The sequence below is a fragment of the Xanthomonas vasicola pv. musacearum NCPPB 4379 genome (assembly GCF_000277895.2).
Taxonomy (GTDB): Bacteria; Pseudomonadota; Gammaproteobacteria; order Xanthomonadales; family Xanthomonadaceae; genus Xanthomonas; species Xanthomonas vasicola.
On the sequence record NZ_CP034655.1, the window covers coordinates 4,505,913 to 4,621,255 of the forward strand.

The window sequence follows — 115,343 nt, forward strand, 5'->3', positions numbered from 1 at the left end:
CTCGTCGTTGTACGCGTGCAATCCGGTATAAATCTGACACCCAATAAACAACACGGTCAACGCAAGCAGACACAACGACAGCCCATTACGACGCAAGAACATGGATGACCTCCTGACCAAGCGCGCAGTATCGAGCGTCCTCGGCAAAAGCGCATGAAGTTTGCGTGTAGCCGACCTGTTCTATGTGCGACGACATCGTCGATGAGGTGAATGCAGTGGGTATGGCGCGCTAGGCAACACACACAACGCCGACATCGCTTAGCCCGGATGTTTACGCCTGAGTGACCAGACTTGCGGTCAACCAACGATCCCTACCGTCAGGAGACGACCATGCCTGTACCCAATTACCCGCGCCCGCCGTTCAAGCAGCAGCAGCAGAGTTTTCCCGGCCGCACCGAAAAGATGGATCCGCGCCCGGACCATGGCGAAGACAGCTACGTGGGCCACGGCCAACTGAAAGGCAAGCGCGCGTTGATCACCGGCGGCGATAGCGGCATTGGCGCTGCGGTAGCCCTTGCCTATGCACGCGAAGGCGCCGATGTCGCGATTGCCTTTCTTCCCGACGAGCAGGAAGACGCGGCACGCATTGGCGCATTGATCGAAAAGGCCGGCGTCAAGGCGCTGCTCGTTGGGTGCGACATCAGCGACCCCAGCCAGGCAGCGGCGTTGATCGACAAGGTCAACAGCACTTTGGGCGGGCTGGATATTTTGGTCAATAACGCCGGCTACCAGAAATACTTCGAAAGCTTCGACGACATTACCCTGGACGAGTGGCGCAAGACCTTCGACACCAACGTGCATGCGGTCTTCAACCTGGTGCGCTTGTCGGTGCCGTTGATGACCGACGGCGGCGCCATCATCAACACCGCCTCGGTACAGTCGAAGAAACCCACGCCGAATATCCTGCCCTATGCAGCGACCAAGGGCGCACTGGCCAACCTCACCATTGGCCTGGCTGGTGTGTTGGCAGAGAAGAACATCCGCGTCAATGCCGTGCTACCGGGCCCGATCTGGACACCATTTATTCCCTCTGGCATGGACGAAGAATCGGTGGAAAACTTCGGTGCGCAGACGCCGATGGGGCGGCCCGGTCAGCCGGTCGAGCTGGCATCGGCTTACGTCATGCTGGCGGCTGATACGGCCAGTTACACCTCAGGCACCTTGCTGACGATCTCTGGTGGTGCGGTCACGCTGTAACGCCCTCGCGCTGTCACCAAGGCCCGCGTCGCTTGTTGAGCGACGCGGGCTTTTTATTGCGTCAATCTCTTTACGCATCTGCGCGATCTCCGCGATCACAAGCGCAACGCGCGCTCGCTTGTCTGTGCGGTGACGCGGGCGCGCTGAAATGCGGCGCAAAAACGCATAGCCCAGGTGAGTTTCCGGTCAACATTGTGCTCGCGTGGCACACACCCACTCCTGCGGTTGCTCTCACGGTCCGCCACCTACCGTAGGTGGCGTTGGAGCGTGATGCACGACCCTCTTCGCAACAGTGCTGCCCACCACGCATCCGTGGCGCGGCTGCGAACGCACTGCTGGCACGACGACATCACCCGACACGCATCGACGCATGCGAAGTGGTGCATCCGCGCCATTGGCAGGCCAGCGCAGCAGCGCCTCTATAAGGCAGAACAACCATGAGAATTTTGGTCACTGGCGGTACCGGCTATATCGGCTCACACACCTGCGTGGAACTGGCGCGGCGTGGCATGAGGTGTGCATTGTCGATAATTTGAGCAATTCGTCCGAGCGCGTGCTCGACCATCTGCAGCACCTGATGGGGTACCGCCCGGAGTTTCATTGCTTGGATGTCCGTGCGCCTGAGCTTGCCGACTTAATGATCACCAAGCGTATCGACGCAGTACTGCATTTTGCCGCGCTCAAAGCAGTGGGCGAATCGGTCCGCGAGCCGCTGCTGTACTTCAACAACAATGTCACCGGCACGCTGGCGTTGCTGCGCGCGATGCGTACCGCCAAATTCTGCAACCTGGTGTTCAGTTCGTCGGCCACTGTGTATGGCGACGCCAACCGCAGCACGATCGAAGAGAACGCGCCGTTGAAGGCGATTAATCCGTACGGGCGTACCAAGTTGATGATGGAAGAAATGATCGGCGACCTCAGCGCCGCATGGCCAGAATTCAACGCCGCATTGCTGCGCTACTTCAACCCGGTGGGCGCGCACCCCAGTGGGTATCTGGGCGAAGATCCGCGTGGCGTGCCGAACAACCTAATGCCCTACATTGCACAGGTTGCAGTGGGGCGCCGCGATGCGCTGCAAGTCTTCGGCGACGACTACCCCACCGACGACGGTACCGGGGTGCGCGACTATCTGCATGTTATGGATCTGGCGCGTGCGCATGTGGACGCCATCGATTACCTGCAGCGCGAACGCAAGGGCTTGGTGGTCAATCTGGGCACCGGGCGCGGCTACAGCGTGCGCGAGGTGGCGGCCGCATTTGCACGCGCCAGCGGCCGACGCATCCCATTGAGCATCGCGCCGCGCCGCGATGGCGATGTGGCGGTGTATTTCGCCAGCACCGCGCTGGCCAACCGGGTGCTGGGCTGGAAGGCCGAATACGACCTGGACCGCATGTGCCGCGATACCTGGCGCTGGCAGTCGATGCATCCGGAAGGCTATGCCGACTCGCGTTTGCCACGCCAGCGCACCCCGGCAGCCGCACCCGAGCGCGAGATTGCGCGCGAGCTGCTCGCACCGGCGCGCCGGCTGTTGCCGAGCCCGGATACACGCCGTCGCAGCGAACCGGCACGCACGCTCGTGGTTGCCGACAGTCTCTCCCGCGCGTGATGCGCGGCCCGTCTTTTATTGCAAGGATATTCCATGAGTTGGGCTGGTGAGTTCCAATACGCGATCGGCAAGACCCGCCGCGCCGTTCCATCCGACAGCACGCCACAGTTCGATCCGGCACGGCCCACGCTGTTGTGTCTGTCGCATCTGCGCTGGAGTTTTGTCTATCAACGCCCGCAACACCTGATGTCGCGCTTTGCGCGCGATGCCAACGTGCTGTTTTGGGAAGAGCCCATCGCCTGCGATGAGGCCACGCCATGGCTGGAGGTGCGCGGCGAGGAACGCGGTGTGCACGTGTTGGTGCCGCGTCTACCTGCAGGGTGTGAGGGTGAGGATGCCGTGCAGGTAAAACGCCGCTTGCTGGATGGCTACCTGGCCGAGCTGGGAGTGCGCGACTTGTTGCTGTGGTACTACACGCCGATGAGCCAGAGCTTCAGCGCGCACCTGCCTGCGCGCACGATTATCTACGACTGCATGGACGAGCTGTCGGCATTCCGTGGCGCGCCGCCGGAGCTGGTACAACGCGAGCGCGAACTGCTGCAGCGCGCCGATGTGGTGTTCACCGGCGGCTATAGTATCTGGGAAGCCAAGCGCGCATTGCACGCCAACGCGCACGCATTCCCGAGCAGCGTGGATGTGGCGCATTTTGCCGCCGCACGTACACCGCAGCAGGAGCCGGATGACCAGCGCGGTATCGCGCGGCCACGGCTGGGCTTCTACGGTGTCATCGACGAACGCTTCGATATCGACCTGCTGCGCGAGATTGCCGCGCAGCGGCCGCAATGGCAGTTTGTGATGATCGGCCCGGTGGTCAAGATCGATGCTTCCGAGCTGCCACAGGCAGACAACATCCATTACCTGGGCGGAAAGACCTACGACGAACTGCCCGGCTATCTGTCCGGCTGGGACGTGGCATTGATGCCGTTTGCGATGAATGCCTCCACGCGCTTCATCAGCCCCACCAAAACGCCCGAGTATCTGGCCGGCGGTTGCCCGGTGGTGTCCACACCGATCCACGACGTAGTGCGCACCTATGGCGATACCGGCGTGGTGCGCATCGCCGATACCGCCGATGCCTTCGTGGCCGCCTGCGAAGCCGCGCTGCAGGACAGTGCCGACCGCGAGCAACTGCTCGACAGCGCCGACGCCGTGCTGGGCGATATGTCCTGGGACCACACCTACGACCTGATGAAGGAGACACTCTCTTGGAAGCAATGACCCCGCCGGCCGCCACTGCGCTCACCAGCCGCCGCACAGGCAACACCACGCGGCGCGGTTTCGATTATCTGATTGTCGGCGCCGGGTTTGCCGGCAGCGTGTTGGCCGAACGGCTGGCCGCCGGCCTTGGCAAACGCGTGCTGGTGGTGGACCGTCGCCCGCATATCGGTGGCAATGCCTACGACTTCCATGACGATGCCGGCGTGCTGATCCATCGCTATGGTCCGCACATCTTCCACACCAATGCGCAACGCATCGTGGATTACCTCTCCAACTTCACACAGTGGCGCCCGTACGAGCACCGCGTGCTGGCGCAGGTTGGCGAGCAGCAGGTACCGATCCCGATCAACATGACTACGTTGAACACTCTGTATGGCCTGCAGCTCACCAGCGAAGAAGAGGCGGCCGCATTTCTGGCCAGCCGCGCCGAACCGGTGGCCGACATCCAGACCAGCGAAGACGTGGTGATCAACCAGGTGGGCCGCGAGCTCTACGAAACCTTCTTCCGCGGCTATACGCGCAAGCAATGGGGTCTGGATCCGTCGCAGCTGGATAAGTCGGTGACCTCACGCGTGCCAACGCGCACCAACGACGACGACCGCTACTTCACCGACACCTTCCAGCAGATGCCGCTGCACGGCTACACGCGCATGTTCGAACGCATGCTCGATCACCCCAACATCAAGGTGATGCTCAATACCGACTACCGCGAAATTTGCGACGAGTTGGAGTACGACCAACTGGTGTATAGCGGGCCGGTGGACGAATACTTCGACTACTGCTACGGCAAGCTGCCGTACCGCTCGCTCAGGTTCGAACACAGCACGCTGGACCAGGAACACTTCCAGGCGGTGGCCACCGTCAATTATCCGGACGAAGCGGTGGCCTACACGCGCATCACCGAATACAAGCACCTCACCGGCCAGAACCATCCCAAGACCAGCCTGACCCGCGAGTACCCTTCGGCCGAGGGCGACCCGTATTATCCGATTCCACGCGCAGAGAATGCCGAGCTGTATCGGCGTTACGAGCGCCTGGCGGCCGAGACGCCCAAGGTCACGTTTCTTGGCCGGCTAGGCACGTACAAGTACTACAACATGGATCAGGTAGTCGGTCAGGCATTGGCTTTGTACAAGCGCATCGAAGACGCCGAACAGCAGCGTCGCGCCGCACTGGCGGTCTGACCACGCCCGCCCCGCCCTGCAGGACCGTCGCTGCAGGGCAGTTATCGACGCGTCGCCGCTACGGCAGTGGCGCGTGCAGCAGGATGTCAGATGCACACCCCCACAGTATTCGAGAGTTTTTTCATGGCGGGGTTCGAGTGTTCGACCCACCGCCGCCGCGACGGACGCAGGCTCGATCTGATCGCCGGCACCAAGCACGACCGTTGGGCCGCGAACGACTATGCGGCGGTGTCAGCGCACGGCCTGCGCACCGCGCGCGATGGCCTGCGCTGGCATTTGATCGAACAACGCCCCGGGCATTACGATTGGTCCAGCTTCTTGCCGATGCTGCATGCGGCCAACAGCGCCGGCACCCAGGTGATCTGGGACCTGTGCCATTACGGCTGGCCGGACGATGTGGATATCTGGACGCCGCAGTTTGTGGACCGCTTCGCGCGCTTTGCCGCTGCCGCCGCGCAGTGCGTCAAGGACGCCTCGGATGCGGTGCCGTTCTATGCGCCGCTCAACGAGATCTCGTTCTGGGCGTGGAATGGCGGCGATCAGGCGCGCATGCATCCGATGGCACGTGGCCGCGGCTTCGAGCTCAAGCATCAGCTGGTGCGCGCCACCATCGCCGCGATCGATGCCGTGCGTCAGGTGGACCCGCGCGCACGCTTCGTGCAGGTGGACCCTGCGATCCATGTGGTGCCATCCAACGACCGGCCCGGCCCGCGCCGCGAAGCCGAGCGCCTGCGGCTGGCGCAGTTCGAAGCCTGGGACATGATCTGCGGCAAGCAATGGCCAGGGTTGGGCGGTGCGCCCGAATATCTGGACATCATCGGCCTCAACTATTACTCGGACAATCAGTGGTACCTGGGTGGCGTGCCGATCCTGCGCAGCTCGCCCGACCACCGCCCGTTTTCGACCATCATGCAGGAGTTCTGGCAGCGCTATCGCCGCCCGATGATCGTGTCCGAAACCGGTGCAGAAGCTGATCAACGCGGGCCATGGCTTGATCACGTCGGCAGCGAGGTCGCGCTGGCCCTGCAGCACGGCGTCGCGATGGAAGGGATCTGTTTGTATCCGGTTCTGGATTACCCGGGCTGGGACAATGACCGGCACTGCCCCGCCGGCCTGCTCGGCTATGCGGACGGCCACGGCGAACGACCGCTGCATGCTGGTCTGGCCGAACAATTGCGGCGCGAGCACGCGCGCTTCGGCCTGCGTGCACCGCAGTTCGCGCTGGCCGACATCACCACGTGAGTACGTCCACCCACTCCGAATTATTGCCGGACACGCCGGCGCGCTTTCTCTGGCATTACATTGGCCAACGCCCCTGGCATTTCAGCGGCCTGCTGTTGTTGATCGTGGGTGCAGCCGGCTGCGCGGTGTCCGTGCAATACGGCATGAAAATGCTGGTGGACGCCATGGCCACCGATCAACGCAGCCAGGCAAACGTGTGGCTGCCGCTGGGCTTGTTCATCAGTTTGATCGCAGTGGAAAACCTGCTGTGGCGGCTGGGCGGCTGGTTGGGCTGCCGCACGGTGATCGCCAGCGTGGTGGATATCCGGGTGGATCTGTTGCGCCATCTCACCGGCCACCCGATGCGCTATTTCACCGAGCATTTTGCCGGTGCGTTGGGCAATCGCATCACCGCGCTTGGCAGCGCTGCCGGGCAGATCTTCGGCGGCTTGGCGTGGAAGATCGTGCCGCCCATCGTGGATTTCATCGGCGCCATCGTGCTGCTGTTGACGGTGGACTGGCGCATGGCCGCCACGCTGGTGGGCTTGATCGGGATTGTGGCCGCCATCATCACCAGCTTCGGCATCCGCGGCCGGGCCAAGCATCAACGCTTTGCCGCACAAGCTGCGCGCGTGGGCGGCGAGCTGGTCGATGCGGTCTCCAATGTGTGGACGATCAAGGCGTTCGCCGCGCGCGATCGCGAAAGCGCGCGCCTGGCCGAACAGATCGGCCACGAGGCGGTCGCCCATCGACGCAGCTGGATGTATGTAGAAAAGGCCCGCGTGATTCACGACATCTGCCTGTCGCTGATGGCCGGCGGCATGCTGCTGTGGGCGATCAGCATGTGGCGCTCCGGTGCGGTGAGTGCGGGCGATGTGGTGCTGGTGAGCGCGCTGACCTTCCGCATCCTGCATGGCTCGCGCGACCTGGCGCTGACCTTGGTGGACACCACCCAGCAGCTGGGCGCCATTGCAGACACCTTGCAGATCATTTTGCAACCGCACGCCATCGTCGATGCGAACGCGCCGCTGGCGTTGGCCGAAGGCGATGTGCGTTTCGAAGAGGTGTGCTTCGCCTATCCGGAGCGCGCTGCAGTACTGGAGGGGTTGAACCTGCATATTCCGGCCGGCCAGAAGGTGGGCATCGTGGGGCCGTCCGGTGCCGGCAAGTCCACCTTGATTGCACTGATCCAGCGCCTGGACGATGTGGAATCCGGGCGCGTTCTAATCGACGGGCAAGACATCCGCAGCGTCAGCCAGGACAGTTTGCGCGAGAAGATTGCAGTGGTGCCGCAGGAAACCGCGCTGTTCAACCGCAGCATCGGTGACAACATCCGCTATGGCCGTCCTGATGCCAGCGATGCGGATGTGCACGACGCAGCACGGCATGCGTTCTGCGATGGCTTCATCCGGCAATTACCCGAAGGCTACGACACCCAGGTGGGCGAGCGCGGTGTGATGTTGTCGGGTGGCCAGCGGCAGCGGCTGGGCATTGCGCGCGCCTTCCTCAAGGACGCGCCGATCCTGATTCTGGATGAAGCCACCTCGGCACTGGATACCGAATCGGAAGCGGAAATCCAGGCCGCGCTGGACCATCTGATGCGCGACCGTACCGTGTTGGCGGTTGCCCATCGCCTGTCCACGGTGATCGGCTTCGATCGCATCGTGGTGCTACAGGAAGGTCGCGTGGTCGAAGACGGTAGCCCCGCAGAGTTGCGCGGCCGCGGCGGTGTATTCGACGGTTTGTGGCAGCGCCAGGCTGCGGGGTTCGAGACGGCGCCGGAGGCGCTGTGAGGTGGCGCAGAGCGGGAGTTGCGGTGTCTTTTGGGTAGCGTGTGACGTGTGATGACGCAGGCACCGCATGCGGCGTACGGAGCATGCAGTGCGTGAGAGACACCGCTGATGGTGTAACACCGCAACTTTCCGCCACACCCTTCGCAACAAAAAACAGGCAGCTTTCGCTGCCTGTTTCAGTTTCCGCACTACATATTCAGTGCGGTGGCCGGTAGTCACGCAGCTTGGTGGTCACATTGCCGATCTCCTGCACCGCGCGCTTGAGATCATCTTCGGACATCCCCAGTTCGCGCGCCCAATACTGCAGCTCCCATTCCTCGTTGATGCTCACGTTATGCATGTCGGTGGGTTGACGATCTGCGTCCTGTGGTTCGCCCATGGCGATCTCCAATGTAGAGCAATGACAAGACAGCTGCGCAACCGCTAGGTAAATGCGGTGCTGCGTGGAAAGCGAGGCGCAATCAGTGCGGCTGGCCCTGCTTGGCACGTAGCGCCTTGGCGTGTTCCAGATGCTCGGCAATGGTCTCGCGTGCACGCTGCAGTTCCTTGCCCAGATCGCTGGAGCCTGGCTCGCTGCTCAGTTGCGTGTCGAGCAGGGCCAGCGCCTGTTCGTGGCTATCCACGCTGGCCTGCAGATACTGTAATTCGAATTGCTGCCCGTACAGGTCCTGCAGACGCTTGCGTGCGCCTTCGGCGCCTGCCGAGGCTGCCTGACCAAGCGTGCCATGACGGTCCGGCGCAAAACGGCTGAGGTCGGTCAGCGCTGCACTATGGGCTTCGTCCATCTTGCGCGCGAAATCCAGCACCTCGCCTTCCACACCTTTCACCACCGCCAGCTGTGCAAGCGTGCGCTCGTTTTCGTTAAACACGGCTAGCGCACCAAGCGCCTGCTTGCGGTCGCGGGCATCGCCCACGCTGTCGCGCAACGGGTCGCCGTGCGGCGGTGTGGCACCGAGGGCAACGGGCGCATCCCGCTGGGTACCTTGCTCGTTTTGTGCGTCGCTCGCTTGACCCTGACGACGCTGCCAGGCCTTGTACGCCACGTAGCCCACCGCGCCTGCGGTCACCATCTTGAAAAGTCCCATTACTGTCTCCTGTTAATTGCGCTTTTTGTCGCGCTTGGCGGCCGTTGATTGTCGGGTTCGCATGGGTCGCACGAGTTGTGTGCCTGCGTTCCAGCACGTTGAACCAGCCTGCGAGCGCTGGAGTTATCCAAACGTGACCTGCGCATCAACACGGCGTCGGCGATCAAGCGCGTCCACACCACGCCCACGCACCGTGCTGACCGCCTTAACACGGCCGCGCCAACACTGCACGGTGTCGCCGTGACTCACGGTCCCCCCAGGAGACAGCCATGCTTGCCCTCAACTACCACGGCTCACGCGATGTGCGGGTCGAAAACGTGCCCGATCCGTTATTGGTCGAACGCGACGACCTGATCCTGCGTGTTACCGCCACCGCCATCTGCGGTTCGGACCTGCACCTGTATCACGGCAAGATTCCCGACCTGCGCCCAGGCGATATCCTCGGCCACGAATTCATGGGCATCGTCGAAGAGGTGGGGCCGGATGTCACCGCGGTCAAGCCAGGCGACCGTGTGGTGATTCCGTTCGTGGTCGCGTGCGGGCGCTGTTTCCATTGCGTGCTGCAAGAATATTCGGCGTGCGAAACCACCAATACCGGCAAGGGTGCCGCGCTGAATCACAAGGACATGCGCCCGCCGGCAGCGCTGTTCGGTTTCAGCCATTTGTACGGTGGTTTGTCCGGTGGTCAAGCCGAATACGTGCGCGTACCTAAGGCCAATGTCGGCCCACTGGTGGTGCCGGATGCGTTGCACGACGAGCAGGTGCTGTTCCTGTCCGACATCTTGCCGACCGGGTATCAAGCCGTCGTCGATGCAGGCGTTAAACAAGGTTCCACCGTTGCAATCTTCGGTGCCGGACCGGTCGGCCTGATGGCCGCAGCGTGTTGCCGCATGTTGGGTGCCGAACGCATTTTCATGGTCGACCGGCATGCGTATCGGCTCGACTTTGCGTCCAAGACCTGTGGCGTGATTCCGATCAATTTCGACGAAGTCGACGACCCGGCTGATGTCATCGTCTCGCAGACCGATGGCCGGGGTGTGGATGCCAGCATTGAGGCAGTCGGCTTTGAGGCTGAAGGCAGCGCGATCGAAACTGCATTGACCAACCTAAAGCTGGAAGGCAGCAGCGGCGTGGCGATTCGGCAGTGCATTGCCGCGACCCGTCGCTGCGGCGTGGTGAGCGTGCCGGGCGTGTATGCCGGTTTCATCCACGCCTTCATGTTCGGAGATGCATTCGACAAGGGGCTGACCTTCAAGATGGGCCAGACGCATGTGCAGAAGCATATGCCGCATCTGCTGGAATGCATCGGCAATGGTCAGCTCAAGCCGAGCTCGATTATTTCGCACCGCATGCCGCTGGCTGACGCAGCGCGGGGCTACGAACTATTCGACAAGAAACAGGACGATTGCCGCAAGGTGGTGCTCACGCCGTAAGCGCGCGGAGGTGCAATCGCAGACGGCGCGGTGATCGACCGCGCCGTCTGCGTTTTTTTGTGCTGCGGTTGAGCGCTGCCGAACAGGCTCAATCCAGCGGTTTGGCCGGCACGAACGGTGATACGGGGTCGCTGGCCGGAAAGGTTTCTTCGACCGCTTCGTCTTGCAGTGCGTCCTGCTTGTTCTTGTCGTGCTGCGCCTGGTCCTGAGCGTTGGCTTGATCGTGCGCGGATGGAATCTGGTTGGACGTACTCATGGCGCTTTCCTGATGCGTGATACGAATGACCACGTTACGGCGTGCTGCGTTGACCCAGATGAAAATCGTCTTCGCACCTCAACGACAAAGGCAACGTGGTGCACCACACGCGGTGCAACAGCAGTGGCGACGCATTGCGGCCAGATACGGCACAGCCAGACGACTATCTCGAACAAACGATGTGCATCGTGGCTGCCCTGTGCTTCGACCTAAGTGAGGCCGCACGCAGGCAAGCTGCTTGCGGTGGACAGCAATGGCCTGGAAATTCGGGTTCCCAGCAGCGCGGACCGTTCCAACTTGCGCAGCACAGGCACTGCTGCGCGGCGTCGGTTCACACCCTGACGCGCTCAGGGTGTATGGTGCATGGGCGGCCGGAACCCGGTGTCGCCTTCACTCTATCTGGCCTTTTCCATCAAGAATCTCTGCGAACGCTGCGACGCCGTCTGTTGCCGGCTCACCGTCATGGTCGATCCATCCGACCGCATCCCACACCATCTCACCAGCGTGACGCCACAAGGCTGGCACGTGATGGCGCGCGATGAGGAAGGTTGGTGCGTGGCCATCGACGCTGCGCGCATGTGTTGCTCGATCTACGAGACGCGGCCGGCCATCTGCCGCCGTTTCGTCATGTCCGGCCCGTATTGCCGCGACGTGCGTGCCACCTACGACGACCAACGCCGCCGGGGCATTCCTTTGACGCTCTACAACGCATGAGGATTCGCGATGAACAATTCCCGCCGCCAGTCGATGACCGTCAGTAATCAGCCAGGCAAGCCGCGTTTGTCCGAGCAGCGTTTGGCTGCCGATCTGGAAGCGTTTCAGCAATCCGGTGGCGCAATCGAACGCCTGGGCGACACACCGTTGCGTCGCGAAAAGAAGCGCGGAGCGCCAGAATCTGCGCCCGCAGCTGCAGTCAAACCGGCCGTCGAAGCCGACGCCGAGTAAGCGGCACAGCGGCAGCACGCGTCTTGCGCCTGTCGCTTCAGCTGCACCAGCTGCAGCACAACACCTGCTGGGCGACAGCAGGGATTGCACCGCACTGTGTAGTGCGCTGATCACCGAATTGAATGCCTGCATTGCAGGAACGTTGGCGCCGCCTGTCCCGCACGCCGCCGCATCCAGATCGATGCAACGCGTCACCTACTCCGTTGCCAGATGCATCACGGGCGCGATCGCGCACCTGGCCGCGATCGCCGACGCGGTGCAAGACGCGCAGCCATCACCACAACAACGCGACGACGCAGCGACTGATCTGCGTCACGCTTGCAGGTACCTGCACGCGCAGGCCGCTACGGCAGCACTCAGCACTCAGCACTCAGCACTCAGCACTCAAAGATCATGCCCCCCCGCGCAGCATTGCCCCTCGCGAGGCAATCGACGGTTACAGCAGTTCTGCTCGCTTGGTCGCACCAAGCCTTTGTGCCAGAGAGGCCATTTCGTTGGCCAGTGCGATCATGTTGCCGCCGGCCTGCGCCGCGATGCCCATGATGCGTTGATACGCGTCCCAGAAGTCCGGCCCACTGCCATAGGCATCGTGGAACCCTTGCAGCTCCAAGACCAGCAGATCGGACACCTGTATGTCGGAGCAGTCCATTGTGTCACCTCGTTGGGGATTTCCCCGGCCCGCAGCTTATACCCGTTCACCTTACAGAACCGGGTCAGCCAGACAGCAGGCCATCTGAACCTGAATTGGTTACGTAGCTCCACGAGCACTTGGCATGCCGAACTCTGGTTGGGGCTGCTTGCGTTACTGCCTCGGGGCCGCCTGAGCTTCGCGCAGATAAAGCAGGCCGCCACATGCCGGCCTGCAGCCCACACCAACCCGGCTGAATGCCAGCACAGATAGGCCCTGCGGTTCGTTGGCAACTCCCGAGTAACGCGCAGAGCTGTGCGCATTCCCGTGTAAAATGCCGGGTTTTTGAACGGAAGAATGGCGAAAGTTTCTCCACGGGCGCCCTTGTCGGGCCCGGCGTTCATTCGCCTGCTTGCTCGTCTCAGTGATGCGCACATTGCCCAGTCCAACCACGCACTGGCCGATCGGCTGAGCCAGTGGATCGACTGGACGCGCGCGGTTGCTGTCTCCAAGGCGCTGGACGGCAAGCTGCCAGACACCGACGACCTGCCCCAACTGCGCCCGCTCGATGCGGAGGCGTGCGCACGCGTGCGCAACGGGCTAGCCACCAGCAGCGTGGCCGAGTTGGACGCGCTGGTTGTGCGCGTGCATGCCGAGACCCGCAATGCCGCACTCACAGACGCACCCCTCGCTTTGCCCGACTATGCGCCGTTCCGCCAGCATTACCTGGCCATGCAACGCGCCATGCGCACCGCCACCGGCGATCTGCGTGGGCGCCTGCGTGATCTGCTTGCCCTTGTCTCTACCGACATGGCGCGGCTGGCCGAAGTGGATGCGGTGATGGAGCTCACCCTGAGCCCGCGCGAGCAGAGCTTGCTGAACACCGTGCCGGGCCTGCTCGGCGCGCATTTCGAACGCCTGCGCCATGCCGCGCATGCGCACCAACCGCCAGCCGATGACGATGCCGCCCCACGCGCGGTGTCCGATGGCTGGCTGGATGTCTTTCGCAAAGACATGCAGAGCGTGTTGCTCGCCGAACTGGATGTTCGTTTTCACCCGATCGAAGGCCTGCTTGCAGCGCTTCGTACCCGCTAACTGGGACGTCATGTTCAGAACTCTCGTACACGTGTGTGTGTTTCTCGTCGGCCTGTTGGCGGTTTGCTGGGTCGGCATCGGTTATCTCGGCTCCAACCCGCTGGGCGCCTGCATCGCGGCGGTCATCGGCGCCTGTTATGTGGCCGGCGCGCTGGAGCTATATCGTTACCGCCAGGCCACTGCGACGTTGGAAGCGGCAGTCGATGGGCTGACCACGGCGCCCTCCGCCCTGAGCGATTGGCTGCAAGCCATACACCCCGGCCTGCGCAATGCAGTGCGTCTGCGCATCAAAGGCGAGCGCGTTGCGTTGCCGGCACCGGTGCTGACGCCGTACCTGGTCGGTTTGCTGGTGTTGCTCGGCATGCTCGGCACGCTGCTCGGCATGATGGCCACGCTCAAGGGCACCGGCTTTGCATTGCAGAGCGCCACGGACCTGCAGGCCATTCGCGGCTCACTCGCCGCCCCGGTAGAAGGCCTGGCGTTTGCGTTCGGCACCTCGATTGCCGGCGTGGCGACATCGGCCATGCTGGGGCTGTTGTCGGCATTGTGCCGGCGCGAGCGCCTGCAGGCGGTGCAGCGGCTGGATCTGAAGATCGCCTCCGAACTGCATCCACATTCGGATGCGCATCAACGCGGCGAAGCGTTCAAGTTGCAGCAGCAGCAAAGCGCCTTGATGCCGGGCTTGATCGACCGGCTGCAGGCGCTGATGCACAACATCGAGCAGCACAGCATTGCCGCCGACCAACGCTTGGCCGCACAGCAGGCCGACTTCCATGCAAAAAGCGAAGCGGCGTACGCGCGGCTGGCCACCGCAATGGAGCAATCGCTGCAAGCCGGTGTCGCCGAAAGCGCACGCGCCGTCGGTGCAGCCTTGCAGCCGGCGATGGAGGTCACCATGGCCAACATCGCGCGCGATACCGCGGCATTGCAGACGCACGTCACCCAAGCCGTGCAGCAACAGCTGGACGGCATTACCCATGGCTTCCAAACCAGCGCCAGCACTGCGGCCGAGCACTGGAGCACCGTGCTGGCTGCGCAGGAGCGCGCCCAGCAGACCTACAACGCGCACCTGCAAACCACGCTGGAACAGATTGCCGGGCACAATATTGCCTTGCAGGAAAGCGTGAGCACCGCCGTGCAGCAGCAGCTGCACGGGGTCAGTGCAGCCATCGAGCAGAGCGCACGCACGGCCGCCGAACACTGGCAGGTGGCGTCGGCCGCGCAGGAGCGTACGCACCACACGTTGACCGAGCAGTTGCAGGGCACGCTGGAACACATCGACCAGCGCAGCATTGCCATGCAGGACAGCGTCAACCAGGCCGTGCAGCAGCAATTGAGCGCACTCAACGATGGCTTTGCCCGCAGCACCGCGGCCAACGCCGACACCTGGGCCGCCGTGCTTGCCGAACAGCAACGCGCCACCGAAGCGCTCGGCACGCAATTGCACGCCACCCTCAAGCAACTAGCGCAGCAGACCAGTGCATTGCACCAAGGCGTGCAGCAGGCCGTGCAGCAGCAGTTGGATGGGTTGAGCAGCGGTTTCGAAACCAGCACCGCCACGGCCGCGGCCACCTGGACGGCCGCGGTGGCCGAACAGCAGCGCGCCAATCACGCGCTCACGCAAGAGTTGCAGGGCACGCTCACGCAATTCGCCAGCACCTTCGAAGCACGTTCCGCCGCGTTGGTGGATGCGGTCTGGCAACGTATGCAGCAATCCAGCAGCGACACCGCCAGCGCGTGGAGCGATGCATTGGCCCAGCAACAACAGGCCAGCGCGACCTTGTCCAGCCAGCACCACAGTGCACTGGCCGCGGCCACTGCCAGTTTCGACGCGCATGCGGCGGCCCTGGTCGGCACCTTGCAGCAATCGCATACCGACCTGCAAGCGGCATTGGAAGCGCGCGACACCGAACGTCTTGCGTTGTGGAGCGAGCGCTTCGGCGCAATGAGCACGGCCCTAACCACGCAGTGGGAACAGACCGGCGAGCGCGTCGCCCAGCAACAGCAAGCCATCTGCGACACCCTGGCCAGCACCGCCAGCGCGCTTTCAACGCAGGCGCAGGCGCAGGCCAGCGCGACCATCACCGAAGTGTCGCGCCTGATGCAGATCGCCTCCGAAGCGCCCAAGGCCGCAGCCGACGTCGTCGCCGAGCTGCGCCAAAACCTGTCCGACAGCATGGTGCGCGACACCGCGATGCTGGAAGAACGCAGCAAGCTGCTTGCGACCCTGGACACCTTGCTCAACGCGGTCAATCACGCCTCCACCGAACAACGCGAAGCGGTGGATGCCTTGGTCACCACCTCGGCAGACCTGCTGCAGCGCGTGGGCAACCAGCTCACCGAACAGATCGGCAGCGAAACCGGCAAGCTCGGCGCGGTGGCCGCGCATGTCAGCGGCAGCGCGGTGGAAGTGGCCAGCCTGGGCGAAGCCTTCGGCATGGCGGTGCAGTTGTTCAGCGGCACCACCAGCGAGCTCAACGAACGTCTGCAGCATGTCGCCACCGCACTGGACGCCTCGCTGGCACGCAGCGACGATCAGCTTGCCTACTACGTGGCGCAGGCACGCGAAGTGGTCGATCTCAGCATGCTGTCGCAGAAGCAGATCATCGAAGAACTGCGCCAGCTCGATCGCGGGCGTAGCGAACCCGGCCAAGCAGAAACGGCATGAGCGACGAGATCGAAAACGACGGCGAACTGGGCACTCCCATCTGGGCGGCATTCGGCGACCTGATGTCGGTCTTGCTGGGCGCGTTCGTGCTGATCCTGGTCGGCGTGATCGGCGTGCAGTTGCAGCTGTCCAGCCGCCTGGATGCAGAGGTGAAACAACGTCAGGCCGAAGCGCAACGTCGCCAGACGCTGGAACAGGCACTGGCCGCACCGCTGGCTGCCGGACGCGTGACCCTGGTCGATGGCCGTATCGGTATTCGCGGCAATGTGCTGTTTGCGTTCAATTCCGATGAATTGCAGCCGGAAGGACGCGAGGTGTTGAAGTCGCTCGCAGCGCCCTTGGCGCAGTACCTGCGGGCGCGCGAAGAGATCCTGATGGTCAGCGGTTTTACCGACGACCGCCCGGTGCTGGGCGGCAACCGTCGCTACGCCGACAACTGGGAATTGTCCGCGCAACGCGCACTCACGGTGACGCGCGCGTTGATCGCCGAAGGCGTACCAGCATCATCTGTGTTTGCGGCCGCCTTCGGCTCGCAGCAACCGGTGGATTCCAACGCCGACGAAGCCCGCCGCGCAAAGAACCGCCGCGTGGAAATCGCGCCGATTGCGCGTCCATCATCGTCGCGCAAAGGCGCATCGACCCAGCCCACAGCGACCGCTGCACCGCGATGAGCAAGCCGGCACTCTCCGCGCGCATGCAGTTGGAGCGCTGGCGCAGCCAGGGCGCCGATCAGTTGGATCCGGTGCGCTTCCATCTGATGAAATCCTTGGCGGCGCGTGCTGATGCGCAGGCCGATGCGGTGCGTGAGGTGCTGGAACACAAGCTCGGCGCCTTAGTCGACGATTATGCGACAGCGCTGAAGCAGGCAACGCGTCGCCCTGTTGGCAGAGGTGCGGCGGCGGCGTCAACGCCAGGGTCGTCGCAGTCCAGCGCATTGGGTGCACTCACCGGACAGATGGCCGGCCATGCGGCATTGATGGAAGTGGACAGCCGCAAGACCGCCAGCGCAGATGCCATGCTGTTTCCGGAGTTGCCGGCGCTGGACGACTTTCGTCGCACCTGGACCACCGTGCGTACCGCCAGCCAGGTGCGGCAATCGCTGCAGGATGCGCCCAAGGACGCAGGCCCACTCAATTCCAACGTATTGGTGCACCGCTGCATCACGCTGATGCGTGAGTGTTCGCCGGGCTATTTGCAGCATTTTCTGGGCTACGTGGACGCGTTGTCGTGGCTGGAACAGCTGCACACCGGCGGCGCGTTGGCCAACGAAGAGACCACACCGGTGACGCCGGGCAAAAAACGCAGCAAGAGCCCGTCGAAGCGGCGCGGTTAGAGCGGCAGATCAAGCATGCTGCTTGTCGGGCGGGCTCACACAGAACCGGTGTTGATCGCCGGTTCTGCTTGCGCTGGAACGCCTATCAAAACCGCAAACGCGCACCCACCGTCCAGCTCCGCGGCGCGCCGGGATATACCCACTGCTCGCTGTACGAAAATGCGGCGTAGTGGCGATCAGTGAGGTTCTCGACCTTGGCGTACAACCGCACCCGTTCGCTGATGTCGTAATGGCCAACCACCCGCCACACGGTGTAGGCCGGCAACACAAAATCTGTATTGCTATCCACCGAGCCTAGCCGTTCGCCGGTGTGCGACACGCCCATCCCTATCGCCGCGCTACGTTTACCGGTCAACGGCTGTTCGTAGTTCAAGAACGCGTTACCGCTGAAACGCGGCACATTCGGAAACCGCCGGCCCTCGGCCAGTCCGGTGCCGGCGGCAGCCGCGCTGCTGCGCGTAACTTGCGAATCGGTGTAGGCCAGGCCCACGGATGCGGCCAGATGCGGGGTCAATCTGCCAAGCAGGTCCATCTCCACGCCTTGGCTGCGCATCTCGCCCACCGGCAGCGAAAAACTGCTGTCGGCCGGGTCCAGACTCAACACGTTTTTCTTGTCGATGCGGAACGCGGCCACTGTGGCTTCCAGGCCATCGCCGGGCTGTACGTATTTCAAGCCGGTCTCCAGCGAGCGGCTCTTTTCCGGTGCAAAACTTTGCCCGTTGGCGCCCACACCGCTGTTAGGGCGAAAGCCCGCCGCCGCACTTGCATACAGCGAAAGCGCATCGTCGACATGGAAGGTCAGACCCGCGCGCGGGCTCACCACGCCGTCGGATGCGCGCTGGGTCGTGCCGCGCAAGCGGTTGTCCAGGTCTTGCTGGTAGTGGTCGTAGCGCAGGCCGAGCAAAGCTTTCCAGCGCGCGCCCAGATCGATCTGATCCTGCGCGTACACGCCCCACACCTGCTGGCGCTCGTCGGTGTCGGTAATGGTGGCCAGCCGCCCCGACTGCGCCACGCCGTAGCGCGGCGCCAGCACGTCGATGCTGTATGGCGTCGCCGCAGAACGGGCGCGTTGCTGGAAGCGGCTGTCGTCGAAGCGGTTACCGTCGATGCCGAACAACACGTTATGCGTCGCCCTGCCCGCCTGCAGGCTGCCAAGCAACTCCGCACGCGCGGCGATATCGCGGCCCTGGTAATCGCGATATCGACGTTCCCTGCGCAAGGTGCGCTGATCGGCTTGCAGCGTCCACGGCTCGGTGGAAAACCCACGCATGCCACTATCGCGGTAAGTCGCCCCACCCTGCAACGACCAGGTCTGATTCAGACCATGCACCACGAACAGCTGGTGCCCTGTGGAATGCAGATCGATAGCGCCATCGCGCGGCTCGCCCAGAAAGCGCGACGCCGGCAGCCGGTTGGCATCGCCGTCGATGGCGGTCACGCCGCGATCGAACGGCGCATGGATCCGCACGGCCTCCAGCTCATACGACACCGTGGTATCAGGCGTCGGCATCCACAACAACGATGGCGCCAACAAGGTATTGTCGCTGTCTACGGTGTCACGAAAGCTGTGCTGATCCTTGTGCATCACGTTCAAGCGATACGCCACGTTCTCGCTCAACGGGCCGGTGCTGTCCACGGCGGCGCGATAACTATCGAAGCGACCGGCCGACACATCCAGGCTGTTCTGCGCTTGAAACAGCGGCTTTTTGGTGATGATGTTGACCGCCCCACCCGGCTCGCCGCGGCCATACAAGGCCGACGCCGGCCCCTTGATGACTTCGATGCTTTGCGTGTTAGCCGCATCACGCAGGCCGTTGTAACCGCGGCTGGCATTGAAGCCGTTGACCATGTAGTCCGAACTGAAATTCGGGTCGCCGGTGAAGCCGCGCATCGAATAGCTGTCCCACAGACCGCCCAGGTTGTTGGCCTTGGTGATGCCGCTGGCAAGCTCCAATGCACCGGCCAGATCGGTGGCGCCGGCATCGTCCAGCAAGGTCCGATCAAGCACACGCGCACTGATCGGCAAATCACGCAGCGGCGCGTCGGTCTTGGTGGCTCCGGTAATGCTCAGCGCACGGTAAGGCATGTACTGGCTGCGCACCTGCACGGCATCCAGATCGCGCGCCTGCAAATCGTCGGCCTGCGCGCAAGCAATGCTGCATGCGCAGGCCAGCAGGCTGAGCAAGGGCAGCATATGCCGCATGCGGCGGCGCGGGAACACGGGCATCGGGCAGAACTCCTGAAAGACCTGGGCGCAGCAAGCCCGGGGCGACACTGAAAAAGCGAGAAGTGAAACGTGGATGTTTCTATGAAGCAGGATCGGCCGTCGCATCGAAACGTGGCGCACGCTCGAAGTCGTCGCGCGTGAACGGGCCGTCGCGGAACAGATAGCCATAGTAGAAGGTGCGTAGCGCGAGGTGATATGCGCGAATGCAGTCATGATACGCAAATTGTGCCTGCAGATCGGTGTCGGCAAGACGCGTCAACGCTACCTGCAGTGCGACCGGCGGCAACACGCTGGCCACGCGTTGCGCCAGCGCTTCGCGGCGCTGCAAACCGTGGCGATACGCTGCCACCTGCGGCGCCACCTGCTTGTCGCCATTTTCGTGGAATGCGAAGTACCACTTGTAGTGAAACGCTGTAGTCAGCGGCGCCGAATCGGTCCATTGCGGATTGCGCGCATAGAACGCCTGCATGGTGTCCTGACGCGGGATGTCCCACGCATGATTGACCGCCTCGCGCTGCAGCCGCGCAATCTCGGTGCCCTGGTTGACCGGCACCGCCTGATTGATCGCCACATGCGCCAGCGCCGGAGCCACCAACGCCAACACGACCCAGCAGGTGGCCAATGCGGTTGCATGCGCCGCAGGCCGCCACTGGATACGCCCGACCAGCACCGCCAGCATCACCCAGAACAGCAGATAGCCTGCGCCCAGCGCCAGCACTGCCAGTTGCTGCAGCAACGGCACTGCATTGAGCGTAGCGAAAATGACGAACGGCACGCTCAAGCACAACAGCACCGCTGCGGCGCGCACCACCACACGTCGCATCAGCAGCGTGGCACCGGCACCCGGCAGTGCGGCGAGCATGCGTGCCCGGCCAGCTTCGCGCTCGCCCGAACGCAGATCGAACAGCAATGCGATCACGAACAACGGCAACAGGAACACCAGCACGAACGCATAGTCGAAACGGCCAGCCAATGCGAGCTCGGGGTTGTAGCTGTCGCCATCATGGATCTGCGCCTCTAGCCCCAACGCACGCACGCGCAAGATGTAAGGCGAAACATCGCGCATGCCTACCGCTGCAAACGCTAGTGGCGATGGCGTGTCCCAGGTGGGGTAAAAGCTGTAGTAGGCCGCGCTACCGGCATCGTTGGAGCGCGCAACATAGTCTTCCACCGCCGCGCTGTCTTCGCGCTGCAGCGCCGCAATCTTGGCGATATTGTCGCGTTGCGCCGCTATCACATGCTGGCCGGACACCAGGCTGGAGATGGTCAGCACGGCAAGCAACAGCAACCCGGCAAGTGCCGCACGTGCGCGCAGCAGCAACAGCAGTTCGTATTTCCACAGCACCATCAGCGCGCCACTCCCACACGTCGCCCGGCGGCAACCAGCATGCACAGCGCGGCGAGTAACCAGGCGCCGATCAGGCCAAACGCCGCGCCTGCGGTGCCGATCACCTCAGGGGTGGACGCGGGCTGGAAGGCGAACACTGGAATCTCATGCCAATGCTCGGACGAAATGCGCTTGCGGCGGTCGGCGCCGGCATCCTGCGCGGTGTCGTCGGCCATGCTCACCGCGTCGGTCTGCAACTGGTTGAGCTGCTGCACCAGCATGTAGCGGTAGTGCTCCGCCTGGGCAAGGAACCGCAGATGCGCACGCAGATCGGTTTCTGCCAGCGTCATCGACACTTCGCGCAGCGCCACCGTCGGGCTGAGCAGAGAAAATGCGCGCACCAGTAGATTCTGTTGCTGCTGGATGGACGTATCGCGGCCCGCATAGCGCTCGAACAGGCTCGATGTGAGCCGCTCACCTTCCAGCGCCAGCAGGCCCTTGTAGTTCACCGGCAACTCTTCCACACGCTGCACGCCATAACGCGCCAGCGTCTGCTGCTTGAACTGCGCGAAGTGCGGGTCGTCCGGGTTGTGGCTGTCGCCGAGCGTGCGCAGGTCGCGCTGGATCGCCACGTCGGTTTCCAACCGGGTCGGCAGGCGGTACGCGGCACTGGCCACGTCCGGCGCCACGCGCGGCACCAGCAAGGCCAGCCACACCCACACCGCCAGCGACACCAGCAGCGCATCGCGGCCGCGTCGGCACAGCATCGATATCGCAAGCACCAACGCACACCACACCAGCAGATACGCGCTGTACGCCAGCACCAGCAGCGCGACCAGCGACGCCTGCCCTGACAACAGCGCGATGGGCGCCAGGCCGACCAGAGCCGGCAGCAGGCAGGCGCCAGCCACCGCCGCCAACGCAAGATATTTGCCGCCAAGCAGTTGCCTGCGCGTGGCGCCCTGCAGCAACAGCGCGCGCAAGGTACCGGTTTCCTGCTCGCGCGCCACTGCCCCATAGCCGAGAAACACCAGCATCAACGGCGCCAGCACCTGCAAGACGAACGCAGGCGTCAACTGACCGAAGCGCACCAGCAACGAGCTCTGACGCACATCGCCGAAGTTGGCGGTGTTCTGGCGGTGACCTTCCAGAAACATGCTGTTGCCGGTGAAGGCATCCACGCCGGAATCGAATGCGGCCAGCGCCGGCAACGGCCGATAGATGAAGTGGCCATAATGCACCACGCGGTGCGGATGCCGGTCTGGTTGCGCTTCGAAAGCCTGCTGTGCGGCCTGTTGCTGACGCGTACGGAAATCGGCGACTTCGCGCTGATGGTGTGCCGCAGTCAACGCCGCCACCAAGGTGAGCAGCATCAGCAACACCACACCGATGGCAGCGGAACGGTTGCGCGCCATGAAGCGCAGTTCTTCGCGCGCGACCAACAACACGGGACTCATGCGTACAGCCTCATGCAGCCCGATCCTGTGGGCGCGCGAAACGTGCATGCAGGGTGCGCACATCGAAGCCGCTGTCCCCGGCGCCGATGTCGTCGGCAATCCGGCCGTTTTCGAGAAAACCGATACGGTCGGCCACATCCACCGCACCAAGCAGATCGTGCGTGACCATCAGTACCGCACCACCGCGTTCGCGCACGCTGCTTACCAGACGATTGAAGTCGGCGATGGCGCGCGGGTCCAGCCCCGAGGTGGGCTCATCCAGCAGCAACACCGGCACCTGCCGCAGGGTGGCTACGGCAATCGCCACTTTTTGCCGCATGCCTTTGGAGAACCCTGCCAGCCGTTGCGCCCAGGCATCGCGCTGCAGGCCAGCGGCCGCAAATGCCTCACCGATGGCGGCCTGGCTGCGGCGCTGGCCGGCCAGGGCGAGCAGATAATCGGCATTTTCCAGGGCGCTCAGATGTTCGTAGAGCGCGACGTTTTCCGGTAGATACGCCAGCCGTGCACGCGCCTTGCCGGGATCGGCCACCGGGTCCACGCCGTCCACCCGCAAGCTGCCGGACACCGGTTTGACGAAGCCCAGCAATGTGGACAGCGTGGACGATTTGCCAGCGCCATTGCCGCCTAGCAAGGCATAGACGGTGCCGGGCGAGACGTCGAGGTTGAGTCCCTGCAGCACAGCGCGGCCACGGTAGGCCATGTGCAGGTCGGAAATTGAAATCGCGGGGGTCATTGGCGAACTGGCAGGCACGGCTGAGAAATGAGATACAAATGATACGTTATCACATTTCGTAAAGGCCAGACTCGGCAAGTCGCCTGCTGCCGCCTGCCTGGACGTCACTGGCATAGCAATGGCCGCGCCCCGCTCCTGCACGGGAGCAGCCGGCACCTGACAGCAGACACGCCGAGCCGAATGCCATGCGCATCAATGCGACACGCCGGCACCAGCAATCAACAGCTATCCCCATTCGAGACATTCACGCCCCACATGAACTTTGATTCCGCAACGTTCTCCCGCACGACGCTCTCCACGCATGCGACCCGCACGCCCCCGCCAACGCAGGTGCCTGCAACACATCGCCCAGTACCCGACGCGTCGCCGGCTTGCTCGCTGCAACGGTGTTCGCCGCCGCACAGCTTAACGCCCAGCCCATCGATACCAGCGCGCCTCGCGCCGGTACGCGCATGGCACGGTGCGAGCGAGTCCTTGATCGTGGCGCCGGCCGATCCGTGGAGTACACCAGTGGAACGCAGCGATTTCGTCAGCACGCCCAGCTACGACGAAACGCGTGCGTGGTTGCAAGGCCTGGCTGCTGTTTCGCCGCTGCTGTCGCTGGAGGTGTTCGGCAAGACCAGCGAAGGACGCGACCTGCTTGTGCGCGCACAAGGGCAAGCGCGGCAAGCCGGTCGTGCTGGCGCAGGCCGGCATCCGCGGCGGCGAGATCGATGGCAAGGACGCCGGGCTCGTGTTGCTGCGCGATATTGCCAACGCGGCAAAGACGATCTGCTGGACGAGGTAGATTTCGTGTTCGTGCCCATCCTCAACAGCGACGACCATGAACAACGCGGCCCGCTCATCGGCGCTGCATTGCGCGGCCCGCAACAAATAGGCTGGAACACCACCACGCGCGGCATCAATCTCAATCGCGATTATCTCAACCTGGAAGCGCAGGAGACGCGCGCAACGTCAAGCTGCTGCACACGCGCGACCCAGCGTTGTATATCGACCTGCATGTCAGCGGCGGGCTCGATCATCAGTACGACATCACCTTTACCTTTGCCGGCTGGGGCACCTACACGCGCTCGCGCGCGACTGCGGGCTGGTTGCAGCAGCGCTTCACCCCGGCCGTCAACACCGCGCTGCGTCGCCAGGGGCACGAACCTGCGATCTACCCCAGCCTGATCGACGAAGACTCGCCGCGCTCCGGCTTGCGCTATTGGCCGGAAGGCCCACGTTATTCCACCGGCTACGGCGACTTTGCCGGCATTCCCACCGTGCTGGTGGAAAACCATCGACTGAAGTCTTACCGGCAGCGTGTGCTTGGCGATTACGTGCTGCTTGAAGAGGCGCTACGCGTGGTTGATCGCGATGCAACGAAGATCACTGCAGCCAAGCACGTGGATCGCGCCGCACGCACATAGGAATTGATGGTGGCGTGGAAACGCCTGCCGCAGCCGATCGACCACATTCCGTTCAAGGAACGATCTCCACGTCACCTATCGCGACCTTGCCGCTGATCCCATCGCGCACCTCTCCGGCGCGATTGCAGCCGGCTTCCGCCCGCTGCCGCAACCGGCCATTGACGCGGCGCTGGTGGCCGAACATGCGTTATCCGAGCAACTGGTGGAAGAATTTCTAGCCAGCGACATCGTGGCGATCGGCGCGCCGATGTGCACCTTTTCGGCGCCGACCCAACTCAAGGCCTGGATCAATCGCATCGCCCAGCCTGGCCGCACTTTCGCTACACCGCTACCGGGCCCGAAGGCCTGGCAGGCGGCAAACAGCTGATCGTGGCGTCTTCGCGCCGGGGCATGTACACGCAAGGGCCGATGGCCTCGCTGGATTTTCAGGAGGCGTACCTGACCGCAGCATTCGGGTTTCTGGACGTGCGCGACGTGCACTTTGTGCGCGCGGAAAACCAGTCGCGCGGCCCCGAGCCGGCTGCGGCAGCATTGATCAGCGCGCATGCATCCATCGCCGATGTCGTGCGCGGTGTCGTGCACACACGTGGAGGCCTGAGCCATGCTGCATATCGTCACCCTCACCTATCGCGTCGCCCCGCCGGCACTGGCCGCCCATCTGGACGCCCACAAGCAATGGCTGCGCAAGCACATCGACACAGGGTTGTTCCTGGCGGCCGGCCCATGGCCAATGGTCTGGCGGCATCGTGCTGGCCTACAGCACCGATACGTCGGCACTGGATCGCATCGTGGCCGAAGACCCGTTCGTGCTGCATCAGTTGGTCGATGTCGGCGTGCGCCGTTTCGAGCCTGCACTGCGCGCCCCGGGATTTTTGGCTGTTTGAAACGAGGCGCGGCCGGTGGAATGCGACGCACGGCAGTCGTCGTAGCGACGCCGGCGCCGTTGTTTTTCGATACTGCAGGAAGGCTTATGTCTGCATAGCTAGGCCGCAGCGCCACTTGCGGCAAACCACTCGGCGTATGGCGTGTTCTTGACCAGATGCCGATTGAAATCCTTGGCGCCATCGGTCCACCACACCGGCCCACGTTCGCCCAATGCGAGCTTGGCCGCATCGACGGCGCGGCGTGCAGCGACTAGCCGCTGCGCATCGCCGTCGTGCTTGGCGGCCTTGACCGCGCGCCGTGCATCCATCAGCGCGCTCACCAAGGTGACGCGCGCCTCTTCGCTCATGTGCGGGTTACTGGTGCGCCACAGCCTCCCACGCACGATCAGGTAGCGGCCGTCTGGCGTCGTGATGGGTGTGGTTGAAGCCGTCATCGCAAGCTCAAGGCACTGTGCGTTGTTGTTGCATCGCATTGGTGCGCGCGGCGCTCACTCCACGCGTTCGAAGCGAGCGCGGGAAACACCATCCACCTCCACGTGTTCGACGAACATTGCATACGGGCGTACCCACAAACCGATGTGGCTATCCAATGGCCGATAAAGTACCAGCGGCTCCAGCGTTTCGCTGCTGCGCACCACGCCGAGCACCTCATAGCGGCCGCCTTTGAAGTGACGGTATTGGCCAAGTGCGATAACAGGTAACGGCGGCAAGGTGTCCATGACATTCAACGTGATCGGGGGGATGAAGTTTAAAGCGACAAGCGCTGTAGGGAGCGAATGGCCTTCCGCTGGAACGGTATTGCGCGGGCGCCTTACGGGCACGCGCAAAGACCTCTATCGACCCGCTGACTCCGTTTGTCACTCAGCACATGCCTGGAAGAGGCGAGCCGACAGCCAATTCCGCCTTGACCATATCGCCGACCCACGATATGCCTGGCCTTCTTTGTCCAGGGCTCGCAACGCACACGCCCAAAGCAGAACCGATCTCAGGCGTCCTCATTCGTCCTCTTCGTCCTCATCCAGTTCATCCTCGATGCTGTCGTCGTCATCGATTTCGCTGTCCTGTGCGGGCCCGTCCTGGAGCAGATCTTCGTTCTTGCCTGGCGCCTTGACGCCGTTGGGGGGAGTCGGATCGTAGATGCCCCGATTGCCGTTTTCGTTGTTGCCCATGGTCAGCTCCTGCGGCAAAAGGCCGCCTCATCACCCTCCTCTGGAACACGTGATAGACACGTATGCCATACGCAGAAAATGCGGAGTCCGTCGCAAGATCTGAACCATTCGCACTTGAGACCGGATCCACATCTCATGGGCCTGCATCCGCACCTCGCCTCGCCCCGTAAGCAGCAAAACGCCTACCGAGGAAACACCATGCCGAGTTTGATCTGCGATCTGGAAGACCTGCTCGCCTCGTGGAAGGCCGAGGCCCGCACCTTCGATGCCTGCGACATGCCGGCCTCCGCACTGGCCTTCCGCGACTGCCATCGTCGCTTGTCTGCACTGGTGAGCGAGCACACAGCGCAGACGCTACCGCCTGTCGAGCACATTGTTGCCAGCCACCAGCAGAACGCACAGCCTTAGCGCGCACATGCTGTTGCCAATGCGCTGCTGGCAGCCTATGTCAGTTAACGTTGGCCGCTGTCTTCTTACGGCGCTGAGCCAAGAGCGACTAACAACACGGAGCGAGCCGCCGTGGGGGCGTGAGCGACACAAGAATCAGGAGTGCATGAGTGATACATCCTGTTTTCAAGCACCAGCCGTGTCCGCCTGCGGTGAGCGCAGTCTTTTTGTTAGTTGCTCAAGCCATTGCTCGCCGCAGCATTGGGTGTGTCCAATAGATCACGCTTCACTCATCACCCAGCACACGCTCGCCCATCAGTTCGCGCTCGCGCTTTTCCAGTTCTTCGGCGTAGCGTTTGCGTACGAATCCTTCGGACAGCACGCCCAGCACCTTGCGGTCGCTGTCGATCACCGCCAACTCATCGGCTTGGGTCGCATCGAAAACCTTCATGATCGCCACGATGTCGGTGTTGGCCAGCAGCGCCGCCTCGCGGTGCTTGGCGTAGTCGCCGACCGGCGCGTCCAGCTGCACGTTGTCGGCATACAGCACAGCCAACGGCACCACGCCGGCGTAGTGCCCGTCTGCATCTTCCAGTACCACGCGCTGCGTGGAGCCCAACGGGAACCGCCGCCGGAATTCGCCCACGCTGATGTCGTGCGCGGTGTGGTTGGCATCCTCGCGCATCATCTTGCCGGCCGACAGATTGCGCACCCAGCCCACATCGCGCGCACTGCGGATATTTTCGCCGCGTAGATGCAACCGCCAGGTAGAAAACGAATATCCAAACACCTGCCGCACCACGGTGTTGGCCACCAGCACCGCCACCATCACCGCACTGGCCAGCACGAAATCGTGCGTGCCTTCCAGGATCAGCATGGCCATGGTCATTGGCGCGCCAACAATGGCCGCCGCCAATGCGGCCATGCCCACCAGCGCTGCACTGGTGGTGTCCACCACTGCAGCGCCCAGCAGCAAGTTAAGGCCCACCGCAAACAAGCTGCCCACCAGCGAGCCCATGAACAACGACGCGAAGAACAGGCCACCGCGGAAGCCGAAACCCAGCGAAATTCCCGATGCAATGCACTTGAGCACCAACAGGATGGCGATCACCTGCAAGGTGCTGCTGCTGGTCAGATCCAGATGCAACGCGCCATGCCCCGACGACAGCACCTGCGGCGAATACATCGCCAAGGGAATCAGCAACAACCCACCGATGACCGGGCGCCCCCACACCGGCAGATTGATGCGGCCCACACCACGTTCGATGCCGGCGACCAGGCGCATCACGGCAATGCCGATCAGCGCGCACAGCAAGCCCAGCGCGATGTAAACCGCATAGTCGCGCGGCTGCAATTGGTAGGCCACTGCAGCGGGCAACGAATACGGCGCCGCACCCAGCGCATTGGCCATGAAGGCGCCGGCCAATGCGGCGGCGGCCACCGGTGCCAATGCCGAAGGCGTGTAGGCGCCAATGACGATCTCGAACGCATAGAACGCACCGGCCAACGGTGCACCGAAGGCGCCGGCAATCGCACCGGCCGCGCCGGCGCCCACCAGCGTGCGCATGTCCGCGCGCCGCACGCGCAAGACGCGCCCCAACTGCGAGCCAGCGCCCGACCCCATCTGTGTGTAGGTCGCCTCCAGCCCGACCGAAGCGCCGAAGCCATTGGACAACAAGGTCTGCACCGCAACGATCAAATTGTCGCGCATGGACATGCGCCCGCCATGCAGGGCATTGGCTTCCACCGCATCCACAAGCGGCCGCTTGCGTCGCCGCGCCATCAGCGTCACCAGGCCAACCAGCAAGCCGCCCAGCGGCAACACCAGCAACTGCGTGGCCTTCATCGAGGGGGCCGTGCTGAGCCGCTGTTCGGGTGCAAGCGCGTAAAGCCAGCTCTGCAGGCTATGCGCGATGTCGGCCTGCAGCACCATCAATCCAGCCGCGATCAAGCCCACCAGCGCAGCCAGGGCGATGAACCACAAATCGTTGGCGCGCAGGTGCCTGCGCAAGCCATCCAGTGGCCGGCGAAGTTGCGCCGCCATGGCATGCACTGCCGGCAAGGGTTGGGAAGGTAGCTGCATGGGACCAGTGATTGCGGGATCAGCACACCGGCAGAGCCGGCTTGTCTGTGGTGCCTAGTGTGCATGAGCGCCGCTGACCTGAGGCACTCTGGCGCGGTGATGAGCCGGTCGCCGCGCCGCAAACGTGATTGCAGTGCCGTGCATTGACGCGCCAGAATCGGGCCAGCCACGCTGCGCGCAGTCAGCAGACCCTGCGCATCCGATCGTTGGGCCACTCGAATAGGGATGCACGATGCTCTCTCTGCTGCTGGGCTTGATTGTCATCGAAGGCATCTGCCGGTCATCTGGAATCGCCCCTACTTCAGCTGCGGCCTGCCGGTGTTTTACACCGCGCATTCCGGTGAGCCGCGACGCGCTGGCCTGTTTTTCACTGGCGCAGGTGAAAATGCGGTCGAACCATCGCGCTGGCCGGAATTGGGGTTCCATCGTTTTTCGGAAAATGTTTATGCGTTTCGCGAGACATTTCTGTTCGTCGGCGGTGTCTATCCGATGATCATGCGCGGACGCATCGTGATCGACCGTCGGCAACGCGGGATCATGATGATGGTGGTTGGATTTTTGGTGCCAGTAGCCGTCATCAGGCCCGGGGAAACGCTGATGTTCTCAGGATTTCTCGTGCTGGCCTATCTGCTCCAACGTAGCCGTTTCATCAGTGTTGAAACAGCGGTGCACCTGCTCCTGCAGACCAACACCACTCCGCTGATCCCGCGCGGGCCTGATGCATCCAGGCGCGCATCTACCGACTGACAACTGCCGTTCGCGCTGCGTTACTGGGCGTCACTCCACCACGCACAGCGGTGTTTCGTTGGGACGTAAGGTGAGCACGCGCACGCCGGTCCGCGTCACCGCTACGGTGTGCTCGAACTGGGCCGACAACTTGCCGTCGCGCGTGTGCACCGGCCACTGATCCGGCTGCGAACGGATCGCCGCGCGACCCTGGTTGATCATCGGCTCGATGGTGAACACCATGCCTTCCTGCAGTTCCAGACCGGTGCCTGCGTGACCGTAATGCAAAATCTGCGGATCTTCATGCATCTCGCGGCCGATGCCGTGCCCGCAGTATTCCTTGACCACGCTGTAGCCGTGCGCACGCGCATGCCGCGCAATGGCATGGCCGATGTCGCCTAAGCGCGCGCCTGGGCGCACCGCTGCAATGCCTTTCCACATCGCCTGGTACGTGGTCTGCACCAGCCGACGTGCGGTGTAAGCCACCTCGCCCACCAGATACGTGGTACTGGAATCGGCGATAAAACCGTTCTTTTCCAGCGTAATGTCCAGGTTGACGATCTGCCCACTACGCAATACGTCATCGGCCGATGGCACGCCATGGCAGACCACATCGTCGATGGATGCATTGAGTACGAACTCGAAGCCGTATTGCCCCTTGCTGGCAGGCCGTGCATCGAGCTCATCCACAATCATGCGCTCGACAAAATCGTTGAGTTCCAGCGTGCTGCGGCCTTCCAGCGGCAAGCGATCCAGCGCATCGAATACCTGCGCCAGGAGCTGACCGGACACTGCCATCAGCGCAATCTCGTCAGGCGACTTGATCACGTCCGGGCTGGTTTCAAGGCTTGCGGCCGCACGCCCGCAGCGCGCAATTGTTCGGCCACGATTTCCTGAAACGATGTGTCCGGATGCATCTCGCACAGCATGCCGACCTTGATCCAGAAATTGGCCTGCGCATTGATCGAGCGACTACTCACGGTGCACGCACGGCGTAGTTGGTCGTGCAGGTCGTCATCGATATTGACGATGCCCATGGTGGCTCCAGCTCTGGCGATATACGAATCGTATACGCAATGTATATTCAGCTACAACGCCCTTTCGCCTCGCACCAGCTGTGCTCGGTTGGGCGTCGCCACGACGTTCGCGCGCCGATGACTTGTCACCCAGCATCACCGAGCTACGCCGCGACCAACGCTGGGCCGTGCGCGATCTGCAGAACCTTCCGCGCAGCACGGTGGAACTCATCTGATGCGCGTGCACGCCATGCAAGGCGACACCGTCGACCTGCTGTGCTGGCGCCACCTGGGCAGCACGGCCGGCCTGGTCGAGCACACCTATCTCCTCAATCCCGGCCTGGCCGAACTAGGCGCTGTGCTTCCGCATGGCACCCCGGTGGAGTTGCCCGAGGTAACCACCACCACAGCGGCGATGACGCCGCTTGTGCAGCTATGGGACTGACCTGATGACCGAACCCACCTCCGTATCGAGCGGCTTCTTGATCGCCACCGGTGTGGGCCTTGCCTCCGTGCTGCCTGGCATCGATGGCGACGCGCTGATCGGCGCCTTCGCGGGCGGCGCGCTGTTTGTCGTGTCTGCCGCCAAACAACCGCTGTTGGCGCGACTGATCTATTTCCCGGTGAGCGTGATCGCCGGCTACCAGCTGGCGCCAGAGATCCTGCTCTGGCTGCCAATCAAATCCAGTGGCGTGGCTGCCTTCGCCAGCGCGGCGTGCGCGATCACCGTCACGCTGGGCCTGATCGAAAAGAGCAAATCGTTCGACTTTTCCTTCCTACGTCGTGGAGGTCCGCCCAGTGCATAGCCTGGTCACCGTCCTGACGTTGATGGCCTCGCTGGCCATCTGCGTCCGCCTGCTTACCTACCACCGCCCAGTCGATGCGCGCCATCGACGCAGCGCGGGCTGGTGCGCGTGGTTGCTGATCGCCAGCACCGGCGGCCAGGCACTGCACATCCTGCTGGCCGGCGCCGGCTCGCAGGTCAGTCTCTGTCACCTGGGCACGTTGATCGTGCTGGCGGTGCTCACCTACCGCGCCCAGGGCAATGTGGCGCGCATCCTGAAGGTCGATTGATGTTCACCGATACCCAGCTCGCCTCGATCATGCAGTGCTCGCCGCAACGCGCACAGCGCTGGCATGGCCCACTACTCGCCGCCGCCAACCGCTTCGGCATCACCACCAAGCGTCGCGCCGCGCACTGGCTTGGCCAGGTCGGTCACGAGAGTCTGAGCCTGTCGCGCATGGAAGAAGGGCTGACCTACACCACAAGCGCTCGGTTGCTGGAGGTGTACGGCGCGCGCATCACACCGGCCCAGGCACCCACCTTCCTGCGCAACCCCGCCGGCCTGGCGAACTTCGTCTACGCCGACCGCCTGGGCAACGGCAACGAAGCCAGCGGCGACGGCTATCGCCACCGTGGCCGTGGCCCGATGCAGCACACCTTCCGTGGCAACTACCGCCGCATCGGTGAGCTGATCGGCTTGCCGGTGGAAGAGCAGCCGGATCTGCTACTGCAGATCGAGCCGAGCGCATTGGGCGCGGCGGCGTACTGGCAGGACAACGGCCTCAACGCGCTGGCCGATACGGGCGACGTGCTGGGCCTGGGCCGGAAGATCAACCTGGGCAACGTGCGCGCCAAGCGCTTGCCCGAAGGCCACAGCGATCGCGTCACGCGCACGCAGCGTGCTCTGCAGATCCTGGGTGTCGGCTGATGGTCACGCGCCTGATCATCCTGCTGGCGCTGATTGCAGTGCTCGTCGGTGGCTGCGTGTGGCAAGAGCAGCGTGTCAGCGCAGCGCAGCAAGACCGCGATACCGCGCTGCAGGCCAAGCGTCGGGCCGAGGCGGAACGCGACAGCGCCAAAGGCTCCACCACTGTCGTCACGCAGTACGTCGACCGCGTGCAGATCGTGCGCGAAGCCGGCGCCACCATCACCCGCGAGATCCCGATCTATGTCACCCAGAAAGCCGATGCTGCTTGCGCTATCCCTGCTGGCTTTGTGCGGCTGCACGACGCCGCCGCCACGGGCAACCCTGCCGGGCCGCCCACCGCAGATCCTGATGCGCCGGCCCCGGCATTACGCTCTCTGGCATTGCCGGTACCGTCGCCGACAACTACACCAGCTGCCACGCCACCGCCGCGCAGCTGAGCGCGCTGCAGGACTGGGTCGACCTCCACGCACCGGGGCCGGCCCCATGATCAAGCCCGCCAGCCTGCGCGCGCATCTGGTCGCAGCGCTGCCGGATCTGGCGCGCGATGCCGACCGGCTGCCGGTGTTTATCGACGCCGGCAGCCTGGTCAGCACGTTCCAGCCGGGGCTGTCCTTCGAGTACCAATACACGCTCAACCTGATTGTGACCGACCACGCCGGCCATCCAGACGGCGTGATGCTGCCGCTGCTGGAATGGGTGCAGGTCAACCAGTCCGAGCTGCTGTCCAACCCGGCGCGACGTGGTGACATCGCCTTCGAGGCCGACATCCTCGCCAACGATGCGGTGGACCTCTCGATCAAGTGCCGCTGACCGAACGCGTCGTGGTGACGGCGAAGGATGGCGGCGGCTATGACATGACCCATGCGCCGGAGCCGGTGATCGATCCGACATGGATGAGCTGACCGCACTAGAGAACTGGGCCGCGCCATTACTGGCGCCCCTGCAGGAGGGCGAGCGGCGCAAACTGGCGCGCAAGATCGGCACCGCGTTGCGGCGCTCGCAGAGCCAGCGCATCGGTAAACAGCAGGCACCTGACGGCACGCCATACGCACCGCGCAAGCAGCAGCTGCGGCAGAAGTCCGGGCGGGTCAAGCGCAAGAAGATGTTTGCCAAGCTGCGGCAAGCCAAGTACCTCAAGGTCAGTACTAGTCCCAATGCAGTAAGCGTGGGGTTTGTAGGTCGCGTGTCGCGAATTGCGCGTGTGCATCAAGAGGGGCTCGAAGATCGTGTGCGACCAGGCGGCCCCGAGGTGCACTATTACAATAGGGCCGACGTCCCCCCAATTTTGAGTAGCACCTCAGTTTGGAGTCCAATTCCCTACCCCAAGGAGATTGGACGTGAAGAAGCGTTTTTCCGAAGAGCAGATCATCGGCTTCCTGCGCGAAGCCGAAGCGGGCATAGCGATCAAGGACTTATGCCGGCGGCATGGCTTCAGTGAGGCCTCGTACTATCTGTGGCGCAGCAAGTTCGGCGGCATGAGCGTGCCCGACGCCAAGCGGCTCAAGGACCTTGAGGCCGAGAACGCGCGGCTAAAGAGGTTGCTGGCCGAGCAGTTGTTCGAGAATGACCTGATCAAGGATGCGTTGCGAAAAAAGTGGTGAGCGCACCGGCGCGTCGTGCGCTGGTGCGCGAGTGGATCGGGCGTGGTGCTAGCGAGCGTCGTGCCTTGGCGGCGATTGGCATGAGCGCCAGCGCGCTGCGCTATTGCCCACGCCAAGACCGCAATGGCGAACTGCGCGAGCGCATTCTTGCGTTGGCGCATCGCCATCGCCGCTACGGCGTGGGGATGATCTATCTCAAGCTGCGACAGGAAGGACGCCTGGTGAACTACAAGCGCGTGGAGCGGTTGTATCGCGAGCAGCAGCTACAAGTGCGGCACCGCAAGCGCAAGAAGGTACCGGTTGGCGAGCGTCAGCCGCTGCTGCGGCCAGCGCAGGCCAACCAGGTGTGGTCGATGGACTTCGTGTTCGACCGCTCCGCCGACGGCCGAGTGATCAAGTGTCTGGTGATCGTGGACGACGCAACGCACGAAGCGGTCGCCATCGAGGTGGAACGCGCGATCTCCGGGCACGGCGTTGCGCGCGTGCTGGATCGGTTGGCACACAGTCGCGGCCTGCCGCAGGTGATCCGCACCGACAACGGCAAGGAGTTTTGCGGCAAAGCGATGGTTGCCTGGGCGCATGACCGGGGTGTGCAGCTACGGCTCATCCAGCCGGGCAAACCAAACCAGAACGCCTACGTCGAATCGTTCAACGGCCGGCTGCGCGACGAATGCCTCAACGAACACTGGTTCCCAACGCTGCTGCATGCACGCAATGAGATCGAACGCTGGCGACGCGAATACAACGAGGACCGACCCAAGAACGCAATTGGCGGCATGACGCCGTCCGCTTATGCCCAACATCTGGCAAACACCGATATCATCAACCCCGGACTCTAAACGCGGCCGCTACTCAGGGCGGGGGGACGTCGGGGCAATACTCGGCATAACTAAAGAAGAAAGAGAGGCGTTACATGACTTGCTTAGTTTGTACTTGGCTGGAGGGTTGTGACCCTAAAATTCCATTTAGTTTCCTATTGACATTTAGGCACTAAATGCTAATAGTACGTTAATAACGTGCATTCACATTACATTAATAAACAAAGTCATGGAGGGCTAGTGAAAAAAACTCATGTTTTTACTGCTGTGGGGTTGGTTGCAGCTGGCTTAGCTACCTTTTTACTTATGAAGCCCTCGCCACCGGCAGACGCATCGCGTGGCTCATCAGATCAAGCTGTAGCCCGTAGAGCCGACGAAGTATCGATTCCCAGAAGCGGCAGTAGTGCCATCAACCAGCAGGCATCGGACTGGGCATCAAAGCCTTCAGATGAGCTGTATCGAAATTTTCATACCACTAAAAGCCGCGCGGAGGCTGGTGATGCTGCTGCACAACGCCGGCTCGCGGAGATCTACGAACAATGCGCCATGTACAGTGTCTCGCCAAAAAATTTCGCGAGCATGCTGGACTCATATTCGAAGATTAAGAAAGAAAATTCTTCTCGATACGAGCAAATAAAGAGCCGGTTTTCTCACTATTGCAGAGAGGTTGATGGAGGAGAAGTAATTCCTCTAGAGGCAATTGAGCTTTGGTATAAAGAGGCTGCGAGACGCGGAGATCTAATCGCGCAATTGAAGCTTGCCTCCGGAAAAACAATGAGTTCGGAGGAGTATCAAAACCTAGTTGCAAAGGCAGTTAAGAGCAAAGGCCCAGAAGCAATTTTTGCAGTTGAAGAAATGGTAAATAATCCAAATGCTTCAATAGAGCTTGGATCTTATGCGCCGGATAACTCAGGAAATTACACTGAATTCGCATGGGCCTTGGCGGCCTGTAAAGCTGGCGCTGCATGTGGACCGGGATCTTACCGGTCAGACATGATTTGCCTTAACTACGGAATCTGTGGCTCACGTTATGAAGATGCTGTAAGAAACAAAATTGTACCACCTGGACAATTGAATTTACTTGATAAGCAGGTTGAAAAAATCCAATCAATCATCAAAATGGAAAAATAAAAGGGATTTAAATGAAGGTCAAAGAGAGAGTTGTTTTTAAGCGCTACCTAGCATTTTTCGCGCTTGTAATTTCAAGTCTGCCAGTCATAGCTTCAGCCGTTACCATTCGTGCGGGTTACGCACCCTATAATCAAGTTGCTCCAGCTGAAGGAATCACGGTTCTGGACGACTCGCTTTTGAGGGTGGCGGCAATGTATGGCCTTTGGGGAATGTACAGAACAGTGAATGGCCTTACCGCCTTGCCAAGAGGTTCTACCTTCGACGTTGTATATTCTGACGGATCAAGTGAGAAAGCTACGGTTGCATGCATAGGAGCGACCATATGCGTTATCCCAGTTCCGGGAACTCAGAGACGGGACGATGGCACCCTGATCAGTAACGGCGGCGGTGGGGGTGGCGGTGGTAAGAGTGGTGGCAGCGGCGGCGGCGGTAGTTGGGGCGGTGTTGTGGTTGTCGGCCCGCCAACGCAAGAGCCGTAAGAAACTATACGATTGGATAATTAAACCTTTTTTATGACCGCACGTCGCAAGTGCGGTTTTTTTTGCCAACACTTTACTTCATTAACCCTGACCATCAGCTGGAATTTTGTTGCAGTCGTACCAACAGCGTCGTTTTGTTTTCCTTGATTTCCGGTTTTGGCGCCACTGGCGCGAGGAGTCGGTAAGATGTTTTCGGCCAGGACGCAATCGCAGCCTTGCATCGGGTTGGTTTGGCGATATGCGTGCAGGTCCTGTACATGAAGGCCAGGGCTAATCGGGAAACTTTAAAACATTGCGGCCCGAAGGCGCGAGTGTTTGTAGCGATTGAGTTAACGTGGGGTGCCTCTTCCTGGGACTGACTTCTAAAGCAACACTGACACAACCCCTCAAGCTCGTCTGCAATGGCCTCTTTTACTGCCGTCGATCTTTCAAAGCTCCAAGCTCCCGACTTGATCGAGACCCTAGCATTTGAGGCGATCTTCGCCGAAGCGCTCGCGCAGTTTCGTCGGCTGATGCCTGAATTCTCCGCACTCACCGAAGCAGATCCGGTCTACAAGCTCCTGCAGCTGTTCGCAGCCCGCGAGCTATTGCTCCGCCAGCGCGCCAACGACAAGGCGCAACAGACGATGCAGGCCTTCGCCACCGGTACCAACCTCGATCACCTCGGCGCGCTGTTCGGAGTGGCGCGCCTGGTGCTCGATCCGGGGCAACCGGATAACGGCATTCCACCATCCTACGAGTCGGACGTGGACTTCCGCCGCCGCATCCAGCTGGCGCCCGAGGGCTTCAGTGTGGCCGGCCCCGAGGGTGCCTACATCTACCATGTACTCAGCGCATCCGCGGATGTCATGGACGCCAGCGCGACCAGCCCTGCGCCTGTGTCGACTCCCCGCAGTTCAGTGCCAGCCAAAATTAGAGGTCTGCGGTTGATGTTGATCACGGAACTCGGCGGGCGTTAGCCCGCCCAGGCTGTCGTGCGGGATCTGCTGGTTATAGTCGGCCAGCCAGTGTTCGGTCTGTTGGCGGACCTCGCTGAGCGTGCGGAACAGATGCATGTCCAGCACGCCACGCCGGTAGCTGCCGTTGAAGCGTTCGATAAAACCGTTTTGCATTGGACGCCCCGGCTCGATGAAGTCCAAGGCGATGCCCTTGCGCTCGGCCCACTCGGCCAAGGCCAATGCGACAAACTCCGGGCCATTGTCCAAGCGAAGTTTGGCGGGGTAGCCGCGCCAGGCTGCGATGCGTTCCAAGGTGCGCATGACGCGGGCGGCCGGAAGATTCAAGTCCACTTCGATCGCCAAGGCTTCCCGGCTGAAGTCGTCGATGACATTGAACGTACGGAAGCGCCGACCATCCCACAGCGCATCGGACATAAAGTCGATTGACCATCCAGCATTGGGTCGCTCTCCGCATGCCAGCGGCTGTGGATGACGGGTCGGGACCCGGCGCCTGCTGCGGCGACGTTGATTGAGCTTCATCAGGCAGTACACGCGCCACACCCTTTTATGATTCCACACATGTCCGCGACGGCGGATGATCTGAAAAAGCTTTCCAAAACCACGCTCGGGAAAGCGCTCGGCCAATTCGGACAGCAGCGCAATGACCTTCTCGTTGCGATCAGGACGGCGCCGATAGCGCGCTGTCGAGCGAGCCACGCCAACGACTGCACAGGCCCGGCGCTCGCTCCAGCCATGCTGCTCGACGAGCCAGGCAAGAAGCGGGCGTTTATGCGCCGGGTCTACAGTTTTTTTGCGATGACATCCTTCAATGCATGGTTTTCCATCGCGAGCTCGGCGTACATGCGTTTGAGCTTGCTGTGCTCGGTCTCCAGGTCGCGAAGGCGCTGGACATCAGCGGCCTCCGTGCCACCGTACTTGGACTTCCAGACGTAGTACGTGGCGTCGGAAATACCCAGCTCACGGCACACATCCTTGACATGGCGGCCGCCCTCAACCTGCTTCAGCGTGGCGACAATCTGGCTCTCGGTGAACTTGCTCTTGCGCATCGTTGGTCTCCTTGGTGGCTAGTGTGCCGGAGACCTCTAACTATGGATGGATCAATTTTACGGGGAGTCGACACCTGGTCAAGTGTTGGTCACTGTGCAATCGCGCACTGGCGATGGCGCCGCGCCGCAGGAACTGCTCGACGAAGTGGCCGCCGTCCTCACCGATGCCGACGTGCGCCCGTTGACCGACGAGGTAGCTGTCCAGAGCGCCAAGATCGTCCCGTATGCCATTCGTGGACGCGTCTACACCTACGCCGGCACCGACTCGGCGGTGGTCATGCGCGAGGCGCTGCGCAGCCTGCAGGCGTATCTGGACGAGGCACACCGTCTCGGCCGCGACGTACCGGAATCGGCGATCAAGGCCAAGCTGTTTGCCGATGGTGTGCAGCGCGTGGAGCTGGAATCGCCTGCAGCTGACATCAGGATCAGTCGCATGCAGGCCGCCTACTGCACCGCGATCGACATCGTGCACGCCGGCATCGATGAATAGCCCTCTGCCGCCCAACGCCACCAAGATGGAGCGCGCCCTGGCCGCCGTCACCGATCGCCTGGAAGCGATCCCGCTGCCGTACCCGGATCTGTGGAATCCGGACACGTGCCCGGCTGGCCATCTGCCGTGGCTGGCCTGGACGCTGTCGGTGGACGACTGGAAGGCCGACTGGAGCGATGCGATCAAGCGCTCGCGCCTGCGCAGCGCCATGGCGATCCAGCGGCGTAAGGGCACTGCCAACAGCGTCCGTATGGTCGTCGAGTCGTTCGGCGGGGCGGTGTCATACGCCCTGGGTTCCGTAGACACTCAAGACCCTCGTTGCGCGTAGCGCCGTTCAAACTCTACAGGCGACAGGTCGCCGGTTGAACCATGACGGCGTTTTGGGTTGTAGAACATCTCGATGTAGTCGAACACCTCCGTGCGCGCGGCGTCCTTGGTGGGGTAGACCCGCCGCCTGATCCGCTCGCGTTTGAGCAGGCCCAAGAAGCTCTCCACCGGGGCGTTGTCATGGCAGTTACCGCGCCGACTCATGCTGCACACCAAGCCATGGGATGCCAGGAAACTCTGCCAGTCATCGCTGGTGTAGACCGATCCTTGGTCCGAGTGGATCAGGCAACCCGATCTGGGTTTGCGCCGCCATACCGCCGATAGCAGGGCCTGCACGACCAACTCGGTATCGGCCCGATCGCGCATCGCCCAGCCGACGACCTGCCTGGAGAACAGATCGATCACCACAGCCAGATACATCCAGCCTTCATGCGTGCGGATGAAGGTGAAATCGCTCGCCCAGGCCGTGTCCGGCTCAGCGACATTGAACTGCCGATCAAGCAGGTTGGCTGCGGCGACGTACTCGGTCCCGCAATGGAAGCGGGGTTTGCGCCCATAGCCCACATGCGCACGTAACCCTTCCGCACGCATCAACCGATGCACCCGATGGCGACTGCAGCGCTCCGCCAGATCGCGCAGATCCTTGGTGATCTTGCGATGCCCATAGACACTGCCGCTGGCCAGCCACTGGTGCTTGATTAACCCCAGCAGGCGTTCGTCTTCCTTGGCGCGCTCACTCTTGGGCGACTTTAGCCAAGCGTAGTCACCGGCCCGGTTCACCCGCAACACCCGGCACATCGCGCACAGCCTAAATTCCCCGCGATGGGTCTGCATGAAGGCGTACTTTGCCTTTACCCCTTGGCAAAGTACGCGGCGGCCTTTTTTAGGATGTCGCGCTCCTCGGTCACTCGGCGCAACTCGGCCTTCAGGCGCCGAACCTCGGCGCTCTGGTCCACCTCGGCGCGCTGCACGACGCCGCGCTTGCCGAACTTGCGCATCCAGGCGTACAGGCTGTGCGTGGTGACAACCAGGAGCTCGGCGACTTCTGCCGCCTTGAACCTGTGATCGGTCACTTGCCGGACCGCTTCGATCTTGAACTCATCCGTATACCGCTTGCTGCTCATGGACACCTCCGAATTAGCTATTTTCCATGGCCTTGAGATGTCTAGAAAAGCCTGGGCGTATCAGATCGAATCCAGCCATCGGCGTGAGACAAGCACGCGAAGCAAAGAACCACCGGATGCCAACGCCGACCACCTTCGAAAAGGTGCTGGCCTTCGCTAGAGAACGCGGCTCGCTTCCGCCGCATACAAAGGGAAGCTGCCCAAGCTATCTCGCGCCAGTCATGGTGCTGGCGTATAGCGCGCGCCTACGCGGCATCGAGGTGTGCACACTCAACGACACACATAAGCAGCCAACAGGCATCCATGCTCAACGGCGCAAGGGGTCACGCGACACGCTCACCGAGTGGGATCCAGAAATGATCGAAGCGTGGAATTTCCTCGTAGCACGACGCACCGCTATCTGGACTAAAAACGGTCGAAATTTTGCAGTGCCCATTAAGGCTGAGGATCGGCGCCTACTGGTTGAACAGTCAGGTAACCCGATGGCTAAGTCATCGCTGGATAGTGCCTGGCAGCGATTCATCACACTTGCAATGACAGACGGGATCATTTCGAAGCAGGAGCGCTTTTCGCTACACGGCCTCAAGCATCGCGGCATTACCGACACAGTGGGTAACCGGGGCGACAAACAAGACGCTGCAGGGCATGTGACAGCAGCAATGACAGGCCGCTATGACCATGCACTGCCGGTGGTAAAACCGCCAAAGCGCCGCTAATTTTCCCGGCAGCCTCGAATCAAGGCGCCTGGCGTGAGCTAAGCCTTTGATTTCATGGTGGGCCCAGAAGGATTCGAACCTTCAACCAAAGGATTATGAGTCCTCTGCTCTAACCGTTGAGCTATAGGCCCGTGTGTCTGGCAGCGAGATGGCGAGCATGTCGGGCCGTGTAGCGGACGCGAAAGTTTACCTGTCTACGCGTCACCCTGTCTGCTGGGCGGCGTGTACCTACAACGATTCAAGCGTCTATAGCTGCAAGATCGTGTATCGGTAACCACAACGAAAAAGCCCAGCGGCGGCTGGGCTTTGAGCATCATATTTCAGAGTTACGTCCCGCCGCCGCTCTACAAACGCCTTTGACGGACCGATGCACCCGAGCAGATTACCGCATGGTGTGGAGCTTGGTGATGCCGAAGCTGGTTTGTTAGCAGTCGATCGCAGCGCCATATGTGCGTCACCGTTAGCGCAAGCATGGCAATCAACACAATGTTGGCGGTCAATCGCAGCGTGACAATCAGCACGCTGTAGCAGCGGACGCGATGATCGCAACAAAGCGCGGGGTGGCCCTAGGAAGGCGGTACCTAGAAGCAACCAGCAGAACCTACCATCCCGAATCACCAATCCCGCCCCTTGCTCCCAATCCCCGCCCATCACGCATCGGCAGTCTCAAACTGCCCATCGATCAACTGCCGGCCCGCACGAAACCCGTGCGCGATCGCCTCCTGGTACGTCTCATAACCTGGCCCGTTACCGGCAATGCGCGGTTGGCGCTTGCCGCCGAGCGCGTACACATCCACCCACAGCGTCCACTTGGCATCCGGGGAAGCCTGCTCGACGCGTACGCGGACCTCGTGTTCGCGGTACGTGGTTGTTTCGAAGCGGCTTTGCCTACTCATAAGACGATCCCGTTTCCATTCGTCCGCCAACTTAGAAGTCACGGTCAGAACGCGACGTGAGGTTTGCAGAAACATCTGTTTAATGTTGCATGGCCGTGTGGCTTCGTCGCCGCTGCGTGAACGCATCAGCGCGCCGTTCACAGCGCGCAGCATTTTACGAGTCTCATGCCGCCATAGGGCAAGCATAGCCAACTGCCCACGCCACAACGCAGCAGCCCCGCACGAGCGGGGCTGCTGTGTGATCACTGCACGGTTACGACTGAGGCATCAGTCGATATCCAGGAACGAGCGCAGCTGTTCCGAACGGCTCGGGTGACGCAGCTTGCGCAACGCCTTGGCCTCTATCTGACGGATCCGCTCGCGGGTGACGTCGAACTGCTTACCGACCTCTTCCAGCGTGTGATCGGTGTTCATGTCGATACCGAAGCGCATCCGCAGCACCTTCGCCTCGCGCGGGGTGAGGCCGGCCAACACATCACGCACCGTCTCGGAGAGATTGATGTTGGTGGTGTTGTCGATCGGTGACTCCACATTGGTGTCCTCGATGAAGTCGCCCAGATGCGAATCCTCGTCGTCGCCGATCGGGGTTTCCATCGAGATCGGCTCCTTGGCGATTTTCATCACCTTGCGGATCTTGTCCTCGGGCATGTCCATTTCCTTGGCCAGTTCCTCCGGCGTCGCCTCGCGGCCGAACTGCTGAAGCATCTGGCGGGAAATGCGGTTCAACTTGTTGATCGTTTCGATCATGTGCACCGGAATACGGATGGTGCGCGCCTGATCGGCGATCGAACGGGTGATGGCCTGACGGATCCACCACGTTGCATATGTTGAGAACTTGTAACCGCGACGGTATTCGAACTTGTCCACGGCCTTCATCAGGCCGATGTTGCCTTCCTGGATCAGGTCGAGGAACTGCAGGCCGCGGTTGGTGTACTTCTTGGCAATCGAGATGACCAGACGCAGGTTGGCTTCGACCATTTCCTTCTTGGCCTTGCGCGCCTTGGCTTCGCCATAGGCCATCGCACGGCTGATCTCTTTGATCTCGCCCAGCGTCAGATAGCTGGACTTCTCCATCTCCATCGAGCCCTGCTGCTCGGAGATGATCTGATCCTTGACGTCGCGCAGCGCCGACGACCACTTCTGCTTGCGCTTGAGTGCGTCTTCCACCCATTCCAGGTTGGTCTGATTGCCTTCCCAGGAGCGGATGAAATCCTTGCGCGGCATACGGGCCACGGTGGTGGCCAGGTGCAGCACCTTGCGCTCGTGGTCCTTGATGCCGTTGACCACGCCACGCAGCTGGGTGACCAGCGCGTCGGTCAGCGGCAGCGGCAACTTGAGCGTGGTGAAAATGGCGGCCATGTCTTCGCGCGCCTTGACCACCAGCTTGTGCTCGGCGCCGTTCTTGGCATAGACCTTCTTGAACTTGGCGTATTCGTTGGCCAGGTTCTCCATGCGCGTGGCGACTTCCACCGGGTCCGGACCGGTCGGGCCGGCCTCTTCTTCGGCAGCGTCGTCATCGCCATCTTCGTCGTCGTCTTCATCCACCGCGTCCTCGTCGACAGCGACGGGGCCAGCGGCAGCCAGCGCGGCGGCAGCGGCGTCGGCTTCTTCGATCAGGTCGTTGAAGCCCACCACGATCTCGGCCAGACGCTTCTTGCCTTCCTTATGCGCTTCGTAATCGGCGAGCAGCATTTCGGTCGACAGCGGGAACACGCCCAGTGCTGCCTGGACCTGGCTCAGGCCTTCTTCGATGCGCTTGGCGATGGCGATTTCGCCTTCGCGGGTCAGCAGCTCGACCGTGCCCATTTCGCGCATATACATGCGCACCGGGTCGGTGGTACGGCCACCTTCGGTGTCGAGCGCAGTCAGCGCGGCGGCAGCTTCTTCGGCTGCGGTGTCGTCAACCTCGCGGTTGCCGGTGTTGCCATCGTTGAGCAACAGGGTTTCGGCATCGGGTGCAACTTCATGGACATCGATGCCCATGCCGTTGATCATGCTGATGATGTCTTCGATCTGCTCCGGGTCGACAAGGTCGTCGGGCAGATGGTCATTGACTTCGGCGTAGGTCAGATAGCCCTGTTCCAGGCCCTTGCTGATCAGTAGCTTGATGTCGGATTGCTGGGCAGGACGTTCGTTGGCCATGAGTGCTCGCGCCACCGGCTTTGAGATTGGAAAGAGAACCTAGCATTATACCAGCGTGAAGCCCGGTCTGCCGGATTCAAGACGGGACCGCTGGTGGACGTGTTGTATCTAGGGTCTGAGAAGGAAAGTCACCGGGCCATCGTTGACCAGGTCGACAACCATATGGGCACCGAAGCGCCCCGTTTCCACCCCGCCGCGGTGTTTTTCGCGACAAATGCCCACTACTTGATTGAACGCCCGTTCAGCCTCTTCGGGCGGCGCCGCGGTGCTGAAGCCTGGGCGATTTCCGGAACTGGTGTCAGCGGCCAGGGTGAACTGGCTTACCAGCAGCAGGCCGCCGCCGGTATCGGTGAGTGAGTGATTCATCTTGCCGGCGTCGTCGCCGAAGACGCGGTAGCTGAGCAGGCGCTCGGCCAGGCGCCGGATCTGCGCATCGGTGTCGCCGGGCTCCACGCCGACCAGCGCCAGCAGCCCGGGGCCGATCTGCCCGACGATCTGGTCATCGACCGTGACGCTGGCGCGGATGACGCGCTGGATCAGTGCAAGCATGGGCATTCTCGGGCGGCAAACTGTGCCGCGCAGCATGCCCAGCGCTGCCGGCACTGTCACGCGCGGGCCTTCGCGGTCTGCGCTGTTTAGAATTGCGCCGATGACACCTGATGTTCGCGCTCGCCTGTTGTATGCCACCGCCGCCACCGTGGGACGTTTGCCGTGGCCGTTGCTCAAGCGCGTGGCCGACACGCTGGCCTGGAGCTGGCGCAAGCTCAACGCACGCGAGTCACGCGTGGCGCGCCGCAATCTGGAGCTGGCGTATCCGGAACTGAGCGCCGGGCAGCGCGCGCGCTTGCATGCGCAGGTCCTGCAATCGACCGCGCGGCAGACGCTGGAAGTGCTGCGCACCTGGACCCGCCCGCCGGCGGAGAATCTGGCCCGCCTGCAACGCAACGGCCAGGAACTCTACGACGCCGCGCTGGCCTCCGGGCGCGGGGTCATCGTGGCGGCGCCGCACTTCGGCAACTGGGAACTGCTCAACCAGTGGCTGTCCGAACGCGGGCCCATCGCCATTGTCTACCGGCCGCCGGAGTCCGAGGCGGTGGACGGTTTCCTGCAGTTGGCACGCGGCGGCGACAACGTGCGCCAGGTACGCGCCGAAGGGCCGGCGGTGCGGCAGTTGTTCAAGGTGCTCAAGGACGGCGGCGCGGTCGGCATCCTGCCCGACCAGCAACCGAAGATGGGCGATGGCGTGTTCGCACCGTTCTTCGGCATTCCGGCCTTGACCATGACCTTGGTCAACCGGCTGGCCGAGCGGACCGGGGCGATCGTGCTGTACGGCTGGTGCGAGCGCGCCGGCGACGATCTGCAGTTCGCACTGCATGTGCAATCGGCCGACCCCGCGGTGGCCAATGCGGATCCGGCACGTGCGGCCAGCGCGCTCAACGCCGGCATCGAACAGATTGCCCGGCGCGACCCGGCGCAATATCAGTGGACCTACAAGCGCTACACCCTGCGCCCGCCGGGCAGCGGCGAGGCCAATCCGTATGCGACCGAGCGGCATCCGCATTAGCGACGGGCGGCATCTGCAGCGCGACCTGTCAAGCGAGCGCGGCGGCGGCTCGCAAGGCTGGTCCTTTGGTCCGCCAGGTGTTTCACGTTGCGGCTCGACCACTTGGTCGCTGCTGGCGTGGGATGCCGGCAACGCAAGATGCAGCGCGCCCCAATCACGCCTGGTGCGTTTGCGTTCCACCCCTTCAGTACCTCCGTGCGACCGCGCAACCGCACTGTTCGTCATGCCAGCGGACCATCCGGCCAGCGCAGTGCGACTGGCGCAGCGCAACCGAACCGTGTCGCGCGGTGCCCGCATCGCACTCAGTCGTCGTGCGGATCGGCAGGCGTGGCCAAAATGCGTTGATAAAACGCCAGATCCAGCCAGCGCCCGAACTTGAAACCGGCTTCGCGCACGGTGCCGGCATGGGTGAAGCCGAACTGTTCGTGCAAGGCGATGCTGACCTGATTGTTGGCATCGATGCCGCCCACCAGCACATGCACGCCGCGCGCTTGCGCCGCCGCGATCAAGGCTTGCAGCAGCAGGCGCCCCAGGCCTTTACCGCGATGGTCGCGGTGCACATAGATCGAGTGCTCGACGCTGTACTTGAACGCCGGCCAGGCGCGGAAGGTGCCGTAGCTGGCAAAGCCCATCAGGGTGCCGTCAGCGTCCTCCACGCCAATCACCGGAAAGCCGCCCACCTGCTTGGTGGCGAACCAGCCGACCATGCTCTCCGGTGGCCGTGGCCGGTAGTCGTACAGCGCAGTGGAATTGGCGATGGCTTCGTTGAAGATGTCCAGAATGGCGCTGGCGTGGCGCGCTTGGCTGCAATCGACAATGTGCATGGTGCCCGACGAACATGGAGGTCGCCCGATTAGAAAGCATTGCCAGGCGCTGAACAACGCGGGCCGCAGGCAAGCAATCGGCACATGGCGCGCCACTCAATCGGCAGCGGCTGGATGCAGCGTTCTACCCGGTCGTGGCGACTGCCTGTTGCCAGGCGCGCGACAATGGACAGACGCGATCATGCAGTGACCGCGGCGGCGCCCGCCTTGAAGCGGCCGTGGCAATCCCCATCTGGAGTCGTGCATGAGCAGCCCCGTCCCCTCCCCCAGCGCACAGGCCTTCGGCGATCCGGCGGCGATCCGCTGTGAGCGCGCCGCTTCCGAGCTGCGTGCCGGGCGCCCGGTGCTGCTGACGGCGGCGCATGGACAGGCGCGTGCGGTGCTGGCATTGGACAGCAGCACCGCGCAGTCGTACGTGGCCTTCGCCCGCGCCGCGCAGGGCCGCCACTATCTGTTCGTGACGCCCACCCGCGCCCAGGTGCTGGGCCTGAGCGCGCCGCAGGGTGCGCGCGTGGGCTTGGTCGATCACAACTACGACCAGCTCGCCGCGCTGGCCTACCTGCGCGACACCCCGGTGCCCACGCAATGGACGGCCGGCGATGCGCTGGATGCCGGCGGCGCGGAGATCGCGCGGCTAGGCTTGCTACTGCCGGCACTGCTGGCGGTAGAACTGCGCGATGTGCACGACCATGCTGCGTTCGCCGGCTGCCAGTCGCTGGCGCTGGACGATTTGAGCCGCGGCTGCGCCACCTCCGCAGCGGCCGGTTACGAGTTGGTGACCCGCACCCCGGTGCCGCTACGCGGCCTGGGCATGAGCGAATTTGTGGTGTTCCGCGGCGGCGTGGCGCAGCGCGACCAGGTGGCCATCGTGGTCGGCCAGCCAGACCTCACGAGTGCCGTGCCGGTGCGTGTGCATTCGTCGTGCCTCACCGGCGACCTGTTCGGCTCGCTCAAATGCGATTGCGGCGACCAGCTGCGACACGGCCTGGCCAAGCTGAAAGAACTCGGTGGCGGTGTGCTGCTGTACCTGGATCAGGAAGGCCGCGGCACCGGCATCGCCGCGAAGATGCGTGCCTACGGCTACCAGCATGCCGGCCTGGACACGATCGATGCCGACGCGCAGCTGGGCTTCGGCCCAGACGAGCGCCGCTACGGCAGTGCGGTGGCGATGCTGCGCGGGCTGGGCATTGGCCGGATCCGGCTGTTGACCAATAACCCGGCCAAGGCCGAGCGCCTGCGCGCAGCCGGCATTGCGGTCGAAGACCGCATCGCGATCACCGGCGACATTACCGCCGAAAACGAGCAGTACCTACGCACCAAGGCTGCACGCGCAGGCCATGCGCTGGATGTGGATGCGTTGATCCTGGCTGCGCAATAGCGCGCCCGGCGCCGGATGCGCCTGCACTCGGCGGCCGGCTATGCTTGCGAACCGCTTCTGCAGGCTCGCCTCGTGCACGACGCTCCACCGCCGCACCCCGATGTCATCGTCGCGCCTGCTTCGCCAGAAGCGCCAGCCGTGAACCACAGCCAGTGGCAGTCGCTGCCGCGCCGCGGTGCGTATGTGGCGGCGGTCAACGGTGCGCTCGGCGGCGGATGTGCGGGCCTGATCGCAGGCGGCGTGACGGTTGTCTGGCTGCACGCTTGGCATCAGTGGCCGGCGGTGCTGGGCGTAACCGTGGCCATCGCCCTGCTGGGTGCCTGGTTTGCGGTCAAACGGCATCGGCTGACGCATTGGAAACTCGATCAGTATGGCTTGGCGCTACAGCGCGGCCATCTGTGGCAAAGCGATACGCGCGTTCCGATCTCGCGCGTGCAGCACGTGGATCTGCGTCGCGGGCCGATCGAACGCGCGACCCGCCTGACCACGCTGGTGGTGCATACCGCCGGCAGCCGGCTCAATGCCGTGGCGCTGTCGGGGCTGGATCAGGACGATGCCGAACGCCTGCGTGATCGCCTGGCGCGACAGCTCGATCACGACGACGACGCGCTATGAGCGCCATCGAACATCCCGGCAACGACGAGCAGCGCCTGCATCCGTTGTCGTGGGTGTTCGTGTTGCTGCAGCAGATCCGTCAGTTCCTGATTCCGCTCGCCGCACTGGTGCTGTTTGGCAACCGCGACGGCAGTAGCGATTTTGCCGACCAGATCGCCACTGGCGTGGTGATCGCGGTGCTGGTGGCGATTTCGGTGCTGCGTTACTTCACCTACCGCTACCGGATCGGCAGCGATGGCGTGTCGATTCGAAGTGGTCTGCTGGAACGCAGCCGGCGTGATATTCCGTTTGCGCGCATCCATAACGTGGTGGTGCATCAATCGCTGCTGCACCGCCTGGCCGGCGTGGCCGAGGTCCGCCTGGAATCGGCTGGCGGGCACAAGCCGGAAGCGGAAATGCGCGTGCTGCGGCTGGATCAGGCTCTGGCGCTGGAAGATCTGATCCGTCGCCGCGTGACGGACGCAGATGTCCAGGCAGCGCACATCGACGAAGACAGCGGCAGTCTGCTGCGCATGTCGATGACTGAAGTGATCCGGCTGGGGCTGATCTCCAATCGCGGCATGGTGGTGGTGGCGGCCAGCTTCGGCGTCATCTACCAGATGATTCCGCGCCGCACGGTGTCCAACTTCGTCGAGCACAACGGCGAGCTGGCGTACCGCTACGTCAGCCAGACGCATCCCGGCGTCGCGGTCACGGCAACGCTGGTGATGATCGCCACGCTTGCCGTGCTTGCGGCGATGCGCGCGCTGTCGGTGGCCCTGGCGGTGACGCAGTACCACGGCTTTCATCTAAGCGAATCCGAGCGCCGCCTCACCGTGGAGCGCGGGCTGCTGACGCGGATCCGCAGCAGCGTGGCCTTGCGGCGGATCCAGTCGTGGACGCTGTACGAAGGCCTGCTGCATCGTTTGTTCGGACGCCGCCAGTTGCGGGTGGACACCGCCGTGGCCGGCAGAGGCGATAACGAAGGCAGCGCACTGAAGGAACTCGCCCCCATTGCCGACCCGCAGCACTGCGATGCCTTGCTGCAGCGCCTGCTGCCCGGTATCGCATGGCCGCCGGCACAGTGGCAGTCGATCGCCACGCATTGCTGGTGGCGATTGAGTCTGCCCACGGCGCTCGTGCTGCTGCCGCTGGTGGCGGGCCTGGCATGGCAGTTCGGCAGCCAGGCCTTATGGTTGCTGGCATGGCTGGCGTGGAGCGCCTTCAAAGCGCAGCGCCAGGTGCAACGCATGGCGTATGCGGTGGATGCGCGTTACGTTGCGGTGCGCGGTGGCTGGTGGAAGCGCTGGTGGCGACTGGCCGAGCTGGACAAGCTTCAGGCGCTGCAACTGCAACGCTCGCCGCTGGACCGGCTGTCCGGCACTGCCACGCTGTGGCTGGATACAGCCGGCGCCAGTGCAACCGGTCCGGCGCTGCGGCTGCGGTTTGTGCCGTTTGCCCAAGCGCAGGCGTTGCAGGCGCAACTCGGTGCCGCGTTGGCGCGGCGCAAGTTGCGCTGGTGATCAGCAACAGCGATCAGTCAATGGCGCTGATCAGCACTGGCCATCAGCAGTTGTGCTGATTGACATTGGCACTCGGGTCGGTGACCTGATCAATGACGGCGATCAGCTGCGGCAATGCGTTGCCGGCAACCATCGCCGCGCTGGTTACGGCTGATGAAGCTTGGAGCGGCTCTCAACACGTAGCCAGCGATCGTCAGGCGGATGCGACGGCGCGGAGCAACCGCAGTGTACGCGTGTGCCGCACAGAGGACGGGCCGCACCCGCCTGGCGGCTGCGCAGTCGGTTGGTAGCTGCGCTCAGCGTTGCGCCGGCCCCCAGTAGCCCAGCTCACGACGGATCTGCAGCCCGCGCCACACCGCGCCCAGCGGTTTGCGCCGCAGTTCGCCGAGCTTGCCGACAATGAAATCCTCGGTGGCGGCAATCACCCGCTCGGAGGAATGCCCGTCGCGATACGGGTGGATCGCATCGGCGTAGCTGGCAAGTGCACTGCGCAATGCCGCATCCGGGGCCAGCGCGCGCGTCAGCTGTTGCGGCAACTGCTGTGCCTGTTGGAAGTCGAGCATGTGCGGCTGCGGCACGCGATTGCGAAAGGTCACCACCGGTTTGTGCTGCACCACGAACTCGGACACGATCGATGAGGTATCCGAGACCAACACGTCGGCCGCGCGCTGCGCCGCCATGACGTCTTCGGGCTCGATGAAGCGTGCGTTGGCTCCCGCCAGCGCGCGATAGCGATCGAACAACTCCGGCGCGCACTTCGGGTGCAAGGTCAGCAGCCAGTAATGCGCGCCGCGCGCGATATCGGCGGCAATCTCCTCATAGAGCGCAGGCGCCGCGCTCAGCCGCTCGGTAAAGGTGGAACCGAACAGGATCACCGGGCGGCCAGCGGCTGGAGCGCGCAAGCCGGCGCTGCGGCCACCATCGTCGCGAAACACCGGATCGAGCTTGGGCCAGCCGGTTTCCACCACCGCAAAATGCCCTTCGCGCTGCGCCAGTGCGCGGAACGGCGCGGTGGTGGCCGGACCTTGCGTGCAATACAGATCGAACAAACCGCGCACGCGGAAATGACCGCGATTGTCCTCGCGCTTTTGCACATTGAAGCCGTGGAACAGCTGCACTTTCGCGCCCGACACGAACGGCGGCACCCAGTTGGCCGCGCTGAATACCGCGCGCGGACGCAAGGCCAGCGCCTCGCGCAGGCCGATCTCGCGCACGCCCGGCAGCGCCAGCCCGCGCGCGCCACCTTCGAACCAGGCCGACACCGCGTGCCCGGAGGCCTGTAATGCCTGCGCCAATGGCGCCAGAATAGGCAACGCGTAACGCTCCGTTGCGAACAGCAGGTAATCGGCCATCACATGTCCTCTTCGACCGCACCCGACGAACGGCCTCGCATTTCGGCCTGCATTATCGCGTTCAACGAGGCCGATCGCCTACGCGAATGTTTGACCTCGCTGGCGTTCTGCGACGAGATCGTGGTGGTGGACTCCGGCTCCACCGATGCCACCGCTGCCATCGCCAGCGCACACGGCGCGCGCGTGCTGCAACGCGCTTTCGATGGCTACCGCAGCCAGAAAGCGTTCTGCGTGGCACAGGCCAGCCACGACTGGGTGTTGTGTCTGGACGCCGACGAACGCGTCAGCGATGACTTGCGCGCCTCGATCATCGCTACGCGCGATGCTGGGTTCGCCACGGCGGCCGGCTACCGCTTCGCACGCTTGTCCGACTACTTCGGCCGCTTCCTGCGCCACGGCAACGCGTATCCGGACCGAGTGCTGCGCTTGTTCGATCGTCGCCGTGGTGGCTGGCGCGGCAAGCGCGAGATCCACGAAGCGGCCAGCGTGGATGGCGCGGTGGCGACGCTGGCGGGCGATCTGATCCATTACCCGTACCGATCGCTGATGCAGCAACTCGCCAAAACCCAGCGCTACGCGCAGATGATGGCCGAACACGAACACGCACGCGGCAAACGCGCCACCTGGAGCAAGCTGGTGCTGGCACCGGCCTGGCGCTTCTGGCGCGGCTATCTGTTGCGCGGCGGTTTTCGCGATGGCTGGCACGGGCTGATCTACGCCTACGTGCGCGCCAACTACGTGCGTCAGAAGACCATCATGCTGTGGTTGCTGCAGCACAACCAGCCGGTGCAGGATCCACCGCGCACGCCGGATCATCGCAGCGAGTAAGTTCGGATAAAAACGTCGAAAGCAGCCGTAAAGCAACTACGCATGGCGCGAACGCTGCTAGAAGCCGACATGTCCAAGTGACACGCGCCGATTCCAGCAACGGCTGCACATTCTGCTTCTGCGCAGGTATTTGATCGGCCACTCAATGCGCACGCTGCGGGCACGTGCGCCACATGCAGCCGGTGGATCACCCGTCGCTACCGGGTGCTCGTCACACCTGACTCGGCCTGCTGCGCCTGACGCGCTGCCAGCCCCACCAACACGCCGACCATGGCCGTGTAAAAGCTCGCCGCCACTTGGTGCGCAAACATCGATTGAGTCAGCCCGCACAACGCATAACTGATCACGAGCATGACCCCGGCCGCAGCCGGGCCACGGAACTGCTTCTGCCCACTGCGCCGATGCAGCCGCACGAAGATCCACAGCGGCACACCATAGACGGCAAGCAGCAGCAACAGGCCGGGCACGCCCTGGGTAGCTGCCCATTCGGCCAAATCGTTGTGCGCATGTCCCAACTGGCAACGAAACAACGCCGGGTTGGCGGCACAGGCCGGCAGGTCGTGCATCGCATCGTCGAAACGCCCAACGCCCACACCCGTCAACGGATGCGCCTTCACGGTATCCCAAGCCACATGCAGGCGTTCGATGCGGGCACCGGCCGACGAATCGGTGTCGCCCACTTCGTAACGTTGCAGGTCGCTCTGCAATTCGCCCAGGCGCATCTGGTCGGTCAGGGCCGGCACGCTGAGCGCAACGCCCACTGCCAGCACCGCGCCGCCGATGAAGGTCAGCAAGCGCGCACGCGCGCTATGCCAGGGTGCACCCCAGATCAGCACGCCCAGCGTCGCCAGCAGTGACAACAACACCCCACGGCTGCCGCTGAGCACGACCACCACCACGGTGGCCACCGCCGCGCTCACCAGCCAACGCACATTGCCGTCCGGGCGGCAGAACACCGCCACCACCAGCAACATCAGCGCGATGTCGGCAAACACAATGGCGTTGGTGAAGCCTTCGGCGCGGTCGGCACCGTTCATCACCTGCAGCAGCGCAATCAACATCGCCGCGAACACACCAGCCAGGGCACCGCGCCATAGCCAGACTTGGCGCGGCTGCAATGCATACGCCCACAGCGCCGCCCATGGCAGCACCAGGAAGCGTGATCGGTTGCCCACATCGCGCAGCCCGTGTTCGAACAAGGCGATCGACAGCAGCGACATTGCAATCACCGCCACCGTCAGCCAGCCCGCCACGCGCAACGACCACTCGCGCGCAGCAATGCCCTGACGCAGGCTGCGCCAGCCCACCAGCGAACCAAGCAACAGGCACAGGCCAAACGGCAGCAGCCCGCTCGGCATGCTGACAACCAGCGCGGTCAATGCGAACACGCCCAGCTCGGCAATACGCACGCCTGCCCGCGATGTGATTGGGGCAGACGGCGAAAGAGATGCGGGCTGGGTGTGCGAAGAATTCATCTAAAGATCGGTGGGAAAAGGGAGGCAACGCAGGGCCGGGCATCGGCAACGCCGGCCAAGCTAACGATGCGGCGCATGAATCCCTGCTAGACAGCCACTGACCGCTGCATGGTCACCGCGCCGCTGGCGCCTGGCACGTGCGCGTGCCTGTGGGGTCCGCTGGCTCATTCGGTGTCCAGGTTGCCCTGCTCTTTCGCTTCCACCGCACGCTCGCTGGAGCTGGCCACGCAGTCGCCGCGCACCGCATCGGCCGGCACCAGCCACCAGCGCCGGCGGTTAGCCACGCCCACCAACTGGCTGCGGCTGCGATCCACGCAGGCCAGCAATGCGGTCTCTTGCACCATCAGCCAGCGCTGGCCGGGTTGTTCTGCCTGCCAGGCCACGCCGCGCTGCAATTGGGTTTCCCATGGCACCTTGAAGCCGAAGGTCTGCGCCGGGCGATCGGCCATCAGCAGGTTCTGCTCCTTCCACGCCACCAGCCCGAGTTGCGCATCCGGGCCGATGCGGCGCCCGGCCTCGCGCATCACCGCTCCGGCCGAACTGGAATCGTTGAAGATGGGGTAGCAGACCAGGCCGAACGCCACCCACCACGCGCCCAGCAGCGAGACCACCGCAAACGCGGAGCGACGCACGCGCATCAGCAGCAGGCTAGCGATGCCCCAGGTGCCTACCGCGAGCAGCAGCCAGCCGAGCGGGTCGGTGGCTTCGCTGCCGACCCCGCGGCTGTCCATGATCTTCTGCTCAAAACCCGGGTGCCCGATCAGCATTGCCGCGCCACCCGCGCTGAACACCAGCGCCAGCAGCAACCCGAACCCGAACAGCAGCCGCTGCACACCAGCCCGGCGCAGCAGGCCTGGCACCAACGGCGCCAGCGCCAGGCAGAACATCGGCAGCGCCGGCAGGATGTACACATCGCGCTTGCCGCTGGGAATGGTGAAGAACACCAGCACCAGCAGCCACCAGGCCAGCGGCAGCAGATAGCGCGGATCGCGCCGCTTGAGCCGGCGCCTCCACGCTGGAATCGCCCACGGCAGCAGCAGGATGGTCGGCAGCCACATCGTGGCCATGCTTTGCAGGTGGTACCAGACCGGCTGCGCATGATCCCAGGACTTGGCGTAGCGCTTGGCGGTCTGGCGCAGCAGGATGTCGTTGAGATACACGCGGTATTCGGGCTGGCCGGCGGTGAGCGCGGTCACCATCATCGGCACGAACCACAGCAGGATCGCCACGAAGAAGAACAGCGGCCCCAACCAAAAGCGCCGGTCGCGCACATGCACGCGCACGCCCGGCCAGCCACGCGCTGCGGCAATCCCGGCCGGGATCAGCATCAGCAGCGCGATGATGCCCACGCCCTTGGTGATCACGCCCAAGCCGGCGGCGAACCAGCCCAGCGTCCACCAACGCCAGGCCGGACCCATCAGCAGATGGCGCAGCAAGCCGTAATTGGCCAGGGTGATCCAGAACACCACCAGCGGATCGATCTGCGCTTTCTTGGCCTGAAAGGTGAAGTGCAGCGTAAACAGCAGCATCCAGGCCGCATAAACCCCGACGCGGCGTGTCCACAGCCGCCGGCCCAGATCGTAGACGCAGGCCAGCGTGCCCAACGCGGCGAGCAACGAGGGCAGCAAAAACGCCACCCGCCAGTTGCCCAGCAGCGTGTAGAACAACGCCTGCAGCCACATCAGCATCGGCGGCTTGTCCGAATACAGCTCGTTGCCGCGATGCGGGAACAACCAGTCGCCGCTCACCACCATCTGCTTGGCGACCAGCGCAAAGCGCGGCTCGTCCGCCGGCCACGGGTCACGCAAGCCCAAGCCCGCGCCGATCACCAGCACGGCGGTGATGGCCAGCAACCAGACATCGGTGGAAGCGCGGTTCTTGAGCATGTTGGGCCGCAGTCGGACGCAGAGGGTGGAGCGCTGAGCTCAGCGCGCGATCAGGAGGCTTTTAGCAAAAGCGCGTAGAAGAATCCGTCGCAGTGCTGCTCGCCTGGAAACCGCTGACGTCCGGGGCCGGCCGCATGCCCGAACTGCGCACCCAAGGGCTGCGCTTGTGCGTCGGCGGTGCGTTGCAGGAATGCCTCGACCTGGGTCTGGTTCTCGCGTGCCAACAGCGAGCAGGTGGTGTACAGCAACTGCCCACCTGGGCGCAGCGTGCGCCAAGTCGCATCCAGCAGCCGCGCCTGCAGCGCACACAACGCATCGATATCGTCGGCACGCCGGTGCAACAGCACATCCGGTTGACGGCGCACCACGCCGGTGGCCGAACACGGCGCGTCCAGCAGCACCGCATCGAAGGGCTGGCCATCCCACCACGCATCCGTGTCTGCAGCATCGGCCGCATGCAAGGCGACCTGGGCGTTTGGCACGGTACGCTGCAAGGTCTGCTGCACGCGCTCCAGGCGGCGCGCATCCACATCCAGCGCAGTGAGCTGCAACCCGGGATAACGCTCCAGCAGATGCGCCGCCTTGCCGCCCGGCGCGGCGCAGGCATCGAGCACGCGTGCCGACGGCGCCAACGTCAGCGCATCGGCCACCTGCTGCGCAGAGCCGTCTTGCACCGAAACATCGCCTTCGGCAAAGCCTGGCAACTGGCTTACCGGCACTGCGCTGTGCAAGCGCACCGCATCCGGCAACACCGCATCGGTGTGTGCACGAATGTCCAATTCGGCAAGTCGTGCGACATAGGCAGCCGGGTCAATGCGCGAACGCTGCACGCGCAACCACATCGGTGCCATCTGCGCACTCGCGGTAAAAATCCCTTCGGCACGATCGCTCCAGTCGGCGCGCAACTGCTTGCGCAGCCACGACGGCCAGCCGGCATCATCCGATACCGCCGGAAATCCTTCGCGCTGGGCGCGCCGCAAAATCGCATTGACCATGCCGGCCTGACGCGGCCGCCCCAGCGCGCGGCATGCATCCACGGTGGCCGACAACGCGGCGTGCGCGGGCAGTTGCAGCACATCGAGCTGGGCGAAGCCGACCATCAGCAGCGCCTTGAGTTCGGCATCGCGGGGCGGCAACGGGCGCTCCAGCCATTGCCGCAGCGCGACGTCATACGCCGGGCGGCGGCGGATGACCGCAAAGCAGATCGCCTCCACCAGTGCGCGGTCGCGCGGATCACCGATCCCGGGCAGCGTCGCGGCCAGCTCGGTTTTCAGCGAGCGGCCCTGTTCGAACACCGCCGTCAGCACGCGTGCGGCTGCCAGGCGCGAGGCAACGCCAGCGGTTGCGGTGTCGGCCGACATCAGCGCAGCGCCGGCAGGTCGCGCCGCGCGTTGAGGTAATCGGCGGCGGTGATCGCCTTGCCACCTTCGCGCTGGAGCACGCGCACCCGCAGTGCACCTTCGCCGCAGGCGATATCGATGCCCTGCTTGCTGGCCGCCAGCAGGGTGCCGGGCGGATGCTGATGCGCCAGCTCCAACGCCACTGCGCCATGCAGGCGCACGCGCTCACCAGCCAGGATCGCCTCGGCCACCGGCCACGGGTTGAATGCGCGCACGCGCCGCGCCAGTTCCTGCGCCGGCTGCGCCCAATCCAATCGCGCCTGCGCCTTGTCCAGCTTGTGCGCGTAGGTCACGCCTTCGGCCGGCTGCGGTTGCGCTACCGGGCGGATGCCGGCGCGCAACAGGCCCAGGCCGTCGGACAACACCTGCGCACCCAGCGCGGCCAGACGGTCGTGCAGCTGACCGCCGGTTTCCTGCTCGCCGATCTCGATGCGCTGCGACAGCAGCACCGGGCCGGTATCCAAACCGGCTTCCATCTGCATCAGGCAGACACCGGTTTCGGTATCGCCAGCCTCGATCGCGCGCTGGATCGGCGCCGCGCCGCGCCAGCGCGGCAGCAGCGAGGCATGCACGTTCCAGCAGCCGTGGGTCGGCGCAGCCAGCACCGCCTTGGGCAGGATCAATCCGTAGGCCACCACCACCATCAAGTCTGCATTGAGCGAACGCAGCGTGGCCAGCGCTTCGGGCGAACGCAGCGTCTGCGGCTGGAACACCGGAATGCCGCGCGCAATTGCCTCGATCTTGACCGGCGAGGGCGTCAACCCGCGGCCGCGCCCGGCGGGCCGATCCGGCTGGGTATACACCGCCACCACCTCATGCCGCTGCGCGGCAGCGCGCAACGAAGCGACAGCGAAATCCGGCGTACCGGCAAAGATGGTTCTCATAGGGCTGGGATTCGGCATTCGGGAGTGGGGATTCGCAACGGCAGGTGTGCTGCCCGGGGCGAGAATGGCGTGGAGCTGAGAGGTAGGAGCAGATTTGTGGGGGGATTTGGAAACTTGGCGCCAGAACCGGCGTTGCCCGTCGCCATCAAGCGCAAGACGGGAATCGCGGCCGGCAATTCGATGCCTGCGACGGCAATGCCTTATCCAATCCCGAATCCCGAGCTTCAAGACCATCCGTCTGCAGACTGGCCGGTATCGCGATGCGCGGGCAAAGCCCATGAGCCAGATCGCAGCAGACTTCGCATTCGAGGGTTCGACACCAGCAGATTCAAAGCAAAAACCCGCTTTTGCCAATCCCGACTCCCCAATCCCGCCCTCAAGCCACGTGCTTACGCTGTTTGGCCAGCTTCTTGCGCACCATTTCGCGCTTGAGCGGCGAGAGATAATCCACGAACAGCTTGCCATCCAGGTGATCCATCTCGTGCTGGATGCAGACGGCCAGCAGGCCATCGGTGTGCAGTTCCTGTGGCTGACCCTGGCGGTCGAGATAGCGCACCGTGATCGCATCGGCGCGGCTGACATCGGCATAGATGCCGGGCACGGATAGGCAGCCTTCCTGATACAGCTGCTCGCCCTGCTTGCTCACGATTTCCGGGTTGACGAACACCTGCGGCAGATTCTTCTCGTCGCTGACGTCGATCACCATGAAACGCTTGTGCACGTCCACCTGACTGGCAGCCAGGCCGATGCCAGGCGCCTCGTACATGGTCTGGAACATGTCATCCAGCAGCGTCTGGAACGCCGGGCTGGTGAGCTCGGCAGCATCAACCGGCACGGCCTTGGTACGCAGCCGCGGGTCGGGAAACTCGAGAATTGGTAGCAAAGCCATGGGGTTACCCGTCTGGGAACACCGGCGCGGCGCCGGCAAGACGGTGTCATTCTAGCGCAATGCTTGCGTGGCGCCCCTGTTTCTGGACTATAGTGCGCGGACCTGTTGGGGAATCAGGCAAGAAGGTACTCATGTTAATCCGACTTCGTACGGTCGTCGCTGCGGCGATGTTGACCGTCGCGACCTACGCTGCCGCGCAAGCGGTGGGCGAGCATCCAGACACCTATGTGGTCCGCAAGGGCGATACCTTGTGGGACATCGCTGGGCGTTTCCTGCAAAAACCATGGCTGTGGCCGGAAATCTGGCAAGCCAATCCGCAAATCCAGAATCCGCACCTGATCTATCCGGGTGACGTGATCAGCCTGGCCTATCTGGACCGCGTCGGCAAAGGCACGATCCAGCCCGGCCCGCGCCAGGAAGCGCCGATCAATGCCATTCCATTGGCCGACGTCGAGCCGTTCCTGAAGAACCTGCGGGTGGTCGACCACTTCGACGAACTGCCTTACGTGGTGGGTCTGGAAGGCGGGCGTTCACGCGCCACCACCGGCCAGGTCGCCTATGTAGTCGGTCTGGAAAACGCACAGCCGGGCCAGCGCTTTGCTGTCGTGCGTCCGACCGTGAAGTTCAGCCTGCCCAAGCACAACGAAGACTTGGACGCGGCCGGTAACATCACCGCCGGCTCGGGCAACATCTGGAAGAGCTTCATCGCGCCGAGCACGCGCCGTGAGTTCCTCGGCTATGAGATGGCGCAGGTCAACATTGGCACCATCACCCGCAGCGCAGCGGGCGGCAACTCCAAGGCAGCGACGCTGCTGTTGCAGGACAGCGGCCGCGAAGTGCGGGCCGGCGATCGTATCGTCGCGGTCGAAGCGCAGCCGTACGACCTGCAGTTCATCCCGCATCCGCCGTCGGAACAGGCGCTGCAGACCGAACTACGCGTGCTGGCCATCTCCGATGCCTTCACTGTCAGCGGCACCCGCGATGTGATCGCCATCTCCGGCGGCGCCCGCGAAGGTATCAACAACGGCACGGTGTTCTCGATCTGGCGCAAGGGTCGCACCGTCAGCGATCGCGTCAAGCATTCGCGCTTCTCGCGGACAGACGACGACTTCAGCGGCCCGTCCGGTTCCACCGTCGGCCTGCCCGACGAGTACGCCTCGCATGCGATGGTGTTCCGCACCTTTGACAAGGTCAGCTATGCGTTGGTGATGGAAAGCGTCAAGCCGACAGGCCTGGGCTATTTCGTCAAGCATCCTGACGCGCAGTAGGCGAAAGTTCCGATGCATCAACGCGACGGCGCCCGAGGGCGCCGTCGTCGTTTACGGCCTAGCCTGGATGCATGGCCCTGACTGCTTCCGACGTGCGCGCATTCCTGATCCTGCTGCTGGCAGGTGGCCGCAGCCCACCGCGCCGAAAATTGCTGGCCTCGTACGGATCGGCGTCCGAGATGCTGGCAGCCGGGCCTGCTGCGTGGCGCTCCGCCGGCTGCGACGAGCTGCAATCTGCGCTACTGCGCACGCCTGACCCGCGTGCGCTGGACACAGCGCTGCGCTGGTGCGAGCAACCGGGGCACCACCTGATCGGCTGGCACGACCCGGATTACCCTGCCTTGCTGCGCCATATCGCCAACCCGCCAATGGCCTTGTTCGTGGACGGCGACCCCAATGCGCTCTGGCACCCGGGCGTGGCGGTGGTCGGCAGCCGCTCGGCCACCGCTGGCGGGCGCGACCACACCCGTGCATTCGCCTCCAGCCTGGCAAGCGCAGGGCTGAGCATCATCAGTGGCATGGCCGCAGGTGTGGATGCGATCGCGCACGAAGCCGCCCTGGCCCAGCATGATGGCATCACCGTGGCGGTGGTCGGCACCGGCACCGATGTGGCCTATCCCGAACGGCACCAGGGTTTGCGCGATCGCATTGCCGAACGCGGCGCGGTGGTCAGTGAGTACCTTCCGGGCACCGCCCCGGTCGCAGCGCATTTTCCGGCCCGCAACCGCATCATCGCCGGGCTGGCATTGGGGACGCTGGTGGTCGAAGCGGCCATGCGCTCGGGCGCACTAATTACCGCCCGGCTGGCGGCCGAGGCCGGGCGCGAGGTGTTCGCCTTGCCCGGCTCCTTGCACAATCCGCTCGCACGTGGCTGCCATCACCTGATTCGGCAGGGCGCCACCTTGGCGCAAGAGCCGGCTCAGGTCATCCAGGGACTGGGCCAGCTGTCGGGCGAATTGGCCAGCGCCTTGCGCGAGCGCCTAGCCGCCCCCACTGAGTTGCCCAGGAAGACAAAGACCGGCGCTGGCGCCGGTCTTGCCCGCTCCGATCCCGACTACCAGCGCTTGTGGCAAGCGCTGGGCCACGACCCAACCTCTATGGATTCATTGGTGCAGCGCACCGGATTGACGGCCGCCGCGCTGTCCTCCATGCTGCTCATCATGGAACTGGAGGGAGACGTGGTCACCGAGCACGGTCGCTATACCCGCAATCCTTAGTTTCTTCACCTCCACAGCGTCGCGCGACGCAGGCCGAGGGCAATGAAAGAGAGCATTCTCGATGTACTGCTGTACCTGTTTGAACATTATTTCAGCGAAGACGCGGACCTGGTCCGTGACCGTGACTCGCTTCAGAACGGCCTGATCCAGGCCGGTTTCAGTCCCGCAGAAATCAGCAAAGCCTTTGATTGGCTGGACGCGCTCTCCGAGCAGCGGCCCAGCGTCGCGCGCCCGCATGTAGATGGACCGGTGCGTATCTATCACGGGCCGGAGCTGGACAAGCTTGATCTGGACTGCCGTGGGTTTCTGATGTTCCTTGAGCAACACCGCATTCTCGACGCCGATCAGCGCGAGTTGGTGCTCGACCGCGCCATGGCGCTGGACCAGGACGAACTGGATCTGGACGACCTCAAGTGGGTGGTGCTGATGGTGTTGTTCAACCAGCCCGGCGCCGAAGCGGCCTATGCCTGGATGGAAACCCAGATGTTCCTGGACGAACCTGAACCCGTACACTGAGCGTTGAAGTAGCCACGGATGTGCGTGCAAGGGGACGGGGATGCGCAGTTGGTATTACGCCGATGGTCACCGCCATCGGCACGGTCCGGTGGCCGACGGCACCTTGGTGGGCCTCTATCGCGATCGCGTGATCACCCTGGATACGTTGGTCTGGCGCGAAGGGCTGGACCACTGGTTGCCACTGTCTGCCTGTGCCGACACGCTTGGCCCACCCGTTCCCACTGACGTGTGTGCGGCCGCGGTTCCGCCGTCGTTGCCGCCTGCTGCGGTACAGCCTCCGCGTACGCATTCGTCCGCAATTCCAGCACAGCCGCGCAGCAACTGCCCTGGCTGGCCGCTGGTTGCGGTGGTCGGGTTTTTTGTGCTGGTGGGCGTCATCGGCATCCTCGCCGCGATCGCGTTTCCGGCGTACCACGATTATCTGGGCCGGGACAAGGTTACCCAAGCGGTCGGCGAGTTGGCAGCATTAAATCCGCAGATCGCCGAATTTCTCGCGCGAGAAGGCCGCTGCCCGGTCAATGGCGACGCTGGCTTCAAGCCGCCCGAGCAGTACGCGAGCGAGCGCTTGAGCAGCGTGCGCATCGGCCGCTTCGAGGGCAGCGAATGCGGTATCGAGGCCGTCATCCATGCGCCCAAGTCGGCCAAAATCGACGGCAGGGCGCTGTGGCTGGAGCTGGACGCAGATGCGGCAGCTGGCATTGCAGTTCCGAAATCGACGACAGCCAACTTCCACCGAACTGCCGCGGCTGACCGCCTGCTGCATGCCGATCGCTACACGTTTAGGGGACAACATGACGCAATGGTATTACGCCGACGCACAGCGGCAGCGCCAGGGGCCGGTGGACACGGACACGCTTCGCGCACGCCTGACGCAGGGCATCATCGACCGTTCCAGCCTGGTCTGGCGGGAAGGTCTGGCGCAATGGGTTGCGCTGCACGAAGTGGGGGCCGAACTGGGCCTGGACAGTGCTGCGTCTGCGGCTCCGGGGTCCGCCAGGTCAACGCCTGCGGATGCGCTGATCGATGCGCCGCTGCCGGCTGCGTACCCCGGCGGCAGCGCCTCAGCCACGGCGCCGCCAGCTGCGACCTCACCGTTACATGACCATGTGCCTGAGACATCGCCGTGGCAGCCGGCAGCAGCTGGCGGTGGCATCGTCACTGCCAGTGCCAGCGATGCCGCCGCGACTGACCGCACCAACCACCACCCAGCCGTCGACTCCCCGCTACACCCGCCACACGAACAGGCTCCAACATCGGATGCGTCGGCGTGGTCCACCGCACCAGCAGACACGGCGACCACGCCGCTGACGTCAGGTCCAAGCCTGGCCAAGACCGCGGACGCGACATCGCCACCGGGTTACACCCCGGCAGCTGCGACCACGCCACTTCCAGGCGCCTGGGACGCTCCGGCCTTCGCCGCGCCCGCGGCAAGCGTCGCGCTGCAGGACGCGCCGGTGGTCTACGCCGGCCTGTGGCGGCGCGTGGCCGCCAGCATTCTGGATAGCCTGATCACCACCTTTGCGGTGTACCTGATCGTGATCCCGCTGGTGTTCGTGGTAGCGCTGATAACCACGCGTGGCGATTCGGGTTCGGCGCTGGACGATGGAAGTGCACTCGGCATCGCCATCGTGGTGATGTCCTACGGCATCGGCCTGGCGATCCCGACGCTGTATTTCGCCTGGATGCAATCCAGCCGGCATCAGGCCAGCCTGGGCAAGCTCGCCTGCGGCATCAAGCTGGTGCGCGCCGACAGCAACGGCGGCCGGGTCGGGTTCTGGCGCAATGTATTGCGCTATCTGGCCTACATGCTGATCAGCGTGCTCACCCTGGGCATCGGCGCGATCGTGGCGGCCTTCATGGCCGGCATGACCGAGCGCAAGCAGGCGCCGCACGACAAGGTCTGCGACACCCTGGTCGTGGACCGTTGGGCCTTCACCGAGTATCCGGAACGGCAATCCAGGGGTCTGGATACCGTCTCCATCGTGGTTCTGGCCATTTATGCGGTGATCCTGGTGCTGTCGGTAGTGGTCGTGGCCTTCATGCTGGCGGCGATCAGAATGAGCCAGAGCTAGCAGCTGACGGCGCTGGCCGCTTGACACGGCGGCGTCCGCCATGATCTTTCTAATAAGCGAACTGAACGCCCGGGAGCACTCCCCGGGCGTTTAATGTGTGGGAAACGGCCGATCTGCTTCCCTCGACCGGCCAATTAGGCCACGCTACCCGCCCCCCGGGCTCCGCCCCAAGAAGTTGCCATCATGCCCAAGCACCTGCTCATCGTCGAATCGCCCGCCAAGGCCAAGACGATCAATAAATACCTCGGCAAGGACTTCACCGTCCTGGCCTCGTATGGGCACGTGCGCGACCTGGTCCCCAAGGAAGGCGCAGTCGATCCGGACAACGGCTTTGCGATGCGTTACGACCTGATCGAGAAGAACGAAAAGCACGTCGAAGCCATCGCGCGTGCTGCCAAGGGTGCCGACGACATCTTTCTGGCGACCGACCCGGACCGCGAGGGCGAGGCGATCAGCTGGCACATCGCCGAGATCCTGAAGGAGCGCGGCCTGCTCAAGGACAAGCCGATGCAGCGGGTGGTGTTCACCGAAATCACCCCGCGCGCGATCAAGGAAGCCATGCTCAAGCCGCGCGCGATCGCCGCCGATCTGGTGGATGCGCAGCAGGCGCGCCGCGCGCTGGACTATCTGGTCGGCTTCAATCTGTCGCCGGTGCTGTGGCGCAAGGTGCAGCGCGGCCTGTCCGCTGGCCGCGTGCAATCGCCGGCGCTGCGTATGATCGTCGAGCGCGAAGAAGAGATCGAAGCCTTCATCCCGCGCGAATACTGGTCCATCGATGCGCATTGCCGGCATCCCTCGCAGGCGTTCAACGCGCGCCTGATCAAGCTGGACGGACAGAAATTCGAGCAGTTCACCGTCACCGACGGTGACACTGCCGAGGCCGCACGTTTGCGCATCCAGCAAGCGGCGCAAGGTGTGCTGCATGTGACCGACGTGGCCAGCAAGGAGCGCAAGCGCCGCCCTGCCCCGCCGTTCACCACCTCCACGCTGCAGCAGGAAGCCTCGCGCAAGCTCGGCTTCACCACCCGCAAAACCATGCAGGTGGCGCAGAAGTTGTACGAAGGCGTGGCACTCGGCGACGAAGGCTCGGTCGGTCTGATCAGCTACATGCGTACCGACTCGGTGAACCTGTCGCAGGACGCGCTGGCGGAAATCCGCGATGTGATCGCGCGCGACTTCGGCACCGCTTCGCTACCCGACCAGCCCAACGCCTACACCACCAAATCCAAGAACGCGCAGGAAGCCCATGAAGCGGTGCGCCCGACCTCGGCGCTGCGTACGCCGGCACAGGTCGCGCGCTTTTTGTCCGACGACGAGCGCCGCCTGTACGAATTGATCTGGCGCCGCGCGGTGGCCTGCCAGATGATTCCAGCCACGCTCAACACCGTCAGCGTGGACCTGTCGGCCGGCAGCGAGCACGTGTTCCGCGCCAGCGGCACCACCGTGGTGGTCCCGGGCTTCCTGGCCGTGTACGAAGAAGGCAAGGACACCAAGAGCAGCGAGGACGAAGACGAAGGTCGCAAGCTGCCGCTGATGAAGGCCGGCGACAACATTCCGCTGGACCGCATCGTCACCGACCAACACTTCACCCAGCCGCCGCCGCGCTTCACCGAAGCGGCGCTGGTCAAGGCGCTGGAGGAATACGGCATCGGCCGTCCGTCCACCTACGCCTCGATCATTCAGACCCTGCAGTTCCGCAAGTACGTCGAGATGGAAGGCCGCAGCTTCCGCCCCACTGACGTCGGCCGTGCAGTGTCCAAGTTCCTGTCCGGGCATTTCACCCGCTACGTCGATTACGACTTCACCGCCAATCTGGAAGACGATCTGGATGCGGTGTCGCGTGGCGAAGCCGAGTGGATTCCGTTGATGGAAAAGTTCTGGGGCCCGTTCAAGGAATTGGTCGAAGACAAGAAAGACTCGTTGGACAAGACCGATGCCGGCAGCGTGCGCGTGCTTGGCACCGACCCGGTCAGCGGCAAGGAAGTCAGCGCGCGCATCGGCCGCTTCGGCCCGATGGTGCAGATCGGCACCGTGGAAGACGAGGACAAGCCCACGTTCGCGTCGCTCCGTCCGGGCCAGAGCATCTATTCGATCTCCATCGAAGACGCGCTGGAACTGTTCAAGATGCCGCGCGCACTGGGCCAGGACAAAGACCAGGATGTCAGCGTCGGTATCGGCCGCTTCGGCCCGTTTGCGCGCCGTGGCAGCGTGTATGCGTCACTGAAGAAAGAAGACGATCCGTACACCATCGACCTGGCGCGTGCGGTGTTTCTGATCGAAGAGAAGGAAGAAATCGCGCGCAACCGTGTGATCAAGAACTTCGAAGGCAGCGACATCCAAGTGCTTAATGGCCGCTTCGGCCCGTACATCAGCGACGGCAAGCTCAATGGCAAGATCCCCAAGGATCGCGAGCCGGCGTCGTTGACGTTCGAAGAAGTGCAGCAGCTGCTGGCCGATACCGGCAAGCCAGTGCGCAAGGGCTTTGGTGCGAAGAAGGCCACGCTCAAGAAAAATACGGTCAAGGACTCCTCGCCGAAGCAGCCTGCCGTCAAGAAGACCGCGACCAAGACGGCGGCCAGCAAGACCACTGCAAAGAAAGCGCCGGCTAAGAGGGCCGCTGCCAAGAAAGCCACCAAGCGCGTGGTCAAGAAGACCGTGAGCAAGGCGGCGAACTGAGAGACGCAGCATGGCCCACACACTCACCCTGGATAACGCCGTCGCCACCCTGACCCAGGGCGGCGTGATTGCCTACCCGACAGAAGCGGTGTGGGGCCTGGGCTGCGACCCGCGCCAGGAAGCGGCCGTGATGCGGCTGCTGGAGATCAAGCGGCGCCCGGTCTACAAGGGCGTGATCGTGGTGGCGCCGAGCGTGGACGTATTGCGCGACTGGGTCGACATCGACGCACTGGAGCCGGCACGCCGGCAGGACGTGCTGGCCAGCTGGCCCGGCCCGCATACCTGGATTCTGCCGGTCACCGCACGGGCGCCGCGTTGGGTGACCGGCGAGCATGATGGACTGGCAGTCCGCATCAGCACCCATCCGGTCGTGGCAGCGCTGTGCGCGGCCTGGGGAGCACCGCTGGTGTCGACCAGCGCCAACCTGGCCGGCGAGCCGCCAGCGCGCAGCCGCGCTGCGCTGGACCCGGCCTTGCTGGCAACGATCGACGGTGTGGTGGACGGCGAAGTGGGCACACTGGCGCAGCCCACCCAGATCCGCGACGCGCGCAGTGGCCAGATTCTGCGCGACTGAGCGCAGCTGACAAACCACTGCGCAGCCACTCGCTGCCTGCGGTCCTGCTCGGTGTGGTTTGTCTCACTCGCACGCCTATTCTTCGCGCTGCCATCCCCTTTTGAAGGCTGTCGGCAGCAGAGCTCAGCTGAGTGCAGCGTTGTTGTATTCACGCCGCACGCCGTTCAGCCGCGCCCTCTTTGCGGCAGCCGCACAGACGCGCACACTGCGGCCATGCGTACCGTCCTGACCCTTCTGCTGCTGGCCGCGGCGCTGCCTGCCTCGGCCGCCAAGCCCGCGAGCAAGCCCGACCCGAACGTGCGGGTTTACCGCTGCGTGAGCAGCACCGGCACCGTCGCCCTGCAGGACGCGCCCTGCAGCAGCGGTCGCCAGCAGGTGCTGGACATGCAACGCCCGCAGGACCCACCGCCGCGTGCGGCGCGTGCCGAGCCACCGGCGCCGGTCGCCGCAGCGCCCGCGCGCGAGGTCCGCATTGTCACAGTGCAACCGCCGCAGCCGATGTACGAGTGCACCACCGAAGACGGCAACCGCTACACAAGCGACAGCCCGGAAGGCAATCCGCGCTGGGTACCGACCTGGGGGCCGGCCTATGTGGGCAATGGCGTTGGCCGCCCGGTGAATGGCGGCGGCATCCAGCGCCCGCCGATCTCGGTGAACCCGCGCCCGGCAATCTCGATGCAAGGCGGCTCCGGACGAGGAAGCATCCGCGGCAGCGCGAGCTTCGGCGCAGAGACCTATCAGGGCAGCTACCAGGGCGGCTATCAGGGCGGTTACAACGACGGCGGCTACGGCGGCACGGTGATCGTGCCGTACGGCAATGTGCAGATCCGCGACGAATGCCATGCCCTGCCCGCGCAGGAAGTCTGCGCGCGCCTAGCCGACCGCCGCTGGGAGCTGATCCGCCGCTACAACAGCGCGCTGCAAAGCGAGCGCGAAGATCTCAGCCGCGAACAGCGCGGTATCGAAGCGCGCCAGCAACGCGACTGTGGCGGCGCATGAGGCGCTGGCAGCTGTTGGTCATGATGGCGTTGAGCATGACCGCGATGGGTTCGCTGGCCGACGCGCAGGAAGTGGCGATCTACCGCTGCACCGATCCCACCGGTGCGCTGACGGTGCAGAACATGCCGTGCCCGAAAGGCATGCAGCAGCAGAAGAAGCTAATGACCGCACCGGCGGCGGTGCCCTTCGCGCCAGGCGGAGTCACCGCATCGCCGGCACGTGCGACGCCGGCGACGCAACCACGCGCTGCTGCGCCAGCGGCTGCATCGGCGCCAGTGGCACCTACCACGCCCGTCGCACCACCAGTACCGGCGGTGACCTCTACCTCGACGCTGCCGCCGCCACCGCTGTTCGAGTGCACCACGCACGACAACGGGCGTTACTTCACCGAAGACCGCGAACCCGCCACGCGCTGCTTGCCGATGCAGACCACGAATCTGGCCGGCGGGCCGGCGACCGGTGGCGGCAGCGCCTGCGAAGTGGTCACCGACCGCTGCGCGCCGGTGCCCGACCAGAGCCTGTGCGAGGCCTGGCGCAAACGCGCCGAGCAGGCCGAATCCACCTGGCGCTTCTCCGACGAAGCGCAAGCGGCCGAACGCAAACAGCGCTTTTATCAGATGCGCCGGGTACTCGACGAAAGCCGCTGCGCAAATCCGGCCGCAGCGCCCTGAGTGCGTTTGCTGCTGTGTCTGGGCACGCATGCAGGTGCAGGAATGTGACCCGCTGAGTCGGTACGTCTGCGCTGCTGCACCGCCCTTTTGCAAGCGGCTGACGGCAACCTGGCAAGCACTCACCAGATGGATGAGAACTGCGCGCTCAACCCGGTATACGCAAGAACATGCCGGCTCAGCGCGCCTGTAAAGCCAATCGCGCGATGACGGTGATTGATTGGCCGCGCTAAAACCCGTACCGCAAGAATCCGCCATCCACCGCGATGCATTCGCCGGTGATGTAACTGGCGGCGGGCAGACACAGAAACCCCACCGCGGCGGCCACTTCTTCCGGTTCGCCGATGCGCCGCATCGGGGTGCGTTCGATCACCTGCTCGTAGTAATCCGGATCCGACAACGGTCCAGAGGTGCGACGTGTGCGGATGTACCACGGCGCCACCGCGTTGACGCGGATGCCGTCTTCGGCCCATTCCACCGCCAGGTTGCGCGTCATCTGCTGCAACGCCGCCTTGGTCATGCCGTACGGCGCACCGCTGCGCACATGCATGATGCCGGAGACACTGCCGACATTGACGATCGCCGAGGCAGCATGTTGCGTCAGCAACGGATGCGCATAACGCGACAATTCGAAGGCGGAAAACACATTGGTTTCGAAGATGCCGCGCCACTCGTCCTCGGTGTAGTCGATCGCGGCGCGGGTGACGTTGCCGCCGGCATTATTGATCAGTAGATGCAAGCCATCAGCGTGGTCTTCCACCCAATCCAGGATCGCGCGGCGCTCTTCATCGTCGGACACATCGGCGGCAAGCCCGTGCAGTTCGCGCTCGGGAAATTCCTCGGCAAGTTCATCGCGTGCCTGCGCCAGAGCATCGGCATCGCGCGCCACCATCAGCAGGTCGGCGCCGAAGCCGAGCAGTTCGCGCGCAATGGCCAGGCCAATCCCGGCGCTGGCGCCGGTGATGAGGGCGGTCTGTCCATCCAGCCGCCAACGGTGTGTTGTCACGTGGGTGATCCTCTTCAATCCGCAGGAAACGGCCGCTGCTGCGCAATTGACGCGCACGCGTGGCCCGAGCGTTAGGATACCGCCACCCCAAGCGAGGTCACGACGATGAAGATGCAGTGGATGCTTGCAGCGGGCCTGGCATTGTCGCTGAGCGCCTGTCAGCGGCCGCAGCCCGCGCCCACCGAACAGAAGCCCGACCCGCAGGCCACCGCGCTGCGCGACCACATCCAGGAACCGTTGAACAAGGCGCACGCGGTGCAGGCCGCAACCGATCAGGCGGCCGACGATCAGCGCAAGGCGATCGATGCCGCCACGCAGTAGCGAAACCTCGGTAACCGGGTGAACTGGCGCCCTGAAGCGCCTGCTTTTGGTGCCAATCAGCGCATGGATGTGCCAATACGTGTCGGTGAACGCCTGCCAAGGCTGTAGCTGCGCTCAGCACGACATGCGCGATGGCGAGTGGCTGATGGTTGCACGCTCGACGATTCCTGCATGGGTCTTGCGGTCTGCTTCGTTCGTTCGGCCGTTCAAACCACCGCATCACCCGCGCGCGCACAACAACGCCGGCACATGGCCGGCATTGCGATGCATCACTCGCTCACTGAGCGCGCCGCATCAGAATCCGCAGAAGCAATACGCCAGCGACTTGACCGGCGTGCCGCCTGCCTTGCTGTCGTGCACGGCGCTTTCGACAAAGCGCAGCTGCGTATCCACTTCCGGCAACGAGCGGGCCACTAATGCGCGTGCCATGCCCGAGTCGCTCAGCATCCAGGCGCCCATGCGGCTGCCGGCAAACCCGCTCATCAACTGCGAGAACGGCGTAGCCGGCTTTTCCACATAGCGCACGCGGAACTTGCCGCGGCTCAGCTTGGCGCGGTCGGCCGCATCGGCTACCGCTTCCTGCATGCCGCCGAAGGCATCCACCAACCCACGCTCCTTGGCCTGCGCGCCGCTCCACACACGCCCACGCGCAACCTTGTCGATCGCATCCACCGACTGGTGACGCGCCTGCGCCACCTTGCCGGTGAAGTCGGCGTAGCCCTTGTTGATCACCGCCTGGATGACCTGGCCGGCCGCCGGATCCAGCGGACGGGTGATGTCGAACGCACCGGCGAACCGCGTGGTGCCCACGCCGTCGGTGTGCACGCCAATCTTATCCAGCGCGCGGGTCAGGTTCGGCACCATGCCGAAGATGCCGATAGAACCGCTGATGGTCGACGGATCGGCGTAGATGCGATCGGCATTCATGCTGATCCAGTAGCCGCCGGAAGCGGCCAGATCGCCCATCGACACCACCACCGGCTTACCGGCCTGCTTGAGCGCGACCACTTCGCGGCGGATCTGCTCAGAGGCGAACACTTCGCCGCCGGGCGAATCCACGCGCAGCACCACCGCCTTCACTTTCTCGTCGTCACGCGCCTGGCGCAGCAGCGCCGCAGTGGACTCGCCACCGATGCGTCCGGCCGGCTGTTCGCCGCCGCTGATTTCGCCGGTCGCCACCACCACGGCCACCTGCGGGCGGCTGTCCATCGGCGAACCCTGGGCCTGCAACTGGCTCAGATAATCGTTGAACCCGATATTGCGGAAACCGCTGTCGGCATCGCTGTCGGCCACGCCGCGCTTGACCAGCAACGCATCGACTTCTTCGCGGGTCTTGAGCCCGTCCACCAGCTTCTGTTGCAGCGCGAACTTGGCCAGGTCGCCACCGGCGGCGGCCACGCCTTCGGGCAGCGTATCGATGCCGGCGGTCAGCTGCGCCGGGCTCAGCTTGCGCGCGGTGCCGATGTCGGCCAGATAGCGCTGCCATACATCGTTCATCCAGAACAGATCCGCTTCTTTGGCATCGGCCGAGGCCGCGTCGAGGATGTACGGCTCGGCCGCAGACTTGTACTCGCCCACGCGGAACAGATGAACGTCCACGCCGAGCTTGTCCTGCAGGCCTTCGCGGAAGTACTGGCGATAGCGGCCTAGGCCTTCCAGCATCACGCTGCCCATCGGGTCCAGATACACCTCGTTGGCCTGCGCAGCGAGCAGGTACTGGCCCTGGCTCATGCTCTCGCTGAAGGCCACGATCTGCTTGCCGGAGGCACGCAGCTTCTGCAGCGCAGCGGCCACTTCGCGCTGCGAGGCAAAACCGGACGGCTGGAACTTGTCCAGATTCAACAGCACGCGCTCGATCTTGCGGTCCTTGCCAGCCGCCTCGATCACCCGCACCAGGTCGCGCAGCTGCACTTCTTCAGCGCTCTTGTCGCCCACTGCCTTGGCCAGCGACCGGCTCACCGGGTCAGCGCTGAACTGCTCGACCAGCGTGCCTTCCGGGTTGATCACCAGGGTGGTGCGCTCGGCCAGCGGCTTGCTGCCGTCGCCACGCGCGAGCGCCACCACGAACAACAGCAGCAGCAAAAACAGGAAACCGAAGAACACCAGGTTGAAAATGAGGCGCCGGGTGAAATTCATCACATCCCACAGGCCGACGAAGAAGCTGGCGATGGGACTGCGACGCACGGGGTGGTTCATGGAAAACTCCGTCGAAAGACGCTGCATATAGATCGATGGTGCCCAGCATACCGGCTGCGCAGCGCGCGCGGCATGCGCAGGAAGTCAGAGTGTCGCGGTGGCGGTCAGCCGCCGGCTGGTCTGGCGGAAGCGCAGCCCCATCAGGATCGAGGCCACCGTCAGGCCCAGGATCAGGCCGACCCACATGCCCTTCGGTCCCCAGCCCAGCCCCAGGCCAAGCCCGGCGCCGATCGGCATGCCCACGCCCCAGTACGAAAACATCGCCAGGAACATCGGCACGCGGGTGTCCTTGAGCCCGCGCAGCGCGCCGGCCGAGAGCACCTGAATGCCATCGGGAAACTGGAATGTGGCGGCAAACAGCAGCAACACCGAAGCTAGCGCGGCCACCGCCACATCGTCGGTATAGACGCCGACGATGGCATCGTGGCCCAGCAGCAGCGCACTGGCCGATAACGCTTGAGTGCCCAGCACGATGGCATAGCCGGCCCAGGCCGCGCGCCGCATGCCCAGCGGGTCGCCGCGCCCCACCGCATGGCCAACGCGCACGGTGGTGGCCTCGGCCACGCCCATCGGGATCATGAAACACAGCTGCGCAACGTTGATCGCAATCTGGTGCGCGGCCGCTTCGGTGGAGCCCAGCCGACCGATCAACAACGCGGCGACGATAAACAGCCCGCCTTCCATCAACACGGTGATGCCGATCGGCAAGCCGGTGCGCAGCAACTCGCCGATGGCGCGCCAGCGCGGGCCTTCCAGGTGGGTGAACAAGTGCAGATGCGCAAAGCGCCGCGCGCGCCCCAAATACAGCGCGAATACGCTCGCCTGCACCCACATGGTGATGGCCGAGGCCATGCCCAGCCCTTCAGCACCGTGCTCGGCAAAGCCGAACTTGCCGTAGGTCAGCGCATAGCCCAGCGGCGCCAGCACCAGCAGACCGCCAAAGCCCAGCAGCATGGTCGGCAGCGTCCAGTGCATGCCCTCGCTGAGGTAGCGCATGCAGAAGTAGAACGTCAGCGCGGGTACGCCCCAGCGCACTGCATGCAGAAAGTCGGTGGCGCCAGGCACGATGTCCGGCGCAATCCCAAAGGTAGGCAGTAGCGGCGGCACCACGCTCAGGAATGTGAACATCAGCGCACTCAGCCCCAGCGACAGCCACAGCGCCTGCCGGAACAGCGGCCCGATCTCGCGCTCGCGGCCGGCGCCCATCAGCTGCGAGACCGAGGCGGTCAATGAGATCAGCGTGCCAATCGGCACCAGCATCGGCAGCCACAATAGCGAGGTGCCAATGGTCACCGCAGCCAGCGTGGCGGTGCCGTGGTGGCCGGCGATGACGTTGTCGACAAACCCGATCAGGCCGGTGGAGACGTGGCCGAGCACCAGCGGCAACGCAAGCAGGCCAGTGGTGCGCACTTCCGAGGCGAAGCCTGGCGTCGCGGACGGAGGTGCAGAAGAAACAGACATGAAAACCAATCGCTGCGCGGACTACGGCCGTGCCGGGAGGCGCTGGCACCGGGTCGCGTGGGCCGTCTATCTTACCCGGACTTTCCGACTGCGGCCTTGTCGCTCACGTGGGTAGCCTGCTGCGCGTAAGCGCGTGCGGACAAAAACGCGAAGGCTGCTACCACCGGGCCAGCGCGGGATACCGTTGCACGCGTGCGCCAACGCTGCTCCTTCGGGATCACATCTTCGGCAACGCGCCCTTCCCACGACCCGCCAACCGGACCTGGCTCATGTCACTGCATTCGACCGCGCACCACCGCACGGATTGCGAAAACTGTTCGACTGCATTGCACGGCGCGTTCTGCCACGCCTGCGGGCAAAGCGCGCATAACCGGTGCGCAGCGTCGCGCATGCGGTGGAAGAAGTCTTCGAATCGTTCTGGCATCTGGATAGGCGCATCTTCCGCACCCTGCGCGATCTGCTGGTGCCCGGACGCCTGGCACTGCGTTTGCTGAGCGGCCAACGCGTGCGCTATGTGGCGCCGATGCGGCTATTCTGATCCTGAGCTTGTTGACGTTCTTCATCGCGCGCATCGCCGTGCACGCGTCCGACGCAGACGACGACGCCACGGCGCCCGGTACCAGCCAGACCACGGTGCCCAAGGATTTCGCGCACGCACGCCGGCACAGGTGGAAGCGCTGCGCAGGCAACTGGTCGACATACTCACGCAGACGCGCACAGTGGTGCCGACCGGCATCGCGCGCACCAATGCCGAAGCGCAGCGCCGCTTGACGCAGTTGCAGGCCGATGCGCGCCCGACCAGCGCCGTGCCTACCGCGGAGACAGACAACGACAGCACGTTCTTTTCAGTGATGGGCAAGCCGTGGGATCCGGTGAGCAACCCGCTGCACTATGCGGCGCTACCGCAATTGGCCAACCGCTGGATCAACACGCAACTGAGCCACATCCGCGACAACGTGCCGCGCCTGCGCAGCAATCCGCAGCTGCTCTACAACGCATTCTTCGCAGCGGTGCCGTCTGCGTTGCTGATGCTGGTGCCGCTGTTTGCGCTGCTGTTGCGGGTGTTTTATGTCCGCAGCGGGCAGGTGTATCTGGAGCATCTGGTGGTGGCGTTATACAGCCATGCATTTTTGTGTCTGAACCTGCTGGTGCAGCTGTTGTTGTCGCTACTCAGCGATGCCTTGGCGCATATTGCCAGCCCGATCACCTGGAGTATTGGACTGGTGCAGTTCGGCCTGACGGTGTGGATGCCGGTGTATCTGCTGTGGATGCAGCGACCCGTGTATGCGCAGTCATGGTTGATCACCGTGCTCAAGTACGTCGGACTGAGCGGGGTGTATCTGGTGTTCGTGACGGTTGCCGCGGCGCTGTTGATGGTGGCGAGTCTGGCGCGTCTTTGATGCGGCGCCGATGTGGATGCGACTTAGGGATGGTCTGATCAACGCGACCGGAAAACGAAGCAACCGCATCCGCCGCGCTGAGGGCGCTCAAATCGCCGATTTTTTGCCGGTTTCGGCACGTTTGCGGGGTGTTGCCTGGATTACAGGCACAGCTTCCCCGCAGCAGGCATTAACGCTTTGCGCGTCAGCCACAGATTCGATAGTGCAAACAGCGTCAGCACCTGTGCGGTGTTCTTCGCCAAACCGCGATAGCGCACCTTGACGTAACCAAACTGACGCTTGATCACCCGAAACGGGTGTTCCACCTTCGCACGCAGGCTGGCTTTGGTGTGCTCCCAGCGCTTGGCCAACTTCAGTTCGCGCTTATTCTTGATCTGCTTCAGCTTCGAGGGCTTCTCCGCGATCAGGTAGCGCAGCGTGCGCTTGCCCTTCATCTCATCGCGCTTGTCCAGCCCGGTGTAGCCGCTGTCGCCGCTCACAGTGTCTTCCTTGCCGTGCAGCAGCTTGTGCGCCTGCGTGATGTCCGCTGCGTTGGCCGCCGTGCATTCCACGTGGTGCACCAGGCCCGACTCATCGTCCACCCCGATGTGCGCCTTCATCCCGAAGAAGTACTGGTTGCCCTTCTTGGTCTGGTGCATGTCCGGATCGCGCTCGCCATCCTTGTTCTTGGTCGAACTTGGCGCCGCAATGATCGTGGCATCCACGATCGTCCCGCCCCGCAGACTCTGCCCTTTACGCGACAGGTGCGCGTTGACCCGGTTGAACAGCTTGCGCGCCAAATCATGCCGCTCCAGCAAATGCCGGAAGTTGAGAATCGTCGTTTCATCCGGCACCTCATCCAGCCCGCCGATCTTCGCAAAACGGCGCATCGACACCGTGTCGTACAGTGCTTCTTCCGCCGATGGATCGCTCAGTGCGTACCACTGCTGCAAAAAGTGGATGCGCAGCATCGTCTCCAGCCGATACGGCTGTCGCCCCGGCTGCCCCGACTTCGGGTAGTGCGGTTCGATCAGTGCCAGCAGATCCTTCCACGGCACGACCTGGTCCATCTCGGCCAAGAACACCTCACGCCGCGTCCGCTTGCGCTTGCCGTTGTACTCCGCATCGCCGAAGGTCAGTTGCATCGTCGTTGTCCCGTTGCGTCTGTGTGATTGTCGCAGGATCAAGGGGAGTTGTTCAGAGTTTCCTTAGCGATAACAGCCGCGTTGCAGCGTGACGCATCGTTGGGCCTGCGCGCGTGATTCGCAGTACGTGGCGGCGCTATCTGACGCCAACAGCCGCTTGAACCAATGCCGCGCGCAATCCGCAACATTACGCGCACGCCTACCGCAGCGAAACCGTGCCGTGACTGATCAGCGCGCCAGCTGCCGCTTCAACCAGGTGCTGCGCGTGGCCGGCGCTTCGGCCAGGAAAGCATCGCGCAAACCATCGCGTTCCTGGGGCGGGGTGCGCTGTGCCAACACCGCCAGTTGCTCCAGCTGGCCGGCATCCAGGCTGCGCAGCGCGGCGAGCATGGCGTCGCGCTGGGCCAGTGGCACGTAGCCGATCAGCGGCTGCAATTGTGCATAGAACGCCCCCACCTGCGAGCCCAGGCGCCAGCCATCGCGATGCAGGCGATCCATCGCGCCGAACTGCGTGCGCAACGCGCGTTGCTGATCCTTAGGCAAAGCCTGCAGGCGCTCGCGAGCCTGACGCAGCACCACGCGGTCCGTCGCAGTCAGCCCCTTCCAGGCGGCGTAGCGGGCACGCAACTCGGCCTGCTGCGCGGGCGTCATCGCCTCCCAGCGCGCGCGTTGCTGCGCGGCGCTCGGGGTTGTACTCGCCGTTGCGGCAACCGCCGTGGATGCGAGAGGCGCAGCGGCGGATTCTTCCAGCGGCGTCGGCAAGGTCTGCGCGCCGGCAATGCCGGCAATGGCGCAGAGCAACAGGCCGCACCAGTTAGTTGGCTTCATCATCGACCGTCTCCAGAGGGGCGGAAGGCTGCTCGGCCGCGGTGGCATGCGCGCCAGATTCATCGACCGGCATCGGGTGGCCGGCGGCATACCAGGCATAGAAGTCTGCAGCACGTGCCAGCTCCAGATCGGGGTCGGCCAGCATGGTCTGGTCGCGCGGGTCCAGGCCCGGCTTGGCCACTGCTTCCGGCAGGTCGGCCGCGGGCAGTTCTTCCACCAAGACCGGCGCCGCGTCGGTCACATGCAGCACGCCAGCCGGCGCCTGCGACACGGGCTCGGGCGGTAGCGCCGGCCGGCGGTGGGTCCACCACCAGCCCAGCACCGCCAGCAGCAGCGCCACCACCAGCACGCCCAGCGCCATGCCTGCGTGGCGGCGCTCCAGCTGCGGCCACTGCCATTGCCGCCTGGGACGCGTGCGTGCGGTGGCTGGACCCGGACGATGCGGCGCCGGTGCTGCCGCGGCCGGCGCGGCCGTCTGTAGCGACATCCCGGCCAAGGCCGAATCGCGCAGCTGGCTGAGCCGGGTCAACTGGGCCGGGGTCAGGTCGCGCAGTTCCACTTGCGCCGCCTCGGCCAGGGCCCGCCAGGCCTGTGCATCGGGGTTGCCGGCAGCATCGCGCGGGCAGGCGCGCGCCAGCGACTGTCGGTAGTCCGCCGCCTCGACACCCTGCACCTCGCTGGCCACTACCTCTTCCAGCCCGGCCACGATCCGCAGCAGCAGGGCCAGGCGGTCGGCGGTCTGCATCTGGCCCAGCGCGGTGAATGGGGGCAGCCAGGTGCCCGGCATCGGCTCGCGTCGCAGCGGCGGCGCGGTGGCCAGCAAGCTCCAGAAGCGCATCGGCCAGCCAGCCATCGGCCGACCTGCCGCCTGGCTGCTGAAGGCGCGCAGAGCCGCTGCGAGGGTGCGCTCGGCGGTGGCAACGTCGCCGCATTGCAATTGGGCGAGTACCAGACCCCGGCGCTCGACACCGCGCAAGAAGGCAGATAGCGCGGCAGGGGTCACGGGGGCGTCGGGGACTACGGTCATGAGAACTCCAGCATCGGCCGGCATGATACCGACGCGATTGGCCACCGCCGATGGCTTGACAGATCGGCCCGGCCCAGCTCCGCCTTCACGCCAGCCGCGCCCATCACCGCTGCGGGTTGTGCACAGCGGCAGACATACCGATACGCGTGCGTCTGTCAACTGTTGTTTTTTCTTTGTTGCAATCGTGTTTCACGCCTAAGTGATTGAAATTTATTAACTTATGCATGTTGGCTAAAAAATGTCCAAGGGGTTGAAGAGGCTAGTGAATCCGTCGTCATAGCGTGGAGCACGAGACTAATTCACAGGTTTATCCACAGGCGGTGTGGATAAACCCGTTTCCTTAACCCTCACATAGGTTTACGTCGGATTTATCACTTCCGTCACAGAACGCGGCGCCGCTTCGGCGCCGATTTGAACCGGCTCGGGTCGGCTGCCGGCCTCTGGACAGGGTCGGTAGACTGGTCGGATGTCTTCGACCGTCGCCACCCTGCGCGTCGCCTTGCCGGTGCCGCTGCCTCAGTTATTCGACTATCTGCCCCCGGCCGATGCGCCGCTGACCGATCAGGCACGGGTCGGCTGCCGGGTGCGGGTGCCGTTTGGGCCGCGCGAGCTGGTCGGCGTGGTGGTGGAGATCGGCCAACTGCCAACGGCCGACGGCCTGCGCCTGGCATTGGCCTGGTGCGACCAGGCGCGGCTACTGGTCGATGAACTGGCACGCTCGCTGCAGTGGCTGGCCCGCTACACCCATGCGCCGCTCGGCGAAGCCCAGGCCAGCGCCCTGCCCGGCCCTTTACGCCGCGGTGAGCCCTTGGCCGACACCCACGCCTGGGCCTGGCAGCTGACCGAAGCCGGCCGCAGCGGTGCCGCCAGCCTGCGTGCGGGCAGCCGCCCCGCTCTGTTGGCGGCTCTTCTGCTCACCGGTGCAGTCGGCGAAGAGCAACTGGACCCGCTCCTGCCGCAGTGGCGCGAGGCCGCGCGCAGCCTGGCCAAGCGTCACTACGCCGAGCGCGTGGCGATGCCGGCGGACACCATCTCACCGCGCCCGGGCAGCGGCCCCCAACTCAACGACGAACAACAGGCGGCGGCCGCCGCGATCCGCGCGCACAGCGGTTTTGCCACCTATCTGCTCGATGGCGTCACCGGCAGCGGCAAGACCGAGGTCTACCTGCAGGCGATTGCCGATTGCCTGGCCGCCGGCAAGCAGGCGCTGGTGCTGGTCCCCGAGATCGGGCTGACCCCGCAAACGCTGGGCCGCTTCCGTGCACGCCTGGGCGTGCCGGTGCACGCGCTGCACTCAGGACTCTCCGATGGCGAACGCGCACGGGTGTGGGCAGCGGCCTGGCGCGGGGAGGCCAAGCTGATCGTCGGCACCCGCTCGGCGGTGTTCACCCCGTTGCCGAACGCCGGCCTGATCGTGATCGACGAAGAGCACGACGGCAGCTACAAGCAGCAGGACGGCATCCGCTATCACGCGCGCGATTTCGCGCTGGTGCGCGGCAAGGCGCTGGATGTGCCGGTGATCCTGGGCAGCGCCACCCCATCGCTGGAGAGCCTGCACAATGCCTACTCCGGCCGCTACCAGCATCTGCGCTTGTCGCGCCGTGCCGGCGAAGCGCGCCCGCCGCGGGTACGTGTGCTGGATGTGCGCAAGCGTCCGCTCAAGGACGGCCTGTCGCCCGAGGTGCTGGCCGGCATCGGCGCCACCCTGGCGCGCGGCGAACAGGTCCTGGTATTCAAGAACCGCCGCGGCTATGCGCCGGTGCTGCTGTGTCACGACTGCGGCTGGACCGCCGCCTGCCAGCGCTGCAGCACGCCGCTGCATCAGACCCCGATGACCGTGCATGCCGGCGGCCGCCGTCTGCAGTGCCACCACTGCGGCGCGCGCCAACCCGCACCGCTGGCCTGCCCGGCCTGCGCCAGCCTGGCGCTGCAACCGCAGGGCATCGGCACCGAACGGCTGGAAGAGCGTTTGACCGAGGCGTTCCCGGACTTCCCGGTGGTGCGCATCGACCGCAGTACCACCCAGCGCCGCGACGCACTGGAAACTCAGCTCGCCCGGCTCGGCACCGATGCCGGCATCCTGGTCGGCACGCAGATCCTGGCCAAGGGCCACGATCTGCCACGGCTGACCATGGTGGTAGTGGTCGGCATCGACGAAGGCCTGTTCTCGGCCGACTTCCGCGCCGCCGAAAAACTCTCCCAGCAGTTGATCCAGGTGGCAGGACGCGCCGGGCGTGCCGATCGCCCGGGTGAAGTCTGGCTGCAGACCCACCACCCCGAGCATCCCTTGCTGCAGACCCTGGTCAATGGCGGCTACCACGCCTTTGTCGATGCCGAACTGCAGCAGCGCGAAGCGGCTGGATTCCCGCCCTTCGCGCACCTGGCCTTGTTCCGTGCCGAAGCCAAGGATGTGGCGGCGGCCAATCAGTTCCTGCTGGCGGTGCGTGGCTTGACCAGCGCCGACCCCAGCACGCAATCGCCGGCATTTGCTGCAGTGGAATGCTACGGCCCGATGCCGGCACCGATGCCGCGCCGCGCCGGTTTCCAACGCACCCAGCTGCTGTTGTCGGCGCAGCAACGCTCGGCATTGCATCGGCTGCTCGATACGCAACTGCCGGCGATCTATGCATTGCCGCAAGCCCGCCGCGTGCGCTGGTCGCTGGATGTGGACCCGATCGACTTGTATTAGCGCATGGCGTATCAAACACGGCCGCTGGCAGCCCCACGCATGTTTTGCGCGGTGTGCTCACGTCGTGGAGGAGCGCGCTTGCGCGCGATGGGGCATTACCGGCAATGCCCTCGCGCACAAGTGCGCTCCTACCCGCAACTGCTCACCACGTTGTGTTAGCCGCTTTAGGTCAATGCCGTCATTACGGCGCGCTGGTACGCCGGCCGCGCACGCAGGCGCGCGTACCACGCCTGCAGATGCGGCAATTCCGGGCGCTCGATCGGCATTTCGAACCACGCGTAGATGAAGCTCCCCAGCGGAATATCACCCATCGCGAACTGCTCGCCGGATAGATACGGCTGCTGCGCCAATGCCGCATCCGCGCGTGCGAGCAGATCGCCCGACTGGCTCAACGCCGCATCTATGCGTGCGTGATCGCGCTCGGCCTCCACTGTGCGCACAACGCCCCAGAACAGGTCGCGAAACACACCGGCGAACGTGGAGGTAGTCCAATCCATCCAGCGGTCGCCCAGCGCGCGTTCGGCCGGTGCCTGCGGATACAACGCCGGCGCATAGTGCGCGGCCAGATAACGCACGATCGCATTGGATTCCCACAGCACCAGCGCGCCATCCTGCAAGGTCGGCACGACGCCATTCGGATTCAAGGCGCGATAGGCCGGCGTGTCGTTGCCGCCGAACGCACCGCCCACTTCGATCGAGGTGTAGACCACCCCGGCTTCTTCGGCGCACCACAACACCTTGCGCACGTTGCTGGAATTGCGCCGTCCCCAGATCGTGATGGCGGGCATCGCTGCGGCGGGCAGATTTGCGTCCTGCGTCATGCTCAGCCCCCTGCTGCAGGTTTGGCTGGCGCACGCGCGGGGCGCTTGGCAGCCGCTGCCGGTTGCGCCTTCGCAGCGGCCGGCTGCGCCGGTTTGGCGCGCCCACCCTTGGGCGTGTCGCGCACCCACAACGCCTGTTCGTCCTGCTTGATCTCGAACAAGCCGATCGCGCGCACCAGATCGCTGAGCTTGCGATAGCCGTAGTTGCGTGGATCGAACGAGGCCTGGTTGGCGACCTGTTTACCGACTGCACTCAGCAATGCCCAACCATCGTCTTCGCAGGCGCTGACGATCGCGTTGCGCAGCATTTGCACCAGGCGCGTATCGCTGCGTAATGCGGTGGCGTCCTTGCGACCGACAGCGGTCTCGCTGGCAGCCGCCGCCTGTTCGCCGAGCGCTTCGACATAGGTGAATTTGGAGCACGCATTGACGAACGGCGCAGGTGTTTTCTTCTCACCGAAGCCATACACTTTCATGCCGTCGGTGAGCAGGCGCATCACCAGCGGCGTGAAGTCGGCATCGCTGGAGACAATCGCAAATCCGTCCAGATTGCGCGCGTACAACAGATCCATCGCGTCGATCACCATCGCCATGTCCGAGGCGTTTTTGCCGGAACTGTAGGCAAACTGCTGGATCGGGCGGATCGCGTAATCGTGCAACGCTGCTTCCCAGCCTTTCAAATGCGGGCTTTTCCAGTTGCCGTAAGCGCGGCGCACGTTGGCCACGCCGTAGCGCGCCACTTCGGCCAGCACCACGTCGATCTTGCCGGCCGGCGCATTGTCGGCGTCGATCAGCAGCGCGATGCGTTTGTCGGGATTGTCGATCATGCTCATTGCTCCAGGGACGCGGCAGATTCAGCAGATTCGGTCTTGATATCGGTGTCGATGTCGACGCCGGTCTCCATGTCGCTTTCGTCGGTGTCGGTGTCGACGTCCGCCTCAGCCTCGACCGGCAAGGTGTACTCGGTGCCATCGCGCAGCGTGAGCACGCCTGTGCTCAGGATCTCGCGTTCGGCGCCGTCACTGATCTAAGTGGCATGCACGCGTCCAGTGCCGCGATGCCTTCCACATCGAACACGAACTCATCGCCACTCGGTGCCAGACTGGTGCGATAGAGATCCACCCGCATGTCGCGGATCTGCCCGATATGTTCCTGCACGACTGCATCGTCCTGCAGGCGCTGCGCGCCTGATCGACAAACAACGACCAGCCGATCGATATCAGCCAGACGAGTGCGCCGAGCACTAGCATCCCGAACCGCACCACACAGGTCACCACGCCGATCAGCCCGATCGCAACGCCGCTGAGTGGCTTTTTGGCCGCGGGCGCGGATGGGACCAGTGGCGGCGCAGCGCACGATGCAGCTGGCGGCACAGACGACAATGGCGGCAACGGGGGCGGTAGCGACGACATGCGGTCACCGGAAGCAAGGATGCGACATGATGCCGCACAGGGCCGCGCTGACGCGGCATGTTCATTGCCGATGCGGCATGCTGTGGAGCCCGCGTCGCAATCCATCGGACCTTACGATGACCCCTCCCCCCTCCCAAGCTCCACTGCACCTTGTTGTGGTTGGTGGCGGTTTCGCCGGCTTATGGGCGACCCGCGCGCTCGATGACCCCAATATCCGCATCACCTTGATCGACCGCCAGAACCATCATCTGTTCCAGCCACTGCTGTACCAGGTCGCCACTGCCGGCCTGTCGGCGCCGGACATCGCCGCACCGCTGCGGCACATCCTGCGCGAGCAACGCAATGTCGAAGTGCTGCTCGGCGATGTCACCGACATCGCACCGGCCCGCCGCGAAGTGGTCCTGGCCGACGGCAACACGCTCGGTTACGACATGCTGCTGCTGGCCACTGGCGCCACGCATGCCTATTTCGGCAACGACCACTGGGCCGAACACGCACCGGGCCTGAAAACGCTGTATGACGCGCTGGTGCTGCGGCGCAAGCTGCTGCTCGCCTTCGAACGCGCCGAAGCCGAATCCGACCCTGCCGCACGCGCCGCCTGGTTGAGTTTTGCGGTGGTCGGTGGCGGGCCGACCGGCGTGGAACTGGCCGGCACCCTGGCCGAAATCGCCCGCCACACGCTCAAGAACGAGTTCCGCCACATCGACCCGCAACAGGCGCGCGTGCGCTTGGTTGAAGCCGGCCCGCGCGTGCTGCCGTCGTTTCCGGAAGATCTCACCGACAAGGCGCGCAAGCAGTTGGAACGCCTGGGCGTGGAAGTGCACACCGGCACGCCGGTCACCCACATCGATGCGCTGGGCTACCAACTCGGCGACACCTTCGTGCCGGCGCGCACCGTGGTGTGGGCGGCCGGCGTGGCTGCCTCGCCGCTGGCGCGCACGCTGGGCGTGCCGCTGGATCGCGCCGGTCGCGTACTGGTGGAGCCCGACCTCAGCGTGCCGGGCCACCCGGAGATCTTCGTCGGCGGTGACCTGGCGTCTGTGCAGCAAGACGGTCGCCCGGTGCCGGGCGTGGCGCCTGCCGCCAAGCAGATGGGCAAGCACATCGCCAAGGCGATTGGTGCACGCCATCGCGGCCAGACGACGCCAACCTTCCGTTACCAGGACTTCGGCAACCTGGCCACGATCGGCCGCATGGCGGCCATCGTGCATGTCGGCAAACTCAAGCTCTCCGGGATCGTCGCCTGGTGGTTCTGGCTGGCCGCGCACGTGTACTTCCTGATCGGCTTCCGTAACCGGTTCGTGGTGCTGGTGAACTGGGCGATGGCGTACTGGAGCTATCAGCGCGCTGCACGCATCATCTTCGGCGGCGCCACCGACGACCCGCCGCCCAGCAGCAAGGACGGGTGACAGCGGCGCAGGCCGTGCGCGATGCTGTGCGGCCTGAGTCGATGGCCTGATCGTGGCAACTGTCCTGTTCCTGCTGGATCTGCTCGGCACCTTCGTGTTCGCCCTCAGCGGCGCGACCGTGGCGGTGCGCAACCGCCTGGATCTGTTCGGCGTGCTGGTGCTGTCCTGCGCGGCCGCGGTGTCCGGCGGCATCGTGCGCGATGTGCTGATCGGCACCACCCCGCCGGCCGCGCTGGTGCAGCCGCAGTATTTGCTGGTCGCCTGCCTGGCCGGCGTTGCCGGCTTCTACTGGCATGCAGCAGTGGAACGCCTGCGCAACCCCGTGCAGATCTTCGACGCGGCCGGGCTGGCGCTGTTTGCGGTGTACGGCACCAGCAAGGCGCTGGACTACCACCTCAGCCCACTGAGCGCGACGCTGCTGGGCATGCTCAGCGGCATCGGCGGCGGTATCGCGCGCGATCTGCTGGTGGCACGCACGCCAGTGGTGTTGCAGGCCGAACTGTATGCCGTCGCCGCGCTGGCTGGTGGCGGGCTGGTCGCGGTCGGGCACATCTTGGACGTGCCGCAGGCCTGGTCGCTGGCAACCGGTGCCGGCGTGTGTTTTGGCCTGCGCTTTATGGCCATCCGTTACGGCTGGCATCTGCCGGTAGCGCGCGCGCCGGAGTAGCAATCGCGTAGCACCTCATATGCAAACGGCCCGGAAAACCGGGCCGTTTGCGCAACAACTCCTGCGTCATCGCAAGATCAGGCGACGAACAGCGCCTTCATCTTCTTTAGCGCATTCGCTTCGATCTGGCGGATACGCTCGGCCGACACGCCGTACTCGTCGGCCAGCTCCTGCAGCGTCACTTTGGAATCCGAATCCAGCCAGCGGCGCTTGACGATGTCACGCGAACGCGTGTCCAGGCCAGCCATGCCTTCACGCAGTAACTGCAGCTGATTGTCTTCACTGTCGTGACGCTCGTACGCCTGCGACGGATCTTCTTCGTTGGCGACCAGGTAGCTCACCGGCGACGGCGGGCCGTGATCGTCGTCTTCATCCGACGACGCATCGAAACCGATATCGCGACCGGACAGACGCGACTCCATCTCCATCACTTCACGCTCGGAGACGTTCAAGTCCTTGGCGACCGCAGTCACTTCCGACGCATTGAGCCAGCCCAGGCGGGTCTTGGACTTGCGCAGGTTGAAGAACAGCTTGCGCTGCGCCTTGGTCGTGGCGACCTTGACGATGCGCCAGTTCTTCAGGATGAACTCGTGCATTTCGGCACGAATCCAGTGCACCGCGAAGCTGACCAAACGCACACCCATGTCCGGGTCGAAGCGCTTGACCGCCTTCATCAAGCCGATATTACCTTCCTGGATCAGGTCGCCCAGCGGCAGGCCGTAGCCGTTGTAGCCGCGGGCAACGTGCACCACGAAGCGCAGGTGGGAATGGACCAGTTCGCGCGCGGCGTCCAGATCCAGCTCGTCGCGGAAGCGGCGGGCCAGATTCTGTTCCTCATCGACCGACAGCACCGGAATCTGGTGCACGGCACCGATGTAGGCGTCCAGCGAACCGAGCGCACTGGGAATCGGGAGATTGTTTGCCACAAGGGCAGTCGAGGTAGTCTGGTTCATAGGCACCATCTTAGCAGTCGAACTAATGGACTGCCGGGTATAGAAAGAGTTCCCAGAATCCATTTATAGAACATTCGGGCTTTTTATGCCGCCGGTGTTCTACAGTCCGGCAATCCGAATTCGACACCTACGTTACCACCCAGCCCCTCTGCAAACCGTGACACATTGGTTGCGAAAACGAGGCTGTCGGCAACGCTGTTCAGGCACCGGCGGAGGTAGTGTCCAACTCATTGCGCGGCGGCAGCGACCAGTCGATCGGGCTGATCCCGCGCCGTTGCAAATGCGCGTTGGTCTTGGAGAAATGCTGGCAGCCCAGGAAGCCGCGGTGCGCCGACAACGGCGAGGGATGCGGCGCCTTGAACACGCGATGGCGCGCCTGGTCGATGACCTTGCCCTTGGACTGCGCGTAGCTGCCCCAGAGCAGGAACACCAAGCCTTCGCGCTCGCGATTGAGGGTTTCCACCACATGGTCGGTGAAGCCTTCCCAGCCCTTGTTCTGGTGGGCGCCGGCGCGTCCCTGCTCCACCGTCAGCACGGCATTGAGCAGCAGCACGCCCTGGCGCGCCCAGGGCATCAGGTAGCCATGATCCGGCCGCGCGATGCCCAGATCGTCCTGGATCTCTTTGTAGATGTTGAGCAGCGACGGCGGCACCGGCACGCCCGGCAGCACCGAAAAACACAGCCCGTGCGCCTGGCCTTCGCCGTGATACGGGTCCTGGCCCAGGATCACCACCTTGAGCTGATCGAACGGGGTGGCGTCGAAGGCAGCGAAGATCTGCGGGCCGGGCGGAAACACCCGCGCACCGGCAGCCTTGCGTTGGCGCAGGAATGCCGACAGCTCCTGCATCTCCGGGCGTAGCAGCCAGTCGCCCACCTTTGCCTTCCACGACGGTTCCAGCTGGATACGTGCTTCCACTTCAGTCATAGCGTGACAGCCTGATCCTCTAAGCGTGCCAGGCGCAGCTGGAACAACACCTTGGTCACCAGCAGGCGCTCTTCGATCGGCTTTTGCACCAGATCGTTGGCACCGGCGCGCAGCAATTCGGACTGATTGCGCGGGTTGGTATCGCCGGTCATCACCAGCACCGGCAGACGGCGCTTGCCGTAGGCGAAATCGATGCGGATACGCTCGACCACATCGCGGCCGTTGAGCTCGCCTTTCAGGGTCACGTCGGTCAGCACCACGTCGATACGGCGCTCGGTGCGGCCCAGCGATTCGGCGGTAAGCAGCGCAAAGGCATCTTCGGCGGTGAGTACGTGCACCACTTTCAGGCTCTGGCGCTCGAGCATGCGTTTGGTCGCCTCGGCCACCACGCGACTGTCTTCGATGTAGAGCACGGTCGCGCCCACCACCGGCTCGGGCTGCACGTAGCCGCGGATGAAGGTGGCAAGGGCTTCATGCCCCAGCGCCTTGTCGAAGTAGTCGGTGACGTATTCGGTAAAGCGACGCTCCACCAGATGCTGCTGCGCATCGCCGGAAACCACGATCACCGGCACGTACGCCCGCCCGGCGGTTTCGCGCACGCTGCGCGCCAGAGTCAGGCCATCGCCATCGGGCAGCGAGAGCGAGGTGGTCACCAGATCCACTGCCCCAGCTTCCAGTGTCTGGCGCGCTTCGGCAATGCTGGAACAGCCGATCACCTGCACGTTGGGCAGGTCGCGCTTGAGCACGTCGGCAATCAGCTTGCGTACCAGCTTGGAGCCATCGACCACCATCACGCGCGGCGCGTCGCTGATCAGGTGTTTGAGATCTGGTGAATGCATGGCAGGTCTCAGGTCTCGGTGGGGCGGGTCTGGCGAAGGAAATGGCCGGTCACCAGCCAGGCGCCCAACCATCCCAGCACCAGTGTGCCGACCAGTACCATCGCAGAATGCAACAGATCCAGCCCGTGCAGGGTAAAAGAACTACCGTAGCTGTCGGCTAATGTCGCCAGTGGCGCACGCAACGCCAGACCCGAGGCAGCAATCAAAGCGAGCGCAACGGCGCCGGCACCGAGCCCGTACCACGCGCCCAGATACAGGAACGGGCGACGGATGAAGCCATCGCTGGCGCCAAGCAACTGCAGCACGCCGATTTCTTCGCGCCGCGACTGGATATCCAGTCGCACGGTGTTGCCAACTACCAGCACCGCACCGATGCCGAGCAAGGCCGACAACACCTGCACCAGGCGCTCGCCGAAGTGCAGCCAGCCATCCAGACGCTTGCGCCACAGCGCGTCGTGCTGCACTTGATCGGTCTGCGGCAGCGCCTGCAGCGCGCCGGCCAGTTGCGCATCGTCGGCCGCATCGGCGGGGGTGACGATCAGCAAGGTGGGCAGCGGGTTTTCGCCCAGCGCATCGGCAGCTTCATCGAGCTTGGCGCTCTCGCGTAGCTCGGCCAAACCCTGCTCGGGCGTGCGCAAGGTGACCTTGGCAACGTCCGGGCGCGCACGCAGCTCGCCAGCCAGCGCCTGCGCCGCGTCGGCGGCCACGTCCACCTTCAGAAACAGATTGATTTCGCGCGACTGCTGCACGCTGCCTGCCAGCAGCTTGACGTTGTCCAACGCAATCGACAGCCCCAGCGGGAGCGCAAGCGCCAAAGCCATCACAACGATGGTCAGCAAGGTGGCCCACGGCTTGCGCATCGCACGGCCCAGGCTGAAGGCGATGCTGTGCAGGTGGTGGTCGATCCATACGCCGAATCGCGACGGCGCGACGGCTTCGGTATTGGCGGGCTTGCTCATTCGGCCAGGTCCTGCGGCGAGATGTCGTCGACCAGGCGGCCGTGATCCAGGATCAGCACGCGTTTGCGCATCTGCTTGAGCAGGGCAAGGTCGTGGCTGACCACCAGCACGCTGGTGCCACGCGCAGGAAGTTCGGCGAACAACTGCATGATTTCTGCGGCAAGCGCCGGGTCGAGATTACCGGTGGGCTCATCGGCCACCAGCAGGCGCGGTTCACCGACGATGGCGCGCGCGATGCCCACGCGTTGCTGCTCGCCCGCAGACAATTGCGACGGCAAGGCTTTTTCGCGATGGGACAGACCAATACGTTCCAGCGCAGAGCGCACGCGCTTGCCGATCTCGGCACGCCGGGTGCCGCGCAGGATCAGCGGCAACGCCACGTTCTCGGCGATGCTGCGGTCGTTGAGCAGACGGTGGTCCTGATAGACCGCACCGACCTGGCGCCGATGCAGCGGAATCTGCCGGCCGCGCACCTTGAGCAGGTTGCGTTCGCCCAGCAGCACCGCGCCCTGGCTTGGCCGCTCGCTGAGGTGGATCAATTTGAGCAAGGTACTTTTGCCGGCGCCGGAGTGGCCGGTCACGAACAGCATCTCGCCATCGGCCACTTCGAAGCTGACATCGGTCAGCGCCTGGTGGCCCCCGGCGTAGTGCTTGCTGACGTTGTCGAAACGCAGAACGGTCATCTAACGATTATGCCGGAGCGCCAGTGCTTGCGTCGCATCGCCGATGCTCGGCGATGCGATCGATACCGCAAACGGTCAGTTGCCCGAGACCAGCGAGCGTAGTCGGCGACCGATCCGGCTGAGCAGCGACGGGCTGCCCGACGGCTTGTTTGCAGCGCGCACTGGCGTGGCAACCACCTGGGTGGGCTTGCGCGGTGCGGCAGGCGCGGCAACCGGCGTGGATGCCACTGCCGGCTCGGCACCTTCAACCGGACGACCGTTGCGACGACGACGGCGCTTGCGCGGTGCGCGCTCGGCATCGGCCACGCCCGCGGAAGGCGCCTGCGCCGCTGCGGCAGCAACCACCGGATGTTCGGTCGGCGCGGAAGTTGCGGGCGCTTCGCCTTCCACACGCGGCTTGCGGCGCGGACGCGGCTTGCCGTCGGCACCGGCGCTGGCACCATCGCGGCGACCGCCGCCACTGCCGCTGCGCGATGCGCCGCCGGGGCCACTGCGCCCGCCACCGCGACGCTGTTCTTCGGCAGCACGCTGTTCGCGCGCTTGGCGGAAGATCGTGCCCACGCTGTCGCCAGCGTCGTCATCGACCTCTTCGCCTTCCACCGGCACGCGTGCTGCACGCGGCAACGGCGTCAGTAGCTCGGAGGTCACCGGCTCGACCGGGATCTTCTGCTCGATGTAAGCCTCGATGTCCGGCAGGCTAATCGCGTAGCGCTCGCAGGCAAAGCTGATCGCATCGCCTTCTTCGCCCAGACGCGCGGTGCGGCCGATGCGGTGCACATAGTCTTCCGCGTCGAACGGCAGGTCGTAGTTGTAGACGTACTTGACGCCGTCGATGTGCAGACCGCGCGCAGCCACGTCGGTGGCAACCAGGATTTCTAGCTGGCCCTTCTGGAAGCGGTTGAGCAGCGACTCGCGCTTTTTCTGCGGCACGTCGCCCGACAGCACGCCAACGCGGTAGCCATGCCGCTCCAGGGCACGCGCCACGCGCTCGACGAATGCCTTGGTGTTGACGAACACCATCGTGCGGGCGCCTTCGCTACGCGACAACAAACCCAACAGTAGTGTCTGCTTCTCTTCGTCGGACGGGAAATAGATGCGCTGGCGCACCCGCGCGGCGGTAATGGTCTCGGTCTCGACGACGAGCTTTTCCGGCTCGTTCATGTGCTCGTAGGCCAACTCCAGCACGCGGTGGCTGAGGGTGGCCGAGAACAACAACGTCTGCCGGGTGCCGCGCTCGGGCATGCGCCGCAGCAGGAAGCGGATGTCCTTGATGAAGCCCAGGTCGAACATGCGATCGGCTTCGTCCAGCACGCAGATTTCGCAGGCGTGCAGCGACACCACCTTGTGCTGCTTGACGTAGTCGATCAGGCGGCCCGGGGTGGCGATGATCACGTCCACGCCCTGCTGCAGCAGCTCGCGCTGTTTGTCGTAGTCCACACCGCCGTAGACCAGCGCAAAGCGCAGGCCCAGGTCGGCGCCAAACTTCACTGCGTCCTTGTGGATCTGGATGGCCAGCTCGCGGGTCGGCGCCAGGATCAGCGCGCGCGGGTCTTCGGGCTTGCGGTCGGCCAGGGCCGGGCGATTCAGCAGGCGGTTCACCACCGTCACCAAGAACGCCAGGGTCTTGCCGGTGCCGGTCTGGGCCTGGCCGGCGACATCGCCGCCCGGCAGCGCGACCGGCAAGGTCAGCGCCTGGATCGGGGTACAGCGGGTAAACCCTGCGCTCTCCAGGCCGGCGATCAGCGCCGGATGTAGGTCGAACGAGGAAAAGGTCAAATCGGTTAGCGGTTTGTCGCTCATTATTCCGTCTTCGTGGGGCGCCCTGGGCAGCCCGGGCGCGGCTTGCATCGATGCCGACAGCGTCGCAAACTGCGGCTCTTGTGGCGGACAGCGCGGCTTCAGGACTGACACTTGATTCAGTCGCGCAATGCCCCAGTTTAACGCAATGTAGCGGCCTGCCCGTTCGGGTGGGCCGTTTTGGTTTCCAGGAGACCCAACGTGAGCGATAAGGTTCAACATGTCGGCGATGCCGACTTCGATACAGCGGTACTGCAATCCGGCGAACCGGTTCTGGTGGATTTTTGGGCCGAGTGGTGTGGCCCGTGCAAGATGATCGCGCCGGTGCTGGACGATCTAGCTGACACCTACCAGGGCCGCCTGAAGGTTGCCAAGGTCAACGTGGACCAGAACCGCGCGCTGGCCATCAAGTACCACGTGCGCTCGATCCCGATGTTGTTGCTGTTCAAGGACGGGGAAGTGCAGGCGACCCAGATCGGTGCAGTCGGCAAGGGCCAGCTGACCCAGATGATCGACAAGACCCTGGGCGGCGCAGCCGCCTGAGCAGACGGGCGTCCAGCGATGGGCGCCCGATGGGCGCCGGCAGTTAAATCCTGCCCCGGAAGACGCTTGCGCGTTAACGCGCCGCGGTGATAGTATCAGTTGGTCCGGCACACGTTCGTGCGCCGCCGTACCCCTCTAGAAACTCTTCTAGACTCCCATCTACCAATAGTTCGCCCCCTAGCTGGGCGCTCGCACCTTAGCGAGGAATCACGCACTTGTCCGATCATCCTTCCTCCGATACCGGGAGCAGCGTCGACGCTCCCGTCGAGAAGCGCGTGCGCAAGCCGCGCGTGAGCAAGACCGCCGTCGCCAATGAAGACGGTGGCGCACAGCAGCCCAACCTGCCCTTGCCCGCCAGCCCCCCACCCGAAGCACCCCGTGCCCCGCAGGCACCGTCGCGCGCTGCCGATCCGGCACCGGCGCAGACGTCCAGCGATGGCGCACACGCCGGTCAGGCGCCCAGCGCCAACCACGGCGGTGACACCCACGGCGAGCCCCGCGAGGGCGGCCAGTCGCGGCAGCAGCGCTTCAATCAGGCGCAGCAACAGCAAAACCAGAATCAGGCCCAGAGCCAGGGGCAAGGCCAGCAGCAGGGTCAGGCCCAGGCACAAAGCCAGAACCAGAGCGCCGGCCAGAATCAGCAAGGCCAGGGCGGTCAGGGTCATGGACAAAACCAGCAAGGCCAGAACCAGCAGGGCAATCGCCGCGACCGGTTCCGCAACCGCCGTGACCGCGGCCCGCGTGATCGTTTCGGTAACGAAGGCGGCGGCATGCCCTCGTCCGATGGCAGCAACGAGCCGTTTATCGCACGGCCGCATCCGGCCGTGCCGGAAGGCTTCCCGGTGTATTCGCTGAGCGATCTCAAGCGGATGCCGGCGCAGAAGCTGCTGGATATCGCCGATCAGCTCAATATCCAGGAAGGCGTGGCGCGTGCGCGCAAGCAGGACGTGATCTTCGCCCTGCTCAAGGTGCTCACCCGTCATGGCGAAGGCGTTGCCGCCGACGGCGTACTGGAAATCCTGCCGGACGGCTTCGGTTTCCTGCGTGCTGCAGAAGCCAGCTACCTGGCCGGCCCGGACGATACCTATATTTCGCCCAGCCAGATCCGCCGCTTCAACCTGCGTACCGGCGACCATCTGTCCGGCCGCATCCGCTTCCCGAAGGACGGCGAACGTTATTTCGCGCTGTCGATCGTCGACACCATCAACGGCGAGCCGCTGGAAGCGAGCAAGGGCAAGGTTCTGTTCGAGAACCTGACCCCGCTGTTCCCGCGTCGCCGCTTCCGTCTGGAGCGTGGCGATGGCTCCACCGAGGACATCACCGGCCGCATTCTGGATCTGATGGCGCCGCAGGGTAAGGGTCAGCGTGCGCTGATCGTCTCCCCGCCGAAGGCCGGTAAGACGATGATGATGCAGCAGGTGGCCACGGCCATCACCACCAATCATCCCGAAGTGCACATGATTGTGCTGCTCATCGACGAGCGTCCGGAAGAGGTGACCGAAATGCAGCGCACCGTGCGCGGCGAGGTCATCTCCTCCACGTTCGACGAGCCAGCTGCGCGTCACGTGCAGGTCGCCGAGATGGTGATCGAGCGGGCCAAGCGCCTGGTCGAGCACAAGAAGGACGTGGTGATCCTGCTGGACTCCATTACCCGTCTGGCGCGCGCCTACAACAACGTGGTGCCCAGCTCCGGCAAGGTGCTCACCGGTGGCGTGGACGCCAATGCGTTGCATCGCCCGAAGCGCTTCTTCGGTGCGGCACGTAACGTGGAAGAAGGCGGCTCGCTGACCATCATTGCCACCGCGCTGGTGGAAACCGGCAGCAAGATGGACGAGGTGATCTACGAAGAGTTCAAGGGCACCGGTAACAGCGAAGTGCATTTGAACCGTCGCATCACCGAAAAGCGTGTGTACCCGGCCATCGACATCAACCGTTCGGGCACGCGCCGCGAAGACCTGCTGATCGAGCCGGAGCTGCTGCAGAAGATCTGGATCCTGCGCAAGCTGCTGCACCCGATGGACGAAATCGCGGCAATGGAATTCCTGCTGGACAAGATGAAGACCACCAAATCCAACGACGAGTTCTTCAGTTCGATGAAACGCTGATTTCGGTCGGTTTTATCGAAACAAAAAAGCCCCGCGTTGCGGGGCTTTTTTTATAAGTGAGGTGACTATCGTGCAGCCGTTAGCCGCTTCGACCAACGGCCCTCAACTCCCTTGCAACGGTGTTACCAGGCGAACACCTTCTCCGCGTGCGGAGAACAATCCACTGCCAGGCAGAGCTCCGGGCTATCGTTCGATGTCCCTGCGCCGCGCTGTTCATTCCAGGGAGCGCTCTGACGCGGACCAGGCAGATACGACCGCCATTTCTAGACCTGCTTTGCGGCGATCAGATCGCGTGCCGAGGTTCCGAGGTCAAAGCTGACCGGGACACGCATGACCCAGTAAGGCGCATTGACATCCGACCCCTCTGTCGGCGGCAAAAACTTCCACTCACGCGCCTTTGCAGACGCTGCATCGGCTAACACCTGGCGTACCCGTGCACGTTTGGATTCCGGCACCAGCGACGTGAGGTTGACCTGCTCTGCGATCAGATCTTCGACCTTGCCATCGCGCCCGATCTTGAGCATTAGATAGACCACACCGGTGGCGCCGGCCCGAAACGCCGCTTCCGGGTAGCGCGGTGGTTGCATGTCCTTGGTCCGCACACTCGTTGCGTCTTGCGCTTGCCCGCCGAAATGCGCGCTGCGGATCGACACCAGATAGTTTTCTCCCTCCCCTTGCTTTGCAACCAGCAGCAGGCTCATCGGCAACTGCGCGGGCAAAGCGCTGCCGTCCCCGCGCAGAGGGTCGAAGCGCCACGATGCGACCGACTGCTTGATCCGCTCGCGCACTGCCAGCGGCAAGCTCGCTTCGTCGGTAAGCTTCACTGCCGTGACGACGCCGTCCGGGGTCAATGTCAACTCGCCTGTGACATTCATGCTGGCCTCGGTCTGCGTTTGCACTTGCGCTGCGCTTGTACGCGCCTGCGCAACTCCAATACTGGCTAACGCCAACAAGATGCCAAGACCAAAACGCTGCTTCCGCTTCATGACCACACTCCTTGAGGGTTGAGTGCGTGTTGTACCAGTCTTGCCACTGCCGGTAAATCGCTACGCCAAACGCCGCGATTCCGCATACGGCGGGGTGTCGGGATAATCGTCTTCGCGAAAGCGGCTCTGCAGGTCGCGCCACCATTGTGGGTTGAACAGTTCCGGGTGCTGGTGTTTGACCGCTTCCAGTTGCGAGGACGGCAGGCCCATGAACAATGCGAAACGCTCGGGAAAGACGTCGCGTGGTCCGACATGGAACCAGGGTTCTGCGGCCATCTGTTCTTCGTAGGTGGTGGGCGTGGGCCAATCGCGAAAGGTGCATTCGGTGATCAAGCACAGCTCGTCGTAGTCGTAGAACACTGCGCGCTGATGGCGGGTGATGCCAAAATTTTTCAGCAGCATGTCGCCAGGAAAGATGTTGTTGCGCGCCATGTCCTTGATGGCCTGGCCGTAGTCCAGGGCTGCGGCATGCGCGGCTTCGGGCAATTGTTCACGCAGGTACAAATTCAACGGACGCAGACGGCGCTGCACGTAGCACAGTGCGATCAGCACATCGTCGCCATCTTCGCTCAGGCTCATCGCGCAGCTGGTCTGTAGCTCTTGCAGCAACGCCGGTGAAAAGCGTGCTTTTGGAAACCGCAGGAAACGATAGGGCTGCGCATCGAGCAGGCGGCCGATGCGGTCGAGCTGGAAGACCAACTCGTATTTGCCTTCCACCTGCGCGCGGCTCATGGTTTTGGGATACGCAAAGCGGTCGCGAATGAGCTTGAACACCAGCGGGTAACTGGGCAGCGTAAACACCACCATGACCATGCCGGGCGTGCCATCGGCGTGCACCAGTTGTTCGGACGGATGCGCCTGAAAATGGCTAAAAAACGTGCGATAGCGCTCGGTCTTGCCCTGCTTGGCGCGGCCCAGCATCGTGTACAGCTCATCGACCGGTTTGTGCGTGAGCAGGCTGCGTAGAAACACCACCGCATCGCCGACGGTGGACAGGTCGGCCTGGAAATAGCTGCGTGAATTACTGAACAATTGCGCGACATCGCTGCGCCGCGTCAGCACTGCTTCGGCGCGCATGCCGGCATCATCGTTGATCAGGGCAATCACGCACGGCGAGAAGCGATGTTCGCCGAATACGCGTCCGACCAGATAGGCGCGACGCTCGCGATAGAACACGGTCTCCAGCAATTCCACGCTGCGCACTGGATGTTCGCCCCAGTGCGCAAGGTCGTCTAGCAAGCGCACCGCAATCGCAGCCGCGCAGCGGGTGCGGTGCGCATACGGCACCGCGAACGCATAGTCGCCCAGCACCCGCACCAGCATGTCGGTCAAGCGGCCAGGCGAGACGGCATAGGTATGGCGCGCCACCGGCACAGTGATGGCATCGGTGGGTTCGATATCCAGCGCGATGAATTCGATCTCGGCATCGACGCCGTGGGTGCCGAAGTAGCGCCGGGTCAGGGTGTTGTAGAAGGTCTTGTACAACTCCTGATCGATCAACCCGCTCAGCAATGCGGCGTAGTGATCGCGGGCGCGCATCCACAGCGCGCGATCGTGCGCTTGGCCCAGCAGCACGGCACGCAAGCGCGACATGCATTCGGCAATGTAGTGGTCGTAAAGCGCGATACGTGCCACTGCGTCGTCGCGCGCACCGCTCCAATCGCGCGTTTCGAACCGCTGCTTGGCACGTGCGGTAATCGCGGAAAAGTGTGCGTGATAGTCCTCGAAGGCTTCATACACGGCCTGCGCGATGGCCAGTGCGCGACGCTCGGATTGCGGTGGTAACGATGGCTGACTCATGGCGGCAGTGTCCTTGAGCGCTTGCGACGGCGCACCGCGGACGGCACGGTAGTCAGCTGCTGCGCGTGCGCGGCGTGTTCGCGCGCCTGCCCCTGCAGCCAGGCACGGAACGCGAGAAACCCGCCATGCGTGGTGGAACGCGGCGGATACACCAGGTAATGCGACCAGCTGGTCTTGAGACGTTGCGTGGACAACGCCACCAGTTGCCCGGACTCAAGCAACAGGCGTGCGCGCGTCACACGCCCCAATGCAACGCCGACACCATCCAGGGCGGCACGGTGGTGCGCCTCTGATTCGTCGAGCACGGCGACATACCGCCGCGGCGCATCGCCGCCAAACGCCGCAAACCAGCGCAACCACGCGTCATCCGGGTCACCCAGCAATGGCCACTGATGCAACGGCGGCGCCTCCCTGCCGCCCATGCGTGCGATCAAGGCGGGGCTTGCCATTGGCACCAGCCATTCGTCGAACAACGGTTCGGCGATGACGCCCGACCATTGTCCGGCACCGATGCGCATGGCGGCATCCACCTGCTGCTGGCGCTCGAAATCGACCAGTCGCTCGCTCGACAGCAGATTGATTTCGATGGTGGGGTGGATGGCCAGAAATTCGCCCAGGCGTGGCACCAGCCACGCCGATGCCATCGACGGCGTCAGGCTCAGCGTCAACGTGTCTTCGCGACGCGCACCGAATGGCTCGATCGCTTCGGCAATCGTATCCAGATGCGGTGCGATGCGATCGAGCAGTTGCTGGCCCCGCAGCGTGGCGGTGACGCCACGCGCATGCCGCTGCAGCAGCGGATACCCCAGCCGTTGTTCAAGCGCGCGCATCTGGTGACTGAGCGCGCTGACGGTGAGATGCATCGCGCTGGCGGCACGCGACAGGTTGCCCAGGCGCACAGCGCTGACGAAGCCCTGCAATGCGTGAAGCGGCGGACGCGCCATGGCTCACCCTTGAATGGAATTCAACACCCACTTGTAAAAGCCTCGCTTTTATGTCCCCTAGCCTGCGCCTACTGTGGATTCCACTCAAGTGGAGGCCGGGTCATGCGCATCTTTACCGAGCTGTTGTTCCAGCATGGCCACATTGCCGATGCGGCGCTCGCGCAGCGTCTGGCGGAGCCGGACGCGGCTTTGGAGCCAGTGGAGCAAGTGAAGCCGCGGGAATCCATCGCAACGTCCGCACAGGACCCACAGACTGCCGGCGATACCACGCAGCAGACCCGCGCGAGCGGCGCATGGCGCGGCTGAGCCGGCGCCTGGTGCGCGAGAGATCACGGCATTGTCGCCATTACGCTGAAACGACAAGGCCCGCCTCTAACGAGACGGGCCTTGATGGCAGCGCGTCGATGCACTGACACGCGGTGCGTTGGTTCAGGCCTTCAGCGTGGCCAGGATGTCGTTGAAGGTCTTGCTTGGACGCATTGCTTCGCTGACCTTGGCCAGATCGGGATGGTAGTAGCCACCGATCTCGACCGGCTTGCCCTGCGCGCCGTTGAGCTCGGCCACGATGGTGGCTTCTTTCTCGGTCAGGGCCTTGGCCAGCGGTGCGAACTTGGCCTGCAGCGCGGTGTCTTCGGTCTGCGCGGCCAGGGCCTGCGCCCAGTACATTGCCAGATAGAAATGGCTGCCGCGGTTGTCGAGCTCTCCAACTTTACGCGCCGGCGACTTGTTGTTATCGAGGAACTGACCATTCGCGACATCTAGCGCCTTGGCCAACACGGTGGCCGACGGGTTGTCGTAGCGGTTGCCCAGGTGTTCAAGCGAAGCGGCCAGCGCCAGGAATTCACCCAGCGAATCCCAGCGCAGGCAGTTCTCTTCGACGAACTGCTGCACATGCTTGGGCGCCGAACCACCGGCACCGGTTTCGAACAAGCCGCCGCCCGCCATCAGCGGCACGATGGAGAGCATCTTGGCGCTGGTACCCAGCTCCATGATCGGGAACAGGTCGGTGAGGTAATCGCGCAGCACATTGCCGGTGACCGAGATGGTGTCCTGGCCTTTGCGGATGCGCTCCAGCGAGAAGGTCGTCGCGTCCACCGGCGGCAGGATGCGGATATCCAGGCCGTTGGTATCGTGATCCTTCAGATACTGCTCGACCTTGGCGATCACCTGCGCATCGTGTGCGCGTGCCTTGTCCAGCCAGAACACCGCAGGCGTCTCGCTCAGACGTGCGCGCTCGACGGCGAGCTTCACCCAGTCCTGGATTGGCGCGTCCTTGACCTGGCACATGCGCCACAGATCGCCGGCTTCCACTGCGTGCTCGAACACCGTCTTGCCATTGCCATCGGTGACCTTGACGGTGCCCGCAGCGGACATCTGGAAGGTCTTGTCATGCGAGCCGTATTCTTCGGCTTTCTGCGCCATCAAGCCCACGTTAGGCACCGAGCCCATGGTGGACGGATCGAACGCGCCGTGCGCCTTGCAGTCATCGATCACCGCCTGATACACGTCGGCGTAGCAACGGTCCGGAATCACCGCCTTGGTGTCCTGTAACTTGCCTTGTGCATTCCACATCTGGCCGGAGTCGCGAATCATCGCCGGCATCGATGCATCGACGATCACGTCGCTGGGCACATGCAGGTTGGTGATGCCCTTATCCGAATTGACCATCGCCAGACCCGGACGCTGCGCATATTCGGCCTGGATATCGGCCTTGATCTGCGCTTGCTGGTCTTCCGGCAACGTGCCGATGCGTGCGTACAGATCGCCGATGCCGTTATTGGGATCGAAGCCGACCGACTTGAGCGCATCGGCATGCTTGCTCAGCGTGTCCTTGTAGAACTCGCCGACGACCACGCCGAACAGCACCGGATCGGAGACCTTCATCATGGTGGCTTTCAGATGCACCGAAAACAGCACATCGCGGGCCTTGGCATCGGCGATTTGCGCGTCGATGAAGCTGGCAAGCGCGCGCTTGCTCAACACCGCAGCATCGACGATTTCGCCAGCCTTGACCGCGACCTTGTCCTTCAACACGGTGCTGCTGCCATCGGCACCGACGAATTCGATCTTCAGCGTGCCGGCGTCGGCCAGCGTGGTGGACTGCTCGCTACCGAAGAAGTCGCCAGACTCCATGTGCGACACGTGCGACTTGGATTCGCTACTCCACTTACCCATGCGGTGCGGGTGCTTGCGTGCATAGTTCTTCACCGACAGTGGTGCACGGCGATCGGAATTGCCTTCGCGCAGCACCGGGTTCACCGCACTGCCCTTGACTTTGTCGTAGCGCGCCTTGACGTCTTTTTCGGCTGCATCCTTCGGCTCGTCCGGATACGCCGGCAGCGCGTAGCCCTGGCCTTGCAGTTCCTTGATCGCCGCCTTGAGCTGGGGCACCGAGGCGCTGATGTTGGGCAGCTTGATGATGTTGGCTTCCGGCGTGGTAGCCAGCTCACCGAGTTCGCCGAGGTCGTCGGCAATCTTTTGCGTCTCGCTCAGATACTCCGGAAACAGCGACAGGATGCGCCCGGCCAACGAAATATCGCGCGTTTCGACCACAATGCCGGCGGTATCTGTGTAGGCATCGATGATCGGCAGCAGCGACTGCGTGGCGAGGTAAGGTGCTTCGTCGGTGAGCGTGTAGAGGATCTTCGGTGTCTTCGACATGGTGCGGGATAGGATCTCGGAGGAAAGGAGAGACAGTGATGACAATACGTGAGGGTACGTTGCCGACTGGATCGCGGGCGGCATCGGGGAGAACGCCCCCGATCGGTATGGCCCACGATTGTCGCGCGTCCATCCCGTTCTGGCAAAATTCGGCTCGACCATCCTGCCACTGCGCCATTGGCGCGGATTTCGCCCATACCTGCATGACAGCCCGCTTTTCGCCTGCCGACCTCGATCGTTCCTTCCTGCTCGGCATCACCACGCCCAGCTACTATGCGCGCGGCCTGGTCTATGCAGATCAGGAACGCGTCACCTTGCAGACGGTTGAGCCGCTGCGGGTGGACGCTATCGTCAGCGGTAGCGACGACTATGCCGTGGAGCTGGTCTGGCGAAATGGCAGCTTGCGGGGGCGCTGCGACTGCCCAATCGGTCAGCAAGCGGAATTCTGCAAGCACCAGGTGGCCGTTGCCCTCAGCTGGGCACGGACCAGTGCCGACCCCAACTCCCAAAAACGCACCAAGCGCACGACTGCCGGCATGCCAGTGGCCGAATCCAGCGATCGTGTATTGCAGCACTGGTTGTCGACGCTGACCCCACAAGCCTTGCAGGCTTTGATCCTGGAGTCGGCTGACAACGATGCCCAGTTGCGCAAGCGTCTGCTGAGCCAGGCACAACTGGCAGTCGCACCCTTGCAGCAGTGGCGCAAGGCGATCTCCACCTTGCTTGGCCGCAAGCGATACATGGACTGGAGCGCCACCATTGCCTATAGCAAGCGGTTGAGTGTTTTGCCGTCATTACTGGAGCAGGCGCGGCAACGCGACCCGCTGGCGGCGCTAGATCTGCACGAGTACGCGTTCAAACGGTTGCTGGCGATCTACGAACAGGTCGACGATTCGCGCGGCGATCTGGGCGAGCGCCTGCGTGTGTTGGGACATGCGCACCTGGAGGCCGCGCGTGCAGCCGGCACCGCTACGCTCGGCGATCGCCTGTTTAAGCTGCGCATGCTCGACCAATGGAGCCTGCTGCGCCCCTTGCGGGACTATGCCGCGTTGCTGAGCGCTACGGACATCGCACGGCTGCAACACGCGGCACTGGAGATCCTGCATGCCCGCGGCAACCGGGCGCGGCGACTGTCGGCCGAGTCGCTACTCGAAGACACCGCGCGTTGCGGCGGCAGCGTGGATGCCATGCTGGAGTTCTTCGCCCACACCTGTTCCAGCGGCTGGGATCACCTGGAGATGGCGCGCCGCTGTGGCGAACACGGGCGCCAGCGCCAGGCCTTGGAGTGGCTGGAACGCGGCGTCAAGGCCGACCCGCAAGACGGCCGCCTGCTGGCCGCGTTGGCGACAGCTTACGTGCGTGATGGCTTTCCTGAGGATGCGTTGACGTTACGCTGGAAGGCGTATCTGCTCATGCCCAACGAAGAGACCTACCTGGCCCTGCAAGAGGCGGCATCGCTGCTGGACGCCTGGGAGGCATGGCGCGAACGTGCATTGCAGGCGCTGGACACCAAAGCGGTGCCGCGCTTCATCGATGCGCACGATACCCGCATCAGTCTGCTGCTCGCCGAGGGACAGATACAGCGCGCGCTGGAACTGGCAGCCGACCAGACGCGCAAGCTCCCATTGGGAACCTTGGAGCACCTGCTGCCGGCGGCCGAGACGTGCGACCCGGCCGCCGCGCTTAGGATTTGCCATACCATGATCGGCATGCACATCGAGCGCACTGATCGCCAGGGCTACGTGGCGGCGATCAGGCTGCTTCCCACGCTGCAGCGCCTTTACCAGCAACAGGGTGGGCAGGGTCATGCCGCATTCCACGCCGAACTTGTCCGCTTGCGCCAGCAATACCGCGTCAAACGCACGTTCATTGAATTACTGCACAAGCGGTTTCCTGCACCCTAGGTTATGCACAGCAGCGAGATTGGACAGCCGCAGACTGCGACCAGATGCGGCGCGCATCGGCAGAAACCGCGCTGATGCACAGCGGCGGCGCGATGCAGACGCTCCGCTGCAGGGGCAGACAGCATCGGCCTGCTCTCACCAAGGCCCCAAATGGAGCAACGCCATGGAATTGTTTGCGCATTCGAGCAAGCGGCAGGATCGCAGCGATTGGCAACGGCTGGCCGATCACCTATTCGCCGTCGGCGAACGCGCCGCCAGGAATGCCGCACCGTTTGGAGGCCAACTTCTGGCCGGTCTGGCCGGACAACTGCACGACCTTGGCAAGTACACGCAGAAATTTCAGGCCCGGCTGGACGGTGACCCGGCCCGTGTCGACCATGCGACCTGGGGCGCTCGGATCGCCTGCGAGCGCTATGGCACCGCCGGCACCCTGCTCGCGTACGGCATCGCCGGCCATCACGCCGGCCTGGCCGATGGACGACCAGGACACCCAGCGCAATCACGCCCTTCGCTGCACGAGCGCCTATCAGAGGACTACCGCGAACGGGAACTGCCACCGCTGCTGTCGGACTGGGAACGGGAGTTGTCACTGCCGGCCAAGCTGGCGTTGCCGGACGGCTTTATTGGTCATCCGCGCCAGGAACGTCGCCCTTTCCAGCTCACGGTCCTGACGCGGATGATCTTCTCCTGCCTGGTCGATGCCGACTTCACCGATACCGACGATTTCTATCGCCGCCTGGAAGGGCGCCAGTCGCGTGCGGAGGAAACCGGCACGCGTCCGATCCTGCCAGAATTACGGCAATGCCTTGATGCGCACCTGGCTACATTGCCCACCAAGGGCGGCATCAACCCCTTGCGCGCGCAGATCCTGAGCGAAGTTCGTGCCAAGGCCGGCATGCGTCCTGGTCTGTTCTCCCTCACCGTACCCACCGGCGGCGGCAAGACGCTGGCTTCACTCGGATTCGCCCTGGACCATGCCATCGCCCATGGATTGCGCCGGGTGATCTATGTGATTCCGTTCACCAGCATCGTCGAACAGACGGTGCAGGTGTTTCGGCACGCATTGGGCGTGCAGGAGCGCGACGACATCGTGCTGGAACACCACAGCGCCTTCTTCGACGATCCGACCAAGGCACCGCAATCCATCGACAAGCGCAAATTGGCCATGGAGAACTGGGATGCGCCGATCGTCGTTACCACCGCAGTGCAGTTCTTCGAGAGCCTGTTCGCCGATCGTCCTTCCCGCTGCCGCAAGCTGCACAACATCGCCGGCAGCGTGGTGGTTCTGGATGAAGCACAGACCCTACCGCACGCATTGCTGCGCCCGTGCGTGGCGCTACTGGACGAACTGGCGCGCAACTACCGGGTCAGTCCGGTGTTGTGCACCGCCACGCAACCCACGCTGCGCCTGGATCAGGGCTTCGCTGGGGGTCTGGACCACGTGCGAGAGCTGGTGGACGACCCACCGGCGCTGTATGCACGGCTACGACGCGTCCAGGTGCGCCACGTCGGCACGCTCGACGACGCTGCGCTGACCGACCACCTCCGGCAACGCGAACAGGTGCTGTGCATTGTCAACAATCGTCGCCACGCGCGGCACCTGTTCGACGCGATCGCCGACCGACCCGGTGCAAGGCACTTGACCACGCTGATGCACGCGCGCCACCGCAGCGCGGTGCTGGCCGAACTGCGCGAAGACCTGAAAGCAGGCCGGCCATGCCGGCTGGTCGCCACGAGCTTGATAGAAGCGGGGGTGGACGTGGACTTCCCAACGGTGCTGCGCGTTGAAGCCGGTCTGGATTCCATCGCCCAGGCTGCCGGCCGCTGCAACCGCGAAGGCTTGCGGCCGGTAGAGGTCAGCCAAGTGCAGGTGTTCACGCCGGCCAATCCCGACTGGGCACCGCCAAAGGAACTAGACCTGTTTGCAGAGGTCTTCCGTGGCATCGAGCGTACCCACCGCGACGATCTGCTGGCGATGGACTCAGTCACTGCCTACTTCGCGGAACTGTATCGTCGCCTGGGCGATGGACGGCTCGACTGCGAGGACGTGCTCGGCCTGCTGCGCGATGCCGACATCAAGGGTTTGCCGCTGGACACCCTGGCGCGGAAATTCAAGATGATCCAGACCACCATGCGGCCGCTGATCGTACCGTATGCTCCCTACGCCGAAGGCTGCGACAAAGAGGTGCCCGAGGTGGCCGACATCCTGCGCCAGCTCGAACATGCAGAACACTTGGGCGTAGCCGGCGCCGCTCGTCGACTGCAGCCGTGGCTGGTGCAGGTGCCCGAGCAGGCCTACCGCGCGCTGTGGCAGGCCAATGCCATCGCCCCGGTGGCACAGGCGCGCTATGGCGAACAGTTCGTGAGACTGGTCAATCCAAGACTGTACGACCCGCGATGCGGGCTGCGCTGGGACGACAGCCCACAGTTCCTGGCAGCCGAGGCTCTTGTCTATTGAACAGACATCTTCCTTCTCCAAGACTCATCAAATTCACCTTCACTGAAAAACCACCCGAAGGGTACACTTAGATCTTGCAAAAGCAACAAACACGCGGTAAAAGAACGACGGTCGCCGTTGCAGCGGCGACCGCCGAGAACCGAAAGCCGCTCCTTGGCGGGATAGGCCCAGTGCCGACTGCGTCGGCAGGAGGTAGTGATGGTTAGCCACCATTCGATCAGAAGAGTCTGAAGCTTTCGGCGCATGGCGCGTTTCAAGCGCCATGCGCCGAACACGCTAACGTCAGCGGCATATTTAGGCAATAGCAGGTCACTTCCCCAATTTCAAGAAGTGTGGATTGAAACACTGACAACCCTACCCGTAGGGATCTGCCATCTCTCCCTCGCCGGTTTCCCGGCAAGGGAGAGTTTTTACACTTAAATCTCAGCTATTGAGATTTGAATGGAGCAGATTTAACTAACTCACGCCAAACTGGGGAAACAAGGATGAGTTACGGAGTGAAGCTCCACGTCTGGGGCGAACGAGCGCTATTCACGCGCCCGGAAATGAAGGTGGAACGCGTCTCGTACGACATCATCACGCCATCGGCGGCGCGCGGCATCCTGGAAGCAATCCACTGGAAACCGGCGATCCGCTGGGTGGTGGACAGCATTCAGGTGCTCAAGCCGATTCGCTTCGAGTCGATCCGCCGCAACGAAGTGGGCGGCAAGCTGTCTGCCGCCAGCGTGAGCAAGGCGATCAAGGCCGGGCGCACCGATATGTTGGTGAGCTACGTCGAGGAGGACCGCCAACAACGCGCCGCCACGCTCCTGCGCGAGGTGGGTTACGTGATCGCTGCGCACTTCGAATTGACCGACAAGGCGGGCGCCGACGACAACGTCGGCAAGCACCTGGACATCTTCAACCGCCGTGCGCGGCGCGGGCAGTGCTTCCAGGCCCCGTGCCTGGGAACGCGCGAATTTCCGGCCAGCTTCGCGCTGATTGAGGACGACGCGGCGATGCCGGCTGCCGATGCAACGCTGGCCGGCGAGCGCGACCTGGGCTGGATGCTGCACGACATCGACTTTGCCGACGGCATGACCCCGCGCTTCTTCCGCGCACGCATGGTCGATGGCCGGGTCGAGGTGCCAGCGCCGGAAAACGGTGGGGTGCGCGCATGATCCTGTCCGCACTTGCCGACTACTACCACCGGCTGCTGGACGATCCCACATCGGGGATCGCCGCGCCCGGCTACAGCCAGGAGAAGATCGGCTACGCCATCGTGCTGGACGGCGGTGGCCGCGTTGTGGCCGTGGAGGACGAACATGACTACGAAGGCAAGAAGCGAATTCCGAAGTCAGTTTCCGTGCCCGCGTCATTCAAACGCCCCGGAATCGGGACCAATCCGTTCTTCCTGTGGGACAAGACCAGCTACGCGCTCGGCGTCAGTGCCAGCAGCAAGCGCAGCGCGCAGGAGCACGCTGCATTCAAGACCTTGCACCAGCAGGCGCTGGGCGGCAGCGAAGACCCCGGCCTGCGTGCGCTATTGACGTTCCTCGACACCTGGTCGCCCGCGCAATTCGCCGATCATCCACAGTTTTCCCGGTACGGCGAGGCGCTATTGGATACCAACCTGGTGTTCCGCCTGGAGGGCGACACCGGCTATCTGCATCAGCGCGCCGCGGCGCGCGCGGCATGGGAGCGACTGCAAGGCCAAAGCGCCGACGGCGTGTCCGGCATCTGCCTGATCAGTGGCCATTTCGCGCCGCTGGCTCGGCTGCATCCGCCGGTCAAGGGCGTCAATGGAGCACAGAGTTCCGGCGCATCAATTGTTTCGTTCAATCTCGACGCCTTCACCTCCTACGGCAAAAACCAGGGCGAGAACGCGCCAATCTCCGAACAGGCCACCTTTGCCTACACCACCGCGCTCAACCATTTACTGCGTCGCGACCCACGCAACCGGCAGCGGCTGCAGATCGGCGACAGTACGGTGGTGTTCTGGGCGCAGGCCAGGACGACCGCGCACGCTGAGGAGGCCGAAGATCTGATCGCCGATTTCCTGCGCGGTGGTAAAACAGAAGGCCCTGGCATCGCCGACGGCCAGGCCACCCAGCGCCTGCACCTGGCACTGGAGCAGGTGCGACAGGCACGTCCACTACGCGAAATGGACGACGCACTGGACGACGAGGCCCGCATCTTCGTACTGGGCCTGGCACCCAACGCCTCGCGCCTGTCGATCCGCTTCTGGGAAACGCAGACGCTGGCCGGCTTTGCCGCACGGCTAGCTGCCCACTACCAGGACCTCACGCTCGAGCCGCCAGCCTGGAAACGCCCGCCTACGCCGCAGTTTCTCGCCCTGCAGACCGCGCCGGTCTACGGTGAGCACAGCAAGCCCAAGGCCGAGGACGTCTCGCCGCTGCTGGCCGGCGAAGTCACCCGCGCCATCCTCGCCGGCACCCGCTATCCGCGCAGCCTGCTCGGCGGCATCGTCATGCGCTTCCGCGCCGATGGGCAGGTCAACCCGCTGCGCGTGGCCTTGTGCCGGGCCGTACTGGCACGCGAGGCACGTCTGAACACGCAACAAGGACTGTCATCCACCAAGGGAGAGCCCCCCGTGAGTCTCGATACCGCCAATACCGACCCCGGCTACTTGCTGGGCCGGCTGTTCTCATCGCTGGAAAACCTGCAACGCACCGCACTGGGCGGGCAGGTCAACGCCACCATCCGCGACCGTTACTACGGCGCCGCCTCTGCAACCCCGGCGAGCATTTTCCCGGTGCTGTTGCGCAATGCGCAGAACCACTTCGGCAAGCTGCGCAAAGACAAGGCGGGCCTGGCGGTGAACCTGGAAAAAGAAGTCGGCCAGATCATCGACGCACTTCCCGCCAGCTTCCCGCGCAGCCTGCCCATCCATGAGCAAGGCCGTTTCGCCATCGGCTACTACCACCAGACCCAGGCGCGCCTCGCCCGCAACAACGGCCAGGACGCCCCAGACACCGCTTCCGAAGGAGAACCCGCATGAGCGCCATCGCCCACCGCTATGAATTCGTCTACCTGTTCGACGTGACCAACGGCAACCCCAATGGCGACCCCGACGCCGGCAACCTGCCGCGCCTGGACCCGGAGACCAACCGCGGCCTGGTCACCGACGTGGCGCTCAAGCGCAAGATCCGCAACTACGTGGCGCTTGAGCAGGAAGGCCAGCCCGGCCACGCGATCTACATGCGGGAGAAGTCGGTGCTCAATAGTCAACACGAACTGGCCTGGAAGGCGTTGAACATTCCGCCGGACGAGAAGGAAAAGTACAAGAAGCTCCCCAAGGACCAGGCCAAGGCCCAAGAACTCACCTCGTGGATGTGCAGTAACTTCTTCGACGTACGCACCTTCGGCGCGGTGATGACCACCGAGATCAATACCGGCCAGGTCCGCGGCCCGGTGCAACTGGCCTTCGCCACTTCGGTCGAACCGGTATTGCCACTGGAAGTATCGATCACCCGCATGGCGGTGACCAACGAGAAAGACCTGGAGAAGGAGCGCACCATGGGCCGCAAGCACATTCTGCCCTACGGCCTGTATCGCGCGCATGGCTTTGTGTCGGCAAAGCTGGCCGAGCGTACCGGTTTCTCCGAGGAAGACCTGCAACTGCTGTGGCGCGCATTGACCAATCTTTTCGAGCACGACCGCTCGGCCGCACGCGGCGAGATGGCCGCACGCAAACTGATCGTATTCGAACACGAACACCCGATGGGCAACGCACCGGCGCATGTGCTCTTCGACAAGGTCAAGGTCGAGCGTATTGACCAGGCGGACCAGGGACCGGCACGCAGCTTTTCCGATTACCGGGTGGTGATAGACCACGCGCTTCCTGCCGGCGTAAGCGTGACCGAACTGTTCTGACAATCAGGAGAGCGGGACCATGGACGACGACGACCTGATCCCGCTCTCTGCCCTACAGCACTACCTATACTGCCCGCGCCAATGCGCGCTGATCCATGTCGAACGGCAATGGGCAGAGAACAGGCACACCGCTGAAGGCCGGCTGCTGCACGAACGTGCCGATGTGGCACACACGCAGCGCAGGCGTGGCGTGCGCACCGTCACCGCGATGCCGCTGCTGGCGCTCGAACTGGGCATCACGGGCAAGGCCGATGTGGTCGAGTTCCATCACGATCCCGCAGGGGAATTCGCGTTCCCCGTGGAGTACAAACGGGGCCGACCCAAGTCGCACCGGGCCGATGAGGTACAGCTGTGTGCCCAGGCACTGTGTCTGGAGAGCATGCTCAAACGCCCAGTAGACGCCGGCGCGCTGTTCTACGGGCAGACTCGCAGGCGCAAGGACGTGGTCTTCGATCCAGCGCTGCGCGAGCTCACGCAGCGCACCATCGCCGAAACCCGTGCACTGCTGTCTCATGGCCTGACGCCCGGTGCGCGCTATGACAGCAAACGCTGCGATGCCTGTTCATTGATCGACCTGTGTCAGCCGCGCCTGCTCGGCTGCGGCAGCGTGGACACCTGGCTGCGTCGACAACTCGATGCTGAAGAGGAATGACGATGCGCCGCCAACTCAACACCCTGTATGTCACCACCGATGGTGCCTGGTTGCACAAGGACGGTGCCAATGTCGTCCTGAATGTGGAGCGGCAAGAACGCACACGATTGCCGGTTCACATGCTGGAGAGCATCGTCTGCATCGGACGTGTCGGAGTCTCGCCTCAGTTACTCGGCTTCTGTGCCGAGCAAGGCATCAGCATCTGTTATTTGACTCCGCAAGGGCGCTTTCTCGCGCGTGTCGAAGGCCCGGTGTCCGGAAATGTGCTGCTTCGCCGCGAACAGTACCGATGCAGCGACGATCCCGTGCGTTGCGCCGCGATTGTGCGTCACCTGCTGGCAGGAAAAATCCACAACCAGCGTGCCGTCCTGGCGCGCGGCTGGCGCGACCACGGCGAGCGCATGATTGATATCCCCGCCTTTCAACACGCACTCAAGCGGCTCAAGCGCATTCCACAGCGCCTGCTCATCGAGACCAGTGTTGACGTGCTGCGTGGCCTGGAAGGCGAGGCAGCGCAGTCGTATTTCGGCGTCTTCGGCCAGCTGGTGCGCACCGAGGCGCCGCTGCTGCGCTTTGGCGGACGCAATCGCCGCCCACCGCGCGACGCCTTCAATGCGTTGCTGTCGTTTCTCTACACCTTGCTGACCCACGATTGCCGTTCGGCCTTGGAAACGGTTGGTCTGGACCCGGCAGTCGGCTTTCTGCATCGCGACCGACCAGGACGGCCAAGCCTAGCCCTGGACCTGGCAGAGGAATTCAGGCCCTTGCTTGGCGAGCGCTTGGCACTGTCGCTGATCAACCGCCGGCAATTGAACGAGCGCGACTTCCAGGTCTTCGACAACGGCGCGGTTCTTCTCAAGGATGATGCGCGCAAGACGGTGCTGATCGCCTACCAGGAGCGCAAACGCGAACAGCTTCAACATGCCTTCCTGGGCGAAAAGATCGACATCGGCCTACTGCCCTTTGTGCAAGCACAGTTGATGGCACGGCACCTGCGTGGCGATCTGGATGGCTACCCCTCTTTCTTCTGGAAATGACGCGACTCAAGCCCCATGATGATTCTTGTCAGCTACGACGTCAGCACCAGTTCTCCCGGCGGCGAGAAGCGCCTGCGCAAGGTCGCCAAAGCCTGCCGTGACCGTGGCCAGCGCGTGCAATTCTCGGTCTTCGAGATCGAAGTCGAGCCTGCCCAATGGACTGAATTACGGCAGCAGCTATGCGACCTGATCGACCCGGCCCTGGACAGCCTGCGGTTCTATCACCTTGGCGCGAAATGGGAGACCCGCGTGGAGCACATCGGCGCCAAGCCCAGCCTGAACCTCAAAGGCCCACTGATTTTTTGACGCGAACCCCAAGCGCCCCATAAAAACCGGGCAGGTTCGCAGTCTCCTCAAGCAACTGATTTGCAACAAAAAAATAAATAGACAGCGGATTCACGGGGCCGCATGACGACTTCTCGACTGCTTTTTTCAGCAAGTCCGCGCAATTGCCCGTGTTTTAGCAACGATGGCAAACACTTATGCTAAGGGGGGTCGCGCCCTCACGGGCGCGTGGATTGAAACAGGCAAATGCTTGCCTGGCGATGGTCAGTGCGCGTCGCGCCCTCACGGGCGCGTGGATTGAAACCCTCTGTGGATCTCGCTCGCTATCGGCCTCCTGTGTCGCGCCCTCACGGGCGCGTGGATTGAAACTGCCAGGGCGCGCACACTCTTCCTGTCTAGACGCGTCGCGCCCTCACGGGCGCGTGGATTGAAACCACCACCAATCGACTACACACGCCGACCGGTGCAAGTCGCGCCCTCACGGGCGCGTGGATTGAAACAAGCATGGCGATGTGGTTCGCGACTTCCGCGTGCGGGTCGCGCCCTCACGGGCGCGTGGATTGAAACGTCAGGTAAAGGGTCTGCTCTGCCTTTGCATACAGGGTCGCGCCCTCACGGGCGCGTGGATTGAAACAGGCATACACAGGAAACTAGGGATAAAATAAGTGCGTCGCGCCCTCACGGGCGCGTGGATTGAAACTTCACCTAGGCTCCTACCCCACCGCTGACCTGGCCGTCGCGCCCTCACGGGCGCGTGGATTGAAACGCTCCTCCACAGCCTTAGTTGAGTCATGGCATAGCGTCGCGCCCTCACGGGCGCGTGGATTGAAACCAGTTCTACGCAGAACACGAAACAATGACGACATGTCGCGCCCTCACGGGCGCGTGGATTGAAACCTTTAGCAGGCGTTCACCACTCTCTTGATCATATGGTCGCGCCCTCACGGGCGCGTGGATTGAAACCTGGTGTGTCTGTCTACCTTGGTAAGAGTTGGCGTCGCGCCCTCACGGGCGCGTGGATTGAAACCAAGTCCACCTTGTCATAACCGTACCGATTCGCACCGGTCGCGCCCTCACGGGCGCGTGGATTGAAACAACCAACGCAAGTCTTCCGGGGCGTCTGGATCTGCGTCGCGCCCTCACGGGCGCGTGGATTGAAACCTGAAGCCCTGCCAGGTTACGTACCTTCCGAAGGGAGTCGCGCCCTCACGGGCGCGTGGATTGAAACCAGTCCTGAATAATGTCCTCATGCCCAATGAACTGGTCGCGCCCTCACGGGCGCGTGGATTGAAACCCTTGCGTTCGCCTGTCTTTGGGTCTCCCGTCCAGTGGTCGCGCCCTCACGGGCGCGTGGATTGAAACAGATTTTGGCGGTGCATCTGTTGTACTCCCTCTGCGTCGCGCCCTCACGGGCGCGTGGATTGAAACTGGGCATTGGACAACCATCAGCCCCTATGCAAGCGTCGCGCCCTCACGGGCGCGTGGATTGAAACCCACTGTGGCAGGGCCTTGACATAACCGGGGAAGCGTCGCGCCCTCACGGGCGCGTGGATTGAAACAGTACAGGTCACTGCATAGTGCCTACTGCAGTACGGGTCGCGCCCTCACGGGCGCGTGGATTGAAACCAATATGGAGAGTTCCTGATGGACTACCTAGTTGAGTCGCGCCCTCACGGGCGCGTGGATTGAAACTCGCCAGAGAGCCTTACCAGCGAACTTGCCGTGGGTCGCGCCCTCACGGGCGCGTGGATTGAAACAAGGTAAGCACAATGTGGTTGAGCAAGATCTGTCCGTCGCGCCCTCACGGGCGCGTGGATTGAAACTTAGCAAGCATGCCAACGTAGAGGTGGGCCTGAAGTCGCGCCCTCACGGGCGCGTGGATTGAAACTTAGCACCACCAGCAAAGCGGGCTAGCTGATACTGTCGCGCCCTCACGGGCGCGTGGATTGAAACAGGCACTGCACTGTCCCAGCCATTGGGGCCCTTTGAGTCGCGCCCTCACGGGCGCGTGGATTGAAACTGGCGGATTAGCTCCCCCTTAGCTGTATCCACGTAGTCGCGCCCTCACGGGCGCGTGGATTGAAACACAAAATAAGGAGGCCCTATGGCCGAGCAAAAGTCGCGCCCTCACGGGCGCGTGGATTGAAACTTTGTCGGCTTTTTCAGCAAGGGCAAGCAGGAGACGTCGCGCCCTCACGGGCGCGTGGATTGAAACGAGCTATGCGTGTTCGAACCAGTGCCAGTACACAGTCGCGCCCTCACGGGCGCGTGGATTGAAACAGCAATGTGGATTCGCAGGCTGGCGGCTCGTTACAGGTCGCGCCCTCACGGGCGCGTGGATTGAAACTGGGAGACTGTCAGACAATAAGCTGGTGCTGACGGTCGCGCCCTCACGGGCGCGTGGATTGAAACTGCAGGATGCACAGAACCACCAAGCATGGATGCAGGTCGCGCCCTCACGGGCGCGTGGATTGAAACCTAAGTGATAGCGAAGAATGCAGGCGGCTGACCTAGTCGCGCCCTCACGGGCGCGTGGATTGAAACGTGTACACATCTGCCGCCCCTAGGTCCGCAGAGGCAAGTCGCGCCCTCACGGGCGCGTGGATTGAAACAAGACTTGGTACTTTGACGAGAGTGCAGAGGGGTGGTCGCGCCCTCACGGGCGCGTGGATTGAAACAAGACTTGGTACTTTGACGAGAGTGCAGAGGGGTGGTCGCGCCCTCACGGGCGCGTGGATTGAAACACTCTTTTGTACCAGCAGCGCATCATTCTGCGCCAGTCGCGCCCTCACGGGCGCGTGGATTGAAACCTGTGCTGCATGGCGCACGCGAGATTGCAGAGTTGTCGCGCCCTCACGGGCGCGTGGATTGAAACTTTGTCAAACATGGTAGCGGCCTCCGTTGGTGTAGGTCGCGCCCTCACGGGCGCGTGGATTGAAACACCTTTGCAACCCTTACCAGCATACAGGCCGATGTCGCGCCCTCACGGGCGCGTGGATTGAAACATCCCCATCCTCGTTTTGTGTGGCCGGTGCGGGCCGGTCGCGCCCTCACGGGCGCGTCGATTGAAACGTCTCGCTGGCGACGTTCTGGCTGCTGCTGCCCACCGGGTCGCGCCCTCACGGGCGCGTGGATTGAAACTCCTCCGGAGTCATGGTTGCATCCCCGGCTTGGCGGTCGCGCCCTCACGGGCGCGTGGATTGAAACGTTTCCAAGGTCGCAGCCAACGTCACCCGCATCATGTCGCGCCCTCACGGGCGCGTGGATTGAAACGTTGATCAATATGGCTCGGCTGCGGAAATAGTGGATGGTCGCGCCCTCACGGGCGCGTGGATTGAAACAGGCACGAAGGCGCCCGGCGTAGCCTCGCGCTCAAGTCGCGCCCTCACGGGCGCGTGGATTGAAACTGGTCTGCGTACCCGAACAAGAAGGGCCGGCAAGAGTCGCGCCCTGCCGGGCGCGTGGATTGAAACAACGGCCCGTTGATGATTCGGCACGTGGCGCAGGGTCGCGCCCTCACAGACGCGTAGATTGAAACACTTTAGACTCGCCCGCCAGCCGGACGCTGACCAGGTGCAGGTTGGAGACGCTTGAGGCCTGCATGTAGCACGGATCAATACGCACGCAGATCAAAAATTGGGCTCCGTCCATCAACGCTTGAGCACCATTATTTGACGATGATCGTCTGAGGCGTGCCTGCAAGCTTCCCGTCCACCATCACCTGCGCGGTGTAGGTGCCGGCCGGCCAGCCATCGGGCTTGCTGAAGCTCAGGTTGGTGGTTTCGGCACCGGTGGTGTTCAACGTCGCGTTCTGTTCGCCGGCCACCTGGCCATCCTGGTAGGCCAGCTTCGCCGACAGGGCCACGTTGCTCGCGCTGCCGTCGGTCTTGACCGAGACGATGATGGTGTCTTTGCTGCCGACACTGGTGGCCGGCGTCACCGTCTTGTCGGCTGCGGCCTGGGTGCCGACGGCCACGCTGGAGACCGTCACTGCACTACCCGTCGCAGCGCCGCCATCGGTGCTGGCCGCTCCGGTGGCGCTGCCATGGGCAGCCTGATCGCTCGCCGGCGGGGTGGCAGCCGGGCCGGGCATCGCGTTGGTCGGGGCACCGGAAGTGGGGTCCTTGGAAACGCTGTCGTCGTCGGCCTTCTTGCAGCCAGCCACTGCGAGAACGCCGGCCAAGGCGAGGGCCAAGCTGCTCGATACAGAGGTAATACGCATAAATCGATTCTCCGATAGCCAGAACATCTGCAGTCGCCGTGTTCAAGTGGGTTTCTAGGTTTGGTTGAATCGTGTCGCCGCCAACGACTGGAAGCCGGCCTGCGATTACGACTTTGCAGGCAGGCGCAGTACCTGCCCGGGGAAGATCTTGTCCGGGTCCTGCAGCGTTTCACGGTTGGCTTCGAAAATACGTGGCCACAAATTGCCGTCGCCCAGATGGCGCTTGGCGATACTGGAAAGGCTGT

At 63.8% G+C, this 115,343-nt stretch carries 95 protein-coding genes, 1 tRNA gene, 15 pseudogenes and 1 CRISPR repeat array (2 of these 112 cut by a window edge); of the genes and pseudogenes, 62 read left to right on the top strand and 49 right to left on the bottom strand.

Features of this window, described 5'->3' with window-relative positions:
- A protein-coding gene (locus tag KWO_RS20765; protein WP_010379736.1) for a DUF6766 family protein crosses the window boundary here: on the bottom strand, positions 1–102 show its start. Its footprint begins 540 nt before the window's first position; only the first 102 of its 642 coding nucleotides appear in the window; it begins with the start codon at positions 100–102; its stop codon lies beyond the left edge, outside the window.
- Positions 103–330: 228 nt separating this feature from the next.
- Between KWO_RS20765 and KWO_RS20770 the strand changes: the two genes are divergently transcribed.
- The 6 genes from KWO_RS20770 to KWO_RS20800 all read left to right on the top strand — a co-directional run bounded on the left by KWO_RS20770 (position 331) and on the right by KWO_RS20800 (position 8,219).
- Positions 331–1,197, top strand: a complete 867-nt coding sequence (locus KWO_RS20770; protein WP_010379735.1) for an SDR family oxidoreductase — start codon at positions 331–333, stop codon at positions 1,195–1,197.
- 370 nt (positions 1,198–1,567) lie between these two features.
- On the top strand, positions 1,568–2,803 hold the full coding sequence (galE, locus tag KWO_RS20780; RefSeq protein WP_338142014.1) for a UDP-glucose 4-epimerase GalE: 1,236 nt from the start codon (positions 1,568–1,570) through the stop codon (positions 2,801–2,803).
- Positions 2,804–2,836: 33 nt separating this feature from the next.
- Positions 2,837–4,021, top strand: a complete 1,185-nt coding sequence (locus KWO_RS20785) for a glycosyltransferase family 1 protein (protein ID WP_010379733.1) — start codon at positions 2,837–2,839, stop codon at positions 4,019–4,021.
- Positions 4,018–5,205, top strand: a complete 1,188-nt coding sequence (gene glf, locus KWO_RS20790; protein ID WP_010365377.1) for a UDP-galactopyranose mutase — start codon at positions 4,018–4,020, stop codon at positions 5,203–5,205. The genes KWO_RS20785 and glf overlap by 4 nt, the downstream gene beginning before the upstream one ends.
- Positions 5,206–5,295: 90 nt before the next feature.
- Positions 5,296–6,447: a glycoside hydrolase family 1 protein gene (locus tag KWO_RS20795; RefSeq protein WP_010365376.1), complete on the top strand. Its 1,152-nt coding sequence runs from the start codon at positions 5,296–5,298 to the stop codon at positions 6,445–6,447.
- Positions 6,444–8,219, top strand: coding sequence for an ABC transporter ATP-binding protein (locus KWO_RS20800; RefSeq protein WP_017113607.1), 1,776 nt, complete (start codon positions 6,444–6,446; stop codon positions 8,217–8,219). Before KWO_RS20795 ends, KWO_RS20800 begins: the two co-directional genes overlap by 4 nt.
- Positions 8,220–8,415: 196 nt before the next feature.
- On the opposite strand, the gene KWO_RS20805 is transcribed toward KWO_RS20800, so the two are convergent.
- Entirely contained in the window at positions 8,416–8,598 is a 183-nt protein-coding gene (locus KWO_RS20805) for a DUF3606 domain-containing protein (RefSeq protein ID WP_010379731.1), read from the bottom strand.
- A gap of 82 nt (positions 8,599–8,680) precedes the next feature.
- Complete coding sequence (locus tag KWO_RS20810) at positions 8,681–9,304, bottom strand: DUF4142 domain-containing protein (protein ID WP_010365370.1); 624 nt, start codon at positions 9,302–9,304, stop codon at positions 8,681–8,683.
- A 269-nt stretch (positions 9,305–9,573) separates the two neighbouring features.
- Here KWO_RS20810 and KWO_RS20815 point away from each other — a divergent pair, with 269 nt between their 5' ends.
- Positions 9,574–10,737 (top strand): zinc-dependent alcohol dehydrogenase, encoded by a 1,164-nt coding sequence (locus KWO_RS20815; protein ID WP_010365368.1) that lies wholly within the window; start codon positions 9,574–9,576, stop codon positions 10,735–10,737.
- Between the two features lie 88 nt (positions 10,738–10,825).
- Here the strand turns inward: KWO_RS20815 and KWO_RS22710 are convergent, their stop codons facing one another.
- Complete coding sequence (locus tag KWO_RS22710) at positions 10,826–10,993, bottom strand: hypothetical protein (protein WP_010379730.1); 168 nt, start codon at positions 10,991–10,993, stop codon at positions 10,826–10,828.
- Between the two features lie 363 nt (positions 10,994–11,356).
- Here KWO_RS22710 and KWO_RS20820 point away from each other — a divergent pair, with 363 nt between their 5' ends.
- The gene (locus tag KWO_RS20820; RefSeq protein ID WP_010365366.1) at positions 11,357–11,707 is read left to right on the top strand and encodes a YkgJ family cysteine cluster protein; all 351 of its coding nucleotides are present in this window, start codon (positions 11,357–11,359) and stop codon (positions 11,705–11,707) included.
- 9 nt (positions 11,708–11,716) lie between these two features.
- Positions 11,717–11,938 (top strand): hypothetical protein, encoded by a 222-nt coding sequence (locus tag KWO_RS20825; RefSeq protein WP_010365365.1) that lies wholly within the window; start codon positions 11,717–11,719, stop codon positions 11,936–11,938.
- 436 nt (positions 11,939–12,374) lie between these two features.
- Here the strand turns inward: KWO_RS20825 and KWO_RS20830 are convergent, their stop codons facing one another.
- The gene (locus tag KWO_RS20830; RefSeq protein WP_010365364.1) at positions 12,375–12,587 is read right to left on the bottom strand and encodes a hypothetical protein; all 213 of its coding nucleotides are present in this window, start codon (positions 12,585–12,587) and stop codon (positions 12,375–12,377) included.
- A 336-nt stretch (positions 12,588–12,923) separates the two neighbouring features.
- Here KWO_RS20830 and KWO_RS20835 point away from each other — a divergent pair, with 336 nt between their 5' ends.
- From KWO_RS20835 to KWO_RS20850, 4 genes are read left to right on the top strand one after another with little or no spacing between them, the layout of a single operon-like run.
- Positions 12,924–13,661: a DUF3348 domain-containing protein gene (locus KWO_RS20835; protein ID WP_017112847.1), complete on the top strand. Its 738-nt coding sequence runs from the start codon at positions 12,924–12,926 to the stop codon at positions 13,659–13,661.
- 10 nt (positions 13,662–13,671) lie between these two features.
- Positions 13,672–16,329, top strand: a complete 2,658-nt coding sequence (locus KWO_RS20840) for a DUF802 domain-containing protein (RefSeq protein WP_026112429.1) — start codon at positions 13,672–13,674, stop codon at positions 16,327–16,329.
- The gene (locus KWO_RS20845; RefSeq protein WP_010365357.1) at positions 16,326–17,000 is read left to right on the top strand and encodes an OmpA family protein; all 675 of its coding nucleotides are present in this window, start codon (positions 16,326–16,328) and stop codon (positions 16,998–17,000) included. The genes KWO_RS20840 and KWO_RS20845 overlap by 4 nt, the downstream gene beginning before the upstream one ends.
- On the top strand, positions 16,997–17,662 hold the full coding sequence (locus tag KWO_RS20850; RefSeq protein WP_010379726.1) for a DUF2894 domain-containing protein: 666 nt from the start codon (positions 16,997–16,999) through the stop codon (positions 17,660–17,662). The genes KWO_RS20845 and KWO_RS20850 overlap by 4 nt, the downstream gene beginning before the upstream one ends.
- Positions 17,663–17,747: 85 nt before the next feature.
- Here the strand turns inward: KWO_RS20850 and KWO_RS20855 are convergent, their stop codons facing one another.
- The 4 genes from KWO_RS20855 to KWO_RS20870 all read right to left on the bottom strand — a co-directional run bounded on the left by KWO_RS20855 (position 17,748) and on the right by KWO_RS20870 (position 23,406).
- Entirely contained in the window at positions 17,748–19,889 is a 2,142-nt protein-coding gene (locus KWO_RS20855; RefSeq protein WP_010379725.1) for a TonB-dependent siderophore receptor, read from the bottom strand.
- 79 nt (positions 19,890–19,968) lie between these two features.
- A complete protein-coding gene (locus KWO_RS20860; RefSeq protein ID WP_010379724.1) occupies positions 19,969–21,237 on the bottom strand; it encodes a DUF3526 domain-containing protein in 1,269 nt (422 codons plus the stop codon).
- The gene (locus tag KWO_RS20865) at positions 21,237–22,673 is read right to left on the bottom strand and encodes an ABC transporter permease (protein ID WP_010365347.1); all 1,437 of its coding nucleotides are present in this window, start codon (positions 22,671–22,673) and stop codon (positions 21,237–21,239) included. Before KWO_RS20865 ends, KWO_RS20860 begins: the two co-directional genes overlap by 1 nt.
- 10 nt (positions 22,674–22,683) lie before the next feature.
- Complete coding sequence (locus tag KWO_RS20870; protein ID WP_010379721.1) at positions 22,684–23,406, bottom strand: ABC transporter ATP-binding protein; 723 nt, start codon at positions 23,404–23,406, stop codon at positions 22,684–22,686.
- Between the two features lie 371 nt (positions 23,407–23,777).
- On the opposite strand from KWO_RS20870, the pseudogene KWO_RS23210 reads away from it, so the two are divergent.
- From KWO_RS23210 to KWO_RS22725, 3 genes and pseudogenes are all read left to right on the top strand, one after another.
- Positions 23,778–24,812: pseudogene (locus KWO_RS23210) on the top strand (M14 family metallopeptidase); the annotation flags it as partial.
- A 103-nt stretch (positions 24,813–24,915) separates the two neighbouring features.
- Positions 24,916–25,310, top strand: a pseudogene (locus KWO_RS20880) (FMN-dependent NADH-azoreductase); the annotation flags it as partial.
- A 251-nt stretch (positions 25,311–25,561) separates the two neighbouring features.
- Positions 25,562–25,699, top strand: a complete 138-nt coding sequence (locus KWO_RS22725; RefSeq protein ID WP_017112848.1) for a hypothetical protein — start codon at positions 25,562–25,564, stop codon at positions 25,697–25,699.
- 98 nt (positions 25,700–25,797) lie between these two features.
- Here KWO_RS22725 and KWO_RS20885 read toward each other — a convergent pair whose 3' ends face one another.
- The 3 genes from KWO_RS20885 to KWO_RS22730 all read right to left on the bottom strand — a co-directional run bounded on the left by KWO_RS20885 (position 25,798) and on the right by KWO_RS22730 (position 26,868).
- Positions 25,798–26,133 (bottom strand): hypothetical protein, encoded by a 336-nt coding sequence (locus tag KWO_RS20885; protein ID WP_010365338.1) that lies wholly within the window; start codon positions 26,131–26,133, stop codon positions 25,798–25,800.
- A 54-nt stretch (positions 26,134–26,187) separates the two neighbouring features.
- Positions 26,188–26,418 (bottom strand): DUF1653 domain-containing protein, encoded by a 231-nt coding sequence (locus tag KWO_RS20890; protein WP_010365337.1) that lies wholly within the window; start codon positions 26,416–26,418, stop codon positions 26,188–26,190.
- 276 nt (positions 26,419–26,694) lie between these two features.
- Positions 26,695–26,868: a hypothetical protein gene (locus KWO_RS22730; RefSeq protein ID WP_162832871.1), complete on the bottom strand. Its 174-nt coding sequence runs from the start codon at positions 26,866–26,868 to the stop codon at positions 26,695–26,697.
- Between the two features lie 198 nt (positions 26,869–27,066).
- Between KWO_RS22730 and KWO_RS20895 the strand changes: the two genes are divergently transcribed.
- Positions 27,067–27,276 (top strand): hypothetical protein, encoded by a 210-nt coding sequence (locus KWO_RS20895; protein WP_042506054.1) that lies wholly within the window; start codon positions 27,067–27,069, stop codon positions 27,274–27,276.
- 265 nt (positions 27,277–27,541) lie between these two features.
- Here KWO_RS20895 and KWO_RS20900 read toward each other — a convergent pair whose 3' ends face one another.
- A complete protein-coding gene (locus KWO_RS20900; RefSeq protein ID WP_017112850.1) occupies positions 27,542–29,299 on the bottom strand; it encodes a chloride channel protein in 1,758 nt (585 codons plus the stop codon).
- A 271-nt stretch (positions 29,300–29,570) separates the two neighbouring features.
- Between KWO_RS20900 and KWO_RS20905 the strand changes: the two are divergent.
- Positions 29,571–30,085, top strand: a pseudogene (locus KWO_RS20905) (hypothetical protein).
- Positions 30,086–30,115: 30 nt separating this feature from the next.
- Here the strand turns inward: KWO_RS20905 and map are convergent.
- Both map and KWO_RS20915 read right to left on the bottom strand, forming a co-directional pair.
- Positions 30,116–30,892 carry a type I methionyl aminopeptidase gene (map, locus tag KWO_RS20910; protein ID WP_010379718.1) on the bottom strand — a complete coding sequence of 259 codons (777 nt, stop codon included), beginning with the start codon at positions 30,890–30,892 and terminating at the stop codon, positions 30,116–30,118.
- The gene (locus KWO_RS20915) at positions 30,889–31,101 is read right to left on the bottom strand and encodes a ParD-like family protein (RefSeq protein ID WP_010365327.1); all 213 of its coding nucleotides are present in this window, start codon (positions 31,099–31,101) and stop codon (positions 30,889–30,891) included. Before KWO_RS20915 ends, map begins: the two co-directional genes overlap by 4 nt.
- 110 nt (positions 31,102–31,211) lie before the next feature.
- Between KWO_RS20915 and KWO_RS20920 the strand changes: the two are divergent.
- From KWO_RS20920 to KWO_RS20980, 11 genes and pseudogenes are all read left to right on the top strand, one after another.
- A pseudogene (locus KWO_RS20920) lies at positions 31,212–31,316 on the top strand (head completion/stabilization protein); the annotation flags it as partial.
- Entirely contained in the window at positions 31,316–31,525 is a 210-nt protein-coding gene (locus KWO_RS20925) for a tail protein X (RefSeq protein ID WP_010379716.1), read from the top strand. The pseudogene KWO_RS20920 and the gene KWO_RS20925, both read left to right, overlap by 1 nt.
- Positions 31,526–31,529: 4 nt before the next feature.
- Complete coding sequence (locus KWO_RS20930) at positions 31,530–31,886, top strand: phage holin family protein (RefSeq protein ID WP_010379715.1); 357 nt, start codon at positions 31,530–31,532, stop codon at positions 31,884–31,886.
- Positions 31,879–32,154: a phage holin family protein gene (locus KWO_RS20935; protein WP_010379714.1), complete on the top strand. Its 276-nt coding sequence runs from the start codon at positions 31,879–31,881 to the stop codon at positions 32,152–32,154. The genes KWO_RS20930 and KWO_RS20935 overlap by 8 nt, the downstream gene beginning before the upstream one ends.
- On the top strand, positions 32,154–32,792 hold the full coding sequence (locus KWO_RS20940; protein WP_017112851.1) for a glycoside hydrolase family 19 protein: 639 nt from the start codon (positions 32,154–32,156) through the stop codon (positions 32,790–32,792). Before KWO_RS20935 ends, KWO_RS20940 begins: the two co-directional genes overlap by 1 nt.
- A pseudogene (locus KWO_RS20945) lies at positions 32,792–33,279 on the top strand (hypothetical protein). The gene KWO_RS20940 and the pseudogene KWO_RS20945 overlap by 1 nt, the downstream one beginning before the upstream one ends.
- A pseudogene (locus KWO_RS20950) lies at positions 33,276–33,694 on the top strand (phage tail protein). The pseudogenes KWO_RS20945 and KWO_RS20950 overlap by 4 nt, the downstream one beginning before the upstream one ends.
- Positions 33,682–34,059: pseudogene (locus KWO_RS20955) on the top strand (phage virion morphogenesis protein); the annotation flags it as partial. The pseudogenes KWO_RS20950 and KWO_RS20955, both read left to right, overlap by 13 nt.
- Positions 34,060–34,129: 70 nt before the next feature.
- Positions 34,130–35,232 (top strand): IS3 family transposase gene (locus KWO_RS20960; protein ID WP_100243780.1). Its coding sequence is split into 2 segments (ribosomal slippage): positions 34,130–34,388 and positions 34,388–35,232, totalling 1,104 coding nucleotides; the frame shifts between segments, so codons are not numbered across the junction.
- A gap of 219 nt (positions 35,233–35,451) precedes the next feature.
- Positions 35,452–36,342, top strand: coding sequence for a hypothetical protein (locus KWO_RS20970; RefSeq protein ID WP_227479838.1), 891 nt, complete (start codon positions 35,452–35,454; stop codon positions 36,340–36,342).
- Positions 36,343–37,222: 880 nt separating this feature from the next.
- Positions 37,223–37,699, top strand: a pseudogene (locus KWO_RS20980) (baseplate J/gp47 family protein); the annotation flags it as partial.
- Between the two features lie 18 nt (positions 37,700–37,717).
- Here the strand turns inward: KWO_RS20980 and KWO_RS20985 are convergent.
- Positions 37,718–38,826, bottom strand: a protein-coding gene (locus tag KWO_RS20985; protein ID WP_113622342.1) for an IS3 family transposase whose coding sequence is annotated in 2 segments (ribosomal slippage) — positions 37,718–38,574 and positions 38,574–38,826 — 1,110 coding nt in all. Because the reading frame shifts where the segments join, the coding sequence is not laid out codon by codon here.
- A 70-nt stretch (positions 38,827–38,896) separates the two neighbouring features.
- Between KWO_RS20985 and KWO_RS20990 the strand changes: the two are divergent.
- Both KWO_RS20990 and KWO_RS20995 read left to right on the top strand, forming a co-directional pair.
- Positions 38,897–39,316: pseudogene (locus KWO_RS20990) on the top strand (baseplate J/gp47 family protein); the annotation flags it as partial.
- A pseudogene (locus tag KWO_RS20995) lies at positions 39,309–39,599 on the top strand (phage tail protein I); the annotation flags it as partial. The pseudogenes KWO_RS20990 and KWO_RS20995, both read left to right, overlap by 8 nt.
- A gap of 23 nt (positions 39,600–39,622) precedes the next feature.
- Here the strand turns inward: KWO_RS20995 and KWO_RS21000 are convergent.
- Positions 39,623–40,767, bottom strand: a protein-coding gene (locus KWO_RS21000) for an IS3 family transposase (RefSeq protein WP_100243791.1) whose coding sequence is annotated in 2 segments (ribosomal slippage) — positions 39,623–40,530 and positions 40,530–40,767 — 1,146 coding nt in all. Because the reading frame shifts where the segments join, the coding sequence is not laid out codon by codon here.
- 116 nt (positions 40,768–40,883) lie between these two features.
- On the opposite strand from KWO_RS21000, the gene KWO_RS21005 reads away from it, so the two are divergent.
- Positions 40,884–41,483 (top strand): site-specific integrase, encoded by a 600-nt coding sequence (locus KWO_RS21005; protein WP_227479820.1) that lies wholly within the window; start codon positions 40,884–40,886, stop codon positions 41,481–41,483.
- A gap of 55 nt (positions 41,484–41,538) precedes the next feature.
- Here KWO_RS21005 and KWO_RS21010 read toward each other — a convergent pair.
- From KWO_RS21010 to dtd, 4 genes are all read right to left on the bottom strand, one after another.
- Positions 41,539–41,614, bottom strand: a tRNA-Ile gene (locus KWO_RS21010).
- A 519-nt stretch (positions 41,615–42,133) separates the two neighbouring features.
- Positions 42,134–42,454 (bottom strand): hypothetical protein, encoded by a 321-nt coding sequence (locus tag KWO_RS21015; protein ID WP_026112127.1) that lies wholly within the window; start codon positions 42,452–42,454, stop codon positions 42,134–42,136.
- Between the two features lie 192 nt (positions 42,455–42,646).
- Complete coding sequence (rpoD, locus tag KWO_RS21020) at positions 42,647–44,521, bottom strand: RNA polymerase sigma factor RpoD (RefSeq protein ID WP_010376818.1); 1,875 nt, start codon at positions 44,519–44,521, stop codon at positions 42,647–42,649.
- Positions 44,522–44,629: 108 nt separating this feature from the next.
- Positions 44,630–45,070, bottom strand: coding sequence for a D-aminoacyl-tRNA deacylase (gene dtd, locus KWO_RS21025; RefSeq protein WP_010376820.1), 441 nt, complete (start codon positions 45,068–45,070; stop codon positions 44,630–44,632).
- Here dtd and KWO_RS21030 point away from each other — a divergent pair.
- Entirely contained in the window at positions 45,069–46,085 is a 1,017-nt protein-coding gene (locus KWO_RS21030) for a lauroyl acyltransferase (protein ID WP_026112607.1), read from the top strand. The genes dtd and KWO_RS21030 overlap by 2 nt on opposite strands.
- Positions 46,086–46,387: 302 nt before the next feature.
- Here KWO_RS21030 and KWO_RS21035 read toward each other — a convergent pair whose 3' ends face one another.
- Complete coding sequence (locus KWO_RS21035) at positions 46,388–46,909, bottom strand: GNAT family N-acetyltransferase (protein ID WP_010376823.1); 522 nt, start codon at positions 46,907–46,909, stop codon at positions 46,388–46,390.
- Positions 46,910–47,153: 244 nt separating this feature from the next.
- Between KWO_RS21035 and ribA the strand changes: the two genes are divergently transcribed.
- From ribA to KWO_RS21050, 3 genes are all read left to right on the top strand, one after another.
- Complete coding sequence (gene ribA / locus KWO_RS21040; RefSeq protein ID WP_010376825.1) at positions 47,154–48,287, top strand: GTP cyclohydrolase II RibA; 1,134 nt, start codon at positions 47,154–47,156, stop codon at positions 48,285–48,287.
- Between the two features lie 138 nt (positions 48,288–48,425).
- Positions 48,426–48,902, top strand: coding sequence for a PH domain-containing protein (locus KWO_RS21045; protein ID WP_026112606.1), 477 nt, complete (start codon positions 48,426–48,428; stop codon positions 48,900–48,902).
- Positions 48,899–50,404 carry a PH domain-containing protein gene (locus tag KWO_RS21050; RefSeq protein WP_017112328.1) on the top strand — a complete coding sequence of 502 codons (1,506 nt, stop codon included), beginning with the start codon at positions 48,899–48,901 and terminating at the stop codon, positions 50,402–50,404. Before KWO_RS21045 ends, KWO_RS21050 begins: the two co-directional genes overlap by 4 nt.
- A 296-nt stretch (positions 50,405–50,700) precedes the next feature.
- Here the strand turns inward: KWO_RS21050 and KWO_RS21055 are convergent, their stop codons facing one another.
- Entirely contained in the window at positions 50,701–51,759 is a 1,059-nt protein-coding gene (locus tag KWO_RS21055; protein WP_017112326.1) for a CDP-glycerol glycerophosphotransferase family protein, read from the bottom strand.
- On the opposite strand from KWO_RS21055, the gene KWO_RS21060 reads away from it, so the two are divergent.
- Positions 51,760–52,584, top strand: a complete 825-nt coding sequence (locus tag KWO_RS21060) for a glycosyltransferase family 2 protein (protein WP_010376839.1) — start codon at positions 51,760–51,762, stop codon at positions 52,582–52,584. It abuts the gene before it with no gap.
- A 197-nt stretch (positions 52,585–52,781) separates the two neighbouring features.
- On the opposite strand, the gene KWO_RS21065 is transcribed toward KWO_RS21060, so the two are convergent.
- The 5 genes from KWO_RS21065 to def form a co-directional block, all read right to left on the bottom strand.
- Positions 52,782–54,059: an O-antigen ligase family protein gene (locus KWO_RS21065; protein WP_010376841.1), complete on the bottom strand. Its 1,278-nt coding sequence runs from the start codon at positions 54,057–54,059 to the stop codon at positions 52,782–52,784.
- A 164-nt stretch (positions 54,060–54,223) separates the two neighbouring features.
- Positions 54,224–55,945 carry an ArnT family glycosyltransferase gene (locus tag KWO_RS21070; protein WP_010370036.1) on the bottom strand — a complete coding sequence of 574 codons (1,722 nt, stop codon included), beginning with the start codon at positions 55,943–55,945 and terminating at the stop codon, positions 54,224–54,226.
- A gap of 50 nt (positions 55,946–55,995) precedes the next feature.
- A complete protein-coding gene (gene rsmB / locus KWO_RS21075; protein WP_010376844.1) occupies positions 55,996–57,306 on the bottom strand; it encodes a 16S rRNA (cytosine(967)-C(5))-methyltransferase RsmB in 1,311 nt (436 codons plus the stop codon).
- Entirely contained in the window at positions 57,306–58,229 is a 924-nt protein-coding gene (fmt, locus tag KWO_RS21080; RefSeq protein ID WP_010376845.1) for a methionyl-tRNA formyltransferase, read from the bottom strand. The genes rsmB and fmt overlap by 1 nt, the downstream gene beginning before the upstream one ends.
- 376 nt (positions 58,230–58,605) lie before the next feature.
- Complete coding sequence (gene def / locus KWO_RS21085; RefSeq protein ID WP_010370045.1) at positions 58,606–59,118, bottom strand: peptide deformylase; 513 nt, start codon at positions 59,116–59,118, stop codon at positions 58,606–58,608.
- Between the two features lie 131 nt (positions 59,119–59,249).
- Between def and KWO_RS21090 the strand changes: the two genes are divergently transcribed.
- From KWO_RS21090 to KWO_RS21130, 9 genes and pseudogenes are all read left to right on the top strand, one after another.
- On the top strand, positions 59,250–60,386 hold the full coding sequence (locus tag KWO_RS21090) for a LysM peptidoglycan-binding domain-containing protein (RefSeq protein WP_010370048.1): 1,137 nt from the start codon (positions 59,250–59,252) through the stop codon (positions 60,384–60,386).
- A 71-nt stretch (positions 60,387–60,457) separates the two neighbouring features.
- Positions 60,458–61,603: a DNA-processing protein DprA gene (gene dprA / locus KWO_RS21095; RefSeq protein ID WP_017112324.1), complete on the top strand. Its 1,146-nt coding sequence runs from the start codon at positions 60,458–60,460 to the stop codon at positions 61,601–61,603.
- Positions 61,604–61,645: 42 nt separating this feature from the next.
- Positions 61,646–62,119 (top strand): DUF494 family protein, encoded by a 474-nt coding sequence (locus tag KWO_RS21100; protein ID WP_010370057.1) that lies wholly within the window; start codon positions 61,646–61,648, stop codon positions 62,117–62,119.
- 40 nt (positions 62,120–62,159) lie between these two features.
- Positions 62,160–62,869: pseudogene (locus KWO_RS21105) on the top strand (pilin).
- A gap of 41 nt (positions 62,870–62,910) precedes the next feature.
- Complete coding sequence (locus tag KWO_RS21110; protein ID WP_017112322.1) at positions 62,911–64,191, top strand: RDD family protein; 1,281 nt, start codon at positions 62,911–62,913, stop codon at positions 64,189–64,191.
- Positions 64,192–64,374: 183 nt separating this feature from the next.
- On the top strand, positions 64,375–66,867 hold the full coding sequence (locus KWO_RS21115; protein WP_010376861.1) for a DNA topoisomerase I: 2,493 nt from the start codon (positions 64,375–64,377) through the stop codon (positions 66,865–66,867).
- Positions 66,868–66,877: 10 nt separating this feature from the next.
- Positions 66,878–67,441, top strand: coding sequence for an L-threonylcarbamoyladenylate synthase type 1 TsaC (gene tsaC, locus KWO_RS21120; RefSeq protein WP_010376864.1), 564 nt, complete (start codon positions 66,878–66,880; stop codon positions 67,439–67,441).
- A 213-nt stretch (positions 67,442–67,654) separates the two neighbouring features.
- Positions 67,655–68,440: a hypothetical protein gene (locus KWO_RS21125; protein WP_010376866.1), complete on the top strand. Its 786-nt coding sequence runs from the start codon at positions 67,655–67,657 to the stop codon at positions 68,438–68,440.
- A gap of 23 nt (positions 68,441–68,463) precedes the next feature.
- The gene (locus KWO_RS21130; protein WP_170962557.1) at positions 68,464–69,111 is read left to right on the top strand and encodes a DUF4124 domain-containing protein; all 648 of its coding nucleotides are present in this window, start codon (positions 68,464–68,466) and stop codon (positions 69,109–69,111) included.
- Between the two features lie 226 nt (positions 69,112–69,337).
- On the opposite strand, the gene KWO_RS21135 is transcribed toward KWO_RS21130, so the two are convergent.
- Positions 69,338–70,114, bottom strand: a complete 777-nt coding sequence (locus KWO_RS21135) for an SDR family oxidoreductase (protein ID WP_010370081.1) — start codon at positions 70,112–70,114, stop codon at positions 69,338–69,340.
- A 105-nt stretch (positions 70,115–70,219) separates the two neighbouring features.
- Here KWO_RS21135 and KWO_RS21140 point away from each other — a divergent pair, with 105 nt between their 5' ends.
- On the top strand, positions 70,220–70,435 hold the full coding sequence (locus KWO_RS21140; RefSeq protein ID WP_010376871.1) for a hypothetical protein: 216 nt from the start codon (positions 70,220–70,222) through the stop codon (positions 70,433–70,435).
- A gap of 294 nt (positions 70,436–70,729) precedes the next feature.
- Here the strand turns inward: KWO_RS21140 and sppA are convergent, their stop codons facing one another.
- Together sppA and KWO_RS21150 are read right to left on the bottom strand one after the other, a co-directional pair.
- Positions 70,730–72,631 (bottom strand): signal peptide peptidase SppA, encoded by a 1,902-nt coding sequence (sppA, locus tag KWO_RS21145; protein WP_017112321.1) that lies wholly within the window; start codon positions 72,629–72,631, stop codon positions 70,730–70,732.
- 84 nt (positions 72,632–72,715) lie between these two features.
- Positions 72,716–74,092, bottom strand: coding sequence for an MATE family efflux transporter (locus tag KWO_RS21150; protein WP_010376877.1), 1,377 nt, complete (start codon positions 74,090–74,092; stop codon positions 72,716–72,718).
- Positions 74,093–74,276: 184 nt separating this feature from the next.
- Between KWO_RS21150 and KWO_RS21155 the strand changes: the two are divergent.
- Positions 74,277–75,492, top strand: a pseudogene (locus KWO_RS21155) (DUF3667 domain-containing protein).
- A 140-nt stretch (positions 75,493–75,632) separates the two neighbouring features.
- On the opposite strand, the gene KWO_RS21160 reads toward KWO_RS21155, so the two are convergent.
- The 3 genes from KWO_RS21160 to KWO_RS21170 all read right to left on the bottom strand — a co-directional run bounded on the left by KWO_RS21160 (position 75,633) and on the right by KWO_RS21170 (position 78,471).
- Positions 75,633–76,616: an IS5 family transposase gene (locus tag KWO_RS21160; RefSeq protein ID WP_017113471.1), complete on the bottom strand. Its 984-nt coding sequence runs from the start codon at positions 76,614–76,616 to the stop codon at positions 75,633–75,635.
- Positions 76,617–76,844: 228 nt separating this feature from the next.
- Positions 76,845–77,447, bottom strand: a complete 603-nt coding sequence (locus KWO_RS21165) for a DUF3106 domain-containing protein (RefSeq protein ID WP_026112209.1) — start codon at positions 77,445–77,447, stop codon at positions 76,845–76,847.
- Positions 77,431–78,471: a hypothetical protein gene (locus KWO_RS21170; RefSeq protein ID WP_026113275.1), complete on the bottom strand. Its 1,041-nt coding sequence runs from the start codon at positions 78,469–78,471 to the stop codon at positions 77,431–77,433. The genes KWO_RS21165 and KWO_RS21170 overlap by 17 nt, the downstream gene beginning before the upstream one ends.
- Before the next feature lie 466 nt (positions 78,472–78,937).
- On the opposite strand from KWO_RS21170, the gene KWO_RS21175 reads away from it, so the two are divergent.
- Positions 78,938–81,160 carry a primosomal protein N' gene (locus KWO_RS21175; RefSeq protein WP_010382533.1) on the top strand — a complete coding sequence of 741 codons (2,223 nt, stop codon included), beginning with the start codon at positions 78,938–78,940 and terminating at the stop codon, positions 81,158–81,160.
- Positions 81,161–81,324: 164 nt separating this feature from the next.
- Here KWO_RS21175 and KWO_RS21180 read toward each other — a convergent pair whose 3' ends face one another.
- From KWO_RS21180 to KWO_RS23425, 3 genes and pseudogenes are all read right to left on the bottom strand, one after another.
- Positions 81,325–81,948: a glutathione S-transferase family protein gene (locus tag KWO_RS21180; RefSeq protein WP_017115183.1), complete on the bottom strand. Its 624-nt coding sequence runs from the start codon at positions 81,946–81,948 to the stop codon at positions 81,325–81,327.
- Positions 81,949–81,983: 35 nt separating this feature from the next.
- Positions 81,984–82,814 (bottom strand): NYN domain-containing protein, encoded by an 831-nt coding sequence (locus tag KWO_RS21185; protein ID WP_010370107.1) that lies wholly within the window; start codon positions 82,812–82,814, stop codon positions 81,984–81,986.
- Positions 82,811–83,393 (bottom strand): annotated as a pseudogene (locus tag KWO_RS23425) (hypothetical protein). Before KWO_RS23425 ends, KWO_RS21185 begins: the two are co-directional and overlap by 4 nt.
- Positions 83,394–83,509: 116 nt before the next feature.
- Between KWO_RS23425 and KWO_RS21195 the strand changes: the two are divergent.
- Positions 83,510–84,802, top strand: a complete 1,293-nt coding sequence (locus KWO_RS21195) for an NAD(P)/FAD-dependent oxidoreductase (protein ID WP_017112673.1) — start codon at positions 83,510–83,512, stop codon at positions 84,800–84,802.
- Between the two features lie 52 nt (positions 84,803–84,854).
- Positions 84,855–85,469, top strand: coding sequence for a trimeric intracellular cation channel family protein (locus tag KWO_RS21200; RefSeq protein WP_017112674.1), 615 nt, complete (start codon positions 84,855–84,857; stop codon positions 85,467–85,469).
- A 77-nt stretch (positions 85,470–85,546) separates the two neighbouring features.
- Here KWO_RS21200 and rpoH read toward each other — a convergent pair whose 3' ends face one another.
- The 6 genes from rpoH to rhlB form a co-directional block, all read right to left on the bottom strand.
- The gene (gene rpoH / locus KWO_RS21205; protein ID WP_010370120.1) at positions 85,547–86,422 is read right to left on the bottom strand and encodes an RNA polymerase sigma factor RpoH; all 876 of its coding nucleotides are present in this window, start codon (positions 86,420–86,422) and stop codon (positions 85,547–85,549) included.
- Between the two features lie 199 nt (positions 86,423–86,621).
- Positions 86,622–87,347 carry a uracil-DNA glycosylase gene (gene ung / locus KWO_RS21210; RefSeq protein WP_010382519.1) on the bottom strand — a complete coding sequence of 242 codons (726 nt, stop codon included), beginning with the start codon at positions 87,345–87,347 and terminating at the stop codon, positions 86,622–86,624.
- Positions 87,344–88,186: a response regulator gene (locus tag KWO_RS21215; protein WP_010382516.1), complete on the bottom strand. Its 843-nt coding sequence runs from the start codon at positions 88,184–88,186 to the stop codon at positions 87,344–87,346. Before KWO_RS21215 ends, ung begins: the two co-directional genes overlap by 4 nt.
- Before the next feature lie 8 nt (positions 88,187–88,194).
- Positions 88,195–89,145, bottom strand: coding sequence for a permease-like cell division protein FtsX (gene ftsX, locus KWO_RS21220; RefSeq protein ID WP_010382514.1), 951 nt, complete (start codon positions 89,143–89,145; stop codon positions 88,195–88,197).
- Positions 89,142–89,828 carry a cell division ATP-binding protein FtsE gene (gene ftsE, locus KWO_RS21225; RefSeq protein WP_010382511.1) on the bottom strand — a complete coding sequence of 229 codons (687 nt, stop codon included), beginning with the start codon at positions 89,826–89,828 and terminating at the stop codon, positions 89,142–89,144. Before ftsE ends, ftsX begins: the two co-directional genes overlap by 4 nt.
- 75 nt (positions 89,829–89,903) lie before the next feature.
- Positions 89,904–91,628, bottom strand: a complete 1,725-nt coding sequence (gene rhlB, locus KWO_RS21230) for an ATP-dependent RNA helicase RhlB (protein ID WP_113622360.1) — start codon at positions 91,626–91,628, stop codon at positions 89,904–89,906.
- A gap of 198 nt (positions 91,629–91,826) precedes the next feature.
- Here rhlB and trxA point away from each other — a divergent pair, with 198 nt between their 5' ends.
- Positions 91,827–92,168 (top strand): thioredoxin TrxA, encoded by a 342-nt coding sequence (gene trxA / locus KWO_RS21235; protein ID WP_010370143.1) that lies wholly within the window; start codon positions 91,827–91,829, stop codon positions 92,166–92,168.
- A gap of 215 nt (positions 92,169–92,383) precedes the next feature.
- Complete coding sequence (rho, locus tag KWO_RS21240; RefSeq protein ID WP_026113147.1) at positions 92,384–94,273, top strand: transcription termination factor Rho; 1,890 nt, start codon at positions 92,384–92,386, stop codon at positions 94,271–94,273.
- A gap of 102 nt (positions 94,274–94,375) precedes the next feature.
- Here rho and KWO_RS21245 read toward each other — a convergent pair.
- From KWO_RS21245 to KWO_RS21255, 3 genes and pseudogenes are all read right to left on the bottom strand, one after another.
- Positions 94,376–95,259: pseudogene (locus KWO_RS21245) on the bottom strand (energy transducer TonB).
- A 60-nt stretch (positions 95,260–95,319) separates the two neighbouring features.
- Positions 95,320–97,059: a bifunctional isocitrate dehydrogenase kinase/phosphatase gene (aceK, locus tag KWO_RS21250; protein WP_010381916.1), complete on the bottom strand. Its 1,740-nt coding sequence runs from the start codon at positions 97,057–97,059 to the stop codon at positions 95,320–95,322.
- Positions 97,056–98,003 (bottom strand): LysR substrate-binding domain-containing protein, encoded by a 948-nt coding sequence (locus tag KWO_RS21255; RefSeq protein ID WP_010372425.1) that lies wholly within the window; start codon positions 98,001–98,003, stop codon positions 97,056–97,058. The genes aceK and KWO_RS21255 overlap by 4 nt, the downstream gene beginning before the upstream one ends.
- 102 nt (positions 98,004–98,105) lie before the next feature.
- On the opposite strand from KWO_RS21255, the pseudogene KWO_RS21260 reads away from it, so the two are divergent.
- Positions 98,106–98,358, top strand: a pseudogene (locus KWO_RS21260) (hypothetical protein).
- A 74-nt stretch (positions 98,359–98,432) separates the two neighbouring features.
- On the opposite strand, the gene KWO_RS21265 reads toward KWO_RS21260, so the two are convergent.
- Positions 98,433–100,664 carry an NADP-dependent isocitrate dehydrogenase gene (locus KWO_RS21265; protein ID WP_010372423.1) on the bottom strand — a complete coding sequence of 744 codons (2,232 nt, stop codon included), beginning with the start codon at positions 100,662–100,664 and terminating at the stop codon, positions 98,433–98,435.
- A gap of 203 nt (positions 100,665–100,867) precedes the next feature.
- Between KWO_RS21265 and KWO_RS21270 the strand changes: the two genes are divergently transcribed.
- From KWO_RS21270 to cas2, 8 genes are all read left to right on the top strand, one after another.
- Positions 100,868–102,568, top strand: coding sequence for an SWIM zinc finger family protein (locus KWO_RS21270; protein WP_010372422.1), 1,701 nt, complete (start codon positions 100,868–100,870; stop codon positions 102,566–102,568).
- Between the two features lie 163 nt (positions 102,569–102,731).
- Positions 102,732–105,026 carry a CRISPR-associated endonuclease Cas3'' gene (locus tag KWO_RS21275; protein WP_010381913.1) on the top strand — a complete coding sequence of 765 codons (2,295 nt, stop codon included), beginning with the start codon at positions 102,732–102,734 and terminating at the stop codon, positions 105,024–105,026.
- 485 nt (positions 105,027–105,511) lie between these two features.
- Positions 105,512–106,186, top strand: coding sequence for a type I-C CRISPR-associated protein Cas5c (gene cas5c / locus KWO_RS21280; protein ID WP_026113148.1), 675 nt, complete (start codon positions 105,512–105,514; stop codon positions 106,184–106,186).
- On the top strand, positions 106,183–108,027 hold the full coding sequence (cas8c, locus tag KWO_RS21285) for a type I-C CRISPR-associated protein Cas8c/Csd1 (protein WP_010381903.1): 1,845 nt from the start codon (positions 106,183–106,185) through the stop codon (positions 108,025–108,027). The genes cas5c and cas8c overlap by 4 nt, the downstream gene beginning before the upstream one ends.
- On the top strand, positions 108,024–108,902 hold the full coding sequence (cas7c, locus tag KWO_RS21290) for a type I-C CRISPR-associated protein Cas7/Csd2 (RefSeq protein WP_010372412.1): 879 nt from the start codon (positions 108,024–108,026) through the stop codon (positions 108,900–108,902). Before cas8c ends, cas7c begins: the two co-directional genes overlap by 4 nt.
- A gap of 19 nt (positions 108,903–108,921) precedes the next feature.
- Positions 108,922–109,554: a CRISPR-associated protein Cas4 gene (gene cas4, locus KWO_RS21295; RefSeq protein WP_010372410.1), complete on the top strand. Its 633-nt coding sequence runs from the start codon at positions 108,922–108,924 to the stop codon at positions 109,552–109,554.
- A gap of 2 nt (positions 109,555–109,556) precedes the next feature.
- A complete protein-coding gene (gene cas1c / locus KWO_RS21300) occupies positions 109,557–110,591 on the top strand; it encodes a type I-C CRISPR-associated endonuclease Cas1c (protein WP_026112596.1) in 1,035 nt (344 codons plus the stop codon).
- 15 nt (positions 110,592–110,606) lie between these two features.
- Complete coding sequence (gene cas2, locus KWO_RS21305) at positions 110,607–110,897, top strand: CRISPR-associated endonuclease Cas2 (protein WP_005927092.1); 291 nt, start codon at positions 110,607–110,609, stop codon at positions 110,895–110,897.
- 188 nt (positions 110,898–111,085) lie between these two features.
- Positions 111,086–114,414: direct repeats of the CRISPR family, unit length 31 nt; unit sequence GTCGCGCCCTCACGGGCGCGTGGATTGAAAC.
- Between the two features lie 129 nt (positions 114,415–114,543).
- Here cas2 and KWO_RS21310 read toward each other — a convergent pair.
- Both KWO_RS21310 and KWO_RS21315 read right to left on the bottom strand, forming a co-directional pair.
- On the bottom strand, positions 114,544–115,098 hold the full coding sequence (locus KWO_RS21310; protein ID WP_017113404.1) for a RodZ family helix-turn-helix domain-containing protein: 555 nt from the start codon (positions 115,096–115,098) through the stop codon (positions 114,544–114,546).
- Between the two features lie 105 nt (positions 115,099–115,203).
- On the bottom strand, positions 115,204–115,343 hold the final stretch of the coding sequence (locus KWO_RS21315) for a LysM peptidoglycan-binding domain-containing protein (protein WP_010380009.1). It continues 154 nt past the right edge of the window; 140 of the gene's 294 nt are visible here — the last part of the coding sequence; the start codon falls outside the window, past its right edge; it ends in the stop codon at positions 115,204–115,206.

Coding starts and splice junctions, on each gene's coding strand:
- KWO_RS21170 (WP_026113275.1), bottom strand. CDS start 78,471: ATGACCGTAGTCCCCGACGCCCCCGTGACCCCTGCCGCGCTATCTGCC.
- KWO_RS21255 (WP_010372425.1), bottom strand. CDS start 98,003: ATGGCGCGTCCGCCGCTTCACGCATTGCAGGGCTTCGTCAGCGCTGTG.
- KWO_RS21050 (WP_017112328.1), top strand. CDS start 48,899: ATGAGCGCCATCGAACATCCCGGCAACGACGAGCAGCGCCTGCATCCG.
- tsaC (WP_010376864.1), top strand. CDS start 66,878: ATGGCCCACACACTCACCCTGGATAACGCCGTCGCCACCCTGACCCAG.
- rpoD (WP_010376818.1), bottom strand. CDS start 44,521: ATGGCCAACGAACGTCCTGCCCAGCAATCCGACATCAAGCTACTGATC.
- KWO_RS22710 (WP_010379730.1), bottom strand. CDS start 10,993: ATGAGTACGTCCAACCAGATTCCATCCGCGCACGATCAAGCCAACGCT.
- KWO_RS21185 (WP_010370107.1), bottom strand. CDS start 82,814: ATGAGCATGATCGACAATCCCGACAAACGCATCGCGCTGCTGATCGAC.
- KWO_RS20825 (WP_010365365.1), top strand. CDS start 11,717: ATGAACAATTCCCGCCGCCAGTCGATGACCGTCAGTAATCAGCCAGGC.
- KWO_RS21125 (WP_010376866.1), top strand. CDS start 67,655: ATGCGTACCGTCCTGACCCTTCTGCTGCTGGCCGCGGCGCTGCCTGCC.
- ftsE (WP_010382511.1), bottom strand. CDS start 89,828: ATGACCGTTCTGCGTTTCGACAACGTCAGCAAGCACTACGCCGGGGGC.
- KWO_RS21215 (WP_010382516.1), bottom strand. CDS start 88,186: ATGCATTCACCAGATCTCAAACACCTGATCAGCGACGCGCCGCGCGTG.
- cas4 (WP_010372410.1), top strand. CDS start 108,922: ATGGACGACGACGACCTGATCCCGCTCTCTGCCCTACAGCACTACCTA.
- KWO_RS21195 (WP_017112673.1), top strand. CDS start 83,510: ATGACCCCTCCCCCCTCCCAAGCTCCACTGCACCTTGTTGTGGTTGGT.
- KWO_RS21180 (WP_017115183.1), bottom strand. CDS start 81,948: ATGCCCGCCATCACGATCTGGGGACGGCGCAATTCCAGCAACGTGCGC.
- KWO_RS21035 (WP_010376823.1), bottom strand. CDS start 46,909: ATGCACATTGTCGATTGCAGCCAAGCGCGCCACGCCAGCGCCATTCTG.
- ftsX (WP_010382514.1), bottom strand. CDS start 89,145: ATGAGCAAGCCCGCCAATACCGAAGCCGTCGCGCCGTCGCGATTCGGC.
- cas5c (WP_026113148.1), top strand. CDS start 105,512: ATGAGTTACGGAGTGAAGCTCCACGTCTGGGGCGAACGAGCGCTATTC.
- KWO_RS20845 (WP_010365357.1), top strand. CDS start 16,326: ATGAGCGACGAGATCGAAAACGACGGCGAACTGGGCACTCCCATCTGG.
- rhlB (WP_113622360.1), bottom strand. CDS start 91,628: ATGAGCGACAAACCGCTAACCGATTTGACCTTTTCCTCGTTCGACCTA.
- KWO_RS20940 (WP_017112851.1), top strand. CDS start 32,154: ATGTTCACCGATACCCAGCTCGCCTCGATCATGCAGTGCTCGCCGCAA.
- cas2 (WP_005927092.1), top strand. CDS start 110,607: ATGATGATTCTTGTCAGCTACGACGTCAGCACCAGTTCTCCCGGCGGC.
- def (WP_010370045.1), bottom strand. CDS start 59,118: ATGGCTTTGCTACCAATTCTCGAGTTTCCCGACCCGCGGCTGCGTACC.
- KWO_RS20835 (WP_017112847.1), top strand. CDS start 12,924: ATGGCGAAAGTTTCTCCACGGGCGCCCTTGTCGGGCCCGGCGTTCATT.
- KWO_RS20840 (WP_026112429.1), top strand. CDS start 13,672: ATGTTCAGAACTCTCGTACACGTGTGTGTGTTTCTCGTCGGCCTGTTG.
- dtd (WP_010376820.1), bottom strand. CDS start 45,070: ATGCTTGCACTGATCCAGCGCGTCATCCGCGCCAGCGTCACGGTCGAT.
- KWO_RS20900 (WP_017112850.1), bottom strand. CDS start 29,299: ATGGCGGCGCAACTTCGCCGGCCACTGGATGGCTTGCGCAGGCACCTG.
- KWO_RS21160 (WP_017113471.1), bottom strand. CDS start 76,616: ATGCAACTGACCTTCGGCGATGCGGAGTACAACGGCAAGCGCAAGCGG.
- sppA (WP_017112321.1), bottom strand. CDS start 72,631: ATGAACCACCCCGTGCGTCGCAGTCCCATCGCCAGCTTCTTCGTCGGC.
- KWO_RS20815 (WP_010365368.1), top strand. CDS start 9,574: ATGCTTGCCCTCAACTACCACGGCTCACGCGATGTGCGGGTCGAAAAC.
- KWO_RS20785 (WP_010379733.1), top strand. CDS start 2,837: ATGAGTTGGGCTGGTGAGTTCCAATACGCGATCGGCAAGACCCGCCGC.
- KWO_RS20850 (WP_010379726.1), top strand. CDS start 16,997: ATGAGCAAGCCGGCACTCTCCGCGCGCATGCAGTTGGAGCGCTGGCGC.
- KWO_RS20860 (WP_010379724.1), bottom strand. CDS start 21,237: ATGGTGCTGTGGAAATACGAACTGCTGTTGCTGCTGCGCGCACGTGCG.
- KWO_RS21150 (WP_010376877.1), bottom strand. CDS start 74,092: ATGTCTGTTTCTTCTGCACCTCCGTCCGCGACGCCAGGCTTCGCCTCG.
- fmt (WP_010376845.1), bottom strand. CDS start 58,229: ATGAGAACCATCTTTGCCGGTACGCCGGATTTCGCTGTCGCTTCGTTG.
- KWO_RS21070 (WP_010370036.1), bottom strand. CDS start 55,945: ATGCTCAAGAACCGCGCTTCCACCGATGTCTGGTTGCTGGCCATCACC.
- KWO_RS20870 (WP_010379721.1), bottom strand. CDS start 23,406: ATGACCCCCGCGATTTCAATTTCCGACCTGCACATGGCCTACCGTGGC.
- KWO_RS21065 (WP_010376841.1), bottom strand. CDS start 54,059: ATGAATTCTTCGCACACCCAGCCCGCATCTCTTTCGCCGTCTGCCCCA.
- cas1c (WP_026112596.1), top strand. CDS start 109,557: ATGCGCCGCCAACTCAACACCCTGTATGTCACCACCGATGGTGCCTGG.
- KWO_RS21130 (WP_170962557.1), top strand. CDS start 68,464: ATGGCGTTGAGCATGACCGCGATGGGTTCGCTGGCCGACGCGCAGGAA.
- galE (WP_338142014.1), top strand. CDS start 1,568: ATGCGAAGTGGTGCATCCGCGCCATTGGCAGGCCAGCGCAGCAGCGCC.
- KWO_RS21175 (WP_010382533.1), top strand. CDS start 78,938: ATGTCTTCGACCGTCGCCACCCTGCGCGTCGCCTTGCCGGTGCCGCTG.
- KWO_RS20805 (WP_010379731.1), bottom strand. CDS start 8,598: ATGGGCGAACCACAGGACGCAGATCGTCAACCCACCGACATGCATAAC.
- rpoH (WP_010370120.1), bottom strand. CDS start 86,422: ATGAACCAGACTACCTCGACTGCCCTTGTGGCAAACAATCTCCCGATT.
- ribA (WP_010376825.1), top strand. CDS start 47,154: ATGAGCAGCCCCGTCCCCTCCCCCAGCGCACAGGCCTTCGGCGATCCG.
- KWO_RS21060 (WP_010376839.1), top strand. CDS start 51,760: ATGTCCTCTTCGACCGCACCCGACGAACGGCCTCGCATTTCGGCCTGC.
- KWO_RS21005 (WP_227479820.1), top strand. CDS start 40,884: ATGCCAACGCCGACCACCTTCGAAAAGGTGCTGGCCTTCGCTAGAGAA.
- KWO_RS21310 (WP_017113404.1), bottom strand. CDS start 115,098: ATGCGTATTACCTCTGTATCGAGCAGCTTGGCCCTCGCCTTGGCCGGC.
- KWO_RS20865 (WP_010365347.1), bottom strand. CDS start 22,673: ATGAGTCCCGTGTTGTTGGTCGCGCGCGAAGAACTGCGCTTCATGGCG.
- cas7c (WP_010372412.1), top strand. CDS start 108,024: ATGAGCGCCATCGCCCACCGCTATGAATTCGTCTACCTGTTCGACGTG.
- KWO_RS21165 (WP_026112209.1), bottom strand. CDS start 77,447: ATGATGAAGCCAACTAACTGGTGCGGCCTGTTGCTCTGCGCCATTGCC.
- KWO_RS21270 (WP_010372422.1), top strand. CDS start 100,868: ATGACAGCCCGCTTTTCGCCTGCCGACCTCGATCGTTCCTTCCTGCTC.
- KWO_RS20930 (WP_010379715.1), top strand. CDS start 31,530: ATGACCGAACCCACCTCCGTATCGAGCGGCTTCTTGATCGCCACCGGT.
- KWO_RS20925 (WP_010379716.1), top strand. CDS start 31,316: ATGCGCGTGCACGCCATGCAAGGCGACACCGTCGACCTGCTGTGCTGG.
- dprA (WP_017112324.1), top strand. CDS start 60,458: ATGGCCCTGACTGCTTCCGACGTGCGCGCATTCCTGATCCTGCTGCTG.
- KWO_RS20795 (WP_010365376.1), top strand. CDS start 5,296: ATGCACACCCCCACAGTATTCGAGAGTTTTTTCATGGCGGGGTTCGAG.
- KWO_RS21110 (WP_017112322.1), top strand. CDS start 62,911: ATGACGCAATGGTATTACGCCGACGCACAGCGGCAGCGCCAGGGGCCG.
- KWO_RS22730 (WP_162832871.1), bottom strand. CDS start 26,868: ATGGGCAACAACGAAAACGGCAATCGGGGCATCTACGATCCGACTCCC.
- rsmB (WP_010376844.1), bottom strand. CDS start 57,306: ATGTCGGCCGACACCGCAACCGCTGGCGTTGCCTCGCGCCTGGCAGCC.
- KWO_RS21115 (WP_010376861.1), top strand. CDS start 64,375: ATGCCCAAGCACCTGCTCATCGTCGAATCGCCCGCCAAGGCCAAGACG.
- KWO_RS21030 (WP_026112607.1), top strand. CDS start 45,069: ATGGGCATTCTCGGGCGGCAAACTGTGCCGCGCAGCATGCCCAGCGCT.
- KWO_RS20915 (WP_010365327.1), bottom strand. CDS start 31,101: ATGGGCATCGTCAATATCGATGACGACCTGCACGACCAACTACGCCGT.
- KWO_RS21100 (WP_010370057.1), top strand. CDS start 61,646: ATGAAAGAGAGCATTCTCGATGTACTGCTGTACCTGTTTGAACATTAT.
- KWO_RS20770 (WP_010379735.1), top strand. CDS start 331: ATGCCTGTACCCAATTACCCGCGCCCGCCGTTCAAGCAGCAGCAGCAG.
- KWO_RS21275 (WP_010381913.1), top strand. CDS start 102,732: ATGGAATTGTTTGCGCATTCGAGCAAGCGGCAGGATCGCAGCGATTGG.
- KWO_RS20895 (WP_042506054.1), top strand. CDS start 27,067: ATGCCGAGTTTGATCTGCGATCTGGAAGACCTGCTCGCCTCGTGGAAG.
- glf (WP_010365377.1), top strand. CDS start 4,018: ATGACCCCGCCGGCCGCCACTGCGCTCACCAGCCGCCGCACAGGCAAC.
- KWO_RS20885 (WP_010365338.1), bottom strand. CDS start 26,133: ATGACGGCTTCAACCACACCCATCACGACGCCAGACGGCCGCTACCTG.
- KWO_RS20855 (WP_010379725.1), bottom strand. CDS start 19,889: ATGCCCGTGTTCCCGCGCCGCCGCATGCGGCATATGCTGCCCTTGCTC.
- ung (WP_010382519.1), bottom strand. CDS start 87,347: ATGACTGAAGTGGAAGCACGTATCCAGCTGGAACCGTCGTGGAAGGCA.
- cas8c (WP_010381903.1), top strand. CDS start 106,183: ATGATCCTGTCCGCACTTGCCGACTACTACCACCGGCTGCTGGACGAT.
- aceK (WP_010381916.1), bottom strand. CDS start 97,059: ATGAGTCAGCCATCGTTACCACCGCAATCCGAGCGTCGCGCACTGGCC.
- KWO_RS20890 (WP_010365337.1), bottom strand. CDS start 26,418: ATGGACACCTTGCCGCCGTTACCTGTTATCGCACTTGGCCAATACCGT.
- KWO_RS20820 (WP_010365366.1), top strand. CDS start 11,357: ATGGGCGGCCGGAACCCGGTGTCGCCTTCACTCTATCTGGCCTTTTCC.
- KWO_RS20830 (WP_010365364.1), bottom strand. CDS start 12,587: ATGGACTGCTCCGACATACAGGTGTCCGATCTGCTGGTCTTGGAGCTG.
- KWO_RS20810 (WP_010365370.1), bottom strand. CDS start 9,304: ATGGGACTTTTCAAGATGGTGACCGCAGGCGCGGTGGGCTACGTGGCG.
- KWO_RS21090 (WP_010370048.1), top strand. CDS start 59,250: ATGTTAATCCGACTTCGTACGGTCGTCGCTGCGGCGATGTTGACCGTC.
- KWO_RS21140 (WP_010376871.1), top strand. CDS start 70,220: ATGAAGATGCAGTGGATGCTTGCAGCGGGCCTGGCATTGTCGCTGAGC.
- KWO_RS21015 (WP_026112127.1), bottom strand. CDS start 42,454: ATGTTTCTGCAAACCTCACGTCGCGTTCTGACCGTGACTTCTAAGTTG.
- KWO_RS21265 (WP_010372423.1), bottom strand. CDS start 100,664: ATGTCGAAGACACCGAAGATCCTCTACACGCTCACCGACGAAGCACCT.